This is a genomic window from Bacillus sp. ABR, from assembly GCF_056172715.1.
Genome location: NZ_JAOYSL010000005.1, coordinates 1 through 115,343, shown reverse-complemented (window position 1 = coordinate 115,343; position 115,343 = coordinate 1). Strand labels below are relative to the sequence as shown.

The following is a 115,343-nucleotide window of genomic DNA, read 5'->3' as shown; positions in this document are numbered from 1 at the left end:
AACACAGTCTCGTTACACAGCTGTCTTGAATCCGCTCTTTTTACATAAGGAGGCGCTGATTGGATGAGGCATCGTATTAGGTTTATTCGTGCTGAATATGAAAGAGACGTCCAGCTTGTCCATAAATGGATGCAAGAAGAGTATGTTCACCCATTTTGGCATTTGAATATTCCGTTTCCTGCTTTTGAAAAGCATTTTTATCAGGCAATACATGATCCGCATCAAACCCTTTATTTAGGCACGATTGATGGGACGCCAATGAGTTATTTTGAGGCTTACAACGTGAAAGGAGATATCATTGAATCCTACTATGAGCCTTCTCCGCATGATCAAGGCATTCACCTGTTAATAGGGGAGCCGGATTATGTGGGAAAAGGATTTGCTGCGCCGCTCCTTCAGGCAATGACAGCATTTCAATTTGAGCAGAACAAACGAACAGAAAAAATCGTCGCTGAGCCGGATATTCGCAATGAAAAAATGATTCATGTATTTGAAAAATGCGGCTTTGAACGTGTAAAACCAGTCACTTTACCGGATAAAACAGGTCTTTTGATGTTTTGTGATCGAGAACGATTCGAAAGGAAGTATAACCATGACGCGGTTCAACAAGCAAAATAATATAGTGGATGTAATTGGGATCGGCATTGGCCCGTTTAACCTTGGACTTGCCGCATTATCTGAAGAGGTAAATGAAATCGACGCTTTGTTTTTTGAAAGAAGTGAAGCCTTTCACTGGCACCCAGGTATGCTCATTGAAGGGACAACACTGCAAGTCCCATTTTTAGCGGACCTTGTCAGCATGGCAGATGTGAAAAGCAAATATAGCTTTCTCAACTATTTGCAGGAACAAAACCGTTTGTATTCATTTTACTTTTTAGAGGACTTCCATATCCCGCGCAAGGAATACAGTCATTACTGTCGCTGGGTCGCTGACCAGTTAGACTCTTGCCGATTTGGCATGAACGTCGAATCTGTCTCACTGGTTGAAAAGGCAGGGGAAAAGCGGTATGAAGTGCATGTCCGTCATGTGAAGGATCAAACTGTAGAGGTGTTTGAAAGCAAACATCTTGTCTTAGGAATTGGCACGCAGCCCGCAGTGCCAGCATCGCTCCAGCCAGCTTTAGGAGAGAAGGTTTTTCACTCAGCTGACTATTTAAAACGAAAGAAAGAAGGCTGTTTCAAAGGGAAATCTGTCACAGTTATCGGCTCTGGTCAAAGTGCAGCAGAAGTGTTTTATGACATTTTATCAGATGATGAAGCGAAGGATATTCACTGGTTCACACGGTCAAAAGGATTTTTCCCAATGGAATATTCAAACCTAGGGCTGGAGTATTTCTCCCCTGACTATATTGATTTCTTTTATGAGCTTCCGCAAACAAAAAAGGATGCGTTATTAAAACAGCAAGACTTGCTGTATAAAGGCATCAGTTCGGCAATGATTCGTGATATTTATCATTTGCTTTATGAACGTTCTGCCTGCGGAACGCAGCTGAACACAGTGCTTCAAGCCATGACGGAGGTCAACTTGATTGAGGAAACAGCGGGCGGATTATCACTTTCCTGCTCGCAGTGGGTCAAGGAAGAATCTTTTACGCATGAGACAGATATTGTTGTATTGGCGACTGGCTATCAATCCGTTCTGCCGCCATTTATCAACCCTATTTCTCACCACATTCAATGGGATGATCAAGGACGTTTCCAAGTGGAACGTGAATATCGTTTGAAAACAAATACGATGGGTGAAAATGATATTTTTGTACAAAATGCAGAGCTTCATACACATGGGGTCGGCGCTCCAGATTTGGGGCTGGGGGCTTATCGAAACAGTGTGATCATCAATGAACTTGCTCGTCAAACCGTGTATCCACTTTATCAAAAGCACGTCTTCCAGACATTTGGTACACACAAGAACGCACACACATTTGAAGAAATCAAAGGTTAAGGAGGATGAAGCGATGAGTGTACAAGATGAATTGAAAAAAGCGGTGAATCCTGCTGCTTGGAAAAAGGCAAACCAGAGAATGGTGGCAAAAATGCTGTCCGAATACATGTATGAGGACATGCTTCATCCTGTCGAGCTGGATCGTAAGGATGGCATTGCCCAGTATGAATTAATCATTCATGAACATAAGAAATATCGTTATCTGGCAAAACCTCGGTTGTTTGATAGTTTTGATACAATCGCTGAATCAATTGAGTGCTGCCAGGATGGAAAGTGGTCAAAGGATGTCAGTGCCATTGTGTTTTTACTAGACATTCAGCCGATCATTCCAATGTCCTCTGACACAACAGGCCATCTTATCAAAGAGCTTCACCATACTTTGTTAGCCGATGTCCATTTGCTGTCGAAAAAAGCGCTTCGTGCGGATGAGCTGACAGATACGGATTATGCATGGATTGAAGGAGAAATGACAGGCCATCCTTGGATTGTGTATAACAAAGGGCGTATAGGATTCAGCTACGATGATTACTTAGCCTATGCACCAGAACGTCAAGAATGTGTGCAGCTGTCTTGGATTGCTGTTCACAGGGAGCTTGCGACATTCCATGCAGTCGATCATGAAAACTATGAGCAGGTGATCGCCAAAGAATTAGATGAAGTCACGATTCGTCAATTTCAACGTGTGTTAAAGGATGAAGGACTGAATGCAGCTGACTATTATATGATGCCTGTCCATCAGTGGCAGTGGACGCATATGATTATTCAGCATTTTCCGGAAGATTTGGCCTTGCGCCGGATTGTGTATTTAGGAGAGGGGCTGGATCAATATATCCCGCAGCAGTCGATCAGAACCTTTACAAATATCTCAAATAAAGGCAAGCATCATATTAAACTGCCAATGAGTATTTTAAATACACTTGTGTACCGTGGACTCCCATCAGAACGTACGGTCATTGCCCCGCGCATTACAGCACATATTAAAGGGATTGCGGATCAAGACTCATTTTTATCTGATGTGTGCCGCGTCATTTTACCAGGTGAGAATGCAAGTATCAATGTCGATCATCCATACTACAGCAAACTGCCTGGTGCGCCGTATCAATATCTCGAGATGCTCGGTGTCATTTTTAGAGAAAGCATTTATACGTACTTAGAAGAAGGGGAAAGCCCTGTTACACTTGCGGCACTCACATATGAGGATCATGAAGGAGAGCCGTATATCAAGCAGCTGATTGAAAAATCAGGTCTCTCCGCAAAAGAATGGATGGCGAAGTTTTTCCATGTCGTGATGCCTCCGCTTTTGCACTTTATGTATCAATACGGCACAGTCTTTTCACCGCATGGTCAAAATACGATTCTTGTGTTAAAAAATCATCAGCCGCATCGTTTAGCGATCAAAGATTTCGTTGATGATGTGAATATAAGTGACCAGCCGCTGCCTGAATTAGCTTCACTAGAAGAAGATTTAAAAGAAGTGCTGCGCAGTGAGCCGCCAGAAGGTCTAGTACAATTTATCTTTACAGGATTATTTATTTGCAATCTGCGCTATGTATCCAACGTATTAGACAATCACGATCTGTTAGATGAAACGACTCTTTGGCGTTTGCTTGCTGATGAAATTCAGCAGTATCAAAATCAATTCCCACAGCTAAAAGACCGTTTTGAATTATTTGATCTATTCCAGCCGAAGCTGACAAAGCTTTGCTTAAATCGTAATCGAATGATTGATTATGGCTATGGAGATGGAGATGACCGCCCGCATGCATCAGAGCATGGGAAGGTCACAAATGCACTCGCTCATGTTCTTTCGTCAGTTGGAGAGAAGTAATAAAAAAGCTGTAGACATCAAGTGTACAGCTCAGCATGTAGACAAACCCTCGCATTCGGTGTCAGGTCTGCGTGCCGGTGCTCACGAATGTCACATTCGCTCCGCGCCGGTACTCGTCCTTCCTATACTGCAAAGGTTTTCTATCACGCTGAAAAGAAGACAAAGGGCTAAAATAAAGATCATTTTAGCCCTTTGTCAACAATCTGAAGCTGTAGACATCAAGTGTCTACAGCTTGTTTGTTTTTTAAGAAAATGCTTGAGAGGCAAGGAAATAGAAAAGGGCGGGATCATTTAGTTTTTCTTTTCCGCGAATCATCATAAAATGAGCTACGTTTGTTTTTGTAAATCCTGCTTCAACAAGTGTTTCATGCAGGCGTTCAGCTGTTTCTTGCTGCATATCTAAACGAATTGCCCCTGAATAAGACGAGATGAGTGATTGGATGAGCGAGAGAGCGGTTTGTTCATCGTTTGCTGTAAGCGGTCCAATCATGAGATTAGCAGGGGTTTCGATGCCAAATGCAAAGCCAGTTGTTTCATGATGTTCATTCTGTGCGATCAGCCGGAACGATGCTCGATCCATTCGCTTTCTTATAAAGCTAGATCGATTGGTGCCTGCACCTTTTTCGTCAAGTGCTTCAATAGACGGGAGATGAGTTTCATCAGCGGGAGACAGATGAATCTTATCTGACACCTGAAGCGCAGTAGGATTTGTTTTCTGTGCTTTGTATGTATGAATGTAGCCGGCCGTTTGAAATCCGATTTTTTCGTAAACGGGCTGTCCTTGTACAGTAGCAGTTAAAACGACAGGAACACTTTGATCGCTCCGGCGAAGCAGGGTGTCAATCATTTTCCGCGCAAGGCCTAAGCCTCGATGCGTCTCAGAAACAATAACGGCACCAATTGATGCTACTTTATCATATTGGAAAAGTCCCGCACATGAGATGATTTGTCCATCTGCTGTTGAAAAACCAGTAAAATATCCGTTTGTTAAAAGAGATGTAAGCTCATCCGCATTGTAATCAGGCCAGTCGACCTCTTTTGACAATGCGATAAGATCGGGTATGTCATCGAGTGTTAATGTTCGTTGTACAACGTTTTCCAATACACGCAACTCCTTCTTAGCTGATTTCATCTATATGTATCGTACCATAAGAAAGCATAAGAAAAAGGAAAAGGGAGATCCTTTTCATTCAGCGTGTATCAAAAAAGAACCCCCAATCACGGAGGTTCTAATCTTAATGAACATTAAAATATCGAGCTTCAGGGTGGGAGACGACGATCGCTGAAACAGATGCTTCAGGTTCCATCATGAATCCTTCTGTCAGATGGATGCCGAATTTTTCAGGCTGAAGCAGCTTGAACAACTTTTCTTGGTCCTCAAGATTTGGACACGCTGGATAACCAAAGGAATAGCGCTGCCCTTGATATTTCGCCTGGAATCGTTTTTCCATTGTAAAATCGACTGGGTCAGGGAAGCCCCATTTGTCACGAATCAATTGGTGGGTTCTTTCAGCTAATCCTTCTGCAAGCTCAAGTGCCAGAGCTTGGACAGCATGCATTTTTAAATAATCTCCTTCTTGCTTAAATTGCTGCGCGACTTCACGTATACGCGCGCCGGCTGTGACGGCGAATAAGGCAATATAATCTTTCTCGTTTTCATCATTTTTCCGTACATAATCAGAAATGGAGCGGTACGGGAGCTTCTCCTGCCTTGGAAATTGGAACGTTTCGATGATGCGGTCAGGCTTTTCGGGATCATAAATATGCAAATCATTTCCGTCTGAACCGGCAGGGAAGAATTGATACACAAATGCTGGCGCAAACCAGTTTTTCTCTCTGCCTTCGTTTAGAAGATCTGTGACAAGCTGTTTTAATTCCAATGCTTTTGGATGCTGTTCAGCTAATAAGGTTTTGACCTTTCCCTTTAAGCCGAGATGATGACCAATGAGCATTTGTTCATTCACATAAGGCATAATATGATGCAAATCGATGTCCCTCACATAATGGCGTGCGGTATCTTCTGGCGTAAATACCGGTGCCTGAGGAAGGGCTGCGCGTTTTTCTAGTAATTCAATGACAGCTTTCGGCTGCTTTCCTTCTTTCTCCTTGAAAGGTGCCACTGGCTCCTCTTCGGGCTTTGTTTGAAATTGCAGTGGATTCGCTTTTAACTCATTAGCTAATGACAGACCGTCCATGGCATCTTTTGCATAAAGAACAGGTCCATCATAATGAGGCGAAATTTTCATTTTCGTAAATTTGCGAGAAAGGGCAGCACCGCCGACCAAAATAGGAACAGAAATATTGGCCTTTTGTAAATCCTGAGCGGTTAATACCATTTGCTGTGCGGACTTTACAAGTAAGCCTGATAATCCGATCATATCTGGTTTTTCCTTTTGCACAGCTTCAATCAATGTTTGAGGTGTCACCTTGATGCCGAGGTCGACTACTTGAAAGCCGTTATTGCTCAAAATGATGTCCACAAGGTTTTTCCCGATATCATGGACATCTCCTTTTACGGTCGCAAGAAGAATCTTTCCTTTCCCGCTCGCATGCTGCTTTTCCATATATTGCTCAAGGAACGAAACAGATGCTTTCATGACCTCTGCCGATTGAAGCACCTCGGCGACAATCAGTTCGTTTTGATTAAAAAGACGACCAACCTCAGCCATTCCCTGCATTAACGGACCATTGATAATATGAAGCGGCGATTCATATTGCTCCAAAGCAAGGGATAGATCATCGATGAGACCTTCTTTCGTTCCTTCGACGACGTAGAGCGCCAGCCTTTCATCAAGTGATAAGGAGACCTTTGGTTTTTTCTCCGTTTTCTTTTTGCCGCGGTAAAATTGGGTGAATTCAGCCAGTGTTTGGTCATTTGTTTCATAAAGTAAGGTTTCAGCTAGTTTGATTTCTTCCTTTGGAATGGAAGCGAAGCGTTCAAGCTTTTCTGTATTCACAATGGCATAATCAAGCCCTGCTTGCACGCAATGATATAAATAGACGGCATTTAAGATTTCTCTGCCTACAGGCGGAAGTCCGAAAGATACGTTGCTGATGCCTAAAATGGTGAGGCACTCAGGCAGGGTTTCCTTGATCATTTTAATGCCTTTGATCGTTTCTTCAGCGGCGCCAATATATTGCTCGTCTCCAGTGCCTACGGGAAAGACAAGCGGATCAAAAATGATGTCACTTGCAGGAATTCCATATTCCTTCGTTAACAAATCATGCGAACGTATAGCAATTTCAAGCTTTCGTTCTGCTGTCACAGCCATTCCTATTTCATCAATTGTGCCAACAACAAGTGCACCGCCATATAGCTTCACAAGAGGAAGAATCTCTTCAAAACGTTCCACGCCATCCTCAAGATTAATAGAATTGATGATGGCTTTCCCTTGAGAATAGGTGAGTGCCTTTTCGATCACGTGTTTATCCGTTGAATCAATGACAAAAGGGGCTTTCACCTTTTTCATGGCTTCTTGTAAAAAGCCTTCCATGTCTGCTGCCTCATCACGGTCTGGATCGGCGAGACACACATCAACGACGTGAGCGCCATTTTTCACTTGAGCACGAGCAATTTCTGCTGCTTCTTCAAACTTTTGTTCCGCAATGAGCCGTTTGAATTTGCGAGAACCAATGACATTGGTCCGTTCGCCTACAAAAAGAGGACGCATTGAATCCTCATAAATAAGGGGCTCAATTCCTGATACGGTATGCTGCGGTGATTCGCGAGTGATATGACGCGGCTGAATCGTGCGTACTTCATCTGACAATGCTTGAATATGTGCAGGTGTCGTTCCGCAACAGCCGCCGACAATATTTAACCAGCCTTCCTTAGCAAAGGCGGCGATTTTTTTAGCAAGAGAAGCAGGGGATTCATGATATTGGCCTTCTTCATCTGGGAGACCAGCATTCGGATAGCAGCTCACCGCTGACTTTGCGATGGAGGAGAGCGTGCGGATGTGGTCTGTCATAAATTCTGGACCAGTCGCACAGTTCAGGCCCACACTGATGGGTTTCATATGCTCAAGAGAGATATAAAAGGCTTCGATATCCTGACCAGCAAGGGTGGTGCCCATTGGTTCAATCGTTCCTGATACCATGAGTGGTAATTGAATGCCCATCTGCTGAAAGGCTTCCTGAATCCCTTTGAATCCAGCTTTTACATTCAGCATGTCTTGGCTTGTTTCTAAAAGAAGGGCATCACACTTTCCGTCAATTAGAGCGCGGGCTTGTTCTTCATAGTTTCTGACGAGCTCACTGAAGGTTGTGCCGCCTGTTACAGATAATGTTTTCGTTGTTGGGCCCATTGCGCCTACAACAAAACGTGGCTTATCCGGTGTGGAGAAACGGTCTGCTTCAGCCTTTGCCAGCTGTGCAGCTCGAACATTGAGTTCATAGGCAAGGTGGCCAAGCCCATATTCATCAAGGACGAGCTTTGTCGCGCCGAACGTATTTGTTTCAATGAGATCGGCACTTGCTTCGAGGTATTCCCTATGGATCGCACGGATGATGTGAGGGGCTGTCACATTCAAATACTCGTTACAGCCCTCATACTCTTCTCCGCCAAAGTCCTCTGCTGTCAGGTTGGCGTTTTGAATCATTGTGCCCATTGCACCATCAAGGACGAGGATGCGTTTTTTGAGCTGTTCAGTGATAGTTGACATGGATGTTAGACTCCTTTTCTTTCTGATGGATGTAGGTGGTCAGTTCTGCTGTTAAATCTGATCGAAGGAAAGGAGTAATTAAATAAATGCCATTAAACAATTCGCAGGCTGTATCTAATAAAGAGCGGGCAATCGCTAAACCTTCTGCTCGCTGCTTTTCTTTATCCTCGCCAGCCTTAGCCATAATGTCACGAATAGAATCAGATAATTTGATGCCGGGAATTTCGTGATGAATAAACTCTGCATTTCGGCTGCTTGTTAACGGCATAATGCCGATGTAAATAGGTTTATCCAAGTGGCGGCTTTCCTCATGAATTTTCACAAGCTGTTCTTCAGAATAAACAGGCTGTGAAATAAAATAATCAGCGCCGTATTCGATTTTTTTCTCAAGACGTTTGACCGCTTTATCTATATGACGCACATTTGGGTTAAACGCGCCAGCCACTGAAAAATTGGTCTTTTTGCCAAGAGGCTTTCCTGAGAAAGAAAGGCCTTCATTAAATTGCTTGATGAGACGAATCAAATCAAAGGAGGTTAAATCATACACAGATGTTGCACCTGGGAAGTCTCCAATTTTAGATGGATCGCCTGTGATCGCTAAAATATCGGTTAATCCAAGAGTGTCGAGCCCCATTAAATGGGATTGTAGCCCAATCAAATTACGGTCGCGGCATGTGATATGAACAAGAGAACGCATATCAAGCTGCTGCTTTAATAATGCGCCGCAAGCGACATTGCTAATACGCGGAGTTGCAAGAGAATTATCGGCTAACGTTAACGCATCAATGCCAGCATTCTTTAATTCATTTGCAGCAACGAGAAATTTTTCGAAGTTCAGCTTCTTCGGTGGATCGAGCTCTACGATAATCGATCGTTTTTTCACAGCCAGCTCATCAAGACCTGGTTCAGTGCGCTGATCTTGGATGGAAATGATTTCTTCTTTTAACACCTTCACTTCTTTTTCAGTGATCGGTGCTAAATCTTTGACCGCTTCAGCCATTGCGCTAATATGCTGAGGTGTTGTTCCACAGCAGCCTCCGATAATGCGTGCGCCCTGATTTCTAAATTCAAGTGCACTTTTTCGGAAATAATCGTTATCAGTATCATAGACGAGTCTGCCTTCTTCAAGAGAGGGGAGACTACTGTTAGGATAGACAGATAAATGCGAATTTTCTAAAAGTGGAACGCCTTCGAGTGCCTGAATCATGTGATAAGGGCCCAGCCTGCAGTTGATGCCGACGACATCTGCACCAAGAGATGATAACTCAGATAAACCATCCTTCAGCGGGGTACCATCTTGCAAAACGCCTTGTTCATGCATAGATACGTTCATGACAATCGGGAGAGTCGTTTCTTTGCGAGCAATTTGGAGAACAGCCTTTGCTTCTTCTATGTCATAATACGTTTCAAGCAATAATCCGTCAGGCTCTTCATTTAATAGGATATACAGCTGCTCTCTAAAGCTTCGTTTGATTTCTTCTATAGAGTAGGCATTTTTGTTAAACGTTCGAATGCCGCCAATTGTTCCGAGTACATAGGCAGAGCCAGCGGCTGCTTTTGCAATTTGTACCGCTTTTGTATTGATTCGTTTCGTTTCTTCCTCTAAGCCGTAGCGGGATAGTTTAATATAATTCGCACCGTATGTGTTCGTTTGGATGATGTCAGCGCCTGCCTGCACATAAGCTTCGTGCACGCGTTTCACTTCATCCTCTTTCGATAAATTTAATTCTTCAAAACAGCGGTCAATGCCGTAAGAGTATAAAAGTGTTCCCATCGCTCCGTCAGCTATCAGTACGCGATTTTGTAAGTCTTGTAATAGGCCCATTGTATTCCTCCTTATTTCTATGTAACAAAAAAAGCCTTCTGATAAGAAGAAGACTTTTTGGCTGTATCGTAATTCTTCTCCTTATCTTCCAAGCAGTTGCTTGCTGGATTTAGCACCTTGGTCATAGAAAATAGATTTCTACTACACCGGTTGCTGAGGCTTCACAGGGCCAGTCCCTCTGCCTCTCTTGATAAGAAAGCAATATGAACATGTCAATGAATTGAACTTCCATCAACTGTAACGAAAAATGCAGAAATAATCAATGGAAAATTTGAAATTTATCGAAAATTTATAAATTGGACATCAATCGGCAAATCAGCCTTACGCATAAGAGAAATCACCTCTTGTAAATCATCTTTATTTTTCCCTGTCACACGCACTTGGTCATCCTGAAATTGTGATTTCACTTTGATGCCAGACTGCTTGATGAGTGCGTTGATCTTTTTAGCGTTGTCTTGATCAATCCCGCTGATCAGCTTCGCACGCTGGCGTACTGTACCGCCAAGAGCATGCTCGGTTTTTCCGTAATCGATGTTTTTAGTTGGCACATTTCGTTTGATCAGCTTTGTCACAAGTACATCTTTTAGCTGCTCAAGCTTGAAGTCATCATCAGAAATGAGAACAAGTTCTTCTTTTTCGAGAGAAATATCACTTTTACTTCCTTTAAAATCATAACGGTTTTTAATTTCTTTCAGCGCTGCTTGAACAGCGTTTTGCACCTCAGGCAGTTCGACTTTCGATACAATGTCAAATGAGCTTTCTTTTGCCATCACACATGACCTCCAAGTATTGATATTGCGTCTATTTTATCATGCCAATAGGCGAAGAAGAAACTTTATCGAAGAGATGAGGCAAAGAGTTCAGCCGGCTGCGGTATAAATCGTGACCAGTTTGTCCACTTTAGCTAACAGAACTAGAGATGTTCATGCGGGGAGAAGTATAGTAGAATAAAGTGAATCTAAAGATGAACGAACGCTCTTTTATGGGCAGATAGGAAGGAAGAGAACATGAGACCAGGTGAGCAACTGACCTTGCAAATAGAGAACGAAATGGAATACGGCTACTTTTTGACAGATGGTGAAGATTCGGTCCTCCTGCACCGCAGTGAAATGACAGAGGATCTTGATGACCGAGATGAAGTAGAGGTCTATTTATATGTAGATCATGAAGAAAGACTCGCTGCCACAATGAAAATCCCTACAATTAACGCACATACATACGGCTGGGTAGAAGTTGTAGACGTGGTAGAAGACATGGGCGCATTTGTCGATGTTGGACTGTCAAAGGATGCACTTGTAGCAACAGAACACCTCCCGCCATTTGAGGAAGCATGGCCGAAAAAAGGAGACAAACTCTACTGTATGCTGAAAGTCACAAGTTACGGCAGAATGTTCGCAAAACCAGCCACAGAAGACGTGATCAGTGAATTGTTTACTGAGGCACCAGAAACCTTAATGAACAAAGAAATCACTGGAACAATCTATCGTTTAATTGCGACAGGTTCTTTTATGCTGACAGATACAGGCGTGCGAGGGTTTATTCACCGCACGGAACGAAAGGAAGAGCCAAGACTAGGATCGACCGTTACAGGACGCGTTATTGCAGTGAAAGAGGATGGAACCGTGAACGTTTCTCTGCTTCCTAGAAAACAGGATGCATTATCTGTCGATGCAGAAGAAATTTTAACCTATATGAGAACAAGAAACGGCGCCATGCCTTACGGAGACAAAAGTGATCCAGAGGATATCCGCGAAAGATTTCAAATGAGCAAAGCAGCCTTTAAACGAGCACTAGGTCATCTGATGAAAAATGATCTCGTTTATCAAAAAGAAGGCTGGACATACGAGAAAAAGTGAGCATTTGCTCACTTCAGCGTGCAGACAAACCCTCGCATTCGGTGTCAGTCCTGCGTGCCGGTGCTCACGAATGTCAAATTCGCTCCGGTACTCGTCCTTCCTAGGGCTGCAAAGGTTTTCAGGTCACGCTGAAAAGAAGACAAAGTTCTAAAATAAAGTTCATTTTAGCCCTTTGTCAATGATCTAAAAGTGAGCATTTGCTCACTTTTTTATTTTTGTCTTAAATAATGGATTTTTTCTATGAAAAAAGTCATGAAAACCTTCACTATATCATTGAAACAACGCCCCTCAAATCCGATAAAAAAGGAGTAAGGATGATAAAAGGAGTGTGTTTTTGGATGAAAGTGAAGATTTCATTGCTTCTGATGGCAGCTATGCTTATGGTGCTCGCCGCATGCAGTAATCACCAGGAGGGGTCGCCAAAATCAACTGCGAAGCATATTGGCGTTATGCTCACAGATGATGGTCTTGGTGATCAATCATTTAACGATTCATCATTTAAAGGATTAGAAAAAGCACGTGATGAGCTTGGCATTGAATTTGATTATAGAGAAATTGCAGAAACTGATACATATGAAAAAGGGCTGACAGAACTCGTAAAAGATGGTAATGATCTCATTATCGGTGTAGGTTTTAGTATGCAAGAAGACCTAGAAAAAGTCGCAAAGAAATATCCGAAGAAGCAGTTTCTTCTGATCGATGCCGTATCTGAGCTGAAAAATGTGACCTCTGTGACGTTTAAAGAAGAGGAAGGCAGCTATTTAGCAGGTGCACTTGCTGCGATGACAACGAAAAGCGATGTCATTGGATTTGTTGGCGGTGTTGATGCAGACGTCATTCATCGTTTTGAACAAGGGTTTCAAAAAGGCGCCAAATCAGTCAATCCAAAAATCAAAATCTTATCTACCTATGCCGGTACATTTAGTGATGCAGGCAAGGGCGGTAAAATAGCCAAAGATATGATCAAAAAGAAAGCAGACGTTTTATATGCTGCAGCCGGTTATTCAGGTGTTGGTGTATTAAAAGAAGCGCAATCTCAAGGCAAATATGCCATTGGTGTTGACAGCGATCAGTACTATACTGCAGAAAAAGCTGTGATTTCATCTATGGTAAAAAAAGTCGATGAAGTGGTCTATCAATTCAGCGAACAGGTCGTCAAGAACAATCAAATTAAAAGCGGACATGTTGTCTATGACTTAAGCAATGATGGAATCGATATGGCAAAAATCCGGATCTTAAAAAATGCTGAGACACTGACCAAAAAATTAAATGGTCTGAAGCAGACGCTTCTAAAAGAAGAGGGGGGCGCATCATGAGCTTACGCGTCAAAATTTTACTCAACTCACTTATCTCACTTCTTTTAGCAGTTGGCGTCATTGCGTTTATCATTGTCAGCATGACAAAGATCCAATCATCAAATGAAGCAGATGTCCAAACCTTATTAAACGTACAAAAAACGAAGGCAAGCTTTGAAAGTGTCGAGCAAGCGATGACCAATTATTCGATGACACTTTCAGATGAACAGCTAGAGATCGTTCAAAACGATATTTCTACAGCAAAAAAACAGCTGCAAACGTTAAACAAGCATGCAGGAAATTTGAACAAAGAGGCATTAACAAGGTTAAATTCAAAATATGACACATGGACCAAAGAAGCCAACAATGCCATTGGTGAAAAAAACGCCTCGGATGCAAGACGTGTGGCAGCAAGAATTGATGGCGTTTTAAACGATGTGCATACGATGAATAAAAGAGCAGAAGAAGCGTATAAACAAAATCTAGAGGATGCAGCAAACAATGTACAATGGATTATTACAAGTGCACTCGTCTCAGCCCTCACACTGATTGTCATTGCCGTCTTTTTGAATATTGGACTAACGCGATCCATCGTGACACCTATCAAATCACTTTCCTACAGAGCAAAGCAGATCGCAGAAGGGAATCTTGCTGTGGAGCGGACAGATATTCAGCGTAAGGATGAAATCGGCGGCTTGAATGAATCCTTTAATCAAATGACAGATCAGTTGATTAGTTTGATTAAAGAAATCAGCCATGTCTCAAGCCGAGTAGAGACATTCTCGATCCACCTGAATGATGAAAATAAAAAGATGATGGAATCTGCCAATCAAGTATCTGTCTCAACAGACGAAATGGCCAATGGGGCACAAGCGATTTCAGAAGATCTCCAGCATGGCGTCAGCTTGATTGAAAAAATGGATCAGCATGGACGTAAAAATTCCGAACGCTCACAAACGGTCATCCGCAGTACAGAGGATGCCATCGAAGCCGTAGAAAGCGGAAAGCACACGTTAACAGAAACAAAATCAGCGATTGAAAAAAATACACATGCCACGAGACAAATCGAAGAATCAGCAGGAGAATTCACGCAATACGCCAGCGGAATCTCGGCCATGGCCAAAACGGTTTCTGACATTGCGGACCAAACAAACTTACTTTCCTTAAACGCAGCCATTGAAGCGGCAAGGGCAGGCGAAGCTGGAAAAGGCTTTGCCGTTGTAGCAGATGAAATTCGCAAGCTTGCCGATGAATCGTCTAATGCAACAAGACAAATTTTTGACATGGTCAGTCATATTGAAAGAGGGATTCAATCCATTAGTCAAACGGTTCAAGAAGGGGTCAAGCTTTCACTTCAGCAGCAGGATGCGATGGACAAAACCTCACACTCCTTTGAAGATATAGAAACAAAAGCGCAGCATATTAAACAAGAAATGGCGGTCTTAAATGACCAAATTATCCAATCAACAGAACTTGGCGGACAAGTACTGCACTCGATTGAAAATATTAGTGCAGTAGTAGAAGAAACAGCAGCTGGCAGCGAAGAAATTTCTGCCTCAGCCAATGAACAGCTGCAATCGTTCCATCAAATGAACAAACAAGTCGAAGAATTGATGAGTATGACGGCAAGGTTAAATGAAACCGTCCAGCGATTTAAACTTTCATAAGAAAAGCACCCTTCCCGTGTTGTGTCAGGGAAGGGTGCTTTTTATGATCATTTGCCTGTAAAAAAGATCGCAAGCGTGCTAGGTCCTGAATGGGACCCCACAGCGGCGCCGATGATATGAACATCAATTTCTTTAGGATGAAATTCGTCTTCAATCAGTTGTTTCATGTCTTCTGCAAGTGCAGGATCATCACCATGACTAATGCCAACCGTTTGATTAGGCCAATCCGTTCCGCGTTCTTTCATTAGTTCAATAATACGTTTCAGCAGCTTTTTACGTCCGCGGATTTTTTCTAGTGGGATGAGTTTTCCATCTTCGACATGTAAAATGGGTTTAATGCTTAACAAACCGCCAACAAATGCGGACGCTTTACTGATCCTTCCGCCTCTTGCTAAATACGTTAAATCGTCTACAGTAAAAATATGTTGTAAAGATTCACAAAAATGCTTTACAGACGTTTCAATTTCTTGTATTGTATTTCCGTCAATGGCAAGTGATTGAGCGTGTTTGACAGCAAGCCCATAGCCGAGTGAAGCGCATTTAGAATCAATGATTCGTAAATCAAAATCAGGATATTCTTCCTTCACTTCATTTGCCATCATCATAGCTGTCTGATATGTACCTGAAAGCTCTGATGAAAAAGCGACATAGATGGCAGATGTATGGGTTTGAGCGGCAGAGACAAAGGCTTCCTTGATTCGGTTTGGTGAAGCCTGTGACGTTTTTGGACTGGCTCCTTGTCTCATCGCATCAAATACTTGTTTTGGTTCAATGGTGATCAAATCCTCAAATTCCTGCTCGCCAAGCAACACGCGGAGCGGAATGAGTGTTATGTTATGTTCATCATAATAAGAAAGAGGCAGATCAGCAGCACTGTCTGCTATGATATGAACAGTCATATAAATCCCTTCTTTCTAAAAAATAAGCCATATTTTACATCTTTTTAGCCTAACTATATCATAGAAATCATCTTTTCGTGTTCAAATTCTAAATTTTAGGGAAAACCATAGAGAGAATGGTAAGTGGAGGAATGACAACATGTTCATTGGAGAAGCAAAAAAACTCATTGTCGTCGTAATTGGTGCATTACTCAATGCGATTGGACTGAATTTATTCTTAATCCCAGCTGACGTATATGCGAGCGGTTTTACAGGGGTGGCCCAGCTGCTATCCAGCTTAATCGATCAATATGCGCCATTTTATGTATCAACAGGGATTCTATTATTTATTTTAAACATTCCAGTCGGCATTTTAGGCTGGATGAAAGTTGGCCGTTCCTTTACTTTGTACAGCATCATCAGTGTTGCACTAACAACCATTTTCCTTGGCGTTTTACCAGAAACGAGTGTTTCCCATGATATTTTATTAAATGCTGTGTTTGGTGGTGTCATATCCGCCGTAGGGATTGGGATCACGCTCAAATACGGGGCATCGACAGGCGGACTCGACATCGTTGCTATGGTATTAGCAAAATGGAAAGACAAACCAGTTGGCACGTATTTCTTCATTTTAAATGGAATCATCATTTTTACAGCAGGATTATTACAAGGTTGGGAGAAAGCATTATATACGCTTGTCACATTATATGTGACCACAAGGGTCATTGATGCCATCCATACAAGACATGAGAAGCTGACCGCGATGATTGTGACGAAAAAAGCAGATGAAATCAAAGAAGCCATTTACGGAAAAATGGTCAGAGGTATTACGACTGTACCTGCAAAAGGCGCATTCACCAACGAGCAAAAGGAAATGATGGTGATCGTCATTACAAGGTATGAGCTGTATGAACTTGAACAAATTATTAAAGAAGTCGATCCAAAAGCCTTTACAAATATTGTGCAGACAACCAATATTCTTGGATTTTTCAGACGAGATTAAAAAGGTGGGTAGCAGATGAAAAAAGGGTTGGTACTTCTTCTCATTCTATTGTTTTTAGCCGCTTGTGGACAACAAAAAAAGGATGAACCAGACAAGGAGGTTTCCGGTCAAATGGGAGAAAAAACGGTTGTACTCACAGTAGACCCCGTCCAGAAAGGTTCTTCAGTTCAATTTAACATGTCACTGAAAAATGAATCAGATCGAGATATTGAATTTACCTTTAACACAAGCCAAAAATTCGAGCTCAGTGTGTATGACGAAAACGGGAACGAACAATATCGCTATTCGAAAGACCGTATGTTCACACAGGCCATCCAAACTTTTGTGCTGAAAAAAGGCGAGGCCTATGATTTTCAAGACACGTGGTCAAACGGTGTAAAGCCCGGAACATACGAAGCGGTTGTAACGTTTAAAGGAAAAGCAGAAGGGCTGAAACAAATCACGGAGAAGAAAACATTCCAAGTCAAATAAGCAAGGGAATTAGAAAAAGCTGTCCATCAAATGTGGACAGCTTTTTTATGTCAGAGATCATCAAGCAAGTCTTGGAAGGTATGCAGCTGGTTTCTTTCTGCATCTGTCGAATTGGCAAATGCAGAGGATACGGCATTTTTCGCTCGTTTGACTGCCTGTTGACGCTCTAACCCAGATGAAAATGAAGAAGTAAGAGCTTCTTCAGTAAATGATTTGGCTTGATCAAAAAGTTCGTTTCTCACAATGAACCTCCAGAAGCATCAGTCTTCATATTTCCTCTGTCTGACGCTTCTTCAAGTGTCGAACGGTAAGGAAAACGTGCATCATGAAGACTGACTGAATCTTTACCTTGTTGTATAAAGCGTTTCGATTTGCTTCTTTTACCCATTCGGAATCCGCCCCTTTACACAAGCTGACAGGACAACCTGTCTAACGGTAGTATGCCCGTTTCCATCTGCTATGTATGAATGGAAAAATTAAAGCGAGAAGTAATTCGTTAGAAACTTTGCAATCCCGTCTTGTTCATTCGTATCAGTGACTTCATTTGAAACACGTTTCACGGCATCAATTCCGTTGCCCATTGCCACACCGCATCCAGCAAATTCAAGCATTTCTAAATCGTTGTCTTCATCTCCGAATGCCACAATCCGCTCCTTAGGAACACCGTAATAATCACTGATCTTTTGCAATCCAACAGCTTTGTTCATGCCTGTTTTAATGATTTCAATCACGTGCCACGGGGCAGCCCAGCGTCTGTGATCAATCACTTCTGCATGAACATCTGATAAATAGCTTCGAATAGCTCCGACGTCCTCTTCTTTTGCATGAATTAACACGCTCGTCACATTCTCTCCAAGGTTGTCCCTTAGGTCCCCAACAGTGACTTTGTTTGCATTCATATTAAAGATATCAATGAGTTTTTCATCATGATAATGGAAATACAAATCGTCTAACACTTCAGCTAACACATTGTGCACTTTATACTCTTCACTAATGTCTACAAGCTGTTTGACCACTTGAAGATCAAGTGACGTATGAAATCTGCCCCATTTCTCATCAAGAGGATGATGGACAAACGCTCCGTTAAAATTCACAATTGGTGAATCAAGCTGTAATTGCTGATAATAAGGAGAGCTGGATCGAAATGGCCGGCCTGTTGATATACAGACGTGATGCCCGCTGTCTCTCACTTTTTGAATGACGTCAAGTGTGTGCGCAGAAATGGTTTTATCATCTTTTAATAATGTGCCATCCAGGTCAAGTGCGATTAGATAAGGTTTAGTCTCCATAAAATCTCCTTTGATCTGTAAGTGATAGGAGGCAATTCATGTTAGCGCCTCTTTCTATAGTGTATCTTTATCACATCTTTGTTGTCTACATGTTAAAATAAACAAAGACGGGAATGATAAAGGAGGATTCATAGGCTGTGATCACCATTGATGAGCAAATTACGCGCGATATTCCATTTTTACATATCGTAAAAGCTGAAAATAAAGACAAACCGCTGCCGCTTGTATTTTTTATTCACGGATTTACAAGTGCACGAGAGCATAATTTACACTTCGCCTTCCATCTGGCGGAAAAAGGCATGAGAGTCATTTTGCCTGACTGTGCTTATCATGGTGTAAGATCAGAAAACCTCAGCTTAGAGGAACTGGCATCAAAGTTCTGGGAAATTGTCCTGAACGAAATTCGTGAAATCGATATACTCAAAACATACTTTCAAGAAAAACAATTGATTGAAGCCGATTTGATAGGCGTTGCAGGTACTTCCATGGGCGGCATCACCACCTTTGGTGCACTTGCCAAACATGACTGGATCAAAGCCGCTGTCAGCCTGATGGGGAGTCCGAACTATACGACGTTTCTAAAAGCACAGATCATGGACATGCGTCACAAAGGGTTGATGAAAGACATTACAGACGAAGAGGTTCATCTGCAATTAGACGCCCTGCGCCCATATGATTTAACGCTGCAAACGGATCGATTAAACAAAAGACCGCTGTTATTCTGGCATGCAGAAAATGATCCTGTGGTCCCGTACAGGCACGCAAAATCCCTATACGATGAGTTAGCGTCCACACAATATAAGCAGGATCCGCACCTGATTCGCTTTATCACTGATGGACAAGCTGGCCATAAGGTCTCAAGACAAGCGATGTTTGAAACGATTGACTGGTTTGTGACTCATCTGAAAAGCACAAACGTTTAGTCATAACAAAAAGTACGTTATACTAATGGAAAAAGGAGTGGATATCATGGATGAAGCATTGAAAGAAAATATTTTAGGCGCCCTAGAACAGGTGATTGACCCTGAGCTGAATGTCGACATCGTCAACCTTGGACTTGTCTATGATGTCGATCTTGATGAGAATGGAAAAGCGGATATCACCATGACCTTAACATCAATGGGTTGTCCTCTTGCACCAATTATTGTGGATGAAGTCAAAAAAGCATTAAGTGATCTTCCAGAAGTAAAAGAAACAGAAGTTCACATCGTATGGAATCCGCCTTGGACACGAGACAAAATGTCAAGATACGCAAAAATCGCGCTCGGTATTCAATAAGCACAAAATGAAAAATGCCTGGTATGAGATAAACTCATGCCAGGTTTTTTTTATGAAAAATTAAGGTGGAGGAAGAGAATGGCTTGATATAATGGATGTAATTTTATAGAACGGAGTACCTATCATGAAACGAAAATGGCTATGGGTCGTTCTTTTGATCGTATATGCTGCTGCATTTTTTGCATCAATCACCATACGCGAAAGCCAAACACACAAAAAACAGGATCTTGAGGCTTTTACTGATGTTAGTCATCTCATGCCTGTCAAAATCAAAAAAGTTGTTCAAGGGAAAGAAATAGACACGTTAAAAGAAGTATTGAAAGAAGCAAAAGCAAAACACCTGCCGATTTCTATTGCCGGTAAACAGCATAGTATGGGCGGTCACACATATTATGAAAACGGCATCGTGCTCGATATGACGGAATTCCGCCAGATTTTAGCGTTTGATCCTAAAAAGAAAACGATTCGGGTTCAAAGCGGCGCTACATGGGATGATATACAAAAATATGTGAATCCATATGGTCTTGCTGTGAAGGTAATGCAATCGCAGAATATCTTTACAATTGGCGGATCTTTAAGTGCAAATGCACATGGACGTGACATTCGTTACGGGTCACTCATTGACACAGTTCGCTCATTCAGGCTGTTAAAAGCAGACGGTGAGATTGTCACAGTAAAGCCAGGCGATGATTTATTTACTGCCGTCATTGGGGGATACGGTTTGTTCGGTGTCATTTTAGATGTGGAGCTTTCTTTAACAAAAGATGAACTATATAAAATGGAGACAACCTCTCTGGGTTACGATGAGTATACGGATTATTTTCAAAAGCATGTCAAACACAATAAAGAAGTACGCATGCATCTTGCCAGAATCTCAACAGCGAAAACAAACTTTTTGAAAGAGATGTATGTGACGAATTATTCACTTACTTCACAACAAGGGATTGAATCATATCAAGAACTGAAAGAAGATCAACTCGTCATGCCTTTGAAATTTATGCTCGGCCTTTCAAGAAGATTTGATATGGGAAAAGATCTGCTCTGGAATTTGCAAAAAAAGTATTTCTTAAGTCAAAATGATCAGCTGATCACAAGAAACAATGTGATGCGTTCTGACTCTGCCTTTTTAGAATATGAAAATGAATCCGACACAGATGTGCTGCAGGAATATTTCGTCCCAGTTGACCGTTTTCGTGCGTACATCGATGACATGAGATCCTTTTTACAACAAGAAGATTTGAATCTAATGAATATCACAATACGTTATGTACAAAAAAATGAAAAAGCGGATCTCTCCTATGCGAAACAAGATATGTTTGCACTTGTGCTTTTAGTGAATTACGGGTTCGAAAAAGAAGAGAAGGCGGAAGCCGAGCGAATCATTCGAAAAATGACAGATATCACGCTGCAGCACGATGGAAGCTATTACTTACCGTATATGCCTTATCAAACGAAAGCGCAAATGAAGCGGGCGTATCCTAAAACCGATGTATTCTTCCAAAAGAAAAAACAAGCAGATCCAGATGGCACGTTCACCAACTACTTTTATGAGAGGTACAATACACAATGAATGCAAAAGCAATGAAATGGTTCGTCTACTCACAAAGTCTGCTGTTTTTCGCCAGCAGTTTGATTTTCCCTTTTTACATTCTTTTTATTAAAAATGTTGGGTCAAGCTATTCACAGTTTGGTCTTGCCTACGGCCTGTTTGGTTTAAGCGGAGCATTTATTCATTTACTCTTAGGGAAACTGCCCGAAACCACCGACAAGCGGCTCTTTTTAATCATTCATTCGTTCGGTATGGCGTTTCTTTTGCTGCTTTTTCCGCATATAACAGAAGTGGAGCAAGTGTATATGATTCAGCTGGCACTTGGTGCGCTTGGCGGCTTTCAAAAGCACGGAGAGAAACTGCTCGTCACGGACCTCACAACAGAGAACAAAAGAATGAAAGAAGTCGGTCACTATCATTTTTGGACAGCTCTTTTTTCATCCATCGCCATTATGCTTGGGGGCCTGTTTGCTGATTTCTTTACCGTTTACTTCATTTTTTATGCAAGCTCTATATTATATTTATGCAGTGCGCTCATGGTCATCTATATCAAAAACGAAAGATAAATCCGCATGTCTCATGAAGATATGCGGTTTTTTTGTTGAAAAAAAATGAAAACAAATATTAAATATACAATTGAATTAATTTTTATACATGTTATAATGTTAAATAATTTCACAAAGATCAAGAGGGTGTATTGACGTTGAAAATAGGTATTATAGGTGCTACAGGGTACGGTGGTGCGGAATTGGTTCGTATCTTCAAGCATCACCCGCATGTGGAGGAATGTATATTGTATTCATCAAGTGGTGATGGGCAATCATACAGTCAATCTTATCCACATCTAACAGCGATTACTGACCAAACATTAAAAACCATTGACCCGGCTGCTATTGTGCAAGAGACAGATGCTGTGTTTTTAGCGACTCCAGCAGGCGTATCAAGTGAACTGACGCCAAAGCTTATGAATCAAGGAGTGCCGATCATTGATTTATCAGGTGATTTGCGCATTCAAGATGGAGACACCTATGAAGCTTGGTATAAACGAAGGGCAGCGGATGAAGCATCTGTTCAACAAGCGGTGTACGGTTTATCCGAACTGAATCGTGACAAAATTCAACAAGCTGAAGTGATTGCCAATCCTGGCTGCTTTCCTACCGCAGTTCTTCTCGGTTTAGCACCGCTCATCAAACAGAATGTCATAGATGAATCTATGATTATAATAGATGCAAAAACAGGGGTGTCCGGTGCCGGACGATCTGCCTCACTTGGAACGCATTTTTCAGAACTAAACGATAACTTTAAAATTTATAAGGTGAATGAGCATCAGCATACGCCAGAAATAGAGCAAATATTAAGAGAATGGAATCCGCAGACGGCGAACGTCACATTTTCTACGCATCTTGTCCCGATGACAAGAGGGATTATGGCGACGATGTATACACAGTTAAAAACGGATGTCACAAAAGAAGAATTGATGAAGCGAATGAAAGGCTTTTACGAAGATTCCTATTTTGTCAGAGTGAGAGATCACGGCGTTTATCCACAAACGAAAGAAGTATATGGCAGTAACTTCTGTGATATTGGCTTTCATTTAGATGAGCGAACAGGGAGACTTACAATCGTGTCGGTCATAGACAATCTCATGAAAGGCGCGGCCGGCCAAGCGGTTCAAAACTTCAACATCATCAAAGGCTTACATGAAGAGGCGGGCCTCACAATGACACCTCTTTATCCATAAGAGAACAGGGGAGACAACAAACATGATCGAATTGAATGAAAAAAGCATTGTCAAAATAGACGGTGACGTATCATCACCAAAAGGCTTTGAAGCGAAGGGGATTCACATTGGCTTGCGCTATTCAAAAAAAGACCTTGGCCTCATCGTCAGCGAAGTACCAGCAGCAAGTGCAGCGGTCTACACACAAAGTCACTTTCAAGCTGCGCCTCTCAAAGTCACACAACAAAGCTTAAAAAAGACAGGACAATTAAAAGGTGTCATTGTCAATAGTGCCATCGCCAATGCATGTACTGGTGAGCAGGGATTAAAAGACGCGTACGACATGCAGGCAGCCTGTGCAGATATGTTAGGTGTAGTACCTGATTACATTGCTGTTTCTTCTACTGGTGTCATTGGGGAATGTCTGGAGATGGATAAAATCAAAAAGGGCATCGCCGAGTTAAAAGAAGCAAAAGCCGAAAAAGGCCATTTTGAAGAAGCGATCTTAACGACAGATACTGTCATTAAAAATACAACATACACCCTTACGATAGACGGAAAAGAGATCATCATTTCAGGCGCAGCAAAAGGCTCTGGCATGATTCACCCGAACATGGCGACAATGCTTGGCTTTGTCACAACAGATGCAAATGTCGAACAGGAAGCCTTACAGCAAGCGCTTCGTGACATTACGGATGTGACCTTTAATCAAATTACCGTCGATGGAGAAACGTCGACAAACGATATGGTGCTCGTGATGGCAAATGGCATGGCAGAAAACGATGTACTCAATGAAGAGCATCCAGAATGGCCTTTGTTTAAAGAAGGATTAAAACTAGCTTGTGAGGATTTAGCCAAAGAGATTGCGAGAGATGGAGAAGGTGCAACGAAATTAATCGAAGCGAAAGTCGCTGGTGCTAAAAATAATTTGGAAGCCGGCATCATTGCGAAAAAAATCGTTGGTTCAAGTCTTGTCAAAACCGCCGTATATGGTACGGATGCTAACTGGGGCCGAATCGTTGGAGCCATTGGTCATAGCGCAGCTTCCGTCACTCCGGAAGAGGTAGAAGTTTATTTAGGCGGACAATGTTTATTCAAACACAATGAACCGCAGCCATTCTCAGAAGAGGAAGCAAAAGCATATCTAGAGCAGGATGAGATTACGATTTTCATTCAAATGAGTGAGGGAAATGGTGAAGCAGCAGCTTGGGGCTGTGATCTCACCTATGATTATGTGAAAATTAACGCGAGCTATCGCACATAAAGAAGGAGATAGACATGGATAAAACGATCGTGTTCAAGTGTGGAGGCAGTGTCATTCGAGAACTTTCAGATACCTTTTATGAAAATGTCCGCTCACTTCAAGCTGCTGGATTTAAGCTGGCTATCGTGCATGGCGGAGGACCTGAAATCACCGACATGCTGCAAAAATTAGAAGTGAAAACAGAATTTGTTGACGGTCAGCGTAAAACAACGAAGCCTGTGTTAGAGGTAGCCGAAATGGTTCTCTCGGGAACAGTCAATAAATACTTTGTGTCAGAGCTCGCAAAGCATGATATATCATCTGTCGGCGTATCCGGTAAAGATGGGCAGATGCTTGTCGCCGATTTCCTTGATCAAGACGTTTATGGGTACGTTGGCGAAATCAAAGAAGTTCATCCAGAAATGGCGGAAGCACTCATGGAGAAACAATTCATTCCTGTAATTGCGCCGCTGTCTATGACGGAAGAATGCCAAACCTTAAATGTGAATGCTGATTTAGCAGCATCAGCTGTCGCCGGAGCCATGAAAGCTGATAAGCTCATGTTTGTCACAGATGTTGAAGGCATTTTAAAAAATGGTGAACTATTAGATGTCGTCACCGAACAAGAAGCCCTTTCACTCATTGATGAAGGCATTATTTCCGGGGGAATGATTCCAAAAGTACAATCCGCTTTGAGTGCTTTATCAGGTGATGTAGATGAAGTGATGATCGTAAATGGCAAAGGCAGTATCTTTACAGGAGAAACCTTTAAAGGCACAAGAATCGTAAAACAAAAGGAGGCGGTCCTGTGAGTCATCTTTTTCAAAATTATGGCCGGTGGAATGTTGAAATTAAAGAGGCAGCAGGTTCTTGGGCAGTCGATACAAATGGGAAAAAATATTTAGACTTTATCCAAGGCATTGCAGTAACAAATTTAGGCCACAATCATCCAAAGGTCAATCAAGCCATTAAGGAACAGCTTGATCACGTCTGGCATGTGTCGAATCTGTTTGAAAATGGTCTGCAAGAAAAAGCAGCAGAAAAGCTGGCAGCAAACAGTTCAGGCGATCTCGTTTTTTTCTGCAATAGCGGCGCAGAGGCAAATGAAGGTGCCATTAAATTAGCACGTAAAGCGACAGGGAAAACAAATATCATCACATTTTTGCACTCTTTCCATGGGCGCACGTATGCTGGTATGGCTGCCACAGGTCAAGATAAAATCAAAACTGGCTTTGGTCCTATGCTAGAAGGCTTTCACTATGTACCGTTTAATGATCCAGACGCTATGTCAGCCTGTGCGGTCGATGATGTGGCAGCGGTGATGCTGGAGGTTGTGCAAGGTGAAGGTGGAGTGAATCCAGCGACACCAGAATTTCTAGAAGCAGTTCAAGCATTTTGCACAAAGCATGAAGCACTGCTGATTGTAGATGAAATTCAAACGGGCATTGGTCGAACAGGAACAGCATTTGCGTACGAAGAGACGTGTCTTGATCCTGATATTATCTCTGCAGCAAAAGGGTTAGGAAACGGCTTTCCAGTTGGTGCAGTTATAGGGAAAAAAGCTCTAGGAGATGCATTCTCCCCAGGTTCACATGGTACAACATTTGGTGGAAATATGCTTGCCATGGCTGCTGTGAATGCGACACTCGATGTAATTTTCCAAGAAGAGTTTCTTTCAGAAGTGAAAGAAAAGGGTGATTACTTGTTAGAAAAGCTGCAAAATGTCAAACAGCTGAATATCGTAAAAGAGGTGCGGGGAAAAGGATTGATGGCAGGTATTGAATGTGGTCAGCCAGTCGGTGAATATATCACAGCTCTTAGAGAACTGGGGTTGCTGGTGCTTCCAGCTGGTCCCAATGTCATTCGTTTATTACCTCCGCTGAATGTGAAGAAAGCAGAGCTGGATCAAGCGATCGAAGCAATTGTTCAAGTATTAGCCAATAAAACAGTTTCGGTGTAAATTTTTTTACAAAGAAACGTATAAAAATACATTTATATCATTAATTATTCAATTTTGGGGTGACATAAGCATGAAAGGTTATTTAAATTTAGAAGATGGAGCCTCTTTTGAAGGAGATCTGACAGGAGAAGCTGGCATCACAGGTGAAGTGGTCTTTTTTACAGGTATGACAGGTTATCAAGAGGTGCTCACAGATCCTTCCTATAAAGGTCAGATCATTGTTTTCACATATCCGCTGATCGGAAATTACGGCATTAATCATGAAGACTTTGAGAGCAAAAAGCCTCAAGTAAAAGCGGTGGTTGTTTACGAGGCAGCAGAGCATTTTTCACATCATCTTGCAGCGGTCAGCTTAAAAGATTATTTACAAAAGTGGAATATTCCGCTTCTGACACATACAGATACGCGCGCAGTCGTGCAAAACATCCGGGCAAATGGAACGATGAACGCTGTGCTCAGTGTAGACGAAAACGAAACGCCGCCTGCAATGAAACAAGACAATGTCGTCGCACAGGTGACAGATAGCGAGATCTACACACAAGGCAGTGGTGAGGAACATGTGGCGCTCATTGATTTTGGCTTTAAAAAATCAATTGCAGATTCGCTTGCAGCGCGCGGCTGTAAAGTAACCGTCATTCCATATAAACAAATGGAAAAGGTGTTTGAGATCAAACCAGATGCGATCCTGCTGTCAAACGGACCTGGAGATCCGAAAACCATGACACCATATTTAAAAACGATTCATGACATCATGATGACATTCCCGACACTTGGAATCTGCTTAGGTCACCAATTAATCGCTCTAGCACTTGGCGGGGATACGTATAAGCTGCCATTTGGCCACAGGGGAGCGAATCATCCTGTACAGGATACAGAATCCAAACGTGTCTTTATGACAAGTCAGAACCACAGCTATGTGGTGAATGAAAAAAGCATGAATGACAAAGAAGTGGATGTGAAATTCCTTCATGTCAATGATGGATCTGTAGAAGGATTCATTCATAAAGAAAAGCTGATTATGTCAGTTCAATTTCATCCAGAAGCACACCCAGGGCCTGCTGAAAGTGAATGGGTATTCGATGATTTTATTGAGAAAGTGAAACAAGCAAGGAGAGAAGTCGCACATGCCTAAAGATCAAAGCATACAAACCATTCTAGTCATCGGGTCTGGTCCAATCATCATTGGTCAGGCAGCAGAATTTGATTACTCAGGAACACAAGGATGTATGGCCTTAAAAGAAGAAGGCTACAAAGTCATCTTAGTGAATAATAACCCAGCAACCATTATGACAGACGAGTCATTTGCTGATGAAATCTATTTTGAACCGCTTTCAGTTGATTCAGTGACAAGAATCATTGAAAAGGAAAAACCAGATGGTCTTTTAGCCAACCTTGGCGGACAGACGGCTTTAAACCTTGCTGTCGAGCTAGAAAAAGCCGGTGTGCTGAAAAAGCATGGGGTAACTCTGCTCGGAACGTCAGTTGAAACAATTGAAAACGGTGAAGATCGAGAGAAATTCCGTGCTCTCATGAAGCATTTGAACGAACCTGTGCCAGATAGTGAAATTGTGGATAATGCGGAAGATGCCCTTCAATTTGCAAAAGAAGTCGGCTTCCCAGTCATCCTAAGACCAGCATACACACTTGGCGGTAAAGGCGGCGGAATCGCTCTAACAGAAGAGGCATTTAAGCCGCTCATTGAAGGAGCTCTTTTAGCGAGTCCGATTCACCAGTGTTTAGTTGAAAAAAGCATAGCTGGCTTTAAAGAAGTCGAATATGAGGTCATGAGAGACCGTCAAAATACGTGTATCACGGTATGCAACATGGAAAATATTGATCCAGTTGGTGTGCATACAGGAGACTCAATTGTCGTTGCACCTTCCCAGACATTAACGGATCAGGATTATCAAATGCTCCGTTCAGCGAGCCTGAAAATCATTTCAGCGCTGGATGTAGTCGGCGGCTGTAACATCCAATTTGCCCTTGATCCACTCAGTAAAGAATACTTTGTCATTGAGGTGAATCCTCGGGTCAGCCGTTCATCCGCTCTTGCATCAAAAGCAACAGGCTACCCGATTGCGAAAATGGCAGCTAAGCTTGCGGTGGGGTATACGCTAGACGAATTGAAAAACCCGCTCACAGGCACAACCTATGCTAGTTTTGAGCCGGCACTCGATTATGTTGTCGTGAAATTCCCGCGCTGGCCGTTTGATAAATTTAAACAGGCAGACCGTCAATTAGGCACAAAAATGAAGGCTACTGGCGAAGTCATGGCGATTGATCGGAATTTAGAATCAGCCATCCAAAAAGCAGTTGCATCCCTTGAAATTAAAACAAAGGGCTTCCACCTGCCAGAACTGAAAGACCAAACGACAGAACAATTATTTGAACTCATCAAAACACCAGACGATCGCCGGTTTTTCGCTGTTATGGAGCTTCTTTCAAGACAAGAAACGGTTGAAACGATTCATCAAACGACGAAAATCGATCGATTCTTCTTACATGTGTTCCAGAATATGATTACGCTCGAGCAAGAATTGAACGATCATAAGGGGACGCTATCAAAAGATACCTTGAAAAAGGTAAAAGAAAAAGGCTTCCTTGATGAAACGATTGCTCTTCTTACGGGTCAAACGGAAGAGTCAATCAGGCAGCTCCGTCAAGAGTACGGGATTGCTGCTTCATTTAAAATTGTCGACACATGTGCGGCGGAATTTGATGCAAAAACTAATTACTTCTATTCCACCTACTTTGGAAAAAGTGATGGTGAGCATCAAGAAAAAACAAAGCAGCGTGCTCTTATCATTGGCTCAGGTCCGATTCGAATCGGGCAGGGGGTCGAATTTGATTATAGTGCCGTTCATGGCGTTCTTACCTTGCAAAAGCTTGGATTTGAAACCATCATGATGAACAACAATCCAGAAACAGTCAGTACTGATTATGAGATTGCAGATCGTTTATATTTTGAGCCGATTACATTAGAGCACATCCTAAACGTTGTGGAAGCAGAACAAATTGATTTTGTCATTGTCCAATTTGGCGGACAGACTGCGATCAACGTCGCAGAAGGCTTAGAAAAAGCCGGTGTCACGTTGTTAGGTACATCCTTTGCTACGCTGGATGCACTTGAAGACCGTGATTTATTCTATCAGCTTCTTGATGAACTGAACCTTCCTCACGCAAAAGGAGATACAGCTCATTCAAAAGAAGAAGCACTCGTACATGCGAAAAGCATCGGTTACCCTGTATTAATTCGCCCATCGTATGTCATTGGCGGAATGGGAATGATCGTTGTTCAGTCAGAAGCACATTTGGCATCACTGCTCGATCAGCCAGATCATTTGCCATACCCAATCTTAATTGATGAGTACGTCACTGGAAAAGAAGTTGAAGTGGATCTTATTTCTGACGGAAAAACAGCCTTCATTCCAACGATCGTAGAACATATTGAGAAAGCGGGCGTGCACTCAGGTGACAGCTTTGCCATTTTACCAAGCATCTCAATCAGTGAAGATATCAAACAGCAGGTGCATACTGCGTCTGAACAAATAGCGAAGAAATTAGCGTTCAAGGGCATTATGAATATCCAATTTGTCATCAAAGGTGATCAGGCGCTTGTATTAGAGGTGAATCCGCGGGCAAGCCGGACTGTTCCAGTCGTCAGTAAGGTAATGGGCATTGATATGATCCCAATGGCCACTCAATTATTAGCTGGTGCGGCGCTTGAAGAGCTAAACCCTGCAACGAAAAACAAAGGGGGGACAGCGGTCAAATTCCCAGTGTTCTCATCCCATGCCATTCAAGATATCGACCTCAAGCTGACACCTGAAATGAAAGCGACAGGAGAAGGAATGTGTGTAGGCAAGAACGCCGAAAGCGCCTTGAAAAAAGTGTTTGCACCGATCTGGAAGAAAAAAGGAAGCCTCTTTATACAAGGCAGTGAGCAATTGATCGATGAAGCGAAACATGCAGGCTTTGACGTCTGGACTGGCAGCTTTGAATCCTGGCTGCAGAATGAAGATAAATCCCTTCATATTCATTTAGGAGAAGATGAAGAGGCAAAAGAGCAGCGTGTAAAAGCACTCACACACGGCGTTCAAGTTCTAACTGAATATGAAACAGTTCAAGCATTCCTGCAAGGGAAAAATGGAGATGTATCACCAGTATCACTCCATGAATTATATAAAAAGGAAGTGACGGCATGAGTCAAATCGACGTGCAACCGGCATTATACGGAAAAGACTTTTTATCGTTAAAAGATTTCTCAATCCATGAGATTGCTTATTTAATTGAAAAAGCGGAAGAAATGAAACAAAACCCATATCAAGATTTATTCAAAGGGAAAACGTTAGCAATGATTTTTGAAAAATCTTCGACTAGAACCCGTGTCTCGTTTGAAGCGGGGATGACGCAGCTAGGAGGACATGCGCTCTTCCTCAGCTCAAATGATTTGCAAATTGGCAGAGGGGAAACCATCAGTGATACAGCGCAGGTGCTGTCTGGCTATGTCAACGGTATTATGATTCGAACCTTTGAGCATGAGAAGGTTGAAGAGCTTGCACAATACGCGTCTATTCCAGTCATTAATGGATTAACGGACTACTCACATCCATGTCAGGCACTTGCTGATTTATTAACGATTAAAGAAACAAAAGGCACGTTAAAAGGAATCAAAGTCGCCTATATCGGTGACGGAAATAACGTGGCGCACTCCTTGATGGTCGGCTGTGCGCAGCTAGGCTGTGACATTGCGGTTGCATCACCAAAAGGCTATGAACCACTTCAAGAAGTAACAGACACTGCCCGTGAGTTTGCGAAACAATCAGGTGCAGAAGTGACCGTGACGACAGATCCTGTCGCAGCTGTAAAAGATGCAGATGTTATTTATTCAGATGTGTTTACAAGCATGGGACAGGAAGCAGAAACAGAGAAACGTCTTGCTGAATTTAAAGAATATCAAATCAATGACGAACTGATGAGTCATGCGGCAAAGGACTATATTTTCCTTCATTGTCTCCCGGCACATCGCGGCGAAGAAGTGACGGCAGATATTATTGACGGGCCGCACTCAAAAGTATTTCAGCAGGCAGAAAACCGCCTGCATGTGCAAAAAGCGTTAATGAAAGAACTTATGTATCAACCATCCAAATAAATCAAAGTGTCCCTGACTCGTATGAGCAGGGACTTTTTGCATAAAGGATTGGAGAGTCAAGGGACGGGACATAATAACATCAATCGAGAAAGGAGGATGAAAATGGGTCAGCAGCATCAATTTAAATCAGGGAATAAGGCACCAAATAATGGTGTATATATCGAGATCGGTGAAACTGGCAGTATGGTGAAAGATCCTTTAAAGATTAAGCTTAAAGCAGGCGATGTCTTTCCTGATAACTCGAACCATAATCGTGTTTGGACTTACCAAAGAAAGCCGTAAGCAATTGACTAAGAGTCATAAGGAATAAGTCTTTAGAGGCATGTGTCATGCCTCTTTTTTCTTTATAATAAAAAACAATTAAGTTCCAATTTTCAAATAAATAGTATGAAAAAAAGAGAACTTAAGGTAAAATATGTAATATATTGTTGAAAGGATTTGTGTGATGGAAAAGATGAATCTCAGTGAAAGTGTTTGGAATAAACGCTTCACCTCATTATTCATATCAAGACTCATTAAAAACACAGGGGAAAGTTTTGCTTTTACATCCGTCCTTTGGCTATTGATTTTAAGAGGGGATGGAGCGCTCGGTACAGGACTTCTTCTAGCAGTAACTGTTCTCCCTTCATCTTTGTTAGCCCCAATATTAGGACCTCTTATGAAAAAGCATCATTTGTCTAAATGGATGTTCGCTTCAGATGTTGTTCGAGCAACAATTGTACTCATTATTCCACTTCTGCACTTTTCGCATCTATTGCCTCTATGGTTATTGATCTCATTAATGGTTATTCAATCGGCAACAGGTGCAGCATATAATCCGGCTTCGGTGGCCATCTTACCGCAGATTGTTCCAAAGCATCTCATTCAAAAGGCTAATGCGATCCTGCAATCTTCTTTTGAGATTGTTGCACTTGCAGCAGTCATGGTGGCTGGTCTTTTGGTTAAATTAATTGGACCTGCTGATACCCTGCTGATCACCACTGCTTTATTTGTTATTTCTGGCCTGTTTATTATCGGGGTTAAACTGAAGAAAACGGATGAAGAAAAAGCAGCAGGCATTAAACAAGCGAAGAATACATATTTGTATAACTTAAAAAGAGGGTTTCTCGTTGTCAAAAACCATCACATTTTATTTGCACTCACACTGTATTGTATCTTAATGAATGTCGCAGCAGCTCCGTGGCAGGCGCTCTCAGCGGTATACGTAGCAGAAGCGTTGCAAAGTGACTCCATGGTGTATTCCATTTTAAGAGGCGTTGCTGCAGTTGGCGCATTTATGATGGGCTTTGCTCTAGCGAAGGTCAAAATTAAGAGATTTGGTTTGTTCTTTATTGTCGCTGGCATGATTGAAGGGGCAGCGTTCTTTATTACAGGGATGAGTACATGGCTGCCGGTCGTTCTGCTTGCTTCCTTTATTTTCGGAGCTGCTGTCAGTGCGATCAATGTACCGGAAATGGTCATTATTCAAACGTCTGTTGACCAAGAGGATCAGCCGCAAGTATATGCTGTGATCAATGCGTCATCAAATGTCTTTCTCCCGCTTGCAGCTGTCGTATCAGGCGTTCTGGCAGAAAGATTTGGAGCGGGACCTGTCATTGCTGGCGGAGGAATCCTTGAAATTTTATCAGGTATCGCGATCTTCCTGTTTACAGGGCTTGCGAAAAGCCATTTGACAGCGGACAAACAAAAGTCCGAAACCGTCGAGGTGTGAACAATAAAAACCCCCTGTATGTTATAGACAGGGGGTTTTAGCATGCCGCTTTTCAATCACGTAGAAAAAAAGAAAAAGAGCTAAACATCATTTTAGCTCTTTTTCACAAATCGTTTTCTTGCATATTAAGAGTGTTTTGTTGAACTTTCCGTTTCTTTCATTGGACTTACTTCAGCAAAGATGAATAAAATAACCGTAAACACAACTGCAAGAATGGAAGTGAGCGTAAAATCATAAGCAGCTCCATTCATAGAGGCAACGATGTAACCAGCCATATGTGTCAGCAGAAAAGTCCAAATGAGGGTGATAATATAATGCATAATCCCACCGTCCTTTATGTAACAATCTATTGATTATCATACCATAGATGCAAGTGAAGGGAAAAGACTGTTTTCCGCCTTTATGTGACCATTTTTAGACCTTCTGCTATAAAAATAAAAAGAATTCTTCTGTCTTTAGGGGATTTCCTTATTCCTACAAGAGTTGTTGTTCATATCATAGAAAGCAGAATCACTGAAAGGAGGCTGGCCATATGGGTGTAAGCGAACGTTTTTTCCAGCTTGGTTCCCAGTGGAACATCATTCACCTTCCTCAAAAACCAAATGGCTTTGGCATTCTAATCCTCGGTGACCGAAATCACTTTGTGCAGGAAAATACATCATTCTGGCTTCAGCATTATGGAAGAAACCAGCTTTTAACTGCCTTAAAGGATGAAGGATATACATTGTTTAATAGTCAACTTCATGGGAATCACTGGGGATGCGAAGATGCTGTTTTTAGTGCCAAGCAGCTCGTGCATCACACATTAAAACAAGAAATATTAAACCGGGAAATTCATGTGCTCGCAGAGGGAATGGGCGCACTTGTTGCCATGAGCCTTGCTGAGGAGATGCCTGAAGTGTTAAGGTCCATTGCGATGATGAATCCATGTCTGAATCTGGATGCACAACGAGAAAGAGAAAAGGAACACAAATTCTTTTACAAGCAGCTGATCAAAGAGTTAGCAGAGAGCTATGGCTGTTCTGAAAAGGAAGCTGAAACGTATCCACTGCCTTCTTGCCCTGTTCATTCTGCTCATGTGCCGATTCATATATGGCAAAGACTAAACGGCGCACCTTATGCATATGAACTTCACGCAAAACCTTTTATTGATCAGCATATGAAAAATCCAGAACATTGTCAGATCGATCTCACACTGCATATGTTTGATCATCCGAGAAGAATCTTTCAATCCATTCACAAGTTTTATAAATCGCATGAAAGAGAATTGTGATGAATAGGATGATAACAGCCCTTCATAGAAAGGGCTCTTCTTTTTATTCGATATTAAAAAAGGGGACATGAACATGGAAACAGGACTGATCATAGGGGCAGATGAGTTTTTTGGCCTGACACTTTGTGAATATATGATGAAAGAGGGCATTCAAGTGGATATCACGCGTCCTCATGATCTTAAAGAAGAACAAAAAGGACTGTTAGAAGAGCGGATGATGTGGCTGGGCAGAAATGATCTCGTTCGTGTCATTGACCTTCAGGATAGCAAAGACACGTATGATCTCATTTTTATTCAATTAGAGGAACCGCATAACAGGCAGGAAGACATCAAAGCAAAGCATGGCATGTACCGGATTCTTTTTGATAAACCTGAAAACGAATCAGCAAAACAGAATGTGCCGGCAGTGATTCTTCCTAACATGTTCGGACCATGGACACTCAATGAAGATCAAACAAAGCGTGCAGATTCATTTTTTGTAGAAGATGTGGCGAAGAACTTGTTACAATGGGTATCAGACACAGGTCAAAGACAGGACATGACGTATGAATTGAAGGTAGAAAGCGAAACAGATGACAAAAAAGCAGAAGATATGATAGCTGAATGGAAAAGACAAAACTCAACATTTTTCGACAAAAAGCAAGAATGATCTTCCATCTTATCTTTTTTCAGTATAAAATAAACCTATATTTAACATACAGGTTCATCACTGCATGTTGCAAAAGGGAGTTGAACATGGCATGAAGTACCAGCGGCTTGTCATGATCTTTTCGTTCCTTCTTCTATTATCTGCCTGCTCGCAGGCGCCTTTAAAAGGAAAAATTGAGAAGGTGGGTTTACTCGTCCCCGATACGATCAATGATCAAGTTTGGGGAACGAAAGGTTATAAAGGCTTATTAAGTATCCAATCAACATTTGGTGTAGATGTTTATTATAAGGAAGGAATGGTCGACAAGGAGAAAATCGTTGATGCCATTGAAGAATTCCATAAAAAAGGAGTCAATTTGATTATTGGCCATGGCAATGAATACAGTGAAATTTTCAACTTGATCAGTGAAGATTATCCAAACATACAATTTATTACGGTCAATGGAAACAAGCCTCAGGCGGACAATGTCACAAACGTGACATTTAAAGGTGAAGCGATGGGCTTTTTCGGAGGCATGACAGCTGCACATATGTCTAAAACAAAAAAGATTGGTATTCTTGCTACATATGATTGGCAAAGTGAGGTAGACGGCTTTATCAAAGGGGCAAAATATCAAGATGAACATGTACAAGTGTTAGCAGAGTTTGTCGAAAACTGGGATGATGCTGACAAAGCGGTGGAGCTCTATCAAAAATTAAAAAAGCAGGGCGTAGATGTTGTGTATCCCGCAGGTGATGGTTATAATATCCCTGTCATTGAACAAATCAAAGCCGATAATTTATCAGCGATCGGGTACGTGACCGATCAATCCAACCTCGGAAGTCATACGGTTTTAACGAGCACTGTCCAGCATGTTGATAAAGCGTACAGCATCATTGCAAAGAAATTTAATGAAGGCAAGCTAAATGAACAAGGTGAGTACTCCTTTGATTTTAAAGAAGGAGTGATCGAGATGGGGAAATTTAGCACTACCATTGACGACGCTTTTGTGAAAGACATTGAAAGTGATATTGCGTCTTACAAAAAAACTGGCAAACTGCCAAATGAAAAGTGAGGAGACGACGATCATGCAGCACGAAAAATCGATGGAATTTTTACAAATTGCTATGAAGTATTTTCCGCAGGCAAAGGAAGAATTAGATAAAGCAGGGATTCAGCTTGAGCCTGAAGCGCTTCAGCCGCTGCTAACATTATTTACATCTGTCATGCAGGAAGCATATGAGCTAGGAAAAGCAGATGCAGAATCAGAAAAAGCCACAGAATAGTGGCTTTTTTTTATGATAATTTTTTCTTGAAGGCACTAATCATAGGACCAACATCTTTAAACACAGGCTTCAGCTCATCGATGGAGTTCATAATGTTCCCAATTTGATTCATGACATGCATGTAGTCAATTGAGTCATCACTTGAAGAGGTCTCCGCACGTTCCTCCTTTGCCTCTGACTTACTTTTCTCATTTTCAATCGGCTGTCCAAACATCATTGCTGAGAAAATATCTTTTTGCGCCATATCACATGTTCCTTTCTACTATTGGTATATATCATTAATCTATGAAAAAAGTGAGAGGAAAGGTTAGACGTTTGTATTGCCAAGAAGAAAAAAATAAGGTAAAATTAGTACCAGATACTAATATAAGATCACAATATCACATGCTCGTATGAGTAAAAGGAGTCTTATTCAATGAATGCTGGAATTATTGGCCTTGGCCGCTATATACCTGAAAAAGTATTAACAAATCATGATTTAGAAAAAATGGTTGAAACTTCTGACGAGTGGATTCGTACTAGAACAGGTATAGAAGAAAGAAGAATTGCATCTGATGATGTCAATACATCTCATATGGCGCTTGCTGCTGCAAAAAAAGCATTAGCTGACGCAGATGTGGCTGCAGAAGATATCGATATGATTCTTGTGGCGACAGTCACGCCAGATCAAGCATTTCCGACAGTCGCTTGTATGATTCAAGAGCAGCTCGGTGCACATAAAGCATGTGCAATGGATATTAGCGCTGCGTGTGCTGGCTTTATGTATGGGCTTGTTACTGGAAAACAATTTATCGAATCAGGAACTTACAAACACGTGCTTGTCGTCGGTGTTGAAAAGCTTTCTCGCATTACCGACTGGGATGACCGCAATACAGCTGTTTTGTTTGGAGATGGAGCTGGAGCTGCTGTGCTGGGAGAAGTCAGCGAAGGCAAAGGAATTCTATCATTTGAACTCGGAGCAGATGGAAGCGGCGGGAAGCACTTGTACTTAGATGAAAAAGATCATACAATCATGAATGGACGAGAAGTATTTAAATTTGCTGTAAGACAAATGGGCGAGTCAAGTGTAAACGTCATTGAAAAAGCTGGACTATCAAAAGAAGACGTTGACTTCTTGATCCCGCATCAAGCAAATATTCGCATTATGGAAGCAGCACGCGAACGATTAGAGCTGCCAGTTGAAAAAATGTCGAAGACTGTCCATAAATATGGAAACACATCAGCAGCTTCTATTCCAATTTCACTATGTGAAGAAATCGAAGCCGGAAAAATTCATGACGGCGATGTGATTGTAATGGTTGGTTTTGGCGGCGGATTAACTTGGGGCGCAATCGCTATGCGATGGGGCCGATAAAAGAGTGGGGTGCACAAATTAATGGATAAGAAACGAGTAGTTGTTACAGGATTAGGTGCTTTGACACCACTTGGCAACGATGTAGAGTCAACATGGAAAAATGCTTTAGCGGGTGTATCAGGGGTTGGACCGATTACACGTGTCGATTCAAGTGAATATACCGCAAAAGTAGCAGCAGAACTAAAAGATTTTAACATTGAAGATTACATGGAGAAAAAAGAAGCGCGAAAAATGGCACGCTTTACGCAATATGCAGTCGTTGCTGCTCAAAAGGCGCTCGAAGATTCACGTCTTGAAATCACAGATGAAATCGCACCGCGTGTTGGTGTATGGGTTGGGTCTGGTATTGGCGGACTTGAAACATTTGAAGAGCAGTTCGAAGTGTATTCAAATAAAGGGGCAAGACGCGTCAGTCCATTCTTCGTCCCAATGATGATTCCTGATATGGCGACAGGCCAAATCTCTATTGCACTTGGCGCAAAAGGAGTTAACTCTTGTACAGTGACAGCATGTGCAACAGGTACAAACTCAATTGGTGATGCATTTAAAGTCATTCAGCGCGGAGATGCAGATGCAATGATCACAGGCGGAACAGAAGCGCCGTTAACAAAAATGTCGTTTGCGGGTTTCTGTGCGAACAAAGCCCTTTCGACAAATCCTGATCCAAAGACAGCAAGCCGTCCGTTCGACAAAAACCGTGACGGATTTGTCATGGGTGAAGGTGCAGGGATTATTGTTCTTGAAGAACTTGAGCATGCGTTAAAACGTGGTGCGACCATTTATGCAGAAATCGTTGGTTATGGTTCTACTGGAGATGCCTACCATATTACGGCGCCAGCTCCAAACGGTGAAGGCGGCGTCCGTGCAATGCAAGAAGCGATTCGAGATGCAGGTTTGTCTGTGGAAGACATTGATTATATCAATGCCCACGGCACAAGCACACCTTACAATGATAAATTTGAAACAATGGCGATTAAAGAAGTGTTCGGAGAGCATGCGAACCAGCTTGCAATCAGTTCAACAAAATCAATGACAGGTCACTTACTTGGCGCAGCGGGCGGAGTAGAAGCTATTTTCTCTGTTCTTGCGATTAAAGACAGCGTCATTCCTCCAACCATTAACCTTGAAACACCGGATGAAGAATGTGATCTTGATTATGTAGCAAATGAAGCACGTTCAAAAGAAGTACAAGTTGCTTTAAGTAACTCACTTGGTTTTGGCGGGCATAATGCGACAATAATTTTCAAAAAATACGAAGCGTAATACTTCCTGAGAAAGCGGCGGTCGATAAACAGATCGCCGCTTTTTTGCATATGATGAAAATGGAGGTGTTCAGCGGTATGGGTCTGATCAATACACAATATCTCATTCATCAATCATCATCATTTCAGGAGCTTGCGGCGCGCTTTGTTCCTTATTTTAAAGGGGCAGAGGAAAAAGAATGGTCGTCTATCCTCGCTCACCTGCAGCATCACGGGATGGTTCGGTCTTGGAGCTCGTGTAAAAACATGATCGACAAGCTCAAGGAAAAAGGGTACTTCAAGCTTGTCATGAAAGAATACCAAACGCTTCAAAAAGAGTGGGAAGGTCCTGACATCCCTGTGTTTATTTTACCTGTCAACGAGAGCAGCAGAGAAATCAGAGAGCAATTTTATTATCAATCCGGCATGGCATTTGATGACAAGGTCTTTCTCTTTTTGTCTCCAAATACCCCGAAGGAGCGAATTGGTACATTGCTGACTCACGAGTATCACCATGTATGCAGGCTGCATTTTCTCTCAAAAGAAGAAAAAGACTTTACATTCCTCGATACAATCATGATGGAGGGGCTCGCTGAATATGCTGTGTATCATAGATATGGAGAAAGCTATACAGCGAAATGGACCACCTTCTATAGCGAATCCCAGCTTCACCGCATGTACAAGAAATGGGTATCCAGTCATCTTGATCAAAAAGTCCAGGACGACGAAAGGCTGATACAGAATCTTCTTTATGGAAAAGGGAACTACCCTAAAATGCTTGGTTACGCCACCGGGTTCTATATCGTGAAAAAATATTTTAATGAGCACCGAATCAGCGAGGAGTCTATGATTGCAGAGCCGTCAGAAACTTTTTTAAAGGCGATAGAATCAAAAAGTGAGTAATTCACATAAAAAGAGACATATTACAAATTTACTAAATACTTCTTGATTTCGTCATAGCGATGTAATAATATACAAATAATTCTTTTTATTTTAAAAAGACGGAATATTCAGGTTCAATTCTATTGATCTATGGAGAAAGGGGCGAATGAATGAGCACGCTGCTTGAAGTGCAAAACTTAAAAACATATTTTTTTCGAAAAAAGGAACCGATACCTGCTGTTGATGGCGTTGATTTCAGCATCAACAGAGGAGAAACTGTCGCGTTAGTCGGTGAGTCTGGATCTGGCAAAAGCATTACGTCCTTATCCATTATGGGTCTGATTCATGGAACTGGTGGGAAAATTATGGACGGTTCTATCAAACTTGATGGAAAGGACCTTGTTACATATAGTGAAAAGGAATTATGCAGCATCCGCGGTAATGAAGTATCTATGATCTTTCAGGAACCCATGACCTCACTTAATCCCGTCTTAACCATCGGAGAACAAATAACAGAAATCCTCATCTATCACAAAAAATTTTCAAAAAAAGAAGCGGTCAAAAAAGCGGTTGATCTGCTGAAGCTTGTTGGTTTTTCCCGTCCGGAGCAAATCATGAAAGATTATCCGCATCGATTATCAGGCGGCATGCGGCAAAGAGTAATGATTGCCATAGCGCTCAGCTGTGATCCGAAGCTTCTCATTGCAGATGAACCGACAACTGCCCTGGATGTGACCATTCAAGCACAGGTACTCACATTAATGAAAGATTTATGCTCTACCTTTGGTACTTCTATTCTTCTTATCACACATGATTTAGGTGTCGTGTCTGAAGTAGCAGATCGAGTGATTGTCATGTACTGCGGACAGGTTGTTGAAAATGGAACCGTGGAAGAGTTGTTTGAACAGCCGCTTCATCCTTACACAGAAGGGCTGCTTGAATCAATTCCTGTCATTGACGGAGACATCCAGCCGTTAACAGCCATCAAAGGAAATGTTCCTGCGCCAGATCAGCTTCCAGCCGGCTGCCGCTTTGCTCCTAGATGTCCGCAAGTGAAGGAACGCTGCCTGGGTGAACTGCCTAAGCTGAGAACATTTGAAGATGGCAGAAGCGTCAGATGTTTCTTATATGAGGAGGCAGATCAAACATGACCCTTGCTCAAAATCAAACACAAATAACGGAATTACCAGAGAAAGAAACGATTCTTGAACTGAAACAGATTCGAAAACATTTTCCGATTAAAGCGGGTGTCTTTCAGAAAAAAGTCGGTGCAGTAAAAGCTGTTGACGGCATAGACTTGAAGATTTATAAAGGTGAAACGTTAGGTATTGTCGGGGAGTCAGGATGCGGTAAATCCACATTAGGACGGACAATGATTCGTCTATATGAACCAACTGACGGTCAAATCTTTTTTAAAGGGCAAGACATCACGCGCGTATCAGAATCAAAGCTAAGACAATCTACACGAAAAAACATCCAAATGGTTTTTCAAGATCCCTTTGCATCACTCAACCCTAGAAAAACACTTCGAAGCATCATCAAAGAACCCTACAAAACACATCACTTATATTCCTTAAAAGAAAGAAATGAAAAAGTAGAACAGCTTTTATCAAAGGTAGGTCTTCATCCAAGCTTTGCGAACCGCTATCCCCATGAATTTTCAGGCGGGCAGAGGCAGCGAATCGGCATCGCTCGTGCGCTTGCCATGAATCCCGACATGATCATCGCAGATGAGCCTGTATCGGCACTTGATGTATCCATTCAGGCGCAGGTCATTAATCTAATGGAGGAGCTTCAGGAGGAATTTGACCTTACCTATCTATTTATCTCTCACGATTTAAGTGTGGTCAGGCATATTAGCGATAGAGTCGGCGTCATGTATCTCGGCAAAATGATGGAGCTTGCCGATAAACATAGTCTGTACGATGAACCGCTCCATCCATATACACAGGCTCTGCTTTCTTCCGTTCCTGTCACCCGTAAAAAAGGGCAGGTGAAAAGAGAACGCATTATGCTGCAAGGCGACCTGCCGAGTCCTGCAAATCCGCCAAAAGGCTGCGTCTTTCACACAAGATGCCCGCATGCGAAAGAAATCTGTAAAGAAAAAGTACCAGCATTTCAGGAGTTAAAAACGAACCACTTTGTTGCCTGCCACCTCTACAACGCTTGATCAAGCTTGTATGATCTCATCTTTGAGAGGGGGGATGAAACAGGATTCTGTCATGATTTTTAAAAAAGAATAGGGGGAATTGTCTATGAAAGTTAGAAATAGAAAGTCCATTTTGGTCAGTTTACTGCTGATTTTTACATTAATTCTAGCTGCTTGTTCTGGTGGAAATAAAACATCTGGAGACAGTGAAAAGAAATCCACTGGTAAACCGGTACAAGGCGGAGATCTTGTCATCGGTTCAATTGCAGAGCCAACATTATTTAACTCTCTGTATTCTACAGATGTGGCAAGCTCTGATATTGAAGAAAGAATCTACAGCTTCTTACTTCAAACAGACGGAAAGCTGAACCCTCAGCTATCGCTGGCAGAGGATATTAAAGAATCGGATGACGGCAAGCAGTTTGATGTCACCATTAAAAAAGGTGTGAAGTTTCATGATGGTGAAGAACTGACTGCTGATGATGTTGTGTTTACATACAGCATTCCAATCAATAAGGACTACAATGGGGAGCGCGGATCAGGCTTTGAAGTATTAGAGTCTGTTAAAAAGACAGGGGACTACTCGATCGAATTTAAGCTTAATAAAAAAGATCCCTATTTTTATAATGTCACATTAGGAAGCTATGGCATTTTACCTAAGCATATTTTAGGTGATGTGCCTATAAAGGATCTCGGTGAAAACGAATTTAACCGAAAAAAACCAATCGGTTCTGGTCCATTTAAATTTGCAGAGTGGAAAGAAGGAGACTACGTCAAACTAGAAGCCTTTGACGATTATTGGGATGGACGTCCATACCTTGATACCGTCACGATTAAAACGATTCCTGACCAAAATGCAGCCATTGCTCAGCTGTCAGCAGGCGATATTGATTTCTTTGCTGTACCAGGAGCGGAGCTGCAAACAGCTGAAAAAGTGAGCAACATTAAAATTGAATCTGACTTAGGCCTGAATTATTCATACATTGGCTGGAACCAGAAAAATGAACTTTTTAAAAGTAAAAAGGTCCGCCAAGCGCTGACACATGCCATTGATCGTCAAACGATTGTTGACCAAGTGTTAGATGGAGACGGCAAAGTAGCTAACATTCCAGAAAGTCCGCTGTCCTGGAACTATCCAAAGGATGAAAGTGTTCCAGTATTTGAATTTGATCAAGAAAAAGCGAAAAAGATGCTGAAAGAAGAGGGCTGGGAGGATACAGATGGAGATGGCTATCTTGATAAGGATGGCAAGAAATTCTCCTTTGTCATAAAGACCAACCAAGGAAATAAAGTTCGTGAAGATATCGCTGTCGTTGTCCAGCAGCAGCTCAAAGAAATTGGTGTGGAAGCGAAGCCGCAAATTGTGGAATTCAGTGCACTCATTGAGCAGACGACACCGCCTAAATGGGATTATGATGCGCTGCTGCTCGGCTGGAGCCTTGCGACATTCCCTGATCAATTTAGCATTTTCCACTCAAGCCAGTCAGAAAAAGGCTTAAATAACATCTGGTATAAAAATAAAGAGGTCGATAAGCTGTTAGTCGATGCTAAAAAATTAAGCGATCGAAAAGATTATTCAAAGGCATATGAAAAAATTTATAAACTGATCGCAGAGGATCAGCCATATACGTTCCTTTACTATGCTAACTCACATCGCGCTATGCCATCTAATCTTCAAGGCTATTCTTACCACCCGAAAGATGAGTATTACAAAATCGAAAAATGGTGGCTTGAACAGTAGGCTGATAGTGAAGAGGGGGAGGATTCTCCCCTTTCACCGTGAGAACAATTCCTTGCATTTGGTGTCCGGTCTTTGCGTGGTGCTAATCGCGCTCTGCATCAGCACGAGAATTCAAGGGGGGTTATATCACGCTGAAAAGAAGACAAAGGGCTAAAATAACTTCATTTTAGCCTTTTTTTCACAGAATGGCGATCCGATGAAAAAGGAGTTGTGCATATGGTTACATATATCATTAGAAGGACATTGCTCTCTATTCCTATTTTATTAGGGATTACCATTTTGTCCTTTGCCATTATGAAAGCAGCACCAGGCGATCCGATGTCACTCATGATGGACCCTACCATTAGTGCGGCAGACCGGGAAGCATTTATTGATAAGTACGGCTTGAATGATCCGGAATATGTGCAATATATGAAATGGCTTGGCAATATGCTTCAAGGTGACTTTGGCACATCCATTGTCAAAAAGGGAACGCCCGTGGCTGATTTGATTTTTGCCCGGCTGCCAAATACCCTCATCCTCATGATTTTTTCTACATTAGTTGCCCTGCTGATCGCCATCCCATTTGGTGTTCTTTCAGCAAAACGTCCGTATACAAAGCTTGACTATGGGATTACGGTTACATCTTTTATCGGACTGGCTATTCCAAACTTTTGGTTTGGTCTCATCCTCATTATGGTTTTATCCGTGAACCTAGGGTGGTTCCCGACTGGCGGAGTCTCTACCTTGAATGCTGATTTTAATGTGTTTGATCGGCTCCATCACATTATTTTACCTGCCTTTGTTTTAGCAACGGCTGATATGGCAGGGCTGACCCGGTACACAAGGTCGAGTATGCTTGATGTCATGAGGCAGGATTACATTCGCACCGCAAGAGCGAAAGGCTTTAGAGAAAACAAAGTTATTTTTAAACATGGTTTACGAAACGGTCTTATGCCTGTCATAACGATTTTCGGATTGATGATACCATCCTTTATTGGCGGCGCAGTCGTGGTGGAACAAATCTTCACCTGGCCTGGACTTGGAAAGCTGTTCATTGATTCTGCCTTTTCGAGAGATTATCCGGTCATTATGGCGATGACCGTTATTTCCGCAGTGCTCGTGGTGGTGGGAAATTTAATAGCGGATATTTTATATGCGATCGTTGATCCGCGTATTGAATATTAGAAGGGAGCTGAAGGACAATTGGCACAGCCTAATATGGGAACACCTCCTGTTGATATCAAATTAAAGGAGGGCCTTCCGCCAAAGCCAGAGACAATGCTGCGTTTATTTTGCGAGAAATTTTTCAAAAATAAATTGGCAGTTGCCGGCTCCGTGATCTTATTGGTCATTATTTTTTCTGCCATTTTTGCTCCAGTGATCGCTCCATATGCACCAGAGCATCAAGATTTATTGAAGCGGCTCCAGCCGCCAAGTGCTGAGCATTTTATGGGGACAGACAAGTTTGGCCGCGATATTTTCTCAAGGGTGCTATATGGCGCGCGCGTTTCTTTATTGGTCGGTTTCGTCTCGGTGGTTGGTGCAATCACTATTGGAACTGTCGTTGGCGCGGTCGCGGGGTATTTCAAAGGGTTTGTTGATTCCTTGTTAATGAGGTTTGTGGATGTCGTGTTGTCGATTCCAGACATTTTTCTATTGATCACGCTCGTCACCATTTTCAAACCGGGCATTGATAAATTGATTTTAATCTTTGCTTTGACAGGCTGGACAACAACCGCCAGGCTTATCCGCAGTGAATTCTTATCACTTCGAACAAGAGAATTCGTACTCGCGGCAAGAACCATCGGAACGAAAAATCATGTCATCATCTTTTCGCATATTTTACCGAACTGTATTGGTCCTATTATTGTGTCAGCTACATTAAAAGTAGGCTCTGTCATTTTAGCTGAATCAACGCTCAGCTACCTTGGCTTTGGTATTCAGCCACCAACGGCAAGCTGGGGCAACATGCTGCAAGATGCACAAAATTTCTCGATTATGGTGCAAGCGTGGTGGTACCCGCTTTTCCCAGGTTTACTCATTTTGCTGACTGTTTTATGCTTTAATTTTTTAGGAGATGGGCTGAGAGATGCGCTTGATCCTAAAAAGCTGAAGTAAGGTTTAAAGGGGCTCTGCGTGCACTCTCCGTTTCTTGAATGAAATAAAGAAACGAAGCCGTCATTCATCCAGCTTGAAGTTTTGATAAAGTTGGAATAATTTCTCTATCCCTTGCCCATACTGTGGACAACAGTTTTTATAAAGTGAGGGATTGGTTATGTTATTTCTTCATGACGTATGGGTGAATTGGTTTGAAGGGGAAGAAAATGGCTACAATGTGTGTCATTTTCATGAGTGGCGTAAGGAGGACAGCGTTGAGCTGTTAGATCAAGTGCCTTTACTTAAGGTGCAGAGTCCTTTGTTTGATTACATAGAGAATGATCTTTCAGAGCTGCCAAAGACGCTGCTAGAGTCTATATTTGAGAAATCATATATTCGAAAAAATCATGAGCGCCGTAAATTAGAGTATTGCTTTGTAGTCACAGACGGCATACGAATCATTGCCGTGGATACGATTGGGTATTCCATTCCTGTGAGAAAAAGCCGCTTGATCCCAAGGCAGGAGCAATTGGTCTATGAAATGGTGAAAGATGTGAAAGCAGAAGAATATGAATTCTCTAAGGACAGTCTTGAATCGACGAAGGAGTACCACATTCTATCACTGCCGCCGCAGCATATCAGCGGATTAACGAGAAAAGAAAGACAGCTGAAGCAGCTGATGTTTATGGCGCTCGATCAATTAAAGGGGCTCCAAAACAGGGCGGAGATTGCGTATTGGTATACGGAATGGAACCCGCGCATGTACAACCAAATCAAACGAATGTCATTCGAAGAGATTTGGAACATGCTTTACAATGAAACGATTGATGGGTGGTCAGAGAATCATTTAGCCTTCTGTGAAAAAATGATTAAAGGACAGCCATTTTTCGAAAAGCTTTGGGAAATGGAAAACGAATCAAAAGTAAATTAGAAAAAGCTTGCAGCGGGTAGTGCTGCAAGCTTTTTTTATTTGCGTTTTCTGCCAAGACCCATCGCATTCTCCATTTTTTTCAGCATTTTGTTTGCTGCGCGGTTTGCTTTTTCAGCACCTTCGTCTAGAATACGGTCAAGCTCGTCTGATTCAATCAGTTCATAGTAACGATCTTGAATTGGTTTTAAAGCATCAACGACAACGTTCGCAAGATCTCCTTTAAACTCACCATATCCTTTGCCTTCGTACTTTTGCTCCAGCTCTGCAATCGATATGTTGCCTAATACAGAATAAATTGTCAGCAAGTTGGCAATTCCAGGCTTGTTCTCTTTGTCATACTTGACGATGCCTTCTGAATCCGTCACAGCACTTTTGATTTTCTTTTCAAGCTGCTTTGGTTCATCTAATAAGGTAATGAAGGATTTTTGGTTCGGATCGGATTTGCTCATTTTTTTCGTTGGATCTGTTAAAGACATTATCCGAGCGCCTTCTTTTGGAATTTTCACTTCAGGCACAGTGAAGATGTCATTGTATTTTCGGTTAAAGCGTTCAGCAAGCGTTCTAGTCAATTCAAGATGCTGCTTTTGGTCTTCTCCAACAGGGACTAAATCAGTACCATATAATAAGATATCGCCAGCCATTAATGGGGGATACGTTAATAGGCCTGAAACAACGGCTTCCTTACCAGCGGATTTGTCCTTAAATTGGGTCATTCTTTCTAATTCTCCAATATAAGCAACACATTGCAGCATCCATCCTGCCTGGGCGTGAGCAGGTACCTCTGATTGGATAAACAATGTTGCCTTCTCTGGATCAAGTCCAACGGCTAAATAAAGAGCTGCTAAGCTTCTAATATTTTGGCGGAGAGCTAATCGGTCCTGACTCACTGTAATCGCATGCTGATCTACGACACAAAAATAGCCATTATAGTCATGCTGCAAATCGACAAATTGCTTCATTGCTCCAATATAGTTCCCTAATGTGACAGAACCGCTCGGCTGAATGCCTGAAAAAATTGTCTTCTTTGTCATACTAAAACCTCTTTTCTTCAATATAAAAAGGCCCACCCATCACTTTTCAACAGAAAAGGGACGAATGAACCGTGGTACCACCCTTGTTATTTCACATAGAAATCACTCAAGACGTTGATAACGGAGACTGCTCCGTCTAAGCCTACTTACTTTTTTAGAAGTGTTCGGTTAGCTGCTCCAAAGCCCATTCCATACATGCCATTATCTGCTCACACCGGCCGCAGACTCTCTGTAAATGGGGAATATATGTACTCTTCTTTTTCACCGCAACAATATGTCTATCTATTATAAAGGATGTCCATGAAAAAGTCACGAAGCCATTATGTGACCTTCTCATCATGCCTATTGACACTTAAAATTTTAGATAAAATAACAAATATCTGTCAGAATTTTTTAAAAAAGGATGATTAATTATATGTATAAAACATTATTCCTGCTGAATTTGTTAAATTATTTTAATCAATTTACGCTTTAATTTGTTGAAGTGATTGAGACTTTAGTTTATAAAAATCCCTCTTTATCCCCATTTACGTTTTTAAAAAATATATGAAATTGATATTGCAATAAATTATTCTATTCATTATAATGAATTTGTTCACACGTTTGTGCTAGGCTCTTTACATAGTGAAAATTCAGAAAAAACAAAAGAAATAGAAAGTAAGCTATTAAGGGACTTTTTTACGCTATTTCTTAAATCTGAATCTCATCTTCTATCGAGACCTTTGAACTAAAAACATATTATAAGGGGGAATACAGTTGAAAAAGCGTTGGTCTGTTGTTACTTTAATGCTTATTTTCACACTTGTATTAAGCGCTTGTGGTTTCAGCGGAAACAAATCAGGCGACAGCACGAGCAGTTCTGGAGAGGCTAAAACAACATTAAATGTGAATATCTCCACTGAGCCTTTTTCTCTACATCCGGGATTGGCAAATGATTCAACTTCAGGTAGTGTCATCCGTCAGACTTTTGAAGGATTAACAAGAATTAACGCTGAAGGAAAGCCAGAAAATGCAATGGCTTCTGATATCAAAACAAGTGCTGATGGTAAAACATACACATTCACACTTCGTGATGCAAAATGGTCTAATGGTGACCCTGTTACAGCTAAAGATTTCGAATATGCTTGGAAATGGGCATTAGATCCTAAAAATGAATCTCAATATGCTTACCAGCTTTACTATATTAAAGGTGCTGAAGCAGCGAACAAAGGGAAAGCGAAAGTTGCTGATGTTGGCATTAAAGCTAAAGACGACAAAACGCTTGTAGTTGAGCTAGAGAACCCAACACCGTTCTTTACTGAACTAACTGCATTCTATACGTATATGCCAATCAACAAAAAAGTGGCTGAAAAGAATAAAAACTGGTACACAAATGCTGGTGAAAACTACGTATCTAACGGACCATTCGTTCTTTCTAAATGGAAACATGGCGGTTCTATCACGCTTGAAAAGAACAATGAATACTGGGATAAAGATACTGTGAAATTGAAAAAAATCAACATGTCTATGATCAAAGATACAAACACTGAGCTTAGCATGTTCAAAAAAGGCGAGCTTGACTGGGCTGGTTCTCCAACTGGAAGCCTTCCAACTGAGTCTTTAAAAACATTGAAAAAAGAAGGCGGTCTGAAAATCCAAACGATCGCTGGTATCTATAACTACAAATTCAACACAAAAGTAAAACCTTTAAACAATGCAAATATCCGTAAGGCCCTGACATACTCAATCAACCGTCAAGCGATCGTTGACAAAATTACGCAAGGTGAGCAAGTGCCAGCAATGGCAATCGTTCCTCCAACAATGGAAGGATTCACTGATAACAAAACTGGCTACTTCAAAGATCACGATGTAGCAACTGCTAAAGAGCTTCTTGAAAAAGGTGTGAAAGAATTAGGTTATAAGTCTGTTTCTGATCTTCCAACATTGAAACTTTCTTACAACACTGATGAAGGCCACCAAAAGATTGCACAAGCAATTCAAGAAATGTGGAAAAAAGATTTAGGTGTGAAAGTTGAACTTGATAACTCTGAGTGGAACGTATACATCGACAAAATCCACAGTGGAGACTACCAAATCGGACGTATGGGCTGGTTAGGTGACTTCAACGATCCAGTGAACTTCCTTGAGCTTTACAAAGATAAAGACGGTGGAAACAACGACACTGGATGGGAAAGCAAAGAGTACAAACAATTGTTGAATGATTCTGCTAAAGAAACAGATAAAACAAAGCGTGAAGAAATGCTGAAAAAAGCAGAAGAAATCATCATCAACGATATGCCTGTAGCACCAATTTACTTCTACACTCAGCTTTGGGTACAAGATCCTAAACTAAAAGGTGTAGTTGTATCTGGACTAGGTGATGTTCAATACAAATGGGCACATTTCGAAAAGTAAGAGTCATAGTGTAAGAGATCTACGGCAAGGATCTTAAGGTATATGGAGGATGTCTCTCCATATACCTTTCTTGCTGATTAGAGAAATTGTTGTAAAATCATGGAGGTGCAATTCCGTTGCTTAAATATATCGGTAAGCGATTAATATATATTTTAATCACACTGTTTGTTATTGTAACTGCAACTTTCTTTCTCATGCAGGCAGCACCTGGTGGTCCATTCTCTGGAGAGAAGAAACTTCCTGCTGAAATTGAAGCAAACCTAAACGAGCACTACGGATTGGACAAGCCCTTATTTGTTCAATATGTAAGCTACTTAGGTTCAGTTGCAAAATTAGATTTTGGTCCCTCATTTAAATATAAAGGACAAACCGTAAATGACTTAATCAGTTCTGGATTCCCCGTTTCCTTTACCCTCGGAATTGAGGCAATTCTCCTCGCATTAGCATTTGGTGTATTGTTTGGGGTCCTTGCAGCGCTCTATCATAACAAGTGGCAAGACTATACGATTGCCATTTTAACGATCTTTGGAATCTCAGTTCCAAGTTTCATTTTAGCGGCGCTACTACAATATGTATTTGCATCTGAGGCAAGCATTATAGCGATCTTCCCAGTTGCAGGATGGGAGTCTTGGGCCAGCACCGTACTACCTTCTATTGCACTTTCCTTCATGCCAATGGCATTTATCGCTAGACTTGCACGGTCAAGTATGCTTGAAGTACTAAATAGTGACTATATTAGAACGGCTAGAGCGAAAGGATTAACAAAATCAGCTGTGACGATCAAACACGCCATCCGAAACGCATTGTTGCCTGTTATCACATACATGGGACCAATGGCTGCTTCAGTTTTAACAGGTAGTTTTGTCGTTGAGAAGATATTTGGTATTCCTGGATTAGGCTCTCACTTTGTCACAAGCATTACAAACCGTGATTACACCGTCATCATGGGTGTTACAGTCTTCTACAGTATTATTCTATTAGTCAGTATTCTAGTCGTTGACGTTCTCTACGGTATTATCGATCCTAGAATTAAACTGACGAAGGCGAAGAAAGGGGTCTAACACATGGAAGAGATGAGAAAAGATTTATTTGTGCCTGCGACAGCTGACGCAGCAGAATCTGAAAAAATTTCTAAACCTAGTCTATCTTTATGGAAGGATGCCATGCTTCGCTTCCGTGCCAATAAACTTGCAATGGTTGGACTCACAATCATTTTTATTATTGTGATGCTGGCCATCTTTGTTCCGATTTTTTCTAAATATGATTACTCCACGACTGATTTGCTGAATGCTGACCAGCCGCCTTCAAAAGAGCACTGGTTTGGTACAGATGATTTAGGACGTGACATGTTTGTCCGTACATGGGTCGGGGCAAGAATTTCGATCTTCATCGGTCTTGCTGCAGCGCTCCTTGACGTAATCATCGGTATTATCTGGGGAAGTATTGCTGCATTCAAAGGCGGCCGTACAGATGAAGTGATGATGCGTATTGCAGACGTTTTATGGGCAATTCCAACACTATTAATGGTCATCTTAATGATGGTTGTTCTTCCTAAAGGATTATTAACGATTATCCTCGCCATGACAGTCGTAGGCTGGATTAACATGGCGCGTATTGTTCGGGGACAGGTTTTACAATTAAAGAGTCAAGAATACGTTCTTGCAGCACAAACATTAGGTGCGAAAACATCTAGACTTTTATTTAAACACTTAATTCCAAACTCAATGGGACCAATTCTTGTGACAATGACATTAACGATTCCTTCTGCTATTTTCACAGAGGCGTTCCTAAGCTATCTAGGGCTTGGTGTACCGGCTCCGTTAGCGAGCTGGGGAACAATGGCGTCTGACGGAATTCCAGCCATGACGTACTACCCTTGGAGATTATGGTTCCCAGCCGCATTTATCTGTATTACAATGTTTGGTTTTAACGTGGTTGGAGACGGACTAAGAGACGCTTTAGATCCGAAGTTGCGTAAATAAGGAGTGATTAGGATGGAACGTGAACGTATTCTAGAGGTGAAAGACCTTGCAATCTCATTTAAAACATATGGTGGAGAAGTTCAAGCCATTCGTGGTGTGAACTTCCACTTAAATAAAGGCGAGACACTTGCTATTGTAGGTGAATCTGGCTCTGGTAAAAGTGTGACATCACAAGCGATCATGAGACTAATTCCGATGCCGCCGGGTTATTTCAAGCGCGGACAGATCCTGTTTGATGGCCAGGATATTGTCAAGAAAACCGAGAAACAAATGCAAACCATTCGAGGAAAAGACATCTCAATGATCTTCCAAGATCCGATGACGTCTTTGAATCCAACGATGAAAGTCGGGAAGCAAATTACAGAAGTGCTGTTCAAGCATGAACAAATCTCAAAAGAAGCGGCTGAAAAAAGAGCCATTGAACTATTGGAGCTTGTAGGAATTCCAATGCCTGAAAAAAGAATCAAACAATATCCGCACGAATTTAGTGGCGGGATGAGACAAAGGGTTGTCATCGCCATGGCGCTTGCAGCAGATCCAAAGCTGTTGATTGCTGATGAGCCGACGACTGCACTTGATGTAACAATTCAAGCACAAATTTTAGAATTAATGAAAGAAATTCAGAAAAAGGTTGACACTTCGATTATCTTTATTACGCATGATCTAGGTGTTGTGGCCAACGTCGCTGATCGTGTAGCTGTTATGTATGCAGGACAGATTGTGGAGACAGGGACTGTTGATGAAATTTTCTACAATCCAAAGCATCCGTATACATGGGGACTTTTAGCATCAATGCCGAGTCTTGACACTGATGGTGGAGAAGAAGGAAAGCTGACTGCCATTCCAGGAACACCACCAGATCTGACAAACCCGCCGAAAGGAGATGCATTTGCACTCCGCAGCGATTATGCAATGAAAATTGACTTCGAACAAGAACCGCCAATGTTCAAAGTATCAGATACGCATTATGTGAAATCATGGCTACTTCATCCGAATGCACCTAAAGTTGAACCGCCTGCTTCTGTAAAGGCGAGAATGCGTGAACTAGAAGGTAGCTACGAAAAACCTGTATTAGTAAAAGAGGGTGAATAGCATGGCAGAAAAACTGTTAGAAATCAAAAATTTGAAGCAGCATTTCCATACAGCAAGAGGAACTGTGAAAGCAGTTGATGGGGTTTCATTTGATATTTACAAAGGTGAAACGCTTGGTCTTGTAGGTGAGTCTGGTTGTGGTAAATCCACTACGGGTCGTTCAATCATTAGACTTTATGATGCGACAGATGGTGAAGTTCTTTATAAAGGGGAAAATGTACACGGGAAGAAATCAAGACAAAAAATGCTTGAATTCAACCGTCAAATGCAGATGATCTTCCAAGATCCATATGCTTCACTCAATCCTAGAATGACAGTGCTTGATATCATTGCAGAGGGCATCGACATTCATGGTCTTGCGAAAACAAAACAGGCGCGTAAAGAGCGTGTGTATCAATTACTTGAAACTGTTGGATTGAACAAAGAGCATGCGAACAGATACCCACATGAATTCTCAGGCGGTCAAAGACAGCGTATCGGAATTGCACGTGCATTAGCAGTAGAGCCTGATTTCATCATCGCCGATGAACCAATCTCTGCATTAGACGTGTCGATCCAAGCGCAGGTCGTCAACTTATTGAAAGAGCTTCAAGAGGAAAAAGGTTTAACGTACTTATTCATTGCCCATGACCTGTCCATGGTAAAATACATCAGCGATCGTATCGGCGTGATGTATTTCGGAAAATTGGTTGAGCTGGCACCAGCGAATGAATTATACGAAAACCCGCTTCACCCATACACAAAATCATTATTGTCTGCGATTCCGCTTCCAGATCCTGATTATGAGCGTAACCGTAAACGAATCAAGTATGATCCATCTGTTCACAAAGGAACAAACACCGAGTTCCGTGAAGTGAAGCCAGGTCACTTTGTGAGCTGCACAGAGGAAGAATTCAAAGAGCTTCAGGCGAAACAATCATAAGAAGAGAGAAGCACTGCTAATGCAGTGCTTTTTTTATTTTACAAAAAAACAAGATGATGGTAATTTTTAGTTAAGTACAAGCAGATACCGGAGGAAATCAAATGTCCAATTGGAAAACCTATCGTTATTCATTGCTTCATGTTCTCATTGTATTCATACTATTTTCAACGTCTTTTTTCAGGAAGCCAAACGGAGGCAAGTGGATGCTCTTGTTTATGGCGCTCATTGGGATTGTGTCTTTTTCAGTGGAATATATGCTTAACCGAAAGACAAGGGGGCAGAAGCAAGAAGCACGGCGTGTAAAATATCTTTATTTCATCATGTTGCAAATCACGATGACACTGATCTTGTTTGTCTGTATTCAACTCGTCATGAATCGTTCGTTATAAAACTTTTTTTACGTTAATTGAAAAAAAGTGAAACTACTGAAGACTTTGCTGCGTCTTACTAGTACAGGCGTTTAAATAGCAGGAAATCGGGAATATCTAAGGAAGTGGTTCTTAACTATAGCATAAGGAGCAGATCCATGAATTGGTATGAAAAGCTCAGTGAATACTTCCCGATAGAAGAAATGAAGTCAAAAGAGCATATGGAAGCTTTATTAAAGGAAAGAAGTGATATTTATCATAAGGAGGAAGGACCTCATCATGTGATGATGTACGCCGAATTTGATTCTTTCATCTTTATTGATTATTTATTTGTTTCCAAAGATGCAAGAGGTGAAGGCCTCGGATCAAAGCTGATCCATAAGCTGAAGGAAAAAAAGAAACCGATCTTGCTTGAAGTCGAGCCTGTAGATGAAGATGATGCAGATACTGCAAAACGCCTAAAGTTTTACCAAAGAGAGCACTTTAAGCATGCAAAATCAATCGGTTATAAACGCAGGTCACTTGCAACAAATGAAGTGAACCGCATGGAAATTCTTTATTGGTCGCCTCTTACAAATCATGAGGAAGAGATCATGGAAGCCATGAGGAAGACCTATGAACGAATTCATACGTATAAAGATGAAGAATGGTATGGACAATCGTATGAGGATGTTGATGATGTATTGAAGATCATTGAAAATAGAAAGCAAAAAAATATTTTCGATCATCTCGACTAAATGAGAATGTTCTGACATCAAGCAGCACCACAAAATGAATGAAATTGTCTAGTTTTTGTCACAAAAATTGCAAGAAAATCTGTTCACACTTACTTTTTTATAGTATAATCACTATAAAGATTACTTATTTAGAACAATTTTAATTTAAGAATACAGATCAATATTCATTCTACAAATTGAGGAGTGAAGATTTATGGTAACATTATACACATCACCAAGCTGTACATCATGTAGAAAAGCAAGAGCGTGGTTAGAAGAGCACAATATCCCGTATCAAGAGAGAAATATTTTTTCTGAGCCTCTTTCAATCGATGAAATCAAAGAAATTCTTCGAATGACAGAAGACGGTACAGACGAAATTATCTCAACACGTTCAAAAGTATTCCAAAAACTAAATGTCAATGTTGAGACAATGCCGCTTCAACAATTGTATAAACTAATCAATGAGCATCCAGGTCTTTTACGTCGTCCAATTATCTTGGATGAAAAAAGATTACAAGTTGGGTACAATGAAGATGAAATTAGACGTTTCTTACCAAGAACGGTTCGTACATTCCAACTAAGAGAAGCTCAGCGACTTGCTAACTAATAAAAACACGAAAAGCTGCCGATCATTTGGCAGCTTTTTTTATTTGTTTTCAGCCGTTTGCTCGTAAAAGAGGCTCGCTAATATGACCACTATGACGGTTAAAAACGGAAGCAACAATTCAAGCGTGGCATGCTGCGACATAAATTCAGTCAATTTTACATCACGCACAATCATTTCTCCGCCAGTAAAGGCCAACAGCGCACTTCCTCCGTATAAAAGAAACGGAAATTTGGTCAAAGCTGCATGAATCAGCTTGCTTCCCCAAATAATAATCGGTACAGAAATCATGAGGCCAAAAGCGGTCAGAAGCATGTTGCCTTTTGCCGCACCTGCAACTGCGATGACATTATCAAGTGACATAAAGAGGTCGGCAATCACAATGGTTTGCACCGCACGCCAAAGGGAGCCGCTGCTCTTAATCCGAATCGATTCCTTCTTTTGTTCAATTAACAGATTGTATCCTATATAAAGGAGAAAAAGACCGCCAATAAACTGCAAATAAGGGATAGTCAATAAATAAACGGCGGCACCAGTCATTGTAATTCTCATCAGCACGGCTAAAAGTGTGCCGATCCAAATGGCTTTATTGCGTTTATCATGTGATAAATTTCGACTGGCCATTGCAATGATGAGCGCATTATCTCCGCCTAAAATCAGGTCTATGCCAATAATCATCAGTAAGGATACGATCCACTCTGTTTCCATCCATTTCACCTCATGTCCCAAATAGAGCTCGTACAACCAATATATGAAGACAATTCAAATATATGTTTCTGCAAGTTTTCTCTGCAAAAAATGCGTTTTTATTTCTTTTATTCATGTTTTATCATAAAATAGACAGTACGAAGCAATACCTCAATTCTTTAAACGGTTAACATGTAGACGGAACGGGTAAAGTGTAGTAAAGTACTATTAATTGGGAGCTTGTATGTCCCTTCAACATCTTATATAGAAGGGAAGGTTGGCAAAATGGAAATCGAAAGAATAAATGAACATACAGTAAAATTTTATATTTCCTACGGTGATATTGAAGATCGCGGATTTGACCGTGAAGAGATTTGGTATAATCGTGAGCGCAGTGAAGAGCTGTTTTGGGAAGTAATGGACGAAGTGCACGAAGAAGAAGAATTTGCAGTAGAGGGACCGCTTTGGATTCAAGTACAGGCACTTGACAAAGGTCTTGAAATTGTCGTGACAAAAGCCCAACTTTCTAAAGATGGACAAAAGCTCGAATTGCCGATTCCAGAAGATAAAAAAGATCAAACAGATGAAGAAAGCTTAGACGCACTGCTTGATGATTTTCATAAAGAAGAGCAAGATCAAGAAGACCATAATGAGAAGGACAAAAAACTTCAACTTCAATTCGTGTTGAAAATGGATGATTTTGAAGATTTGATTGCACTTTCTCAATTAAATATGCAGGATTTTACCACAAGTTTATATTCGTTTGAAAACCGTTATTATCTATATGTTGACTTCCACGAGGATTTGTCAGATGAGCAAGTGGAGAATAAGCTCAGCATTTTGCTTGAATATGCTCATGAATCAGTTGTCAGCATCTACAGACTGAAAGAATACGGTCAGCTGATTATCGAAGGGAATGCCCTTGAAACGATTCAACAGCACTTCTCGTAACTAACAAAAAGTCGATTTCTATAGAGGAATCGGCTTTTTTATCTGAATGAATAGGTAAATAAAGAGATCGGCAAGGAGAAAATGAAATGAGAAATTTAGTCAAAGTTCTATTTTTTCTAATCATTACGATAGGTGCTTATTTAATCGTCCAATTGATTGCCGGTGATTTAGCGGTAAGTGTATTAAGTTCAGTCAGTGTTCTATTTACTTTATCGATTATTTTCATCGGATTTGTTATTTTCTTGGAGAACCGGAATCCGTCTCACACGATTACATGGCTTGTCCTGCTGGGCAGCTTTCCGTTATTCGGCTTTTTGTTCTACATTTTCTTTGGACGCAATATCAAAAAGCGCCGGCTGTTTGAAAAGAAAGCGGTATTGGATGAGCAGTTAATCCAGGAAGATGAACGTATTCATAGAGAAGCAATTGAAAAAATGACGCATATGGGTGATCATCAGCAGCTCTTATTTAAGCTGGCCCACAGACTTGGACATACTCCTATTACATATCGCACGTCCTCTAAAGTCTTAACCAATGGTGAAGAAACATTCTCTCATATTTTTGAAGAGATCAAAAAAGCAACACATCACATTCATTTAGAATATTACATTCTCCGCCACGATGACCTTGGCCAAGAATTAAAGGACATTCTAATTGAAAAAGCGAAAAATGGCGTGATTGTCCGCTTTTTATATGACGATGTAGGAAGCTTAAAGCTTTCTCGTCAATATATTGCTGACCTAGAAAAGGCTGGCGTTCAGATCGTTCCATTTTTACCAGTAAGGCTCCCCCTTTTAAATAATAAAATTAACTTCCGAAATCATAGAAAAATTGTTGTTATTGATGGAGAAGTGGGGTTTGTCGGCGGGCTTAATATCGGTGACGAATACATGGGCAGAAGTAGACAATATGGATTCTGGCGTGATACACATCTGATGATTAAGGGCGAAGCTGTTCGTGACCTCCAGCAGATTTTCATGCAGGATTGGTATTATATGACGAATGAAAGATGCTCAGGTGTGGACTATTTCAAAGATTTCAGTCACCTTGAGAGTACAACAGAAGGCGTACAAATGATTGCTGGCGGGCCTGACAAGCAGTGGGAGGTCATTAAAAATCTCTTTTTCTCTATGATCATCTCCGCTAAAAAGTCCATCTGGATCGCTTCACCGTATTTTGTCCCGGATGATGATATTTTGTCCGCATTGAAAATTGCCGCATTGAGCGGAGTAGATGTCCGGATTATTGCTCCAAAGAATCCAGATAAACGGATTGTGTTCCATGCGTCTCGTTCATACTTCCCAGAGCTTCTTGATGCAGGGGCGAAGGTGTACGAGTATGATCAAGGCTTTATGCATAGTAAATTTATTATTGTGGATAATGAACTGGCTTCAATTGGAACGGCAAACATGGATATGAGAAGCTTTCATTTGAACTTTGAAGTGAATGCCTTCCTCTATAAAACGAAAAGCACAGAGAAGCTTGTCAACGATTTCTTAGGTGATTTAGAGCAGTCACATGAAATTGTGTCAGAAGAGTTCGCAAAGAGACCTTTGAGGGTCAGACTGTTTGAATCAACTGCAAGATTATTATCACCACTTTTATAAAGATTGTATTTTCCCTCTTTTCTATAAGGGGGATTTTTTATTTTACGGAAATTATGATCAGTAAAATCATTTTTTGACACGGTGAAAATTCATTTTCCCTTTTCGCTTTCTTATAGACGAACAAGCTATAATACGGGCATCAAAGAGCGAGGGGCGAACTGAATGAATGCAGCAATGATGGATAACGGTAAGCTTATCCGAATTACACATCATCTATCGAAAAGCCGGCTGGAGCATGTAAGAACGACGTGCAAATTTTATTGTCCTGAATGTAGGGAGGAGGTGCAATTAAAGCTAGGGGAGCATCGTGTCTATCATTTTGCGCATAAACAGCTGACAGCATGTTCGTTAGCCTCAGGCGAAACGGCTTATCATCAGGCGGGAAAGGAAGCCATTATGAATTGGCTGAAGCGGCTTGGACATAAACCTGTGCTGGAAAAATATATGTCAAAGGTTCATCAGCGTCCTGATGTGACCGTCACTATAGGAAATGAAACCTATGCAATCGAATTTCAATGTGCTAATATTTCCCGGCAGGAGCTGCGCAGAAGAACAGCAGGTCTCCGTGAAGCAGGTCTCTTTCCAATATGGATGATAGGGGCAAATCGTTTGAAACGAAAATCTGCTCAGCTTTTTTCTTTCTCCTCCATTCATTGGGGAATTTTAAGGGAATCAGAGAAAAGGCGGTTGATTTTTTTCTGCCCGCTTCAAAATAAGTTCATCCATCTTGATCAATTTCTCGTGTTTCAACCAACGAAAATATGTGCGGCAATGACTGTCAGATCACCTTCCGCATACAGCAAAATTCCTGCACTCCTATCTGCGAGCTCAAGCAAGCGTCAAGTAAACCAACAATGGCTTAAATGTATACAGCAATTTAGGCAGCGTCCTCCTCGCATTTTATCAAATGAAAGCAAACGTTTGAGAGATATTTTTTATGAGCATCATCAAACGGCATTCCCTTTTTTGCCGACTGCATTATTTATCCCGGTGCAAGAAGCGTATATCTTTACAAGTCCCGTATATGTTTGGCAAGGTTGCCTCTATGATTGGATGATGAGGAAAAAGGGAAGCAGGCGAGTAACGATTCAACAGCTCATGAAAGAAATCAACCGGTGTGTGCAGATGAAAGAAGTGAAACTCCGATATAGTGATGTGTCAAGAGAAGAAATAAAAGGGGTGGTCACTGCATATGTAAAGGCGATTGTAAGACAAGGGTTTTTACATATGACGAAAGAGGGTAATTATGAAGTATCGTCGAATCAAATGCCAATACAAACACTTGATGAAGTGCTAAAACGAGATGCTTTCTTATTTCATTAGCATGTTTCATGACCACTTTGATCATGATAAGAAAAAGGTGGTGCTGCTATTGAATCGAAAGAAACGCTTTTTTCTCATTTTTTTAGTCTGTTTGGTATTTATTTCTGCATATGATTTGACAAATATAGTTCAAAACAAAGAAGATAAATACAACACCAATTTCTTTCACTTTCCGAAAGGTTGGTTCAACACAACTCATGCAAGGGGGATTCATATGACTTCACAAAACAAAAACAATCATCTACCAGACAGAAGCGAAGTAAAAGAAGAAAACAAATGGCGCCTTGAAGATATTTTTGAAAGCGTCGATGCATGGAACAAGGAATTCGAAGCGGTCAAAAAAGAAATTCCGAAGCTGGCACAATTTAAAGGCAAGCTGGCCCATTCTGCTGATGTCCTGTATGAAGCCCTAACCTTTCAGGATCAACTTTCTGAAAAGCTTGGCAAGCTTTATACATACGCGCACATGAAATACGATGAAGATACAACGAACTCATCCTTTCAGGCGTTAAATGATAAAGCCTCGAATCTATTTACACAGCTGTCTAGTACATCTGCTTATATTGTTCCAGAGATTTTATCAATTCAAGAAGATAAATTGCAGCAATTTATTCTGGAAAAAGAAGAATTAAAACTGTATTCTCATGCTCTCGAAGAAATTAATAAAGAGCGTCCACATATTTTAAGTGAGGAACAAGAAGCTTTATTAGCTGAGGCCTCTGAACCACTTTCATCTGCATCTACTACTTTTAGTATGTTTAACAACGCCGATATTTCGTTCCCTTCTGTAAAGGATGAGAATGGGGAGGAAAAGAAAATTACCCACGGCAACTTTATTACATTTTTAAATAGTGATGATCGTGAAGTGAGAAAGAATGCCTTTAAAGCTGTGTATAAAACGTATGATCAGTATAAGAACACACTTGCTTCTACACTAAGCGGTTCAATTAAAAAGGATAATTTTTATGCAAAAGTACGAAATTACAAATCGGCAAGAGAAGCAGCACTATCACGAAACAGCATCCCAGAAGAAGTGTATGACAATCTAATTGATACAGTTCATCAATATTTACCGTTGTTACACCGCTATATTGAATTACGCAAAAAGGTATTAAAGCTTGATGAAGTGCACAATTACGACTTGTATACACCACTTGTGAAAGATGCTGGCATGAAGCTCACCTACGATGAAGCAAAGGATTATATGCTGAAAGGGTTAGCGCCATTAGGAGAAGAATATGTGTCCGTGTTAAAAGAAGGACTCGAAAATCGCTGGGTAGACGTTTATGAGAATAAAGGGAAACGAAGCGGTGCTTATTCATCAGGAAGCTATGGTACAAATCCATATATCCTCATGAACTGGCAGAATAACATTGATAATTTGTTTACGCTGGCTCATGAATTTGGGCACTCTGTACACAGCTACTACACGAGGAAGCACCAGCCATATCCGTATGGAAACTATAGTATCTTTGTAGCTGAAGTGGCTTCCACTACAAATGAAGCGTTACTAGGCGAATACCTGCTTAATCATTTAGACGATAAAAAACAGCGCTTGTATGTATTAAACCACTTGTTAGAAGGATTTAGAGGAACAGTATTCAGACAAACGATGTTTGCTGAGTTTGAGCATCTTATTCATGTGAAAGCACAAGAAGGAGAGGCTTTAACGCCAGAATTTATGACGAACCTTTATTATGACCTGAACAAGAAGTATTTTGGTGACGGCATGGTGGTTGATAAGGAAATTGGATTAGAGTGGACGAGAATTCCTCATTTCTATTACAACTATTATGTGTATCAATACGCGACAGGCTATAGTGCGGCGCAGGCATTAAGCAAGCAAATCTTACAAGAAGGAAAACCAGCGGTAGAGCGCTATACAGATTTCCTTAAAGCAGGAAGCTCTGATTATCCAATCAATGTGCTGAAAAAAGCTGGTGTTGATATGGCTTCTAAAGAACCAATAGAAGCAGCATGCCAATTGTTTGAAGAAAAACTAAAAGAAATGGAAGAGCTCATCTCTAAAACAGGTGAGTAATGAAAAGACTTCTGTCAGACGTGTGAGTGCCAGCTCATCTTTTGACAGGAGTTTTTTTCTCATAAAAAAGACCTCTTCAGATAGAGAGGCCAATCCTTTTTAATGATCAACCTTTAAAACCTCTAAAGGTCTTACGATGATTCATTCGATAAAGCGTAAAAAGAATCGCAGCAAATAAGAGTGGAGACGTCAAATAAAGAGGAAGCATTTTCATTAAGCCTAATATATTTAAAAAGAAACATAAGCCAATGGCAACAAGTCCAATAGTTGTGCTGCGCATGCAGATCCCCCCATTTTTTTGTTACTTTTACTATATGAAAGTGACAACCCTCTTATGTTTTGTGACAAAAATATGAACATATAGTATATCTGTTGTCATAAGTCGACAAAATTTGATATACTACAGATGTGAAATTAATCACATACAAACATTACCCCTTTGTTTGACCGTGAAAAATTTCTCCCATCCCCTTTGTTGTCGTTAAGACATAGTGAAACCGCGCTTATCCCGGCGCGGTTTCTTCGTGTTTATAAATGGAACAAATGTTCCTTTTTGGAGTAAAGAAAAAACATGGGTCAGCACCCATGTTCATTTTCACAGCGATAGACATCAAGATCTGTATGGTTGTCATTCTCTTTATAGCGCCAAAACATTTCTTGCTGCACTTGTACACGTTCTACCTTTTGAGCGAAAGCCAGCTTCTTCATTTCTCGTTCAACTTCTTCAAGCGTCAGGTCATAAACAACGGCTATCTCTTTTGCGGATGCAAATTGAAAGTATGCAATAAACCATTCAATTGGAGGCCGTTCTGATGGTGTTGGTTTTTCACCAATCATTTCAAAAAGGATTTCCTCGTATATATCATAAGAGTAGGCACCTGAAATTTTTAATCCTTCATCTCCATTTACGGTATTAAAAAAGGCGAAGGTCGGAAGCTCAGATACGTCCATTTCAGCTGCAATTTTCATATCACATTGCAGTGCTTTCACCGCACTTTGAGAATGAATGTCGCGCTGGAATTCCTCGATGTCCAGACCAGCACTTTTTGCATTTTCTATCAGCACCTGCTCACTTGTGACATCTTGCTGATGGCAAAAAAGCGATTCTTGAATGAGACGCAAAAATTTCATTCCGCATTTTCTTCCTTGAAGCTCCGCTGCTTTTAATGCGAGTGAGGCGAGGTAGGGTGATGTCACAATTTGTTCAGACAGCATTTGTTCTTTTTTGGTCTGCGTTTTAGTGGCAAATTTCCCCCATGCTTCAGTCAGTAAATGTTTCTTTCTTTTCCGATTCAATGCATTAATACTAGAACTTGTTACTGTTCGTAAAGTGAAAAAACGGCCATATTTCATTTTCAATTTTTTAATGGATGGCTCTAATAACCAGCAGTCTGGGCTTAGCGGATCAATGAATACATAGATTTCAATCGGCTTTTGAGGATGTCCGTGACAGTGTGAGAAATATTGATCGTGCGAATTGCAGCTCAAGATCGTCCATCCTTTTCAGGTGTTTGGTTGACCATATGACGAGCCGTCAGAGAAAGCCGTTCAAATAAAAAGTCACGAATATCGCCGGTTAGTCCTACTTGATCCATTGCATCCTCCATGCATTCAAGCCATGCGTCCGCCCGCTCCTCAGTAATCGGAAAAGGGAGATGTCTCGCCCGCAGCATTGGGTGGCCATGCTCCTCTGTATAAAGCGGTGGTCCGCCTAAATATTGCGTTAAAAACTGTTTTTGTTTTCTTGCTGTTTCTTTTAAGTCATCCGGGAAAATAGGATGAAGCAAAGGATGACACTTTACATTTTCATAAAAAGTATCAACAAGTTGCGATAGAAGTTCCTCTCCAACCGCTTCGTAAGGTGCGTTAAACGATTGTACCATGTTGACTACTCCTTTTACTCGTAGTTAATAGGATGACTCACCCTATTGCGCATTTCATTTATTTCAAAAGTGATATTCAGTTTGTTCTATTTTATTGTTTCTATTCTTGTACTTATTTTAACAACCTCATCTCAATTCCACAAACAAACAGCTTTGGTCTGCTCGAAATAAAGAGTGGGGCGGGTTCCGTGATCAATTGACCATATCATAACACATTCAGTCAAAAAAGGGGGAAAAGCGACATACAAAAAACCGAAGAGGTTATTCTCTTCGGTTTAAGCGAAATATTGAGCTGTGATTTTCTTTACATAATTTTGTGTTTCTTTAAATGGAGGGATGCCCCCGTATTTATCTACATTTCCTGAACCTGCATTATAGGCAGCTAAGGCGAGTGAGATATTTCCGTTATATTTCTGAAGCATTTGTTTTATATACTTCGTTCCGCCTTCAATGTTTTGGGTAGCATCAAAGGCATTGTTGACGCCAAGTGACTTAGCCGTAGATGGCATGAGCTGCATGAGACCAAGCGCACCTGCATGGCTGACAGCATTCGTGCGATAGCCGGATTCCTGCTTAATGACTGCGTGAATAAGCTTTTCAGGAACGCCATGCTTTTGAGCCATTTGTGACACGATTTGATTAATCTCTTTTGATGATGAGCCACTGGAGACAGCCTTTTGAAGCGGCGGTGTGTAGCTGTTGTTTAAGACATTTCCAATGCCATTCGCTGTATTTAATTGATTGTCATTTGCATATAAAGATTGAGCTTGAAGCTGATCACTGCCGGCAATCGCAGATAAATATGGGTTTGTACGCGCATATTGCGTGTTCGGAGCCGTTGATGGATCCGTGCCCATAAAAGCAGAGATGGAAAGCGGGAGACGTGATAATTCTGATCCGCCTAAAAAATCTTGCAGCAGCGACTGAAATGAAGCTTGGGCATTCGATTCTTGACCCGCAGACATTTGCGTTTGTGCTGGATCTGTTTGTAACGTTTTAAGCGCTTGAAGCTGCATAAAGGATTGAAGTTGATTAACGTTCATCATGTTCCTCCTTCAAGGAATTCATCTATTCTGTGTTTTCATTTTTTCTTCATAAAAACGAACGACTTTGTTTTTCGTGTTTCGTACTGGGATATGAAATTTGCGGAGCAATGTGGAGAAAGCGGCTTGTCCGATTTCCAGGTCGCTCACTTCAAATTCAAGTTCATAGTCCTCTACTGTTAAATATCGGCTGTGATCCAAAACAATTAAGCCTTCTTGGATCATTTTTTCTGCTCTTGACGTTTCAAGTGAACCAAAGTACACAATTTGATCAGTTTGAATGTTCAGGTGGTCTAATCTGTCCGCAACTTCACCTTCTGGCAGCTCAAAATCGTTAAGTTGTGATGGGGGAGCGATCGTTTGGTGGGTTTCAAGCAAGCCTATCTCGTGCGGTTCCTTTAATGTGAGCACCCATTGACCGTTTTTTTCTCTCATTCTTAATGCAGCCAATTGAGATTTTATATCAAATTGAGGTGTATCAAAATAATAGTTGGTTTGTGTGTGGAAATCCGCATCCTTCAATTGAAAATGCTGTTTCAGCTGATCAAATTCTTCTTTCATTAATAATTGTTTTAGTTCTATTTCAATTTCCTGTGCCATTTTGACATCAACCTTTCATTTAGAGGAAATATGATTATTGTACATGAAGTGTGTTCACCATGTAAAAGACTGTTTTATTCTCTTTAATTTCTTTAGGCGTGAACCAAAATGAATGAAGAATCGTGGGAAAGAATCATTTAAAAGAGAAAAACAGGATTTTCTCCAAAAGTTCGGTTTATCAATATTGAACTTGATATGATAAAATAAAGCTGTACTTTGTTGTAAAGGAGATCATGATGCAAAACAGAATTGAAATCACAGAAGCAACTTTAAAAGAAGACAGGCTGATTTTGACAATCCAGTCAGAAGAGCAAATCCAAAAAGCAAAAGCATCAGGACAAATGCTTGTTGATTCTGATCACTTTGCGTTCGTTTACATACTTGAAACCGAGGAGTCCTTTTCGTATCTTATTTTAGGGGAACATACATGGGCTCCATTAAAAGAAGCAATGAATCGTGACATCCCTGTCTATTTGGCATCGGATGAATATTCGCTGGAACTCATTCAGCTTCAACAGGAATTACATTATTTAATCGACAATATTAAAGACAATGCCAATTACGGAGATATGGAAGAGAAAGTGAAAAGCACATTCCTCTGAAATAATTAGGTATATGGAATTGGGGGAAGTTTCATGGACAAAAAACAATGGGATCAATTCCTCGCACCGTATAAACAAGCAGTCGAAGAATTAAAAGTGAAACTAAAAGGCATTCGAAAGCTGTATGAATTCGAGGATGACCATTCACCAGTAGAATTTGTCACAGGCCGAGTGAAACCCGTTGCCAGCATATTAGAAAAGGCAAAGCGTAAAAACATCCCGATGCATGAGATTGAAACGATGCAGGATATTGCTGGGCTTCGCATTATGTGCCAGTTTGTAGAAGATATACAAGTCGTGAAAAAAATGCTCCAGTCACGTAAAGATTTTGTGGTTGTAGATAAACGCGACTATATTGCAGAACATAAAGAAAGCGGATACCGCTCTTACCACCTTGTTGTGTTATATCCGCTGCAAACGATCAACGGAGAGAAGCAGCTCCTTGTCGAAATCCAAATTCGTACGCTTGCGATGAACTTTTGGGCGACCATTGAGCATTCTCTGAATTATAAATATAGCGGGAATATCCCGGAGAAGGTCAAGCTGCGCCTTCAAAGAGCATCTGAGGCAGCATCTCGTCTCGATGAAGAGATGTCCGAAATTAGAGGGGAAATTCAAGAAGCACAAGTGGCATTTTCCCGGAAAAAGAAAAACGACAGCTGAGCCAGTTTGATCAAATATGATGCTGCCCTCTCATAGCAGCAAGGTGAAAAAGGAGAAGAATTCATGAAATTTGCAGTTTCTTCAAAAGGGAATTCTGTATCTGACACGCTCAAAAGTAAAATTCAGACCTACTTATTGGATTTTGGCATGGAACTAAATGAAGAGGAACCGGATCTTGTCATTACGGTTGGTGGAGACGGCACCCTTCTTTATGCCTTTCACCGCTACAGCAACCGTCTGAATGAAACAGCCTTTGTCGGTGTTCATACAGGTCATCTTGGCTTCTATGCTGACTGGGTGCCGAGTGAGATTGAAAAACTCGTCTTAGCCATTGCGAAAACGCCTTATCATATTGTGGAATATCCGATCTTAGAGGTCATTGTCAGATACAACGACGGCGGCAGAGAAGAGAAATATTTAGCAATGAATGAATGTACGATTAAAAGCATGGAAGGGACACTTGTGGCAGATGTTGAAATCAGAGGCCAGCTGTTTGAAACATTCAGAGGTGACGGCCTTTGTTTGTCTACTCCATCAGGCAGTACGGCCTATAATAAGGCACTTGGAGGCGCCATTATTCATCCTTCCATTAGAGCCATTCAGCTGGCAGAAATGGCTTCAATCAACAACAGAGTGTTTCGGACGGTCGGTTCACCGCTTATTTTGCCTGACCACCATACTTGTGTGATTAAGCCGAGGAATGATGTCGATTTTCAGGTGACGATTGATCATTTGACGCTGCTTCATAAAGACGTCAAATCCATTCAATGCCGGGTGGCAGATGAGAATGTCCGTTTTGCTAGATTTAGACCGTTTCCGTTTTGGAAAAGGGTGCAAGATTCCTTTATCGGAAAAGGAGAATAAGAAAGAGGTTGTTCTCGCTGGAATACTTTACGTTAAACAAAACCATGACAGCCAAAGAAGAAGGGCTGTTTTTAAAGGAATATTTAATTGATCTTGGTATTTCGAAAAGAATGCTGACGGATATTAAGTTTGATGGCGGTGACCTCCTCATTAATGGAGAGCATGTTACCGTGAGATATGAGCTGCATGAAGGGGACAGGCTCACCATTTTATTTCCCGAGGAAAAAGTGAGTGAAGGGCTGAAGCCTGCACCGATTCCGCTTGATATTATATTTGAGGACGAGCATGTCCTTGTGCTGAATAAAAGGCCGTATATTCCTTCGATCCCTTCTCGGGAGCACCCCGAGCACAGTATTGCGAATGGATTACTGCACCATTATGCCAAGCAGTCTGTTCGGCATACGGTTCATTTAGTGAACCGTCTTGATCGTGATACATCTGGCGTTATGCTTGTGGCGAAGCATCGTTTTGCCCATAGCCTTTTAGCTAAGGCACAAAAGAGTGGAGCGGTTAAGCGAACATACAGAGCGTTTACACATGGCATGATCACAGAAAAACATGGAACCATCGCTGCAAAAATTGCCCGAAAAGGGGATAGTATCATCGAGCGGATGGTTGATGATACTGGGCAGGAGGCAGTGACGCATTATACCGTGCGAGCAGTAATCGCTGAGTTAAATATGTCGGATGTGTCTCTCTCGCTTGAAACCGGGAGAACACATCAAATTCGTGTGCATATGCAATTTCTTGGGCATCCGCTCATCGGAGATACGCTGTATGGCGGAAGGGCCGAGCGGATAGACAGGCAGGCACTGCATAGTGAAACCCTTGTGTTTCCTCATCCGATGACAGGTGAGCAAATGACATTTTCAGCTCCGCTTCCTGATGATATGAAATCCTTGCTTTTTAATTAGAGAAACCCGGTCACCTGCATCGCAGGGCCGGGTTTTTTTATAATGTGAAATGCTGAAATCTTGAATCGTCATAAGGCATAGATGAGGGAACGGAGACCGTTTTAAGCTCAGGGTATGTGAGGGCAGACAGTTTGTTGCCAAATACACAGCCTGTATCAATATTGACGGTTCTGCCAACGAATCGAGGCTCTTTCACAGGTGTATGGCCGTACACAATCCACGGTTTTCCGTGATATTCCTTTGCCCAGTCCTTGCGAACAGGCCGTCCATCTGGCCATGTTTCTCCTGTGACGGCACCAAATAATAAGTAGGACCGCATCTGTTTATTCGGCTTTTTTCCAATATCCTTTTCCTTCATCGCTGCGTGTGCAATGATCAGCTCATCAGGAATGAGTACATCATAAAGCGGAGCCTTCTCAAATAACTGCTTAAATTCATGTGACAATTTGTTTTGTTCATGAGTTGGCAGTTTTTTTATTTCGTTCACTGTCGTTTCGATGCCATGAAGCAATTTGACGGGATTTCCTTTTAAATAACGATAAAGCTTAAAGCAATGGTTGCCAGGTACATATCGGATTGCGCCTTGTGAATAGGCATGAATGACAAATCGCATGACGTCTACTGACTGAGGCCCTCGATCTGTTAAATCACCAACAAGGGCCAGCGTTCTCTTATCAGGATGGACGGGTAATCCATGTTTGAGTTCGTATCCTAGTTTGTGTATGAGGGTAAGCAGCTCTTCGTAGCAGCCGTGGATATCGCCAATGATATCGAATTTCATAAGGTTTCCTCCTGATTTTTTTCATCCATTCGTCGGATATAAAGAAGTTTGAATTTTAGAAAATATAACGAATGGCTTTCATTTCATTTAGGCAATTGTTAGAATCAATCCTTTAACGTAAGACTTATAAAATTAAACATGAATGTTAGGAGGCTTTAGCCAATGGAGCATACATCTGTTTCATCACTCGTTGTCGTTATTATTGTCGCCTTTTTCACCCCTATTTTATTGCACCGATTTAAGCTGACCATTCCGGTCGTTGTAGCTGAAATCATTATGGGGCTCATCATTGGGAAAAGCGGTCTTCAACTGGTTGTCGAACATGATGCGTGGTTAGATACATTATCCATGCTCGGTTTTATTTTTCTGATGTTTTTAAGTGGACTTGAAATAGATTTTTCTTCTTTTGAGTCAAAGAAGAAAGCACGAGAACTTCCAAATGGTTTAAAAGAACCAAATACATTTAAAGCAGCCACCATTATTTTTCTTGGGGTATTTTGTATTTCTTTTATCCTGTCCTATGCGTTTGTACTCGCAGGGTTTATCCAAAATGCCTTTTTAATGACGCTCATTATCTCTACCATCTCATTAGGCGTAGTGGTGCCAACCTTAAAAGAGGAAAAGTTGATGCAGACGAATATCGGTCAAATCATTCTGCTTGTAGCTGTCATTGCTGATTTGGTCACGATGATTTTACTTGCAGTGTTTTCCTCCATTTATGGAGATGGAACAGGGAACATGTGGCTTCTGCTCTTATTATTTGCTGCAGGCATTCTTCTTTATTTATTTGGCCGCGTATTTAAGACAAAGTCAATTTTTCAGTCGATGTCAAAAGGAACCGTGCAAATTGGGACAAGGGCAATCTTTACTCTCATTATAGTCTTAGTTGCCTTATCTGAATCACTCGGGGCTGAAAATATTCTTGGGGCGTTTTTAGCTGGCGTACTTGTGTCCCTTCTTTCGCCAAATAAAGAGCTCGTTCAGCAGCTGGACTCATTTGGCTACGGATTTTTAATCCCGATCTTTTTTGTGATGGTCGGAGTGGATCTGAATATATGGGCACTGTTTAAGGATCCAACCATCATGATCATGATTCCGCTGCTGTTTATTGCGTTGCTTATTAGTAAACTCATCCCAATTCTTTATTTGAAAAAATGGTATGACATGAATAAGGTCATCGGCTCAGGCTTTTTATTAACTTCAACATTATCTCTCGTCATTGCAGCTGCGACGATTGGTGAGCGGCTCGGTGTCATTGATCATAAAATGTCTGGAGCGCTGATTTTAGTTGCTGTGCTAACGAGTATTTTAACACCTGTTTGGTTTAAAGCGCTGTTTAAAAAAGAACAAGCGGCGAGCCATAAGAAGCGTGTGACCTTTATTGGTGCAAATCAGCTGACCTTACCTGTCACACTTGATTTGCATCAGGATGAATATGACATTCGGATTTTGCATGTGTTTCAAGAAAATAAGGAAGCACTGCTGGCAGACTCTATCTTTGAAGTCGAATCAATTGAACAATACGACGATGAGACGCTGAGAAAGGCAGGCGTCGGCCAAGAAGATGTCCTTGTCGTCGCAACAGGCAGTGAGACGAAAAATAAGGAAATTGCTTTATTTGCAAAAGAAGAAGGAGCAAAACAAGTCATTGCAAGTGTCAACAAAGCAGAGGCAGAGCTGACATTGAAGGAAGCGGGCATTGATACGTTTTCTACTTTCCTTTCATCTAAAACGGTGCTAAGAGCTTTGATTGAAGCACCTGATGCGATTCGATTGCTAACAAATGAGGATTCTTCTTTGTATCAAATTCAAATGAACAATCATCGTTATCATAATGTCATGCTGAGAGAATTTCCTTTCACCGGTGATTTGGTATTTGTCCGCATTTTCAGAGGGGTAGACAGCTTAGTACCGCATGGAGATACGACACTTAGAAGCGGCGACCGTGTGCTTGTATCGGGCTCCCGGGAGTATGTGGCAGGACTAAGAGCCCAATTAGAATGACAATGAACCCTTGACCAATGAACAATTCCTGATTAAGATAGAGGTACAACATCATATATTTGATCCACTAGGGGAGTCCTTTAAAAGGGCTGAGATAAAAGTGTCGACTTTTAGACCCTCATTACCTGAACAGGTTCATACCTGCGTAGGGAAGTGGTGCGGTTTTTGACTATGCTTTTTACAAATTCCAAGCCACTTTCCACGCGGAAAGTGGCTTTTTTATATGGAAAAACAGGAGGAGAGGAACATGACGTTTTCAACAGAATGTAAAGAGGCTGCAGCAACATGGTGGAATGGAAGCTTTACGCATCCTTTTGTCAAAGGGATTGGGGATGGCACACTTTCACTCGATCGTTTCACCTATTACGTGATGCAGGATTCGTATTATTTAACTCATTTTGCAAAGGTGCAGGCATATGGAGCGGCGATTAGTGAGGACTTACATACGACGGGCAGAATGGCGTATCATGCCCAGGGCACGTATGAAGCAGAGCTGTCGCTGCATAGGAAATTTACAGAGCTTCTGCAAATTTCTGATGAAGCCATTGAGAACTTTAAGCCTTCCCCGACTGCTTATGCGTATACCTCTCATATGTATCGATCTGTAAAAAGCGGACGGTTTGAAGAGATTTTAGCCGCGTTATTACCGTGTTACTGGCTCTATTATGAGGTAGGTGAAAAGCTGAAACAAACAACACCTGACCATCCAATTTATCAAGAATGGATTTTGACATATGGAGGCGATTGGTTTAAGGAACTCGTTTTCGAACAGGTGAACCGCTTTGATGAACTAGCAGAAATAGCACCAGAACATGTACGCGCCAATATGAAAGAAAATTTTGTGATTTCAAGCTATTACGAATATCATTTTTGGGAGATGGCGTATCAAAAAGAATTGTGGCAAACAGCATGCTTAGATGGGGTTGGTGCAAATGGAACTCCACGCAGTGACAAATGATTCGCTTCCTGCGGGTGAACTGATCAAACAAATAAAAGCCATTGCGTCTGAAGTGGATTTTATTCATATTCGGGAACGTTCTAAAACAGCAGGTGAGCTTGTTGATCTCGTGAAGAATCTCCTTTTAGAAGGTGTGCCGAAAGAAAAGCTCGTGATCAATGACCGAGTAGACGTGGCGCTGCTAACCAATATTCACAGGGTGCATCTTCCGGGTCATAGCTTTTCGCCGAAGGAGCTGCGAAGAAAATTCCCTCACCTTCATGCAGGGGTGTCCGTCCATTCGATAGAAGAAGCGAAAGCAGCAGAGAAAAATGGAGCAGAGTATGTCATGTTTGGGCACGTATATGCCACCTCTTGTAAACCAGGACTTCAGGCAAGAGGTGTACAGCTTGTGAAAGAACTGACTACTGCACTAACAATTCCAGTGGTGGCCATCGGCGGGATGACCCCAGAACGAGTTTCAGAATTGAAACACGCTCATGTGAAAGGAATCGCTGTCATGTCTGGGATTTTTACTCATCATCAGCCGCGTATGATGGCACAAGCATTTTCTGAAAAGGTAAAGGAGAATCCTTATGAAAAAGCATTATGACGTTGCAATCATTGGTGGTGGAATCATAGGGATGTCAATCGCCTATCACCTTGCAAAAGCAGGAAAACAGGTGGTCTTATTTGAAGCGAATGAGATAGGGAAGCAAACGACAAGTGCGGCTGCCGGGATGCTCGGTGCACATGCTGAAGGAGAGGGGCATGAGGATATTTTCTTTCAGGCAGGCAGAGCAAGCCAGGCATTATACGAAAAATTAAAGGTCGATCTTTTGCATGAATCAGGTATTGATATTCGGACTTCAGCAGGCGGCATCATGAAGGTCGCCTTTACAGAAGAAGAGAAGCAGGCCCTTTGCCGGATGCAGCATTTGTCTACGTTTAAGTGGCTTGACGCAAGCAACGTAAAAAAATACATGCCTCAAGTCACAGATCACATGCTGGGAGCAGGTTTGATTGAAGAGGATGTGCATGTGGAGCCTTACGCTGTATGCAGGGCTTTGTGGCAGGCGGCGGTCCGCTACGGAGCAGATGTGAAAGAGTGTACACCTGTGATCGAAGTGAAGCGGGGCAAAGAAGTGTTAACTGTCAGAACACCGAAGGGCACATTCACATGTGATGACCTGACAGTCGCAAGTGGTGTATGGTCTGGCCGTTTTTTTGAAGAGTTCGGATTATCGCATTCTCTTTATCCAGTAAAAGGGGAATGTGTGTCTGTATGGAATAATGGTCCGTCGCTCGCACACACCATTTATCATGATCATTGTTATATCGTTCAGCGAGATAGTGGAAAGCTTGTTATCGGTGCAACGATGAAGCCAAACGAGTGGCAGGCTGTTCCAACGCTTGGTGGCATGGAAGCTGTGATTCAAAAGGCGTCTCAGCTGATGCCTTCTATTAAAGAGATGCCGATTGAAAAGTGCTGGGCAGGCCTTCGTCCGGCGACAAACGATCGGCACCCCTATATCGGAAGACATCCCGAAGACAAGCGTATTCTTTTTGCTGCAGGGCATTACAGGAATGGCATTTTACTTGCGCCGATTACTGGAGAAATCATTCGTGACCTCATATTAGACAAACCGGTCAAAGAGGAATGGCTTCACGCATTTCGTATTGGACGAAAGGAGGCACTATTCGTATGAAGATTCAATTGAATGGCAGAATCGTTGACTTCGATCAAGAGAATGGAACGATCTATGATCTGCTATCAGCCTATCAGCTTGAAAACCGTGTGGTGATCGTTGAAAAGAACCAAGAAATCATTGATAAAGAAGCGTTTCAACAAGTAGTGATTCAACCAAATGACACGATTGAAATCGTTCATTTTGTAGGAGGAGGATGATCCAATGCTGCACATTGGCGGAAAAACATTCACATCAAGACTATTACTCGGAACAGGGAAGTACCCATCATTTGAGGTTCAAAAAGAAGCGGTGAACGTATCGGAAGCCGAAATTTTAACCTTTGCTGTCAGAAGGATGAACATATTCGAAGCATCTCAGCCTAATTTTCTAGAGCAGCTTGATTTATCAAGATATACGCTGCTTCCGAATACAGCTGGTGCAAGTACAGCAGAAGAGGCAGTGCGTATTGCCCGTTTAGCAAGGGCTTCTGGGCTGTGTGACATGATCAAGGTAGAAGTCATTGGCTGTTCAAGGTCTCTTTTGCCAGATCCAGTTGAAACATTAAAAGCATCTGAAATGCTGCTCGAAGAAGGATTTATCGTGCTGCCATATACATCTGATGATGTGGTGCTCGCAAGAAAATTAGAAGAACTCGGTGTCCACGCCATCATGCCAGGTGCTTCTCCGATTGGTTCAGGCCAAGGCTTACTAAATCCTCTGAATCTCTCATTTATTATCGAGCAGGCGAAGGTGCCGGTCATTATTGATGCTGGCGTAGGTTCTCCGAAGGATGCAGCTTATGCGATGGAGCTTGGAGCTGACGCAGTATTACTAAATACCGCTGTCTCTGGTGCAAAGGATCCTGTGAAAATGGCAAAAGCAATGAAACTGGCGATTGAATCAGGAAGACTAGGCTATGAGGCAGGACGTATTCCCCTGAAAAACTATGGGACAGCGAGCAGTCCACAGGAAGGAATGCCGTCATTTTGAGCACTCGTTATTCACGCCAAGAGCTTTTTCAGCCAATTGGAACAGAGGGACAAAAGCGGCTAAATGACTCAAAGGCGGTCATTATTGGAGCGGGGGCACTTGGAACGGCTAGTGCAGAAATGCTCGTTCGTGCCGGCGTTGGATCTGTCACCATTTTGGACCGAGATTATATTGAATGGAGCAACCTTCAGCGCCAGCAGCTTTACACGGAGCAAGACGTGAAGGATCGGCTGCCAAAGGCTGTGGCGGCTGAAAAAAGACTCAAGCAAGTAAACAGTGACGTTTACGTCAAAGGCATCGTGATTGATGTGACTGCTCACAATATTGACGAACTGGTCAGCGGGGCTTCGATCATTGTCGATGCAGCGGATAATTTTGAGGTAAGAATGATTGCAAATGATGCTGCTGTCAAACATCAAATTCCGTTCCTTTATGGGGCCTGTGTAGCCAGTTATGGCATTCAATTTACTGTGATTCCTGGTGAGACGCCGTGTTTACACTGTCTGCTTGAACATTTACCTGCACAAGGTATGACTTGTGATACAGCAGGTATCATTAGTCCAGTTGTGCAGCAGGTGGCCGCATATCAAGTGGCAGATGCACTTAAATATTTAACAGGACATCAAGTGACGCCAATATTAAAATCCTTCGATTTATGGAAAAATGAACGATCTGACATTCGGTCGGCTACATCTTTAAAGAAGAAGCAATGTCCAAGCTGTGGACTGAAGACTTATCCATTTCTTTCATATGACAAGAGAGCGAAGGCAGATGTACTATGCGGCCGCAATACGGTACAAATCCGCAGTGCAGCAGAAACACCGCCACCTTTACATGAAGTAGCTCTTCGGTTAAAGAAAGCAGGGATGGATGTGCTTGAAAATCCATATTTGCTTTCATGTCAAAAGGATGAATTTAAGCTTGTCTTATTTAAAGATGGCAGAGCGCTTGTTCATGGAACCAATGATATTGCCAAAGCAAGAACGATTTATCATCAATGGATTGGCTAATGAGAGGTGTGAAGAAATGACGATCAAAAAAGCATTCACAATCGCGGGTTCTGATTCTGGCGGCGGAGCAGGCATTCAGGCCGATTTGAAAACTTTTCAGGAGCTCGGTGTGTATGGAATGTCTGCAATCACAGCGATAACTGCGCAAAACACACTAGGTGTTCATGGGATATATCCGCTTTCAATTGAGGCGTTAGAGCGTCAAATAGATGCAGTGGCAGAAGATTTACTGCCAGATGCCGTCAAAACAGGGATGCTGTGGAGTGCAGACATGATCAAGATCGTAGCTGAAAAAACGGTTCAATATAATATGAAGCTGATTGTAGATCCAGTCATGATCGCAAAAGGAGGAGCCTCTTTATTAAATGAAGATGCGGTCGCTGCGATGAAAACACACTTGCTGCCTGTGAGCTATGCTGTAACGCCGAATCTTCCTGAGGCAGAAGTACTATCAGGTTTACGTATTCAGACGAAAGAGGATCGCTATCTGGCAGCAGAGCGCCTTTATGAGCTCGGAACGAAACATGTTGTGATCAAAGGCGGCCATGGTCCATCTGATGGGATGATTACCGACCTGCTGTATGATGGAAAAGGCTTTATTGAAATCACAAATGAACATATTGATACACCACATACACATGGCACAGGCTGCACGTTTGCAGCAGCATTAACAGCTGAAATTGCGAAAGGTTATTCGATAAAGGAAGCCTTTGAAACAGCAGAAACCTTTGTCCATGAAGCGATCAAATTCCCTTTACGAATTGGATCTGGACACGGGCCTACGAACCATTTTGCTTATCAGCAAAACAGAATCAAACGTTAAGGGAATCGAACCGTCTTCCTTGTGAAGGCGGTTTTTTTGCGAAAATGAAACTTTCTTTCAGAGGAAATTGTCATTCTCTTATGATCTGTGATAATATTATGATCAGGTACTAATACTATGTCTTGAAAAAATAGGAGGCTTTATTACATATGAACTTTTCTTTAGAAGGCCGTAATATCGTGGTGATGGGTGTTGCCAATAAACGAAGCATCGCATGGGGAATTGCCCGCTCACTTCATGAAGCTGGAGCTCGTTTGATTTTTACTTATGTTGGAGATCGCCTTGCTGAATCGGTAAAAGAGCTTGCAAGCACACTTGAGCGTGATGATTCAATTATTCTTCCGTGTGATGTGACAAGTGATGAAGAAATCGAAAAATGTTTTGCTGCAATTAAAGAAAAAGTACAAGTCATTCATGGCGTTGCGCATGCCATTGCATTTGCAAACAAGGAAGAGCTTGTTGGCGAATACTTGAACACGAACCGTGAAGGTTTCCTTTTGGCGCACAACATTAGTGCATACTCATTAACTGCTGTAGCAAAAGCAGCACGTCCATTAATGACAGAGGGTGGAAGCATTGTGACGCTTACATACCTAGGCGGAGAGCGTGTTGTATCTAACTACAACGTAATGGGTGTAGCGAAAGCATCACTTGAAGCAAGCGTGAAATATTTAGCAGCTGATTTAGGCGCAGAAGGCATCCGTGTGAACAGTATTTCTGCTGGTCCAATTCGTACGTTATCTGCAAAAGGCATCAGCGGCTTTAATACCATTCTGAAGGATATTGAAGAGCGTGCACCGCTTCGTCGTACAACAACTCCTGAAGAAGTTGGCGATACAGCTCTATTCTTATTCAGTGATCTATCTCGCGGCATGACAGGTGAGAATCTGCATGTTGATTCTGGCTTCCATATCATTGCCCGATAAACGAATACATGACTTGCAGCATACCGATGAAGGGTATGCTGTTTTTTTATTTTTCTTCTGATTTGAGCCCTCCGTTCATATATATAAGGAATGAATCATTCGGGAGGGATTAGTATGTCAAATAAAGGTGATGAGAATCAAAAGCCGCTGATGTATATTGTTCAGCCGAGCTATCATGAATCAAAGCCGGCCATGCAAAATATTGTGAGAAAGCGAAAGAAATCAGAAAAACAGTCAGAAAGTGATCACAATGCAAAAGGCGAGATCGAAGAAAGCACGCAGCAGGAGCCTGCGATTCAAGGAATAGAGCAGAAAAAAGAAGCTGAGCCGCCTGCACTCCAGCAAGATCGAGAAATAAAACAAGAAGCCGAATTTACAGAAGAACGAGATATCGCACAAGAGGCTGAGCTTGCACAGGAACAAGAGAACATACAAGAAACCGAGCTTGCACAGGAACAAGAAAACATACAAGAACCAGAGCTCATACAAAAGCAAGAGCCTCAGCAAGAAGAAGGAAACCAGCCAGAGGGTGTCTTTCATGAAACAAAAGAAGAACCAAGAAGAAAACGAGTGAAAAAGCCTTTAAGTCAGATGAGTATTGATGAAAAAGTCGATTTTCTCACAAGACTGCCTCATAATATGCCAAGGGCTCTTTGTCTGATTGAAGCTGATGGTAAAACATATAGAGGAATCATCATGGATCGAAAAGATGATACTGTGATCATTCGTACAGCAGGCGGGGGAAATCCAGTCGAATTAGCGATTGCTGAGATTTCTTCCATCCACCCGCTTGGTTTTTAACAAAGAAAAAAAGTCCCATATAGGGACTTTTTTTGTTAGCAGTTACGGTTGATGAGTCTTGGGTTTAGGCATTCGATTGCGCAGAAGCAGTCAAGGTCTACTTCAACGCAATACTTCGATTTTTCTAATCGAAACACATCACATAAGGAATCTTTATCTGTAAAATCTAAAATATGACGGTCTTTGTCAAATGCGATAAGCAAGCTGAGTGTTGCACAGTGATCACAGATATGTTCGACTCTGAAAAATGCAGTGCTGAAGCAAGGGCCTGGATCTACTTCTCCGACATTTCCGAATGCGACGAATGGTTTTGATTTGGATGTAAAGAGAACAAATGGGACAGTGTCACCTAAAGAATGTGATGGAGAAAGGAGATTGCTGTAACAGCTGGTCGGGCAATCTTCTTCGACGGCATTTTGTAAGTCGTGAATGTTTTCAACAGCCTCTGCTACACAGTTCCATGAATGTTTGCGGCTCATATTCAACCCTCCTATACTAGGAAATTTGTTTGAGTGTTTGAGCACTGTTATCATCTACAAGCTATTTTTGCCGGTACGTGCATCTACTTTTAACCAATGCGGAAGCGGTCGCTACTTATACCGACTGCTCCGCATAATTGGCTGTCATTCGTAAGGAAGGGGATGCTTTGACTCATGACAAGTTAGATGATCGGCCTGTTGATTTAGCCGTGGTGATGATGCTTTTTATCTTTCGATGGCATGACTCTGTCGACAAGCTCTGGGTTTAAGCATTGGATTGCGCAGAAGCAGTTTAAATCAACCTCAATACAAAAGTCCGTTTTTTCTAGACCAAAGAAGTCAGGGTCACAAGGGTGACACACGCTTAGCGTATGTCCGTGTACATCAACAGGTCTTAATACAGATAACGTAGCACAGCAGTCGTGTAATTTTTCAACCCGGAAGAAAATAGATTCGAAGCATTGGCAATCGTCAACGAATCCTCCAATGTTTCCGAAAGTAGAGAACAACCCGCCCTTTTTATCAAAAAGTAAAAACGGAATCGTATCTTTTCCAGAAACTGTTGGGCTTAATAAATTACTGTAGCAGCTCGTAGGACATTTATCTTCTACAGCTTCCTGCTCTGCTAAAATCTTATCAACCGCATCGCATACACAGTTTTCATCATGTCGGCCATGGTGTTTTCCGCAGCTCATGGATTTCAGCTCCTTTAACAAGGTATTTGACTTTAGTCCTTATCAACATATGTATGCGCCCTCTAGTTGGTGTGGGTAAATGACCATTTATATTTGTTGTATTTTTATAAAAGGAAAAGCAGAGCTTTTCGCTCTGCTTTTGGACATTAGAGGATGCCGATTGCAACGATTGTCGCAACAAGAGTTTGTGTAAGTGTTTGGATTGCGATAGAGATGTCCGCATCGATTGTAGATACTGTAACGTTTCTTGAATTTTCGATGACAAGTTTTTGGCGGTTTGTTTGTTTGTGAGTAGCAGCTTGTAAGAGATCCTGCGTGACGCGGTCTGCCAAATCACCGTCTGCGATTGAGATGTTTGTAATGGTGATGATCGCTGTTTGAATCGCTACTTGGATAGATGCTGCAACCTGTGCATCGACAGAAGATACGTTAATGTCACAAGAGTCCCTAACGATAATGACCTCTTCAGATGTCTGCTTTGTGAAGCTTACTTGATCCAAATCTTGTAAGACATCTTCGTCATCATAATAATCGTCACAAAGTGCTTTTCTTTCATAGTTGCAATCGTCGTGGTGTTCGTGGTATCTGTGGTGTCCGTGGTGTGAACAGTTACGATCTAGAGCGACCCAAGAATATGGTTTAGAATCCATTTCTATTCCTCCTTCCGTTTACTTTATTAAATGCTGGAATGCGTTGTTTTGTCTCGGGCATTTACCCTAGCAGGCAACCCATTTTTATTTAATCGTTATTACGCTGAGCATTACGACGCTGCTGAATACGATTTCGAAGTGAATTTCGATTTGGACGTACTTTTGGTTCAGGCACTACTTCTTCTGGCTGTTTTGCTGCCTCAGCCTGCCTTTTTTTCTCCTGCTGCTGTTCTACGAAATCATTTGCTTTCTTTTGTAAGTCCTCGACTAATTTCAAAATCATTCTTCTTTGATCATCTGAAATTTTTGCTTTCTGATCATCAGTGATATTGTTTTTGTTTAACACATCACTGACAAGAAGACTTGTTAATGGATCAATATCCGTATTGATTTGAAATTCCTTTTTTTCGTTCTCTTCAGCCACGATGATTTCACCTCTTTCATACGTCATGTTAGAAAAAGAAAGGGTCAAAGAATGCCGGCTTCAACTAAGAGCACATTCAATGTTTGAGTGAGAATTTGGACGGAGTTCATAATGGATGCATCTGATAATGTAATCGTAATGTTATAGCAGTTGATGATTTGAATCACAGTTTTCTTTTGTACTTCCACTTGTTGCACAGCTAAAAGCTGATCTGTGATGTCAGCAGCCACTTCATCGTCTGGTACAAGAATTTGGATTAAAAGAGTAATGATTGTCGTTACGGTCGCTTGAAGGGAGAGTGCAGCTGTTACATCTGTTTTATGAATTGTGACATTTTCCGAATCTTTGATCTCAATGAAATCATCATAATTGCTGATTAATTCGTTTAACAGTTGTGTATATAATATTTCAGCACTTTCTTCAATAGACAATACTTTCACTCCTTTCTTATCTATACATTATTTAATGCAGCAACGACTCAAGGTGGAATCGGAAAGTGTGAAAAAGTACAACCCAATTTTATTTCCACTCGATTCATCATGACAGTCTTTTTTCTTGCATATATAAAGAAAGGACGGAAAAAGAAGAAAGAAGGAGGTGGAGGCTTCTGAGCGGTGCTTTGTCATTTGTCGTGTTTGCCCTCGCATCCTTTAGACTGACGAGACTGATTGTGTTTGATACCATTACTGCCCCTTTCCGCCGTCTATTTCATGAAGAACAGGAAGAGGTAAATGAACAAGGTGAAGTCGAAACATATATCATCATTAAAGGGGAAGGACTGCGGTCCTGGGTTGGAGAACTGTTAAGCTGTTATTGGTGTACTGGCATGTGGTGCACTGCTGCCTTACTTCTGATATACATACTTTTTCCTGTCATCAGCATGTGGCTTAATTTACTATTAGCGATTGCCGCAGCAGCAGGCATCATTGAAGCGGTCGTCTCGAAGCTTGTGAAATAAACAGGCATTCTGATCAGACACGCTTTCAATAAATGCATATACTATCATGGAACAGGAAAGGAAGGGTTGCGATGAAACCAACTGAAACGCCGTCACATATGCTTCAAGGTTATCCAGCGCAGTCAAATCAACAATCTGTATATACGAAAAAAATCAAGAAAACTGGCTGCGGCTGTGGAAACAAAAAGAAACCTCAATAATAGAAGAGAAAAACAAAAGCCGGATTTATCCGGTTTTTTTGTTGCCCTTTTTTTGAGTGGTGCATATGTAAGAGAGAAGGGGTGACCAGAATGGATGCATTCGAACAATTAATCGGTTCCTTGTTCACTAAACCCCATGATGGGAAAGAACAAGCGCACGAAAAGGCTGAAATGGATCTATCGGATAAAGCGCATGATCTTGAGGAGCACTTAAAAGCATTTGGCGTGAAGATGGAGGCTTTTGCAAAAGAAACAGAAGCATTCATGATGCGTCATACAGAGGCAGATTACGTCTTTAAACAGCAGAAATAAAAATTCCGCACTTTTTTATGTGATCGTCCAAACCATTTCTTGCATTTTTCATACTTTGTAAGGGAGAAGAGGAGGTGCTTAAATATGAGTTACGGTTACGGTGGCGGTTCTTGCGGCGGCTACGGTGGAGGCTACGGCGGCGGATATGGATCAACATTTGTTCTTGTTGTCGTGCTTTTCATCCTTCTAATCATCGTTGGTGCTTCTTTCTTTAACTACTAAAAAGTAAGAAGGTGAGGGAAGCAAGGGGGAAGCCTTTTGCTTTCCTTTCTCTTTGGTCAAACAAGGTTTTAGGATAGGCACATATCCCGCCTATTTTCATATAGTAAGGTGATTACTCCACAAAGAGGAGGCAAATGAATGGATAATAAATTCTTTAAAAGCGTAGAAAACAAAACCGGTGTGAATATGAATGATGTGTTTAAACTTGCAGGTTCTTTGCAAAATGCCAACTTTAAAGATGAGAATACCGTTCGAGGTGTCATTAAAAAAGTAGCGCAGCTTGCGAACAAACGTGTACCTAAAGAAATGGAAGACAAAATCGTTCAATCGATTACTAGTGGAAAAGAAAAGCTTGATTTCAATACAATCGCTAAAATGATGAATAACAAAAAATAAACAACAGGCTCTCCGTTTAAAGGGGGGCCTGTTGTTTTTTTGTAAATAATTCACGGTTTTTCTTTAGAAGAGGATACAAAAAGCGAGAACGATGAGCCGTTTTGCCTCGTCTAAATGAAGGAACAGACAGATAAAGAGATTGTTCAGCTCTTGTCATGGCCACGTATAATAAACGGCGCTCTTCTTCCAGCGCTTCTTCATCACCGTTTCTGAGTTCATCCAGTGAGAAATCATGAGGCAGTGCCCCGTCGACCACACAAGTGATGTATACTGTCTGGAATTCAAGACCCTTTGCGCGGTGGATCGTCATGAGCTGAACACCGGGTTCATCTGTTTTTTCCTTTTCGGCAGATTTCATATGTTCGGCATGTGCGAGAAAGGCTTCAATCGTTTCAAAGCGTCTGGCAGCTGTTTTCACATCACGTACATCATCTGTCCCTTTTTCAAGTACATTCGTATCGTTCACCCGTTTTTTTAAGTAATCACCGAGTCCCATCTTTTGTTCAATAAATGTCACCGCGTCCGATGGCTTTAATGTTCGTAACGTTCGGAACAAAGGAACGATTGATTGCAGCTTTTTCCGTTGAAACGGCTGTATATCTGTCAGCTTTCCGAGCGCATCTACCATTGAACAATCCTCTGTGATAGTCAGTGCCTTTAGTGTATTCAGCGTTTGCTGCTTTAAAAAGAAAACCGGCAGCAGCTGTTTCATGGCGGCCACATCATCTGCATCCTGACTTAAGGAAAGAAAGGCGAGGAGTACCCGAACAATTCGTCTGCTGTAGAAGGCTTTAACGCCAGCATCCGTTTCATACGGAATGGCCGACTGATGCAGTCGTTCATAAATCGCACGGCCGCCTGTATTCGTACGAAACAGCACGCAGAAGTCATTCGGCTTTGCGCCGTTTTTAATTTTCTCCTGAATATCTGCGACAATCATCGTCGCTTCCTCTTCTTCATCATATGGATAAAAGAGCGTCGGCGAAATTTTCTCCGCCCGAACGGCTTTTAACGTCTTCTCATAACGATGCTGATTTTTCTTAATAATCGCATCTGCACTTGCGACAATTGTATGATGAGAGCGGTAATTCGCATGTAAATGGACGATCTGAGCCGAAGGATAATCCTGTTTGAATTCAAGGATGAAAGCAGGATTGCTACCCCTAAATGCGTAAATGGCTTGATCATCGTCCCCTACACAAAATAACTGCTCTGATTCTCCGGCTAAAAGTTGAATCAAGCGATATTGCACTGGATTAATATCCTGAAATTCATCCACTAAAATATACTGGAATCGTTCTTGATACCGTTTTAACAGTTTAGGCTGTTCTGTCAGCATATGTAAGCAGGCAATCGCCATATCATCAAAGTCAAATTGCTGATGATCTCGTTTTTGCTGTTCATATGATTGATAGATCGTCCACATGTGTTTTTCCTTTTCATCCTTCAAATCAGGAAGTTCACCTGGTAAAAAGGCATTTTTCCAATAGCCGATGGATTGCAGCACTTGATCAGTAGGGTAGTCTTTCTCATCAAGTCCTTCATTCATTATGGCTTTTCGAATGTATTGCTCCTTTTGCCAGTCAAACTTGATCAGATGCTGGCCGTTCCATTTATTTGCGTCATCGTGAAGCAGCATTTTATAAAAAAGACTGTGGAAGGTGCCTGTCACCACTTGGCTGGCTTGTGAAGGATGAAGCTGGTATTGCTTGCGCAGTCTTTCTTTCATCTCACTGCTCGCTTTTGTAGTAAAAGTTACGAGTAAAATATGGTGAGCAGGAATATGATGATGGGACATGAGATAAGCCGCTCTAGCCGTCAGGACTCTTGTTTTCCCGCTGCCGGCACCAGCCAGCACAAGCATCGGACCATCTAAATGTGTGACAGCTTGAAGCTGCGGTGTGCTAAAGGTGATATGCGGGAAGAGGTCGATCGTATGAACTTGTTCATTTTCTTCTAAATGTAAGGCGTCGCTAAATTGAATCGACTTTGGTTCCTGCCAGTCATATGATTCGCTAGTTTGCGAGATGATCTGTTTGCCGGTTGGAAAACGGAAGCCGCCAAGTTCTTTATAGGAAGCCTTTTCCTCCTGTTCAGCCGTTTGATTATGATCTGCTTGTTCTTCAGCTTGTTCACAAATCTCTTGCTGAGACATGTGCTTATGAATAAAGGCAGGTTCATCATGTATATTTAATCTAAAAAAGACCGGTTGTCCGCAATATGGGCAGAATAATTGTCCTTTTTTTCCCTCGTCATGGAGGAATTGATAATGTTCTCTCGAATACGTATGTAATGAGATCGTTCGATCATGTCGTCGTGCGCATTTCAAAGCTAGTCCTCCAATAGTCAATCAATCTTAAAATGAAACACATCTAATCATATCAAATGAGGCGTGTTTCAAACAGTCATAATTAGGGAATAGTAGAGTAAGAGAGAAGCAAAGGAGGCGTTCTTGATGGGATATATAGCCCCGATTCAGCCGGATCTGTATTTTCAATATATCAATCGTCCAGCTCCTCAGGATAAAGAAGACTACGCGAAAGTAACAAAGGTTACTCGCACCTTTCATGACAAGATTTACAGAGAGCTGGAGAAAAAAGAGGACTTAGTGACAGAAGCGGAAACGAAAGTACAGCAAAAAAAGCGGGAACGCTTTGTACGAGATATGTTTATGGAGGAAGGAAAAGGCGTTCATATCAATACGTATATATAAATGATTGCGCTTTCTTCCATTGGCGAACGATAATGAAAAAGAAAAAGCCAGGGCATTTTGAATGCTCTGGCTTTTCTTTTGGTCAAACAGACAGTGTTTTTGTCATTTTGACATGGGTGATTCCAGCTTCTTCAAACGGTTCAGAAACCGCTTTGTAGCCTTTCTTTTCGTAGAAAGGAAGCGCATGGACTTGGGCATGCATCACCGCTTCTTTTGCTCCATTAGCAATTGCTTCTGTTTCTAGCGCCTCTAATAGCTTGAGGCCAAGGCCGAAGGAGCGCGCCTCTTTTAACACACAAATTCTTTCTAGCTTTGCCTTTGATCCCTCAATGATCCGCAGTCTAGCGGCCGCCTGAGGCTTTTTGTCATCATTGTAAATGACAAAATGGGTGGCTTTGTCCTCTAGTTCATCTATTTCGATCTCTACTGGAACTTCTTGTTCTTTGACGAATACTTCTTTTCGAACGTAATATGCATCTTCTCGTTGTGTTTGTTCTGTTGCGATGACTGTTTTCAAATGTCTTTAACCCTCTTCTCCTAAAATAAATGTTTCATAGACGGTCCAAGATCCGTTTTCTAATTGATATAAAAGGTGGAAGCGATCCACTGTTTCTTCATGGTCAATCTTTCTCAGCTTTAATGTGCCAAGTACGTCTGAATGCTCATCATCTGATAGTTTTTGAGCCACTGTGACATGCGGAACAAAGGCATATTCAGGTGTACCAGCCAGTGGCTCTGCGTACAATCTTTCATTGAGCGCCATGATGTCCTCGTTCGGTTCTACTTTCATATAAATGACGTTGTTTACAGGAGCGAATGAACTGAATTTTTTAATACGTAACGTAATAGGAGAAGCATTTTTTGCATAATCTCTTAACGTTGAGACGACCTCAGCCGCTTCTAGATCGGTTAATTCAAAAGGTGTTCTTAATGTTAAATGAGGCGGTATGAGTGCATAGTTCGGATCATAACGCTTCCGGTAAGAGTTCGCAATATCTTGCAATTTTTTTGATGGAAATATAACAACTCCGTATTTCATCATGTTCCCTCCTGAATAAGAAAGTATTTATTATTGTTTATTATAACAAAATTCAGTTGATTAACGAATATGGGAGCATTCTTTTTAACGAAGGCGCAATGAGCGGCTGCCAAAACGTCCATTTATGATCCCCTTCGAATGTCTCAAATAAATAATCCGCTCCAGATTGTTCAAGAAGGGCCTTTAAATCATCATTCGGCTGAACAAAATCAAGCACCTGGCCATCTGTTGTTTTCACAGCGGTTTCCTCCAGCCCAATTTGATGGATAATCGCATAATGAGAAAGGGCTGTCGACTGTTTGACGGCTTCTAGAACCGACTCGTCAACGTAAGGGGACTGCAAAATCAGCCCGCCAAATAAAGAAGGATAATCAATGGCTGTCATGAGGGAAATCGTCGCACCAAGTGAATCACCAATAAACGTACGTCCTGATCCAATTTGATAGGTTGGATAGTGTTCATCAATATAAGGAACCAGTTCATTGGCTAAAAAGCGTTTATACGCTTCAAACTTTGTGCCGTCTGGATGATACGTGTTCCGTCTTTCCGTAACATTTTCATAAGGGACACCAATGATAATCGAGCGTTCCATTTCTTTGTTCTGCATCAATTCTTCTGCCTGTCTGCCTATTTTGCCTAGGCGGAAATAATCATGACCATCCTGGGCAATGATGACATGATATGTATAAAGGGGGGAGTAATTGACTGGCAAATAGATCAAAATGGTCATGTCCGCCCCAAGTTCTTTTGACTGTAAGGTTTCTTCTTGAATGATTCCTGTTTTCTTCACCATAATCCATTCCTCCAGCTAACCAAATTCATCATAAAGTGAAACGTTTCCATTCATTGTAACACGAAAAACAGCGTTGTTCCTATATGCTAACATGCAATCAAACCGTATAACATCGATTCTGTTATAAAATACAGAAAATTTTAATTAATCATGACATTTCCCCTTGAAAAATGAGATTTAATGGGTTACAGTATTAAGAATTAGAACAGACAGACAACACATTCTTATCGTGAGAGGTGGAGGGACTGGCCCTTTGAAACCTCAGCAACCGGTATGCATCACTACATGTGATGTACCAAGGTGCTAAATCCAGCAAGCAGCTTTTTTGCTTGGAAGATAAGAGGAAGCGATTAAACCCCTTCTTCTTATGAAGAAGGGGTTTTCTGTTTTGAAATCAGATTTTTACTTAGGATGGTGTCAAATGACAGAACATGTGGAAACGAAATTAGCGCAGATTGGAAACCGTAGCGAAGAGGTGACTGGCACTGTCAGTCCTCCCGTTTACCTTTCGACAGCATACAGACATAGAGGTATAGGGGAATCTACAGGATTTGATTATATTCGAACGAAAAACCCAACAAGACAGCTCGTAGAGGATGCAATTGCTTCACTCGAAGAAGGGACGGCCGGTTTTGCCTTCAGTTCGGGAATGGCTGCGATTCAAACGATCATGGCTCTATTTGAAAGCGGAGATGAACTCATCGTCTCATCAGACCTATATGGCGGTACATACCGTTTGTTTGAAAACGAATGGAAAAAGTACGGCTTACGTTTTCTTTATGATGATTTTGCAGATGAAGACTGTTTACGCTCTAAAATCACGCCAAACACAAAAGCGGTCTTTATTGAAACACCGACAAATCCACTGATGCAGGAAGCAGATATTCAAAAAATAGCGAAGATTGCAAAAGAACATGGCGCTTTGGTGATTGTCGATAATACTTTTTACACACCAGTCTTGCAAAAGCCGATTACGCTTGGAGCGGACATTGTCATTCATAGCGCAACCAAATATTTAGGCGGACATAATGATGTTCTTGCAGGGCTTGTCGTGACAAAAGGAGAGCAGCTGTCTGAAGACATGTTCCAGCATCAAAACGCGATTGGAGCGGTTCTATCACCATTTGACTCATGGCTTTTAATGAGAGGAATGAAAACACTGGCTCTTAGAATGCGCCAGCACGAGGCAAATGCGAAGGAGCTGGCTGAGTTTTTAAAGAAACAGCCAGAAATTCAAGATGTGCTTTATCCAGGAAAGGGAGGCATGCTGTCATTTCGAGTAGCTAAAGAGGACTGGGTCAATCCATTTTTAAAGCAGCTAAAAACGATTTGTTTTGCTGAAAGCCTTGGCGGAGTCGAAAGCTTCATTACGTATCCTGCAACGCAAACGCACATGGATATCCCAGAAGAAATTCGCATTGCAAACGGTGTATGTAACAAGCTGCTCCGTTTCTCTGTTGGCATCGAGCATGTAGATGACCTGAAAGCAGACCTGAAACAGGCACTATCACAAGTAAAAGAGGAGGTACACGCCAAATGACCACACATGATTGGACACTCGAAACACAACTCGTTCATAATGCGTTTAAAACAGACCGTTCAACAGGTGCAGTCAGTGTACCGATTCAGCATGCATCCACCTTTCATCAAAGCAGCTTCGATGAATTTGGCCAATATGACTACTCGAGATCGGGAACTCCTACACGTCAAGCATTAGAGGATACGATTGCGGCGCTGGAAGGAGGAACGAGAGGGCTTGCCTTTGCATCAGGCATGGCTGCTATTTCAACCGCTTTTCTTCTATTATCAAAGGGAGATCACGTCCTTGTCACAAGAGATGTGTACGGCGGGACTTTCCGAATGATCACCCAAGTTCTGTCGAGATTTGGAATTGAGCATACCTTCGTGGATATGACGGATTTGAATGAAGTCAAAAGAGGCATTCAATCGAATACAAAGGTCATTTACATGGAAACACCGTCAAATCCAACACTAGGCATTACAGATATTGAAGGTGTCGTACAGATTGCGAAAGAGCATGACTGTTTGACATTCTTAGATAATACGTTTTTAACGCCTGCGCTTCAGCGTCCGCTGGACCTTGGTGTGGATGTTGTTCTGCACAGCGCAACGAAATTTTTAAGCGGCCACAGTGATGTGCTGTCAGGCTTAGCCGTGGTAAAAGATGAGAAGCTGGGAGAGGAACTCTATTCACTGCAAAACTCCTTCGGTGCGGTCCTTGGCGTGCAGGATTGCTGGCTCGTTTTAAGAGGGTTAAAAACCCTTCAGGTCAGATTAGAAAAAGCTAGTCAAACGGCCTTCGAGCTAGCTTCATTTCTTAAAGAACATCCTGCGGTCAAAAAAGTATACTACCCAGGCTTAGATGATCACCCGGGTGCAGATATTCAGCGAAAGCAGGCAAGCGGAGCAGGGGCTGTTCTCTCATTTGAACTAGAAAACCAAGCGGCAGTCAAAGAATTGGTGGATGCCGTCACATTACCTGTATTCGCCGTCAGCCTCGGCGCCGTCGAATCGATTTTGTCATATCCAGCCAAAATGTCACATGCAGCTATGCCAAAAGAAGAAAGAGAAAAAAGAGGGATTACAGATGGGCTGCTTCGTTTAAGTGTCGGAGTTGAAAACGGAGAAGACCTCAAACGTGACTTCAAACAAGCACTGGATCAACTAAAGCCTGTTCTTGTGAACCAATCATAAAGAAGGAGAGAAAAAAGCCGGCACAGCCGCCGGCTTTTTGATCTTTTTTAAACAAAACCATTGACGCTTTATTATTATGGTTATATAATAGAGACTGTCAGTAACAGAAAGCCCAGAACTGATACATAACCCGATTCCGTAGCTCAGCTGGGAGAGCGCTACCTTGACAGGGTAGAGGTCGCTGGTTCGAGCCCAGTCGGAATCATCGTTGAAACCCTTGCGTAGCAAGGGTTTTTTGTTTTTTGCAGATTGTTTCTTTTTAGGTTAAAACGATTAAAGTGTTCTGCGGTGTTAAATTCTAATTTGTTTGTGACATGATGATAAATATCTGAGGGTATTTTAGCACTAGCATGTCCTGCTCTTTTTTGAATAGATGTACCCCACCTGTTTGGGATGGGGTATCTGCATCAATACATTCAATATTTGTCTGGTGTAATTTAAATAAATAAAGTTCGTTTATCTTAATATTTAATAATGGTTCTTCCTAAATGTTGGCCATTTTTAATGGCTTCAATTTTTTCAGGTAACGTATCGAGCGTAATCTCATTGACTAGAGTCGTTTGGGAGATATTCCATTCGTTTGCTATCTCGTTCCAAATTACTTTGCGTTTATTGATTGGTACATTTACAGAATCAATCCCTAGAAGGTTGATCCCTCTTAGAATAAAAGGTAACACAGTTGTTGTTAATTTAATTCCGCCTGCATTCCCGCACATGCTCATGCTTCCACCATAAGAAATTTGAGGAATGATCACAGAAGCCACATCTCCTCCTACGGTATCTAAGACGAAGTCAAATTTTTGCTTGTTTAATGGTTTTTTTAGCTCTCCTAATTCGTTTGCAAAAATGACATCAGTTGCTCCTAAAGATTTTGCTATATCAACTTGATTATCTTTACGCACTAAAGCAAAAATATTGTTGTACCCAATTTTAGATAATAATTGTATAGCAATGCTACCAACTCCACCAGTTGACCCTGTAACGAGTATATTAGGTTGATTTTTCGTACTCATACCATTTTCCTGTAAAGCCATGATAGAAAGAGCTGCGGTAAAGCCTGCTGTTCCAAAAATCATTGCTTCTTTTAAAGTCAAGTTATTTGGCAAAGGAACAATCCAATCCGCAGGTACTCTAGCATATTCAGAAAAACCTCCAGTGTGGCTCATGCCCATAGCGAAACCTGTGACAATCACTTGTTGACCCTCTACGAAACGATGATCTGTTGTATGAACGATAGTCCCACTTAGATCAATTCCAGGAATCATTGGATAGTTACGAATAACACCTCCATTTTTTTGAACAGCCAGCATATCTTTATAATTGATTGAAGAATATGCTACTTTAATTAATACTTCTCCTTCAGATAAATCATTAACACTTACATTTTGAAGATCATAACTAACTTGATCATTTTTTTCTGTAACTAGAATCGCTTTAAATGAATCCATTGTGTATCTTCCTCTCTAAAAATATATTACAACAAAATATTTCTGTTCCAAAAGTATTTCAATTAAAAAACTACCATGATATTATAGGTGAAGTCAATGTGGGGGAGATAAAATGGAATTATCAGAGTGCATAAATTTTTTACTAAGTGTTAGTCAAAATAAAGTGTTCAAGTACTTTAGTAAACTTTTAGAGGAAAGTGATTTGACACCCGCTCAATATGGTGTGTTGAACTGTCTATGGAGAGAGGGTCAGTTATCTCCTAAACAAATTGGAGAACTTGTATATTTAGAAGCCTCAACCGTTTCTGGAATATTAGATAAAATGCAAAAAGCTGACTTAATTGAACGCACAATAGATCCAAACAATCGAAGAAATATATTAGTAGAGGCTACTCAAAAATCTTTAGTCATTAGAGATCAAGTTGAAGCAGCAACAATTGAGCTGAACAAGACAGCGCTTCAAAACTTGTCAAATGATGATAAGGTTGTACTAAAGAAAGCATTAAGTACCATTATAAATAATTTTCAATGATGTACTTTTATAAACAAGTTTCATATTAAATCGATAACTATCACAAGGCTCCTTTACAGGAGCTTTTTTCAGTTTCTTTTCGGTGCTTTGTAAATCCTTGGATGTGATAATAAATATAATATTAAGTTTTTTATGGAAATTAGGTAAGGAATGGACAAAATTCTTTCTTCAGTGGAGAAGATTCAATGTTGATGGCAGCTATTCAGAATGGTTGGCTTGATGTAAATGTTGTAATGAAGAATTATTAATGTCGTTCAAACGCGCCGGATGCGCTGGCATTTTGACTTATTTTGCTTTAGATATGGCTCCGCGACTGAGAGATGGAGAATCTCAAAACATATAGGCAAAATGAAAACAGACCATGCAGGGTCTGTTTTTTTATGAGGAATTATTTGAGGACCTTCAGAAAAAGTATTGATGGAAGAAATCCTTTTTCATACCGATCACACATCTTTTAATAGTATCAGCATATTCAGTTTAAGAGGTTACTTACAAAATATTTAGAACTATCTTGTAAGAATCCTCCTAAATGTAATACGGACTTTACATATTTTCTATTTGTCTATACCTTTCATATCTCTGTTTGATAAGCTCTTCTGAGGATAATGGTATCAATTTTTTTAGAGATGATTCGATGACAGATTCAATCATTTTTGCCTGTGATTTGATATCATTTTGTGCTCCACCTTTCATTTCAGGGATGATTTCATCAATAATTCCTAAATGCTTTAAATCTTTTGCTGAAATTTTCATATGTTCCGCAGCTTCTGGAGCATACTTAGCGTCCTTCCATAGGATAGATGCTGCTCCTTCTGGCGAAATTACTGAGTACCATGAATACTCTAACATATGGATATGGTTACCGACACTAATGCCAAGAGCTCCACCACTTGATGCCTCTCCAATTACAATACAAACAATTGGCACTTTAAGTGTAGCCATTTCCAATAGATTTCGAGCTATCGCTTCAGAAATTCCACGTTCTTCAGACCCTTTCCCTGGATAGGCGCCTATTGTATCAATAAATGTAATAATAGGGCGATTAAATTTATCAGCTTGTTTCATAAGTCTTAGCGCTTTTCTATATCCTTCTGGATGGGCCATTCCAAAATTTCTTTCTATATTTTCCTTTGTACTTCTACCTCTTTGATGACCTATAACCGTAACGGGCATTCCTTTAAATTTTGCAATACCACCTATCATTGCTTTATCATCACCATATAATCGATCACCATGAAGTTCGAAAAAGTTTGTAAACAATAAAGGTATATAATCCAATGTCGTGGGCCGGTTACGTAGCCTTGCAATTTGAACTCGTTGAAAAGCTGTAAGATTAGAATAAACTTCATCTTGCATTTTATTTAAACGTTTTTCTAATAAATGAATTTCTGACGATAAATCTACATTATTTTCTTTCATCATTTTCTTTAATTCATCAAATTTCTCTTTTAGTTCAATAATAGGACGTTCAAAATCCAAACTCATTTTATCCTCCAAAGGTTATGATTTACCTCACTCTAATCAAAAGACTTAGAAATAGAATCATTAAATAATTCAAAACCATCCACAACTATTTTTTGTTCTGATTCTGATAAATTATTAAGGATACGTTGATAAAATGTAAGGGATTGTTCTCTTAAGCGATTAACAGTAATGTGCCCTTTTTCTGTGAGGTGCAGAAAAAGTTCTCTTCTATTTTTTTCATTTACTTCACGATAAACAAGCCCCATTTTTACTAACTTATCTACCAACCTACTTACAGTTGAAGTCTCTAATCTAAGTTTATTGGATAGTTGCCAAACAGTTAGTTTTTCCATCTCTAGTTCCTCTAACGCCATCATTTGAGAAGTTGGTAGAGGTTTTTCAAATGGTCCATTCGGCAAATTTTGAGATTCGAAAACCCCAGTTAATATAATCATTTTCTTAATATCTGTTCTTAGTTTTAAGGCATCTTCTCTTTTCAAAAGGTCAACCTCCTACAATTCATGCATCATACATCAATTGTATTATACATCAATATGATTTTTTCACAAGCTTAACATAAGCCAATATGACAACATGGACGAGATATTTCTTCTTGTTAAATGTGTCTAATTTGTGAATTTAACAAATTCCACAAACTAAAATATATGGAAGTTCAGTCTATAGTAGGTAACATAATACTCATTGTTATGGCGGGTATCTAGTCTCGTAAAAGTGACAAGACTAATCATTTTGAATGAATAGAAGGAGGTTTCATGATTATTGCCATAACTGATGTTACATACGGTAGTAAGTAAGAGAGCCAAAAGGTGCTCTGCGTTACTACTATACACATGCCTTAGAAATCGAAAATTCTAAGGAAGAGCTTTCATCTAAATGGACTTTACAGATAAGCTCTCTAAAAAAAATTACACGGAGGTAATAGGAAATGAGAATTAACCACAATATCGCAGCACTTAACACATTAAACCGTTTATCAGCAAACAATGGTGCAAGCCAAAAGAACATGGAGAAACTTTCTTCTGGTCTTAAAATCAACCGTGCAGGAGATGACGCAGCAGGTCTTGCAATCTCTGAAAAAATGCGTGGACAAATCCGAGGATTAGAAATGGCGTCTAAAAACGCACAAGACGGTATCTCTCTTATCCAAACAGCTGAAGGTGCATTGACTGAAACTCACTCCATCCTTCAACGTGTTCGTGAACTAGTCGTTCAAGCTGGAAATACTGGTACACAGCAAGGTGAAGACTTAGCTGCAATTAAAGATGAGATCACAGCGCTTGTTGAAGAGGTCGATGGTATTTCTAATCGTACTGAGTTTAACGGAAAAAAATTATTAAATGGTACGTTTAATGGAGTAGGTACACCTGGCACACCAGCAACTCCGCCGACAGATCCAGATGATCCAAGTACAGGTACACCTGCAGTCCCAGCAACTCCTGGTGATGCTTTAGTATTCCAAATTGGTGCAAATGCTACACAACAAATTAAAGTCAACATTCAAGATATGAGCGCTGCTGCTTTAGGCGTTACAGACGCAGATGGTGCAGTTGAGACAGGTAAGTCTGTTAAAGATATCGATGTATCTAAATTTGAAACAATTGCAGCTGATGACGATGGTGGATTTGATGATCAGTTAGCAATCGTTGATGGAGCTATTAAACAAGTTTCTGCACAACGTGCTAAACTTGGTGCAGTTCAAAATCGTCTAGAGCACACAATCAACAACCTTGGTGCATCTTCTGAAAACTTAACGGCTGCTGAGTCTCGTATCCGTGACGTTGACATGGCAAAAGAAATGAGTGAGTTCACTAAGAACAACATTCTTTCTCAAGCGTCTCAAGCAATGCTTGCACAAGCGAATCAACAGCCACAAAACGTACTTCAATTATTACGTTAATAAACCAAAAGCCCCTATATAAAGGGGCTTTTTTGTTTGTCTTTATTCGCTTAGATGTCTTATTTTATAGATCGTTCTAAAAATCGTTCTAAAAGACGCTTCAACGCCAATGAATACGACAAATAATAATACTATCCAACTAACCAAATATTCGAGAGTGGCTTTTGTATTTCTCAGTGTTAGTCATTATCCTGTTTTTAACAAACAGGGAGCTACATAAAGCAGCTCCCTGACAAGTAATCAATCTTTCTTTTTTTTGTAGTCTTTTATTAAGCTTGAAACAGTTAAACCCATTACACCAAAAGCTACTACATAAAATAAAATATTTGTTACAGGTGTATCAATTTTTCCTAAAATCAACACAATAGCGATAATAGCGGCGGGTAAAGTAATTAACAAACCTTTGGATGCCTTATTTTCCTGTGTCACTAGCCGAGCACCTCCTTGAGGAATTACACGAACAAAGGTCGTTCGCAACAAACTAAAACAATTGATTTCTTTACTAAAAGTAAGATGAACATATATAGATGCTTTTTTATAAGTTTTACATTGGTAAAATAGTGAGAAGTATCTCAGTCATTCTTTCCAATATAGAGGAGGGGGAATCGCAGTTAACTTATACAAATGTATAAACAGCACTTCATAGAACTTGCCTTACTAGGGTGAATTTAAACGTATATAATACTTCTCTTAAAGTTGTTGGTTTTAAAAAGTGAAAAACATGGTAAAATTAGATAAAAGTATAAGAAAGAGTGATTCTATGGAATATGTAATTATGTTAATCTTTTTATTAGCACTTTTCTTTATATTTACTGTTTTCCTAAAAACCCGTTACAGTTTTGGTGAAAAATACTTAGTCTTAAAATTTGGTTTATCTAAAACAGAAATACCAATTGATCAAATCGTTAGTATTAAAGAGTCGGACAAGTATGGAGTTGAAGATAATATTGATTATAGAATTGGTGCTCCATATGGTCAACCAGATAGAATCGTTATTGAAACTATGAATAAGCGTTTTCTAGTTTTTTTAAATGAAGGTCATCATTTTCTTCAAAATTATAAAAAAGCTAGTGCTATATAAGATAAGTACCTTCTACGATATAAGGTGCTTTTTTATTCGAGTTCCTCTTCTTTAAATATACTAATATGAATACTTCAATACTTCAGCCAAGCTGACTTACGAAGAGTTGTTGAAGGTTTTATCGTAGGCTAAGTGATAGACTGAAACATAATATATCTCTTGAAAGGATGATTGTGGTGGTGAAAACAGATAAAGTCTCCTCCTGAATACAGTAAATCACATTCAGGAGGAGATAAAAAATGTTTAAAAAAATAGATGAAAATTATCCGAGAAAAGAGCACTTTCATCATTATATGAAGGTAACCCGATGCTCATATAGCCTAGTTATCGATTTAGATATCACGAAATTGCATTCAATATTAAAAGAAAAAAAGCTAAAAGTATATCCTGTGCAAATTTATTTGTTAGCAAGGGCTGTGCAAAAAATACCGGAGTTTCGGATGGATCTAGTGAATGATGAACTTGGTCACTGGGATCTTCTCCATCCTAGTTATACGATTCTAAATAAAGAAACAAAGACATTTTCAAGTATTTGGACGCCTTATGACGAAAATTTTGCTCGGTTTTATAAAAGCTGTGTAGCTGATATTGAAGCTTATAGCGAAAGTAACAAACTATTTCCGAAACCTCATATGCCAGAAAATATGTTCAATATTTCAAGCCTGCCTTGGATTGATTTTACTTCTTTTAACCTTAATGTATCTACAGATGAAACTTATTTACTGCCGATATTTACGTTAGGCAAATTTAAGGTGGAAGAAGAAAAAATCATCTTGCCAGTCGCCATTCAAGTACATCATGCTGTTTGTGACGGCTATCATGCCGGTCAATATGTGGAATATTTGAGATGGCTGATAGAACATTGTGAAGAGTGGTTAAGCGATTCATTGTATACTTAATTTTCAAAGGTATAGTCATTTGATAGAAAAAGGCAGACTTAGTAGAGTCTGCTTTTTCTGTTGTGAGCAGAAATGTGTAAAGTCACGTTATGAACTGTTCTTTTTGCGGTTTCTTTTCGGTGCTTTGTCATCTCTTACATGTGATAATAAATGTAATATAAGGGAAATTAGTGGAAGGGGAATAAGGGATGGAGAAAGTGATTTCTTCACATGTTGGTGTGAAAATTAATGAATGGTATGAAATGATTCGGCAATTCAGTGTACCCGATGCAGAGATTTTGAAAGCTGAGGTAGAACAAGAAATTGAACGGATGGAAGAAGACCAGGATTTACTGATTTACTATCAACTAATGTGTTTTCGCCATCAGCTTATGCTTGATTATATTAAGCCTTCAGAAAAACGATCACCTTCTGTTTCTGATTTGGTTGATAAAATCGAAAATTCAAATCATCAACTTTCTGGTATGTTGCAATACTATAATGCTTTTTTTAGAGGAATGTATGAGTTTAGTAAGAAAGAATACATACAGGCTATTCAATATTATAAGATCGCTGAAAGGCAGCTCGCACTGGTTGTCGATGATATTGAGCAAGCGGAGTTTCACTTCAAGGTAGCTGAAGCCTACTATATTATGAAACAAACTCATGTTTCTATCCATCACATCATAAAGGCCTTAGACATCTATAAGCAGCATGAACAATATAAAGTTCGCCAAATACAAAGCTTGATTGTTATTGCAGGAAATTATGATGATTTCAAGCGATATGACAAGTCATTAGAGCATCTAAATACAGCTTTTTCTATAGCAGAAGAGCTCGCCGATAATATGTTAATTGCTAAAATTCTATTGAACATAGCGAATACATATGATCGACAACAAAAGTACACTGAAGCAATCATACGCTACAGAGAAGTTTTAGACATTATTACACCACGAAGTATTGATATAAAACCAATCACCCTATTTAGTTTAAGTTGGTCGTTGTATAAGTCTAGTCACCATGAAGAAGCCGCTTCACTCGTAGAAGATGGTCTTAAGTGCTCCTTAGAGAGGAATGATTCGTTGTGTTTGATGTTATTTAAAGCTTTAAAAGCGATTTATATAAATGCTAATGAGAAAGCAATTCAGGAAGTGCTAGATTATTTTGAGGAAAAGCAACTATATGTCTATGTCGAGGCATTTGCTCAAAGTATCGGATTATCTTCTGAAAAAAAGGGGGACTTTGAAAAAGCTGCCGAATATTATAGAAAGGCTCTTAAAGCTCAAAATGATATTCAAAAAGGAGAGTGTCTGTATGATTATTAAAAAATTACTAGTCATTGTATCCATTGTATTGTTAAGTGTTTCAACAGCAGAAACTTTGAAAATTATTGGAACAAAATCAATTCGGAATACAACAATGGAGGAACAACAAAAATCAAATCGAAATACGACTATAATTGATCGAAATACAACCTCTGAAAACGTATAGACAAGATTAAAACAGACTTTAATAGTCTGTTTTTTTATGAAGTAGAATGAGCAATTGAACAGTTTGTCAATGTTATACTAACCTCAATAGATATAGGGAGGTATCCACTTTGAAATCATTCTGGGAGAAAAAAGAAGAGAGTCCTTTCACGTTAGAAAAGGTAGATGAGGAAAAAATTCGTGAAGCAGAGGGGACACTTGGTGTCACTTTACCTGCTACATACAAAAAGCTCATTTTAGATTGGAACGGTGGTTTTACAGTGCGTAATGCTTTTCCAACCGAAAAACCGAACTCATGGGCAGATGATCATGTTCAATTTGACCATCTAAGAGGAATCGCCAAAGGTAATGGAATTATGACTAGCCCTCAGTTAAGTGATGAATTGGAGTTGCCGGAGGGGCTTGTGATCATCAGCGGAGAGGAAGATACATGGATCGCAATGGATTATCGAGAAACGAAGGAACACCCGCCTATTCACTATTTTGATTTAGAGATGGAAGTAGATTTTAAGCTGGCAGATAGTTTCGATGAATTTATTGAGCAATTATATACAGCTGAAGATGCGATGATCGAGGTTGTAGAGATTGATGAGGAATCTTCGGATTTGTATGTCAGTAAAGAAGAGCTTGAACAAATATTTGAGAGACAAGACCTTCGTCAGCAGAACCTCTTTAAAATGGCACATTATCCAATGGAAGACATTGAAGAGATTGAATGGTTTTTCGATCGCATGAAACAAAGCATCAAACACATAAAAGATCAGAATGTTTTGTATGAAGCGGCCACGACTGTTCACTCCATCCTTTTGTTAAATCCAGATATGCCTAGGAATGACCGTATCAATAAAGAGCTGCAAGAGATTGCTGAGTTACTAGAAAATAGTGGTGAGTCTAATACCGCTTTTTTGGGAGAAGACATTCATCCAGTGAAAAAACGATAGTGAAAGAATAAAAGCCCCTCAAAATGGCTTTTAAAACGTGGTTTAAGACCTCTTTTTATTTAAAGTTTTCATGATGAATAATGCTACATATGAAGCAATGAATGAGCCTAAAGTGTAAATAACTGACCACCCTAAGAAAGAGACATTAAAAAGTGTAAATGTCAGGATGAGCAAAATGATAAAGCTCACAACTGGCATAAAATAAACCTTTTGTACAAACAATGTGACAATAAAAGAAGCGATGATTATACTTACTGGAAGCAAGCCGAATGCGAATTCTAAATGAGTCATACCAATTCTCCCTTTAAATAACTTAGCTACATTTGATTTGTTCTAATTGCCTCTCATACACTCAAAATTCAAAGTACATCGGGTTTTTGAGTTTAATAAATTTATTAGACAAAAGAATCAATAACCATATCTTAACACAAGTGGATACATTTATTACATTATATGTAATTAATTGGGAATTCAGATGATTTTAAATCCTTCTTTTCGTAGTCTTATTGAAAGTCATATTTAAATAAAGTATAGTAACTTTATATGACAAAGAGGAGGATGGTTAAAGATGATGCATGCAGGAAGATTACGCCAGCAAACTTTGAACAATCAGTAATTTCATATGTTCAAAGGCTCTGTTTTCATCAAACGGAGTAAACGGGGTAGTCTGCACATTTTTAATGATCTTCAGCGGGAAAGTATGCAATTTCACTAGAAGACAGGCAGATAATTGTTCTGTCTTTTTTGTATGTTTTTATAATACAAAGAAGGGCATAAGTCTAGCTTTGTTTACTCTGACCACATAAAGTAGCCTTTTGTGGATTTTTGTGATGATTTTCTTGATGCCTATTGATCATGACTAAATGAGCAATTGGAGGAATGGATATGAAAAGACTAGAATTAAAGCAGTTAGCCAATCATCACGGATTAGAAATTTCAGAGAATACCATCAAAATAAATGAATCAGGTGTTGATTTCCGTGTCGCACATGTTGAAGATTCAAATGGTGTTAAATGGATATTAAGAGTGCCTCGCAGACCTGAATCAATGAAACATACCTTACAAGAAAAAAAGACATTAGATCATATTAGTAAGAAGGTTCAATTTCAGATCCCTCAGTGGTCAATCTTTACAGAAAGTCTGATTGCTTATAAACAATTAGAGGGAGTACCGGCGGCTAGTATTGATGTGGAGAAACAATCGTATGTGTGGAGTTTTGACTCAACGAATGTACCGCAAGTTTATTATGAATCCTTAGGAAGAGTTTTAGCGAATGTACATTCTTTAGATCAACAGCCTTTTAAAACGATCGGTGTGGAGATGCTCAGTGCTCATGAATTAAGAGGATCAATGAAACAGCGAATGGAACGTGTCAAATCGCAATACACCATTAACAGCGGTTTATGGGAGCGCTGGCAAGAATGGCTAGCTAAAGATTCTTTATGGCCGCCTTTCGTGGGAGTGAAGCATGGTGATTTGCATCCTGGCCACATTCTGATTGATGAAAATCATTGTGTGACGGGGGTGATTGATTGGTCTGAAGTGGGGGTTGGTGATGTATCTGCAGACTTTTTGTCGCATCAACTTCTCTTTGGGACAGAAGGGTTAACAAAACTTATCCATGCGTATGAAAAAGCAGGCGGGAGAACTTGGCAGGGAATGGATGAACATATAATAGAACTTCTGACTACAAGTGCGATCACTGTGGCCGAGTACGCACAGAGATCAGGATTGAAAGATATGCATGAAGCTGCAGCGTACATGTTGGCAAACGAGAGCTAATCAATCAGAACGAATCCAAAAAAAGCCTCTGAAAAGGGCTTTTTTTTAATCTAATTCATGAAAAAAATGTTTGAGTTGATCGATCAAATGATCCATAGTCAAAGAAAATAAAAGGCATAAGCACCTTTATCTGTCTTGAGGTATGAGTTACAATCTATCCAAAATCCATTAAAATAAAGAAAAACTGATAAAGGAGCAACCACATGAATTTTAATTTAAATGAAGCTTTGGATATGTTGAGTCGAACTCCTCACACGTTAGAAAGTCTTTTGTCGGGTTTATCGAAGGATTGGCTTCACAGCCGTGAAGGGGAGGGGACGTGGAATCCAGTTGAAGTCATTGAACATTTGATTGAAGCAGAGAAATTCAACTGGATTCCTCGATTAAATGTGATTCTTGTTGATGGAGAGAATACACCATTTCCTGCGTTTGACCGCTACTCTCATTTGAACCAATCTGAAAGACAGATAGAACAAGCATTATCTGAGTTTCATCATGTGCGGATGGAGAATGTGGCATACATTCAGCGTATGACACATTCAGGCCTTGATTTAGAAAAAAAGGGCGTTCACCCGCAGTTTGGAGTCGTGAAAGTGAGCGAATTACTTTCTGCGTGGGTTGTCCATGACTTCACACATATGTCCCAGATTGTTCGGGTCATGGCGGAACGATATCGAACCGATGTGGGCCCATGGAGCGCTTATTTAGGGATTTTAAATAGGAAATAAATGTTTAATGATGCTTGGCGGCCCACTCAGATTGAAGCATGGCATATTGATATTCATCGACCCAATGTCCCTTTGACATATAATTTTGCAGCAAATGTCCTTCGCGTCTCATTTCTAAACGTTCCAGCACTCGAATGGATTTTTCGTTGCGCACATCTGTAAAGGCAATGATTTTATGTTTGTTTAGTGTTATAAAGATATATTCGAAAATTGCACTCAGAGCTTCATGAATATAGCCCATTCCTTGGTATTCAGGCGCAAGTGTAAAACCTATTTCAACAATTCTCGGCTCACTGTCAAGTGTATGAATGGCGCAATCTCCTATCAGCTGATTGGATTCAGATAAGGCAATAGCGTATTGAAACCACGTCCCCGGTTGATTAGGTTTTTGTGTCATTTGATGTTGAACAAATGATTCAGCATCTTCGTACGTGTAGTTTTCCCAGGATTGATATTTTGCAATAGAGGGATTTGCTCGGTATTGATAAAATGCTTCAATATCCTGCCTGTCAAATTGGCGAATAACAACCCGGTTTGTTCTTGTAAATATGCTGTTTGCATTCTTCATGTGTTAACCTCACTTTTTAGTTTGTTCTTGATTTGAAAAAGTCTATCAGCCATTCAGATAGCTGCTGTTGTGCTTTGCTGACAAATCGATCTGCATAATAAATTAATTCCAAGTGCCGGACAGGTGCTGGCTCAGCAATAGGAATCGAAACAATATTGGACCACGTCGAATGTTGTTTTAGTAATCCTCTTGGCTGAATGGTTGCACCGATCCCGGCTTCAACCAGCTGCAATAGCGAAAATGCGGATCCAACCTCCATGGCAGTGTCTAGTTCAACACCTTGTTCTTTACATACGTTATCTACTAAATCCCTTCCTAGATATCCCTTCGGATACATGACCAACGCATGCTGAGTCAGCTCTTCCAATGTCACTTCACTCTTTTGGGCTAAATCACTTTTTGAATGAACAAATAATTCGTACGGCTCACTTCCAAGTGGAATTTGAACGAGACGCTTATCTGCAGGCCCTCGCAGCCCGATGCCGAGATCCACTTTATGCGAAAGGACTTCTTCACGCACGAAGATATTTGAATATGCCTTCAAATTGGTTTCGGGGTAAAGTGTTTTAAATTCTACAAAAAGTGGCACCAGCTGAAAATCAAGATCGGAGGGGAGTACTGCGAGACGAACGGTTCCTCGTTTTTCTGATAATAGTTCTTTCATCGCATTTTTTGCATCTCTTTCAGCTTGAAGCATTTTCATGCCATATTGATAAAGCAGCGAACCAGCTTCGGTAGCCACGACTTTTTTGCCGATTCGATCAAAGAGCGGCATTCCAACTTCTGCTTCAAGCAGTCGAATTTGCTGGCTAAGTGTCGGCTGTGATATGCCTAGCTCCTCAGCAGCCTTTGTAAAATGCAAATGATGATATACAGCCATAAAATAGGTAATATGCCGGGTATCCATTTGTCCTCCTTTCATAAATGATAGCCTTTTCCTATTATCATAATACGATTTATTGTATTGATCAATGGATGCAGCAGTTTTATACTCAAAGTAACCTTAACGAGATGAAAGAAGGGTATTGATGAAAAAAATATATTATTTAGCCGCTTTATTTTTAGCAGCATTAAACTTACGTCCAATCATTACGTCCGTGGCTTCCATGATGAGCATGATTCAATCAGAGCTTGGTGTAAACGCACTGACAGCAAGTCTTTTGACCACTTTGCCTGTCCTTTGTATGGGGGTATTTGCTCCTGTTGCGACGATACTCAGCCGGCGTTTTGGTTTAGAAAGAACGCTGTTTTTCTCAATTCTTCTTATCACGATTGCCACCGCACTACGTGGTACAAGCCAATCGGTTGCTATCCTGCTCATGACTGCGTTCGCAGGAGGGGTAGGGATTAGCTTTGCGGGTCCTTTATTGTCTAGTTTTATTAAAAAATATTTCCCGAGAAATCCTGGTATTGTTAGTGTGTATTCAATTTCGATGACAATAGGTGCAGCGCTCGCTTCCGGCTTCACCATTCCGATTTATCTACGCAGTCAGCATCACCTTACGTTAGCTTTGTCCTGCTGGGCGATTCTAGGGGTGATTACCCTTATTCTATGGGTCGGTTTAGTTCGCAAAAATGAGCGGAGTGATCATGTAACTTTGCCGTTAAAATTGCCGTTGAGAAACAAAAAGGCTATTCAATTCACTTTGTTCTTTGGCTTTATGTCTAGTATGTTTTATTCTTTGACGGCATGGATTTCACCGATTGCTCTTAGCTTTGGAAACAGTCCGCAATATGCTGCCATGCTGCTGACCATATTTACACTCATTCAGATTCCAGTGGCACTGCTTGTTCCAGCGGTCGTTACTCGATTAGGAAAACCGAAATTATTTCTCATCTTATGCAGTCTGTCTGAACTCATTGGCCTTATCTTTCTTCTTCTGCCAATGCCGATCTTGCCAGCCGTCATTTTCCTAGGTATGGGTGCAGGTGGATTATTTCCTTTAGCGCTTATGCTCCCGATTATGGAGACGAATACTCCAGAGGAAGCCGGAACCTGGTCAGCGATGTCGCAGATGGGCGGGTACATTGTAGGTGGATTCGGTCCATTTTTCATTGGCTTGGTTTTCGATCTAAGCGGACATTTTTATGCTTCTATTGTGGCAATGGTTGTCATCGTCATGCTGATGATTGGCGTTCAGTTATCCATGAACCTTGGTAAAAAACGCGAAGTGGGATCCAATTAAAGATCAATTGATCGGCGCTTTTATATCATTGCACAATGGAAATCGCCATAGCCTTCCTAAATAAATAGGCTATGGCGGTTATTTTTTTAGAAGCTGCACATGAACGAATTATCTTGCAAGATATTTTTCAACTTTACGGGTGGCCATTTCTGCAGCTTCCATGATCATTTCACCTAATGTTGGGTGAGGATGAATCGTCATTGCTAAATCTTCTGCTGTAGCGCCAATTTCAATAGAGAGAGCTAGTTCTGATATAAGAGTAGATGCTTCAGCCCCTACGATTTGTGCCCCTAGAATAAGACCAGATTCAGCATGGGCTACAATCTTCACAAAACCTTCTGGTTCTTTTAATGCAAGCGCTCGGCCATTAATGGAGAACATTGCTTTCCCAATGACAGTCGGAATGGATTTTTGTTTGCAATCCGTTTCACTTAGTCCAACACTCGCCAATTCTGGGCTGGAAAAAACAACAAGTGGGATCGCTTTATAATCTATAATTGAAAGTTTACCAGCGATTGCCTCTGCTGCAACCTTCGCTTCATAGGAAGCTTTATGAGCCAAAGCAGGCCCCTCTGTGATATCACCAATCGCATATATGTGCGGGATGGATGTTCTGCATTGTTCATCAATTTCAATTCGTCCGTGAGAAGGAATAGACAACCCGATAGAATCAAGACCTAATGTTCCATCTGTATTCGGTTTTCTTCCTACAGTAATCAGTGCATATTCCGCTTTCACCGTGTAGCTTTTTTTCTGTTTCTCATAATGAAGATCAATTCCGCTCATACGCTGCTCGGCATCTGTGACGTTTGCTCCTGTAATCAGCGTGATTTTATCTTCTTTCAATTGACGAACGACAGGCGAGACAAGCTCACTTTCAAAGCCAGGCAATACTTGATTGCCGCCTTCCAAGATGGTGACTTTTGTTCCAAACCTAGCAAACATCTGTCCTAATTCAACCCCAATATAACCACCCCCAACTACGACAAGGCTTTTAGGGATCTCGGGAAGGGATAGTGCTTCAGTGGAAGACAAAATACGACCGCCGAAAGGGAGTGGTTTAATTTCAATTGGACGGGAGCCGGTTGCTAGTATAAGGTGTTTGAAGTTGATTTGCTTTTTACCTTTTTCGGCATGTTGAATGACCGCTGTATGCTGATCGATCAAACTTGCATCGCCTTCCAGTATGGTAACTCCCGCTGACTTTAATAAAAATTGTACGCCTCCCGCTTGTTTGTCCACAACCGCTTTTTTGAACGCTTGAGCTTCCTTGAAAGAGCCGCCTTCTTGAAAACCACCCCATTGTGTGCGGAGCTTGAACCGCTCTGCTTCTGCTATTAGCGCCTTAGAAGGGATACAGCCTACATGGGTGCATACTCCACCTAACTGATCACGCTCTACAATCGCTGTCTTCATGCCGAGATGAGCTGAACGTAATGCCGCCACATAGCCTCCCGGACCTGATCCAATTACTAATGTATCTACTGTGTCTAAATGAATCATTTCTTGCACCTCCAACTTTAAAATATGATGATCATAATATATTATAATCATCATATTTTATTGAAGTCAATCCCATCTGAGTGTGGAAAGATGGATTTCAGTCAATTGACACAAGATAATATGATGAATATAATATTTTGATAAGAAGGAGGTTAGGTAGAGGGATGCCTTATCCGAAAGGTCATAAGTCAAAAGTGAGAGAGCAGATCATTGCAAGTGCTGCACGAGCATTTCGAACAAATGGCGTTCGTAATATCAGTTTGCCATTCATTATGAAAGGAGCAGGCCTAACTCATGGAGGGTTTTATGCTCACTTTAAGAACAAGGATCAGTTGGTGATAGAGGCTTTTCATTTTGCTATTACTGATACGATCAAGCTGCTGCAAAGTGTTGCAGACAAGAAAGCAGATCAGCCTCGAATTCAGACGATCATTGAATTCTATTTAAGTTCGGTTCACCGTGATCAGACGGAGGTCGGCTGTATACTGCCTGCGCTGTCAGGAGAAATTGCTCAATTATCGCAAGAGGTACGGAATGCTTATACCGATGAATTGAAACGATTTATGGAGTTTATAGCTGATGCTGGAAACATAGATCTCTCTACGAGTTACGCACTAGTAAGCAGCATGATTGGTACAATTGCTCTTGCACGTGCTGTCAATGATTCGCAGTTCAGTGATCAATTGTTACTGGCAGGCATAATACAGGCAAAACGCGTTTTAGAGGCGAATTAACATTCAAATAAAAAACACAGGGGATGTTGCGATGGTAATTAGAGAAGCAAGCATAGAAGATTATCCAGAATTAAGACAAATCTATTTAGAATCCCGGCGCCAAAGCTTTCACTGGCTCAATCCAGAAGAACTCAATCTGCAAGATTTTGATCAAGATACGCAGGAAGAGCAAATTTTCTTAGCTGAGGAGAACAATAAAATCCTCGGATTCATTTCTCTATATGTACCCGATCGATTTATTCACCTCTTGTTTGTACATCCAGAAGCTGCGGGCCAAGGGGCTGGAGATCTGCTGCTCAAACAAGCGATAAAAGTTTTGGGAACACCGGTCACCCTCAAATGTGTCTCCGAAAATCACAAAGCTTTATCTTTTTATCAAAAAAGAGGCTGGAAGGCTGTTGTAGAAGAAGGAGAACCTGGGGCAGAATACTGGGTGCTTATTTATGAATAGAAGTCATTTTATCTTATCATTCACACGGCCCTTTATAGGGCTTTTTTGCGGTTTCTTTTCGGTGTCGAATGGTTCATAAAATGATAATATATGTCATTATAGGGAAAATAGAGGAAGGGGTAAGGGCTGATGGAGAAAGTGCTTTCTTCTCACGTCGGTTTGAAAATCAATGAATGGTATTATCATATTCAAAGATTTCACGTACCGGACGCCGAAGCATATAAAGAGGAAATCAAATCAATGCTTGTTCATATGGAAGAAAATCAAGATTTATTATTGTATTTCTCACTCATGGAGTTCAGACATAAATTAATGCTTGATTACTTGAATCCTTTAGAAAATGGGAAAGAGCGGGCCAACTTCAAGGAACTCGCAATGAAGATCAAAAGGGACCAAGAAAAATTAACAGGATTGCTCGAGTATTACTTCAATTTTTTCTACGGCATGTATGAATTCGAAAACTATGAATACCTAAATGCGATTACCTTCTATAAACGGGCAGAAAAAAAGCTGTCTCTTGTCAGTGACGATATTGAACGGGCCGAGTTCAATTACAAGATGGCTGAAATCTATTACCACATGAAACAAACCCACATGTCCATGCACCATATCGCACAGGCGATAGAATGTTATCGAGAAAAAGATACATACACAGTAAGAGAAATACAATGTTCTTTTGTGATTGGATTAAACTACATAGATATGGGCTGCCCCGAAAAAGCAATACCCCATTTTCAACACGCACTAGAAAAAGCCGCCGACAACTCAACAAAACGATTAAAAGGATCAGCACTCTATAATTTAGGGTTGAGTTATTTTCATAACAAAGAAATAGCCCAAGCAATAATTCACTTTAATGACTCAATACGAGCATTTAGAGAGCAGGGATACGAACATTTAAATAGAATCTTAGACCCGCTTATTATGTTGTCAAAAGCCTACTTCAAAAAGAAAGAACAGGATTTAGGTATATATGCTTTAAATAACGGCATAGAACTATCTGAAAAACTGAAAGACCATGTACTGTTATTGATATTCAAATTTTTAAGATCACTATACGTTGACAACAATTTTGAGCAGTTGGAAAAAATAATGGAATTGCTAGAAATAAAGTCAATGTATCCTGATCTAGAAGATTTAGCAAAAGATGCTGCAAAATATTATAATGAAATGGGAGATAAAGACAATGCGATGCTCTTTTATGAGAAAATTCTTTATTTCCAAACTCAAGTGAAGCGGGGGGACTGTCAGTATGAAATTTAAAACGTTATCAGTTGTATTCGTGATGATTAGCGTTATTAGTATTGTTGGTTATCTTACATCTGAAGTGACAGCAAGTCATGATGAAGCTAGGAGAGGCCATACTGCAAGTATCGGTTATACTGCTTAAATAAAAAGCCCCTTAAGGGCTTTTTATTTGTGTGAGTAAATTTTAGAGTAATGATTTTAAATATAGATGACTACTGTGAAAAATTTATAAGTTTTACTGAATTTAAATTAACACTATATTTGCTGAGCATATTTAAGTAGAAGAAATCACTGGGAGTATACCAAATAATATAATAATTTGGTGTGAATGAGTTGTCGATTGTTAAAGAAAGTAGGAGATAAGATGTCAATGTTACATAAGATTGAAAACCATCAAGTTTATAAAGAAATTGAAGATATTAAAACCCAAATTTTAATTTTAAATAATAAACAAGAGTTAATAGAATCTTTGGATGATGAATCTAGAAATATATTGAATAGGTGTTATTTAGTTATACAATATTTATCTACAACTATTAATTCAACAGATAGCTATTTACTAATAGAAGAGGATTTAAACGAATTAAAGATAATTATAGATAAAGTAAAAGAATATATAAACGAAGAAAAATTCTTTGAAGATATAACAACTGATTATCAAAATTTAAATATGTTTATGGATAGAATACTTAAAAATTCCGTATTTATACCCTTATTAACAAAGGATGGTATTGAAGATATAAGAGAAGCAGCATCGAGTTTTAGAAGATCTATAGGGATGCAGAAAAGTAACCTTGAAAAAGAAATAAATAAATTAAATGAAGAAAGTAACAATCTAAATGATAAGATAACTGATATGCGAGATGACTTAACTGATTATGAAGAAGAAATAGATAATTGGACGGTACAATTTGAAGATATATTTTCTAAATGTGAAGAAGAAGTCTCTGACTTGGAAAATAAAATTCAAAATAAGATGCTCGAATTAGAGGAATATCAAAATAACCTGAACAAAAAGTTCTTAGAGAAACAAAGCGAGAGAAGCGAATCTTTTGACAATTTAAAAACTAACTTAAAAGATTCTTTTAGTGATTTTTTGCAGAGTAATAAGGAAAATTTTGATAATGAATTAAGTCATGTTAAAAATTTCACAAAGAATTTTGAAGAAAGTTTTTATAAAGAAAAGAATGATTTAATAGAATCTTTTAAAATGGAGCAAGAAAATTTCATTAGTGACATTAAAACTAAACAAATTGAATATGACAAAATTTTAGAAGAGCATAAAGTTGCTGTAGAGCAATTACTAGGGAAAATCTCAACAACCTCTATAGCTGGACATCATAAAAAAGTTGCAGATTCAGCTATGAAATCTGCTAGGATATGGCAAATATTCACTATGATTTCGTTTGCAATTACTGCAGGATTTTCGGTTTATTCCTTGTTGTTTCAAGAAATAACAACTTTATCATGGCCTGATCTAGTAGCTAAATTTTTTGCTATAGCATCACTTGGTTCTTTAACTGCTTATACAGCAAGACAAGCAAAAATAAATCAAGAACTAGCATATAATAATAGAAATTTGGAAGTTGAGCTTAAGACGCTAGATCCTTATATCGCAATATTTAATAGTCACGATCAAGAGTTATTCAAAAAAGAGCTTTTTCCAAAAATTTTTGGAAGAAATAATGAAAACAAAGCATTGAGTGGTGAAGAATATGATAATTTTGCAGTGCAATTCATCGAAAAATTAATGAATGCTATAGAAAAAAGAGAAAAGTAATTAATTTAGACCTTATTAAGAGACATTATTTCTCTAGACCTACTGTGGCAATGGTTGAACAAATTTGTGAATGAAGGGTCATGATAGGAGGAACATTGTGTGATATTCATCATAGGTATTGTCATTGCTTATATGATTGCTATTTTAGGTTTTACTGTTTTAGCAGATGTAGGGAATGGGTTGGGGACGGCTCTCAGCATCATCGGGGGAATGGTCATTTTATTCATAGCTGGTAGATTACAAAGACAAAAAGAAAAGAATGATCCAAACATATTATTAGATAAAATGATGATGCTTTTTCAAGAAGACGGCTTTCAGGCTTCAACATACATCTTTTCACAAAATGTGGATAAAGGTTTTGCGATTGATGATGTGCGAAAGGTCATGCGCTTTATTACACATCAACCTGGCGGCTCATCTCGAAAATTCAGGTTTGATGTTACTGAGCTTTCCATGAAAGAGTTGAAACAAGTTGACATGTTAGAAGATGGTGTGCCGATTGAACATTCTGTTGAGAGTGATAATAATGAAGAGATCTCGACACTTGAATTGAGATTAACTATGAATGATCAGGAATCATCAACGATCACGCTCACCTTTCTAAAATTTGATGTGCCTGTTCTTAAGAGCACCGCAGAATATTTGATTGAACGAGAAAATCTGGAGGAGATTTATCATGAAATTGATTCAATGATGAAATCTGAGGATTAATGAAATGACTGTTCATAAAGAAGAAATCACAGTTTGAGGTGGTTTCTTTTTTTATGTCAATCAAGTCAAAGCTGGTCCAGTCATTGCGGTTGAATGTTTTTCTCAAAAATGAATAAAGATAGACTAGATAAGAAACGCACATTGATATTGAAATGACTCATGTGATGAGGAGGAAATATATATGCAAAAGCTTTGCAGGGAAGTCTGGATCGAGGTCAATCTTGACGCGATTAAAAGAAATATCGAAGCCATTCAAGCGCATATTCCAAAGAAAAGTAAGATCATGGCTGTCGTGAAGGCGAATGCATATGGGCACGGTTCTGTGGAGGTTGCGCGGCAGGCATTAGAAAGCGGTGCGACAGAGCTTGCAGTTGCCAGCTTGGAAGAAGGCATTGTATTGCGGAGAGCAAAAATTGAAGCACCGATTCTCGTCCTTGGATTTACCCCGCTCGACTGTGTGAAAAGAGCTGCAACCTGGAGAATTGACCTCTCCGGCCTTCATGAAGACTGGATTGTTCAAGCAAATGAGATTTTAGCGGAAGAAGAAAGTCTGCCCCGGCTTGGGATTCATGTCAATGTCGATACTGGGATGGGACGATTAGGTGTACGGACAAAGGAAGAGCTGTTAGAGGTGGTGAGGGCGCTTGAAGAGAGTGAAAACCTGAGATGGGATGGAATATTTACGCATTTTTCCACTGCGGATGAGCCTGACCCTGATTTCACACTGCTTCAGCACAGCATTTTTATTGATTTTCTTCGTTTCTTAAAAAAACAAGGCATTACATTGCCTACGGTACATATGAACAATACAGCAGCTGCCATCGCATTTCCTGAATTTAGTGCAGATATGATTCGGCTCGGCATCGGGCTATATGGACTGTACCCCTCGCAATACATTGAGAGTTTAGACGCTGTTAAGCTAGAGCCCGCTCTCAGTTTAAAAGCAAGGATTGCGTTCGTGAAAGAAATGGTGACAAAGCCAAGGACCGTCAGCTATGGGGCAACCTATGTAGCAAAACCTGATGAAGTTATAGCAACCATACCAATCGGATATGCAGATGGGTACTCACGAGCCTTATCAAATCGAGGATTTATGCTTTTCCGCGGAAAACGAATGCCGATTGCTGGCCGAGTCACAATGGATATGACGATGATCAGTTTAGGAGAAATGAAAGCAAAACAAGGCGAGGAAGTCGTTATTTACGGTCGTCAAAAGGGCGGAGAAATTTCTGTCGATGAAATTGCTGAAATGCTCAATACGATCAACTACGAAGTTGTCGCCACTTTAAGCCGCCGCGTTCCTAGGTTTTATCGTCGGGGCGGGAAGATTATTAAAATATCGACGCCGGTGATGTATGTGTGAGGATTTCATCATAAAAATTGATTAATAATAACCTTTAATGATAAAAAAAGTAAAAATAAGGACGGTAAAAGGAGGGAATGTCATGAACTGGAGGAAGAAAAAATGAAAAAAAGATTTTTACTATTTATCTTGGTACTTCTTTTAATAAGTACCATTAATCCATTCAAAGCGAATGCAGCTGAAAATTCAACTGGATGGACGAAACGAGCTGATTTACCAGAAGAACGTATTAATGCTAGTGTGGGAGTTGTTGATGGAAAGATTTATGTGTTTGGTGGAGCAAGTGAAAAAAATAAATTAAACAACCAAACTTTTATGTATGACCCTAAGAAAGATGTGTGGGAAGAGAAAGCAAGTATGCCAAGATATAGAACAGGTGGAACATATGCTACTGTAGGTAAAAAAATCTATTTAATAGGCGGGATTAACGAAGATACTAAAGTATCCTATAATACGATTGATATTTATGATGCAGAACTTGATCAGTGGGCTGAAGAACCGATTCAAATTCCAAGAGATCCTGTTTTTTCAACTTATAGCAAGGGAACTTTGTACGCAGTTGCAGTGAAAGAGAATATATATATTGTCTCTTCAAAAAACTCTTATAAAAATAATGTCTATCAATTCAATACTGCCACTGGTGAATGGAAGAGTTTGGACTCATCGGCTTTACCACCTCGAAATGGGAGAGCCATTTCTGCAATTGACGGCAAAATATATGTTGCAGGTGGAGAAAATTCTATTGGGCATAGTAGAGAAAGATCTTTGTTCCAGTATGATATTTCAACAGATAAATGGAGTAAATTAAAAGATAGTGACTTAACTTCATATGTATTTGAACCAGCCTACGAAACATATAATGAGAAATTCTTCGTTATTGGTGGACAGCGGACTGGTGATCGTTCAAGTGAAATGCTGAATAAAGTTCAAATTTTCAATCCGAAAGATGGTCAATTTAAAAATTCAGCGTATGATTTACCAGAAGGTAGAGTATCAGCTGTCGCAGCAATTGTTGATGACCAATTGTATGTCATTGGCGGACGTAACTACTCATATTATATGGGAAATTTTTCTGCAAAAAGTGATTACAAATCAGTGATTTCTATTCCATTAAGTGACTTGCAAATAACTGATGATGAAGCAAAGCCAGATGAAGATGCAACAGAAGAACCGAAAGATCAAGACGGAACAAAACCTGGTGATGGATCCACGGAAGAACCAAAAGATCAAGACGGAACAAAACCTGGTGATGGATCCACGGAAGAACCGAAAGATCAAGACGGAACAAAACCTGGTGATGGATCCACGGAAGAACCGAAAGATCAAGACGGAACAAAACCTGGTGATGGATCCACGGAAGAACCAAAAGATCAGGATGGAACAAAACCTGGAGAAGAAACTGCGAAAGGTATACTTTCTATAACCATGATCAATGGACTGCAAAAGGAATATCTGCTCTCAATGAAAGAAATCAACGATTTTCTTAACTGGTACAAAGAAAGAAGCTTTGGAATTGGTATGAACTTCTATGAAATCAATGATGAACACAATAAAGGTCCTTTCACAAGTAAGAAGGATTACGTTGTGTACCAAAATATCTTAATGTTTGATATCAAGCAATACTGATATTCAAAAACGATAGAGCTGCTGATAATAGATCAGCAGCTCTTATATTTGTAAAATTGTTAAAATTAGGATCAATGTCATGAAAAAATATGATATCTATTAAAAAATCTGCTAAACATCCTATAACCACTTCCGATAATAGAAGTGTCAGGGTTGATAAGCCT

Annotated in this window: 122 protein-coding genes, 1 tRNA gene, 3 riboswitches and 1 other annotated feature (1 of these 127 running past the window's edge); of the genes, 88 read left to right on the top strand and 35 right to left on the bottom strand. The window is 40.6% G+C overall.

All coding sequences use genetic code 11. The features are described from left to right. The 4 genes in view from OIT90_RS16015 to OIT90_RS16000 are tightly spaced (at most 13 nt apart) and all read left to right on the top strand, a layout consistent with a single transcriptional unit that may run on beyond the window. Positions 1–67: the end of an IucA/IucC family protein gene (locus OIT90_RS16015; RefSeq protein ID WP_474892730.1), read on the top strand. It extends 1,715 nt beyond the left edge of the window; only the last 67 of its 1,782 coding nucleotides appear in the window; the start codon falls outside the window, past its left edge; the stop codon is at positions 65–67. Continuing rightward, positions 64–618, top strand: a complete 555-nt coding sequence (locus tag OIT90_RS16010) for a GNAT family N-acetyltransferase (RefSeq protein WP_024426511.1) — start codon at positions 64–66, stop codon at positions 616–618. The genes OIT90_RS16015 and OIT90_RS16010 overlap by 4 nt, the downstream gene beginning before the upstream one ends. After that, positions 593–1,942 (top strand): lysine N(6)-hydroxylase/L-ornithine N(5)-oxygenase family protein, encoded by a 1,350-nt coding sequence (locus OIT90_RS16005; RefSeq protein ID WP_338594532.1) that lies wholly within the window; start codon positions 593–595, stop codon positions 1,940–1,942. The genes OIT90_RS16010 and OIT90_RS16005 overlap by 26 nt, the downstream gene beginning before the upstream one ends. Before the next feature lie 13 nt (positions 1,943–1,955). Continuing rightward, the gene (locus OIT90_RS16000; RefSeq protein ID WP_260775766.1) at positions 1,956–3,770 is read left to right on the top strand and encodes an IucA/IucC family protein; all 1,815 of its coding nucleotides are present in this window, start codon (positions 1,956–1,958) and stop codon (positions 3,768–3,770) included. Positions 3,771–4,014: 244 nt separating this feature from the next. Here the strand turns inward: OIT90_RS16000 and OIT90_RS15995 are convergent, their stop codons facing one another. From OIT90_RS15995 to OIT90_RS15980, 4 genes are all read right to left on the bottom strand, one after another. Next, on the bottom strand, positions 4,015–4,872 hold the full coding sequence (locus tag OIT90_RS15995; RefSeq protein ID WP_474892729.1) for a GNAT family N-acetyltransferase: 858 nt from the start codon (positions 4,870–4,872) through the stop codon (positions 4,015–4,017). A 133-nt stretch (positions 4,873–5,005) separates the two neighbouring features. Continuing rightward, positions 5,006–8,434 carry a methionine synthase gene (metH, locus tag OIT90_RS15990; RefSeq protein ID WP_474892728.1) on the bottom strand — a complete coding sequence of 1,143 codons (3,429 nt, stop codon included), beginning with the start codon at positions 8,432–8,434 and terminating at the stop codon, positions 5,006–5,008. Then, complete coding sequence (locus tag OIT90_RS15985) at positions 8,418–10,259, bottom strand: bifunctional homocysteine S-methyltransferase/methylenetetrahydrofolate reductase (protein ID WP_058838834.1); 1,842 nt, start codon at positions 10,257–10,259, stop codon at positions 8,418–8,420. The genes metH and OIT90_RS15985 overlap by 17 nt, the downstream gene beginning before the upstream one ends. Before the next feature lie 78 nt (positions 10,260–10,337). Beyond that, positions 10,338–10,456: riboswitch (SAM riboswitch) on the bottom strand. A gap of 81 nt (positions 10,457–10,537) precedes the next feature. Continuing rightward, positions 10,538–11,029 (bottom strand): YajQ family cyclic di-GMP-binding protein, encoded by a 492-nt coding sequence (locus tag OIT90_RS15980; RefSeq protein ID WP_012009527.1) that lies wholly within the window; start codon positions 11,027–11,029, stop codon positions 10,538–10,540. A 237-nt stretch (positions 11,030–11,266) separates the two neighbouring features. Between OIT90_RS15980 and OIT90_RS15975 the strand changes: the two genes are divergently transcribed. The 3 genes from OIT90_RS15975 to OIT90_RS15965 all read left to right on the top strand — a co-directional run bounded on the left by OIT90_RS15975 (position 11,267) and on the right by OIT90_RS15965 (position 15,077). Further along, positions 11,267–12,115, top strand: coding sequence for a CvfB family protein (locus tag OIT90_RS15975; protein WP_041089776.1), 849 nt, complete (start codon positions 11,267–11,269; stop codon positions 12,113–12,115). 338 nt (positions 12,116–12,453) lie between these two features. Next, entirely contained in the window at positions 12,454–13,431 is a 978-nt protein-coding gene (locus OIT90_RS15970; RefSeq protein WP_474892727.1) for a BMP family lipoprotein, read from the top strand. Then, complete coding sequence (locus tag OIT90_RS15965; RefSeq protein ID WP_341083497.1) at positions 13,428–15,077, top strand: methyl-accepting chemotaxis protein; 1,650 nt, start codon at positions 13,428–13,430, stop codon at positions 15,075–15,077. The genes OIT90_RS15970 and OIT90_RS15965 overlap by 4 nt, the downstream gene beginning before the upstream one ends. Positions 15,078–15,124: 47 nt before the next feature. Here the strand turns inward: OIT90_RS15965 and OIT90_RS15960 are convergent, their stop codons facing one another. Beyond that, positions 15,125–15,976 (bottom strand): DegV family protein, encoded by an 852-nt coding sequence (locus OIT90_RS15960; protein ID WP_144491072.1) that lies wholly within the window; start codon positions 15,974–15,976, stop codon positions 15,125–15,127. Positions 15,977–16,115: 139 nt separating this feature from the next. Here OIT90_RS15960 and OIT90_RS15955 point away from each other — a divergent pair, with 139 nt between their 5' ends. Next, complete coding sequence (locus OIT90_RS15955; RefSeq protein WP_039177740.1) at positions 16,116–16,958, top strand: YitT family protein; 843 nt, start codon at positions 16,116–16,118, stop codon at positions 16,956–16,958. Between the two features lie 15 nt (positions 16,959–16,973). Further along, positions 16,974–17,429 (top strand): BsuPI-related putative proteinase inhibitor, encoded by a 456-nt coding sequence (locus OIT90_RS15950; RefSeq protein WP_039177744.1) that lies wholly within the window; start codon positions 16,974–16,976, stop codon positions 17,427–17,429. Between the two features lie 50 nt (positions 17,430–17,479). Here OIT90_RS15950 and OIT90_RS15945 read toward each other — a convergent pair whose 3' ends face one another. From OIT90_RS15945 to OIT90_RS15935, 3 genes are all read right to left on the bottom strand, one after another. Next, complete coding sequence (locus OIT90_RS15945; protein ID WP_024425070.1) at positions 17,480–17,671, bottom strand: DUF3813 domain-containing protein; 192 nt, start codon at positions 17,669–17,671, stop codon at positions 17,480–17,482. Then, positions 17,668–17,817, bottom strand: a complete 150-nt coding sequence (locus OIT90_RS15940; protein WP_024425069.1) for a hypothetical protein — start codon at positions 17,815–17,817, stop codon at positions 17,668–17,670. Before OIT90_RS15940 ends, OIT90_RS15945 begins: the two co-directional genes overlap by 4 nt. An 88-nt stretch (positions 17,818–17,905) precedes the next feature. Continuing rightward, positions 17,906–18,718 (bottom strand): Cof-type HAD-IIB family hydrolase, encoded by an 813-nt coding sequence (locus OIT90_RS15935; RefSeq protein WP_024425068.1) that lies wholly within the window; start codon positions 18,716–18,718, stop codon positions 17,906–17,908. 137 nt (positions 18,719–18,855) lie between these two features. On the opposite strand from OIT90_RS15935, the gene OIT90_RS15930 reads away from it, so the two are divergent. The 13 genes from OIT90_RS15930 to OIT90_RS15870 all read left to right on the top strand — a co-directional run bounded on the left by OIT90_RS15930 (position 18,856) and on the right by OIT90_RS15870 (position 33,331). Beyond that, complete coding sequence (locus OIT90_RS15930; RefSeq protein WP_047201775.1) at positions 18,856–19,641, top strand: alpha/beta fold hydrolase; 786 nt, start codon at positions 18,856–18,858, stop codon at positions 19,639–19,641. A gap of 46 nt (positions 19,642–19,687) precedes the next feature. Next, entirely contained in the window at positions 19,688–19,996 is a 309-nt protein-coding gene (locus OIT90_RS15925) for a metal-sulfur cluster assembly factor (protein WP_024425066.1), read from the top strand. 124 nt (positions 19,997–20,120) lie between these two features. Beyond that, on the top strand, positions 20,121–21,566 hold the full coding sequence (locus OIT90_RS15920) for an FAD-binding oxidoreductase (protein ID WP_126682024.1): 1,446 nt from the start codon (positions 20,121–20,123) through the stop codon (positions 21,564–21,566). After that, a complete protein-coding gene (locus OIT90_RS15915; RefSeq protein ID WP_126682023.1) occupies positions 21,563–22,111 on the top strand; it encodes an MFS transporter in 549 nt (182 codons plus the stop codon). Before OIT90_RS15920 ends, OIT90_RS15915 begins: the two co-directional genes overlap by 4 nt. Positions 22,112–22,248: 137 nt before the next feature. Beyond that, positions 22,249–23,286 (top strand): N-acetyl-gamma-glutamyl-phosphate reductase, encoded by a 1,038-nt coding sequence (gene argC / locus OIT90_RS15910; RefSeq protein WP_058838837.1) that lies wholly within the window; start codon positions 22,249–22,251, stop codon positions 23,284–23,286. A 22-nt stretch (positions 23,287–23,308) separates the two neighbouring features. Next, positions 23,309–24,529: a bifunctional ornithine acetyltransferase/N-acetylglutamate synthase gene (gene argJ, locus OIT90_RS15905; protein WP_126682022.1), complete on the top strand. Its 1,221-nt coding sequence runs from the start codon at positions 23,309–23,311 to the stop codon at positions 24,527–24,529. A gap of 14 nt (positions 24,530–24,543) precedes the next feature. Beyond that, positions 24,544–25,320 (top strand): acetylglutamate kinase, encoded by a 777-nt coding sequence (gene argB, locus OIT90_RS15900; RefSeq protein ID WP_041089795.1) that lies wholly within the window; start codon positions 24,544–24,546, stop codon positions 25,318–25,320. Further along, positions 25,317–26,468, top strand: a complete 1,152-nt coding sequence (locus OIT90_RS15895; RefSeq protein ID WP_144491073.1) for an acetylornithine transaminase — start codon at positions 25,317–25,319, stop codon at positions 26,466–26,468. The genes argB and OIT90_RS15895 overlap by 4 nt, the downstream gene beginning before the upstream one ends. A gap of 70 nt (positions 26,469–26,538) precedes the next feature. Beyond that, positions 26,539–27,600: a carbamoyl phosphate synthase small subunit gene (locus OIT90_RS15890; protein WP_039177774.1), complete on the top strand. Its 1,062-nt coding sequence runs from the start codon at positions 26,539–26,541 to the stop codon at positions 27,598–27,600. Continuing rightward, a complete protein-coding gene (locus tag OIT90_RS15885) occupies positions 27,593–30,673 on the top strand; it encodes a carbamoyl phosphate synthase large subunit (RefSeq protein WP_474892726.1) in 3,081 nt (1,026 codons plus the stop codon). The genes OIT90_RS15890 and OIT90_RS15885 overlap by 8 nt, the downstream gene beginning before the upstream one ends. After that, positions 30,670–31,620: an ornithine carbamoyltransferase gene (gene argF, locus OIT90_RS15880; protein WP_144490910.1), complete on the top strand. Its 951-nt coding sequence runs from the start codon at positions 30,670–30,672 to the stop codon at positions 31,618–31,620. Before OIT90_RS15885 ends, argF begins: the two co-directional genes overlap by 4 nt. Positions 31,621–31,722: 102 nt before the next feature. Next, on the top strand, positions 31,723–31,902 hold the full coding sequence (locus OIT90_RS15875) for a YjzC family protein (RefSeq protein ID WP_008348517.1): 180 nt from the start codon (positions 31,723–31,725) through the stop codon (positions 31,900–31,902). Between the two features lie 163 nt (positions 31,903–32,065). Then, a complete protein-coding gene (locus tag OIT90_RS15870; RefSeq protein ID WP_024426491.1) occupies positions 32,066–33,331 on the top strand; it encodes an MFS transporter in 1,266 nt (421 codons plus the stop codon). 125 nt (positions 33,332–33,456) lie between these two features. On the opposite strand, the gene OIT90_RS15865 is transcribed toward OIT90_RS15870, so the two are convergent. Further along, positions 33,457–33,651: a YjzD family protein gene (locus OIT90_RS15865; RefSeq protein WP_003211779.1), complete on the bottom strand. Its 195-nt coding sequence runs from the start codon at positions 33,649–33,651 to the stop codon at positions 33,457–33,459. 212 nt (positions 33,652–33,863) lie between these two features. Here OIT90_RS15865 and OIT90_RS15860 point away from each other — a divergent pair, with 212 nt between their 5' ends. From OIT90_RS15860 to OIT90_RS15845, 4 genes are all read left to right on the top strand, one after another. Beyond that, complete coding sequence (locus tag OIT90_RS15860) at positions 33,864–34,604, top strand: hypothetical protein (RefSeq protein WP_047201782.1); 741 nt, start codon at positions 33,864–33,866, stop codon at positions 34,602–34,604. Between the two features lie 73 nt (positions 34,605–34,677). Next, complete coding sequence (locus OIT90_RS15855; RefSeq protein WP_247544373.1) at positions 34,678–35,253, top strand: nad binding enzyme; 576 nt, start codon at positions 34,678–34,680, stop codon at positions 35,251–35,253. A gap of 91 nt (positions 35,254–35,344) precedes the next feature. After that, a complete protein-coding gene (locus OIT90_RS15850) occupies positions 35,345–36,307 on the top strand; it encodes a BMP family ABC transporter substrate-binding protein (protein WP_058838840.1) in 963 nt (320 codons plus the stop codon). A 13-nt stretch (positions 36,308–36,320) separates the two neighbouring features. Then, a complete protein-coding gene (locus OIT90_RS15845; protein ID WP_024425054.1) occupies positions 36,321–36,518 on the top strand; it encodes a ComZ family protein in 198 nt (65 codons plus the stop codon). Positions 36,519–36,528: 10 nt separating this feature from the next. Here the strand turns inward: OIT90_RS15845 and OIT90_RS15840 are convergent, their stop codons facing one another. Next, positions 36,529–36,762 (bottom strand): hypothetical protein, encoded by a 234-nt coding sequence (locus OIT90_RS15840; RefSeq protein WP_474892725.1) that lies wholly within the window; start codon positions 36,760–36,762, stop codon positions 36,529–36,531. A 171-nt stretch (positions 36,763–36,933) separates the two neighbouring features. On the opposite strand from OIT90_RS15840, the gene OIT90_RS15835 reads away from it, so the two are divergent. The 9 genes from OIT90_RS15835 (at position 36,934) to OIT90_RS15795 (ending at position 46,895) form a co-directional block, all read left to right on the top strand. Next, entirely contained in the window at positions 36,934–37,872 is a 939-nt protein-coding gene (locus OIT90_RS15835; protein WP_024425052.1) for a beta-ketoacyl-ACP synthase III, read from the top strand. Positions 37,873–37,893: 21 nt separating this feature from the next. Next, entirely contained in the window at positions 37,894–39,135 is a 1,242-nt protein-coding gene (gene fabF / locus OIT90_RS15830; RefSeq protein WP_039177794.1) for a beta-ketoacyl-ACP synthase II, read from the top strand. Positions 39,136–39,212: 77 nt separating this feature from the next. Next, on the top strand, positions 39,213–40,016 hold the full coding sequence (locus tag OIT90_RS15825; protein ID WP_268473864.1) for a DUF2268 domain-containing putative Zn-dependent protease: 804 nt from the start codon (positions 39,213–39,215) through the stop codon (positions 40,014–40,016). A 149-nt stretch (positions 40,017–40,165) separates the two neighbouring features. Further along, the gene (locus OIT90_RS15820; protein ID WP_039177799.1) at positions 40,166–41,146 is read left to right on the top strand and encodes an ABC transporter ATP-binding protein; all 981 of its coding nucleotides are present in this window, start codon (positions 40,166–40,168) and stop codon (positions 41,144–41,146) included. Then, positions 41,143–42,165, top strand: coding sequence for an ABC transporter ATP-binding protein (locus OIT90_RS15815; RefSeq protein ID WP_041089820.1), 1,023 nt, complete (start codon positions 41,143–41,145; stop codon positions 42,163–42,165). The genes OIT90_RS15820 and OIT90_RS15815 overlap by 4 nt, the downstream gene beginning before the upstream one ends. Before the next feature lie 85 nt (positions 42,166–42,250). After that, on the top strand, positions 42,251–43,885 hold the full coding sequence (locus tag OIT90_RS15810) for a peptide-binding protein (protein ID WP_039177804.1): 1,635 nt from the start codon (positions 42,251–42,253) through the stop codon (positions 43,883–43,885). A 216-nt stretch (positions 43,886–44,101) separates the two neighbouring features. Beyond that, the gene (locus tag OIT90_RS15805; RefSeq protein WP_034621771.1) at positions 44,102–45,052 is read left to right on the top strand and encodes an ABC transporter permease; all 951 of its coding nucleotides are present in this window, start codon (positions 44,102–44,104) and stop codon (positions 45,050–45,052) included. 33 nt (positions 45,053–45,085) lie between these two features. Further along, positions 45,086–45,985: an oligopeptide ABC transporter permease gene (gene opp4C / locus OIT90_RS15800; protein ID WP_080772319.1), complete on the top strand. Its 900-nt coding sequence runs from the start codon at positions 45,086–45,088 to the stop codon at positions 45,983–45,985. A gap of 157 nt (positions 45,986–46,142) precedes the next feature. Further along, on the top strand, positions 46,143–46,895 hold the full coding sequence (locus OIT90_RS15795) for a DUF3603 family protein (protein WP_474892724.1): 753 nt from the start codon (positions 46,143–46,145) through the stop codon (positions 46,893–46,895). A 35-nt stretch (positions 46,896–46,930) separates the two neighbouring features. Here OIT90_RS15795 and trpS read toward each other — a convergent pair whose 3' ends face one another. Further along, a complete protein-coding gene (gene trpS, locus OIT90_RS15790; protein WP_024425046.1) occupies positions 46,931–47,926 on the bottom strand; it encodes a tryptophan--tRNA ligase in 996 nt (331 codons plus the stop codon). 53 nt (positions 47,927–47,979) lie between these two features. After that, positions 47,980–48,200: a binding site (T-box leader), on the bottom strand. Positions 48,201–48,682: 482 nt separating this feature from the next. Here trpS and OIT90_RS15785 point away from each other — a divergent pair. From OIT90_RS15785 to spxA, 8 genes are all read left to right on the top strand, one after another. Continuing rightward, positions 48,683–50,320, top strand: coding sequence for a peptide ABC transporter substrate-binding protein (locus OIT90_RS15785; RefSeq protein WP_059374935.1), 1,638 nt, complete (start codon positions 48,683–48,685; stop codon positions 50,318–50,320). A gap of 116 nt (positions 50,321–50,436) precedes the next feature. After that, on the top strand, positions 50,437–51,381 hold the full coding sequence (locus tag OIT90_RS15780) for an ABC transporter permease (protein WP_047201795.1): 945 nt from the start codon (positions 50,437–50,439) through the stop codon (positions 51,379–51,381). A gap of 3 nt (positions 51,382–51,384) precedes the next feature. Next, on the top strand, positions 51,385–52,302 hold the full coding sequence (locus OIT90_RS15775) for an ABC transporter permease (RefSeq protein WP_048238483.1): 918 nt from the start codon (positions 51,385–51,387) through the stop codon (positions 52,300–52,302). Positions 52,303–52,314: 12 nt separating this feature from the next. Further along, positions 52,315–53,394, top strand: coding sequence for an ABC transporter ATP-binding protein (locus OIT90_RS15770; protein WP_064498299.1), 1,080 nt, complete (start codon positions 52,315–52,317; stop codon positions 53,392–53,394). 1 nt (position 53,395) lies between these two features. Continuing rightward, a complete protein-coding gene (locus OIT90_RS15765) occupies positions 53,396–54,316 on the top strand; it encodes an ABC transporter ATP-binding protein (RefSeq protein WP_024425041.1) in 921 nt (306 codons plus the stop codon). A 101-nt stretch (positions 54,317–54,417) separates the two neighbouring features. After that, positions 54,418–54,705: a hypothetical protein gene (locus OIT90_RS15760; RefSeq protein WP_144490911.1), complete on the top strand. Its 288-nt coding sequence runs from the start codon at positions 54,418–54,420 to the stop codon at positions 54,703–54,705. Positions 54,706–54,842: 137 nt separating this feature from the next. After that, positions 54,843–55,421, top strand: coding sequence for a GNAT family N-acetyltransferase (locus tag OIT90_RS15755; RefSeq protein WP_144490912.1), 579 nt, complete (start codon positions 54,843–54,845; stop codon positions 55,419–55,421). Between the two features lie 193 nt (positions 55,422–55,614). Next, the gene (gene spxA, locus OIT90_RS15750; RefSeq protein WP_003211421.1) at positions 55,615–56,010 is read left to right on the top strand and encodes a transcriptional regulator SpxA; all 396 of its coding nucleotides are present in this window, start codon (positions 55,615–55,617) and stop codon (positions 56,008–56,010) included. Positions 56,011–56,049: 39 nt separating this feature from the next. Here the strand turns inward: spxA and OIT90_RS15745 are convergent, their stop codons facing one another. Beyond that, complete coding sequence (locus OIT90_RS15745; protein ID WP_058838847.1) at positions 56,050–56,715, bottom strand: TerC family protein; 666 nt, start codon at positions 56,713–56,715, stop codon at positions 56,050–56,052. A 264-nt stretch (positions 56,716–56,979) separates the two neighbouring features. Here OIT90_RS15745 and mecA point away from each other — a divergent pair, with 264 nt between their 5' ends. From mecA to pepF, 4 genes are all read left to right on the top strand, one after another. Continuing rightward, positions 56,980–57,645 carry an adaptor protein MecA gene (mecA, locus tag OIT90_RS15740; protein ID WP_024425038.1) on the top strand — a complete coding sequence of 222 codons (666 nt, stop codon included), beginning with the start codon at positions 56,980–56,982 and terminating at the stop codon, positions 57,643–57,645. Positions 57,646–57,731: 86 nt separating this feature from the next. Beyond that, entirely contained in the window at positions 57,732–59,252 is a 1,521-nt protein-coding gene (gene cls, locus OIT90_RS15735; RefSeq protein WP_144490913.1) for a cardiolipin synthase, read from the top strand. 162 nt (positions 59,253–59,414) lie between these two features. Continuing rightward, complete coding sequence (locus OIT90_RS15730; protein WP_474892723.1) at positions 59,415–60,575, top strand: competence protein CoiA; 1,161 nt, start codon at positions 59,415–59,417, stop codon at positions 60,573–60,575. 214 nt (positions 60,576–60,789) lie between these two features. Beyond that, positions 60,790–62,616 (top strand): oligoendopeptidase F, encoded by a 1,827-nt coding sequence (gene pepF, locus OIT90_RS15725; RefSeq protein ID WP_282960901.1) that lies wholly within the window; start codon positions 60,790–60,792, stop codon positions 62,614–62,616. Between the two features lie 106 nt (positions 62,617–62,722). Here the strand turns inward: pepF and OIT90_RS15720 are convergent, their stop codons facing one another. The 5 genes from OIT90_RS15720 to OIT90_RS15700 form a co-directional block, all read right to left on the bottom strand. Then, complete coding sequence (locus tag OIT90_RS15720; protein ID WP_039177829.1) at positions 62,723–62,896, bottom strand: hypothetical protein; 174 nt, start codon at positions 62,894–62,896, stop codon at positions 62,723–62,725. Between the two features lie 296 nt (positions 62,897–63,192). Beyond that, on the bottom strand, positions 63,193–64,104 hold the full coding sequence (locus OIT90_RS15715) for a ClpXP adapter SpxH family protein (protein ID WP_039177830.1): 912 nt from the start codon (positions 64,102–64,104) through the stop codon (positions 63,193–63,195). Beyond that, positions 64,101–64,499: a globin domain-containing protein gene (locus tag OIT90_RS15710; RefSeq protein WP_008355333.1), complete on the bottom strand. Its 399-nt coding sequence runs from the start codon at positions 64,497–64,499 to the stop codon at positions 64,101–64,103. Before OIT90_RS15710 ends, OIT90_RS15715 begins: the two co-directional genes overlap by 4 nt. Positions 64,500–64,774: 275 nt before the next feature. Then, a complete protein-coding gene (locus OIT90_RS15705; protein WP_268465348.1) occupies positions 64,775–65,542 on the bottom strand; it encodes a lytic transglycosylase domain-containing protein in 768 nt (255 codons plus the stop codon). Positions 65,543–65,563: 21 nt separating this feature from the next. Then, a complete protein-coding gene (locus tag OIT90_RS15700; RefSeq protein WP_144490916.1) occupies positions 65,564–66,142 on the bottom strand; it encodes a CYTH domain-containing protein in 579 nt (192 codons plus the stop codon). A 236-nt stretch (positions 66,143–66,378) separates the two neighbouring features. Between OIT90_RS15700 and OIT90_RS15695 the strand changes: the two genes are divergently transcribed. The 4 genes from OIT90_RS15695 to OIT90_RS15680 all read left to right on the top strand — a co-directional run bounded on the left by OIT90_RS15695 (position 66,379) and on the right by OIT90_RS15680 (position 69,185). Then, on the top strand, positions 66,379–66,744 hold the full coding sequence (locus tag OIT90_RS15695; RefSeq protein WP_024425029.1) for a UPF0738 family protein: 366 nt from the start codon (positions 66,379–66,381) through the stop codon (positions 66,742–66,744). A gap of 33 nt (positions 66,745–66,777) precedes the next feature. Further along, positions 66,778–67,407 carry a GTP diphosphokinase gene (gene yjbM / locus OIT90_RS15690; protein WP_039177834.1) on the top strand — a complete coding sequence of 210 codons (630 nt, stop codon included), beginning with the start codon at positions 66,778–66,780 and terminating at the stop codon, positions 67,405–67,407. 63 nt (positions 67,408–67,470) lie between these two features. Beyond that, positions 67,471–68,271, top strand: coding sequence for an NAD kinase (locus OIT90_RS15685; protein WP_039177835.1), 801 nt, complete (start codon positions 67,471–67,473; stop codon positions 68,269–68,271). A 17-nt stretch (positions 68,272–68,288) separates the two neighbouring features. Next, positions 68,289–69,185 carry an RluA family pseudouridine synthase gene (locus OIT90_RS15680; protein WP_186315147.1) on the top strand — a complete coding sequence of 299 codons (897 nt, stop codon included), beginning with the start codon at positions 68,289–68,291 and terminating at the stop codon, positions 69,183–69,185. Positions 69,186–69,222: 37 nt separating this feature from the next. Here the strand turns inward: OIT90_RS15680 and prpE are convergent, their stop codons facing one another. Next, the gene (gene prpE, locus OIT90_RS15675) at positions 69,223–69,966 is read right to left on the bottom strand and encodes a bis(5'-nucleosyl)-tetraphosphatase PrpE (RefSeq protein WP_039177836.1); all 744 of its coding nucleotides are present in this window, start codon (positions 69,964–69,966) and stop codon (positions 69,223–69,225) included. A 162-nt stretch (positions 69,967–70,128) separates the two neighbouring features. Here prpE and OIT90_RS15670 point away from each other — a divergent pair, with 162 nt between their 5' ends. The 10 genes from OIT90_RS15670 (at position 70,129) to OIT90_RS15625 (ending at position 79,148) form a co-directional block, all read left to right on the top strand. Further along, positions 70,129–71,970: a monovalent cation:proton antiporter family protein gene (locus OIT90_RS15670; RefSeq protein WP_058838853.1), complete on the top strand. Its 1,842-nt coding sequence runs from the start codon at positions 70,129–70,131 to the stop codon at positions 71,968–71,970. 59 nt (positions 71,971–72,029) lie between these two features. Next, positions 72,030–72,139, top strand: a riboswitch (TPP riboswitch). Positions 72,140–72,217: 78 nt separating this feature from the next. Continuing rightward, positions 72,218–72,928: a thiaminase II gene (gene tenA, locus OIT90_RS15665; RefSeq protein ID WP_144464913.1), complete on the top strand. Its 711-nt coding sequence runs from the start codon at positions 72,218–72,220 to the stop codon at positions 72,926–72,928. Further along, positions 72,903–73,520: a thiazole tautomerase TenI gene (tenI, locus tag OIT90_RS15660; protein WP_144490918.1), complete on the top strand. Its 618-nt coding sequence runs from the start codon at positions 72,903–72,905 to the stop codon at positions 73,518–73,520. Before tenA ends, tenI begins: the two co-directional genes overlap by 26 nt. Next, on the top strand, positions 73,504–74,616 hold the full coding sequence (gene thiO, locus OIT90_RS15655; protein WP_144490919.1) for a glycine oxidase ThiO: 1,113 nt from the start codon (positions 73,504–73,506) through the stop codon (positions 74,614–74,616). Before tenI ends, thiO begins: the two co-directional genes overlap by 17 nt. Then, positions 74,613–74,816, top strand: a complete 204-nt coding sequence (thiS, locus tag OIT90_RS15650) for a sulfur carrier protein ThiS (protein ID WP_039177840.1) — start codon at positions 74,613–74,615, stop codon at positions 74,814–74,816. Before thiO ends, thiS begins: the two co-directional genes overlap by 4 nt. A gap of 4 nt (positions 74,817–74,820) precedes the next feature. Beyond that, positions 74,821–75,588, top strand: a complete 768-nt coding sequence (locus tag OIT90_RS15645; protein ID WP_039177841.1) for a thiazole synthase — start codon at positions 74,821–74,823, stop codon at positions 75,586–75,588. Beyond that, positions 75,585–76,598: a thiazole biosynthesis adenylyltransferase ThiF gene (locus OIT90_RS15640; RefSeq protein ID WP_268465344.1), complete on the top strand. Its 1,014-nt coding sequence runs from the start codon at positions 75,585–75,587 to the stop codon at positions 76,596–76,598. Before OIT90_RS15645 ends, OIT90_RS15640 begins: the two co-directional genes overlap by 4 nt. A gap of 16 nt (positions 76,599–76,614) precedes the next feature. Next, positions 76,615–77,421 carry a bifunctional hydroxymethylpyrimidine kinase/phosphomethylpyrimidine kinase gene (thiD, locus tag OIT90_RS15635; RefSeq protein WP_107163872.1) on the top strand — a complete coding sequence of 269 codons (807 nt, stop codon included), beginning with the start codon at positions 76,615–76,617 and terminating at the stop codon, positions 77,419–77,421. A gap of 149 nt (positions 77,422–77,570) precedes the next feature. After that, on the top strand, positions 77,571–78,347 hold the full coding sequence (gene fabI, locus OIT90_RS15630) for an enoyl-ACP reductase FabI (RefSeq protein ID WP_024425017.1): 777 nt from the start codon (positions 77,571–77,573) through the stop codon (positions 78,345–78,347). A 114-nt stretch (positions 78,348–78,461) separates the two neighbouring features. Further along, complete coding sequence (locus OIT90_RS15625) at positions 78,462–79,148, top strand: CotO family spore coat protein (protein WP_216431202.1); 687 nt, start codon at positions 78,462–78,464, stop codon at positions 79,146–79,148. Between the two features lie 35 nt (positions 79,149–79,183). On the opposite strand, the gene OIT90_RS15620 is transcribed toward OIT90_RS15625, so the two are convergent. The 5 genes from OIT90_RS15620 to OIT90_RS15600 form a co-directional block, all read right to left on the bottom strand. Next, on the bottom strand, positions 79,184–79,627 hold the full coding sequence (locus OIT90_RS15620; protein WP_144464904.1) for a CotY/CotZ family spore coat protein: 444 nt from the start codon (positions 79,625–79,627) through the stop codon (positions 79,184–79,186). A 203-nt stretch (positions 79,628–79,830) separates the two neighbouring features. Next, positions 79,831–80,322, bottom strand: coding sequence for a CotY/CotZ family spore coat protein (locus OIT90_RS15615; protein ID WP_003211658.1), 492 nt, complete (start codon positions 80,320–80,322; stop codon positions 79,831–79,833). 146 nt (positions 80,323–80,468) lie between these two features. Then, positions 80,469–80,972, bottom strand: a complete 504-nt coding sequence (locus OIT90_RS15610; protein WP_039177849.1) for a spore coat protein — start codon at positions 80,970–80,972, stop codon at positions 80,469–80,471. Positions 80,973–81,060: 88 nt separating this feature from the next. Further along, a complete protein-coding gene (locus tag OIT90_RS15605; protein WP_024425013.1) occupies positions 81,061–81,396 on the bottom strand; it encodes a hypothetical protein in 336 nt (111 codons plus the stop codon). A 44-nt stretch (positions 81,397–81,440) separates the two neighbouring features. Beyond that, positions 81,441–81,836: a spore coat protein gene (locus tag OIT90_RS15600; protein ID WP_228279989.1), complete on the bottom strand. Its 396-nt coding sequence runs from the start codon at positions 81,834–81,836 to the stop codon at positions 81,441–81,443. Between the two features lie 167 nt (positions 81,837–82,003). Here OIT90_RS15600 and OIT90_RS15595 point away from each other — a divergent pair, with 167 nt between their 5' ends. From OIT90_RS15595 to spoVIF, 5 genes are all read left to right on the top strand, one after another. After that, on the top strand, positions 82,004–82,354 hold the full coding sequence (locus tag OIT90_RS15595; RefSeq protein ID WP_039177852.1) for a DUF1360 domain-containing protein: 351 nt from the start codon (positions 82,004–82,006) through the stop codon (positions 82,352–82,354). A gap of 71 nt (positions 82,355–82,425) precedes the next feature. Next, the gene (locus tag OIT90_RS15590) at positions 82,426–82,554 is read left to right on the top strand and encodes a hypothetical protein (protein WP_254967544.1); all 129 of its coding nucleotides are present in this window, start codon (positions 82,426–82,428) and stop codon (positions 82,552–82,554) included. A gap of 90 nt (positions 82,555–82,644) precedes the next feature. Further along, a complete protein-coding gene (locus tag OIT90_RS15585; RefSeq protein ID WP_025093421.1) occupies positions 82,645–82,866 on the top strand; it encodes a hypothetical protein in 222 nt (73 codons plus the stop codon). A gap of 84 nt (positions 82,867–82,950) precedes the next feature. After that, positions 82,951–83,088 (top strand): YjcZ family sporulation protein, encoded by a 138-nt coding sequence (locus OIT90_RS15580; RefSeq protein ID WP_024426457.1) that lies wholly within the window; start codon positions 82,951–82,953, stop codon positions 83,086–83,088. 138 nt (positions 83,089–83,226) lie between these two features. Further along, positions 83,227–83,484 (top strand): sporulation-specific transcription regulator SpoVIF, encoded by a 258-nt coding sequence (spoVIF, locus tag OIT90_RS15575; protein ID WP_008348417.1) that lies wholly within the window; start codon positions 83,227–83,229, stop codon positions 83,482–83,484. Positions 83,485–83,500: 16 nt separating this feature from the next. Here the strand turns inward: spoVIF and OIT90_RS15570 are convergent, their stop codons facing one another. Continuing rightward, on the bottom strand, positions 83,501–85,813 hold the full coding sequence (locus OIT90_RS15570; RefSeq protein WP_126682001.1) for a UvrD-helicase domain-containing protein: 2,313 nt from the start codon (positions 85,811–85,813) through the stop codon (positions 83,501–83,503). A gap of 126 nt (positions 85,814–85,939) precedes the next feature. On the opposite strand from OIT90_RS15570, the gene OIT90_RS15565 reads away from it, so the two are divergent. After that, positions 85,940–86,197 carry a hypothetical protein gene (locus tag OIT90_RS15565; protein WP_003210759.1) on the top strand — a complete coding sequence of 86 codons (258 nt, stop codon included), beginning with the start codon at positions 85,940–85,942 and terminating at the stop codon, positions 86,195–86,197. Between the two features lie 82 nt (positions 86,198–86,279). Here the strand turns inward: OIT90_RS15565 and OIT90_RS15560 are convergent, their stop codons facing one another. From OIT90_RS15560 to OIT90_RS15550, 3 genes are read right to left on the bottom strand one after another with little or no spacing between them, the layout of a single operon-like run. Next, positions 86,280–86,714, bottom strand: a complete 435-nt coding sequence (locus tag OIT90_RS15560; RefSeq protein WP_039177857.1) for a GNAT family N-acetyltransferase — start codon at positions 86,712–86,714, stop codon at positions 86,280–86,282. 6 nt (positions 86,715–86,720) lie between these two features. Next, the gene (locus OIT90_RS15555; RefSeq protein WP_039177859.1) at positions 86,721–87,236 is read right to left on the bottom strand and encodes a YjcG family protein; all 516 of its coding nucleotides are present in this window, start codon (positions 87,234–87,236) and stop codon (positions 86,721–86,723) included. A 52-nt stretch (positions 87,237–87,288) separates the two neighbouring features. Then, positions 87,289–88,029, bottom strand: a complete 741-nt coding sequence (locus OIT90_RS15550; RefSeq protein ID WP_039177861.1) for an alpha/beta hydrolase — start codon at positions 88,027–88,029, stop codon at positions 87,289–87,291. 221 nt (positions 88,030–88,250) lie between these two features. Then, positions 88,251–88,372: riboswitch (SAM riboswitch) on the top strand. 78 nt (positions 88,373–88,450) lie between these two features. Between OIT90_RS15550 and OIT90_RS15545 the strand changes: the two genes are divergently transcribed. From OIT90_RS15545 to OIT90_RS15535, 3 genes are all read left to right on the top strand, one after another. Then, the gene (locus OIT90_RS15545) at positions 88,451–89,569 is read left to right on the top strand and encodes a methionine biosynthesis PLP-dependent protein (RefSeq protein ID WP_039177862.1); all 1,119 of its coding nucleotides are present in this window, start codon (positions 88,451–88,453) and stop codon (positions 89,567–89,569) included. Then, positions 89,566–90,744, top strand: coding sequence for a cystathionine beta-lyase (gene metC, locus OIT90_RS15540; protein WP_039177864.1), 1,179 nt, complete (start codon positions 89,566–89,568; stop codon positions 90,742–90,744). The genes OIT90_RS15545 and metC overlap by 4 nt, the downstream gene beginning before the upstream one ends. Before the next feature lie 132 nt (positions 90,745–90,876). Then, positions 90,877–90,949, top strand: a tRNA-Val gene (locus OIT90_RS15535). Positions 90,950–91,205: 256 nt separating this feature from the next. Here the strand turns inward: OIT90_RS15535 and OIT90_RS15530 are convergent. Further along, positions 91,206–92,192 (bottom strand): YhdH/YhfP family quinone oxidoreductase, encoded by a 987-nt coding sequence (locus OIT90_RS15530; RefSeq protein ID WP_126681994.1) that lies wholly within the window; start codon positions 92,190–92,192, stop codon positions 91,206–91,208. Positions 92,193–92,304: 112 nt separating this feature from the next. Between OIT90_RS15530 and OIT90_RS15525 the strand changes: the two genes are divergently transcribed. Further along, a complete protein-coding gene (locus OIT90_RS15525) occupies positions 92,305–92,724 on the top strand; it encodes a MarR family winged helix-turn-helix transcriptional regulator (protein WP_039177869.1) in 420 nt (139 codons plus the stop codon). Positions 92,725–93,267: 543 nt separating this feature from the next. Here the strand turns inward: OIT90_RS15525 and OIT90_RS15520 are convergent. Then, the gene (locus tag OIT90_RS15520) at positions 93,268–94,209 is read right to left on the bottom strand and encodes an acetyl-CoA carboxylase carboxyltransferase subunit alpha (RefSeq protein ID WP_247544274.1); all 942 of its coding nucleotides are present in this window, start codon (positions 94,207–94,209) and stop codon (positions 93,268–93,270) included. A gap of 32 nt (positions 94,210–94,241) precedes the next feature. Next, on the bottom strand, positions 94,242–94,688 hold the full coding sequence (locus OIT90_RS15515) for a MarR family winged helix-turn-helix transcriptional regulator (protein WP_059377829.1): 447 nt from the start codon (positions 94,686–94,688) through the stop codon (positions 94,242–94,244). A 446-nt stretch (positions 94,689–95,134) separates the two neighbouring features. On the opposite strand from OIT90_RS15515, the gene hag reads away from it, so the two are divergent. Beyond that, positions 95,135–96,106 carry a flagellin Hag gene (gene hag, locus OIT90_RS15510; RefSeq protein WP_058838866.1) on the top strand — a complete coding sequence of 324 codons (972 nt, stop codon included), beginning with the start codon at positions 95,135–95,137 and terminating at the stop codon, positions 96,104–96,106. A 240-nt stretch (positions 96,107–96,346) separates the two neighbouring features. On the opposite strand, the gene OIT90_RS15505 is transcribed toward hag, so the two are convergent. Continuing rightward, entirely contained in the window at positions 96,347–96,535 is a 189-nt protein-coding gene (locus OIT90_RS15505) for a hypothetical protein (protein WP_059377832.1), read from the bottom strand. A 331-nt stretch (positions 96,536–96,866) separates the two neighbouring features. On the opposite strand from OIT90_RS15505, the gene OIT90_RS15500 reads away from it, so the two are divergent. From OIT90_RS15500 to OIT90_RS15480, 5 genes are all read left to right on the top strand, one after another. Next, positions 96,867–97,187, top strand: a complete 321-nt coding sequence (locus OIT90_RS15500) for a SunI/YnzG family protein (protein ID WP_064498319.1) — start codon at positions 96,867–96,869, stop codon at positions 97,185–97,187. Between the two features lie 239 nt (positions 97,188–97,426). Then, positions 97,427–98,086, top strand: coding sequence for a type A chloramphenicol O-acetyltransferase (catA, locus tag OIT90_RS15495; RefSeq protein WP_064498320.1), 660 nt, complete (start codon positions 97,427–97,429; stop codon positions 98,084–98,086). A 188-nt stretch (positions 98,087–98,274) separates the two neighbouring features. Further along, entirely contained in the window at positions 98,275–99,393 is a 1,119-nt protein-coding gene (locus OIT90_RS15490) for a response regulator aspartate phosphatase (protein ID WP_064498321.1), read from the top strand. Continuing rightward, entirely contained in the window at positions 99,383–99,559 is a 177-nt protein-coding gene (locus tag OIT90_RS15485) for a hypothetical protein (RefSeq protein ID WP_034621741.1), read from the top strand. The genes OIT90_RS15490 and OIT90_RS15485 overlap by 11 nt, the downstream gene beginning before the upstream one ends. Before the next feature lie 109 nt (positions 99,560–99,668). Beyond that, positions 99,669–100,499 carry an SMI1/KNR4 family protein gene (locus tag OIT90_RS15480; protein WP_064498322.1) on the top strand — a complete coding sequence of 277 codons (831 nt, stop codon included), beginning with the start codon at positions 99,669–99,671 and terminating at the stop codon, positions 100,497–100,499. Positions 100,500–100,541: 42 nt separating this feature from the next. Here the strand turns inward: OIT90_RS15480 and OIT90_RS15475 are convergent, their stop codons facing one another. Next, complete coding sequence (locus OIT90_RS15475) at positions 100,542–100,790, bottom strand: DUF2651 family protein (RefSeq protein WP_041085110.1); 249 nt, start codon at positions 100,788–100,790, stop codon at positions 100,542–100,544. Positions 100,791–101,384: 594 nt separating this feature from the next. Here OIT90_RS15475 and OIT90_RS15470 point away from each other — a divergent pair. Next, positions 101,385–102,281, top strand: a complete 897-nt coding sequence (locus OIT90_RS15470) for a macrolide 2'-phosphotransferase (protein WP_081258441.1) — start codon at positions 101,385–101,387, stop codon at positions 102,279–102,281. A 203-nt stretch (positions 102,282–102,484) separates the two neighbouring features. After that, entirely contained in the window at positions 102,485–103,009 is a 525-nt protein-coding gene (locus tag OIT90_RS15465; protein WP_474892722.1) for a DinB family protein, read from the top strand. 4 nt (positions 103,010–103,013) lie between these two features. On the opposite strand, the gene OIT90_RS15460 is transcribed toward OIT90_RS15465, so the two are convergent. Beyond that, positions 103,014–103,577, bottom strand: a complete 564-nt coding sequence (locus tag OIT90_RS15460) for a GNAT family N-acetyltransferase (protein WP_474892721.1) — start codon at positions 103,575–103,577, stop codon at positions 103,014–103,016. A gap of 16 nt (positions 103,578–103,593) precedes the next feature. Then, entirely contained in the window at positions 103,594–104,484 is an 891-nt protein-coding gene (locus OIT90_RS15455) for a LysR family transcriptional regulator (protein WP_249117736.1), read from the bottom strand. 121 nt (positions 104,485–104,605) lie between these two features. Between OIT90_RS15455 and OIT90_RS15450 the strand changes: the two genes are divergently transcribed. Beyond that, a complete protein-coding gene (locus OIT90_RS15450) occupies positions 104,606–105,763 on the top strand; it encodes an MFS transporter (RefSeq protein WP_039177899.1) in 1,158 nt (385 codons plus the stop codon). A gap of 108 nt (positions 105,764–105,871) precedes the next feature. Here the strand turns inward: OIT90_RS15450 and lpdA are convergent, their stop codons facing one another. Next, the gene (lpdA, locus tag OIT90_RS15445; RefSeq protein ID WP_474892720.1) at positions 105,872–107,266 is read right to left on the bottom strand and encodes a dihydrolipoyl dehydrogenase; all 1,395 of its coding nucleotides are present in this window, start codon (positions 107,264–107,266) and stop codon (positions 105,872–105,874) included. Positions 107,267–107,430: 164 nt separating this feature from the next. Between lpdA and OIT90_RS15440 the strand changes: the two genes are divergently transcribed. From OIT90_RS15440 to OIT90_RS15405, 8 genes are all read left to right on the top strand, one after another. After that, entirely contained in the window at positions 107,431–108,000 is a 570-nt protein-coding gene (locus tag OIT90_RS15440) for a TetR/AcrR family transcriptional regulator (protein ID WP_059377844.1), read from the top strand. A 31-nt stretch (positions 108,001–108,031) separates the two neighbouring features. Next, positions 108,032–108,451: a GNAT family N-acetyltransferase gene (locus OIT90_RS15435; protein ID WP_047202755.1), complete on the top strand. Its 420-nt coding sequence runs from the start codon at positions 108,032–108,034 to the stop codon at positions 108,449–108,451. Positions 108,452–108,580: 129 nt separating this feature from the next. Further along, the gene (locus OIT90_RS15430; RefSeq protein WP_474892719.1) at positions 108,581–109,714 is read left to right on the top strand and encodes a response regulator aspartate phosphatase; all 1,134 of its coding nucleotides are present in this window, start codon (positions 108,581–108,583) and stop codon (positions 109,712–109,714) included. Then, the gene (locus tag OIT90_RS15425; protein ID WP_268474515.1) at positions 109,704–109,841 is read left to right on the top strand and encodes an aspartate phosphatase; all 138 of its coding nucleotides are present in this window, start codon (positions 109,704–109,706) and stop codon (positions 109,839–109,841) included. Before OIT90_RS15430 ends, OIT90_RS15425 begins: the two co-directional genes overlap by 11 nt. Before the next feature lie 228 nt (positions 109,842–110,069). Further along, a complete protein-coding gene (locus OIT90_RS15420) occupies positions 110,070–111,479 on the top strand; it encodes a hypothetical protein (RefSeq protein ID WP_474892718.1) in 1,410 nt (469 codons plus the stop codon). A gap of 99 nt (positions 111,480–111,578) precedes the next feature. Beyond that, positions 111,579–112,190, top strand: coding sequence for a hypothetical protein (locus tag OIT90_RS15415; protein WP_474892717.1), 612 nt, complete (start codon positions 111,579–111,581; stop codon positions 112,188–112,190). A gap of 181 nt (positions 112,191–112,371) precedes the next feature. Further along, positions 112,372–113,553 carry an alanine racemase gene (gene alr / locus OIT90_RS15410; RefSeq protein WP_474892716.1) on the top strand — a complete coding sequence of 394 codons (1,182 nt, stop codon included), beginning with the start codon at positions 112,372–112,374 and terminating at the stop codon, positions 113,551–113,553. Positions 113,554–113,655: 102 nt separating this feature from the next. Further along, on the top strand, positions 113,656–115,179 hold the full coding sequence (locus tag OIT90_RS15405) for a Kelch repeat-containing protein (protein ID WP_474892715.1): 1,524 nt from the start codon (positions 113,656–113,658) through the stop codon (positions 115,177–115,179). The last annotated feature ends 164 nt before the right edge of the window (positions 115,180–115,343 follow it).

Bases quoted from the DNA above. Each gene is read 5' to 3' on its own strand.
- OIT90_RS15885 (WP_474892726.1), top strand. From the start codon at position 27,593: ATGCCTAAAGATCAAAGCATACAAACCATTCTAGTCATCGGGTCTGGT.
- OIT90_RS15935 (WP_024425068.1), bottom strand. From the start codon at position 18,718: ATGGAGACTAAACCTTATCTAATCGCACTTGACCTGGATGGCACATTA.
- OIT90_RS15860 (WP_047201782.1), top strand. From the start codon at position 33,864: ATGGGTGTAAGCGAACGTTTTTTCCAGCTTGGTTCCCAGTGGAACATC.
- thiS (WP_039177840.1), top strand. From the start codon at position 74,613: ATGAAGATTCAATTGAATGGCAGAATCGTTGACTTCGATCAAGAGAAT.
- OIT90_RS15490 (WP_064498321.1), top strand. From the start codon at position 98,275: ATGGAGAAAGTGATTTCTTCACATGTTGGTGTGAAAATTAATGAATGG.
- mecA (WP_024425038.1), top strand. From the start codon at position 56,980: ATGGAAATCGAAAGAATAAATGAACATACAGTAAAATTTTATATTTCC.
- thiO (WP_144490919.1), top strand. From the start codon at position 73,504: ATGAAAAAGCATTATGACGTTGCAATCATTGGTGGTGGAATCATAGGG.
- OIT90_RS15695 (WP_024425029.1), top strand. From the start codon at position 66,379: ATGCAAAACAGAATTGAAATCACAGAAGCAACTTTAAAAGAAGACAGG.
- OIT90_RS15720 (WP_039177829.1), bottom strand. From the start codon at position 62,896: ATGCGCAGCACAACTATTGGACTTGTTGCCATTGGCTTATGTTTCTTT.
- OIT90_RS15845 (WP_024425054.1), top strand. From the start codon at position 36,321: ATGCAGCACGAAAAATCGATGGAATTTTTACAAATTGCTATGAAGTAT.
- OIT90_RS15685 (WP_039177835.1), top strand. From the start codon at position 67,471: ATGAAATTTGCAGTTTCTTCAAAAGGGAATTCTGTATCTGACACGCTC.
- spoVIF (WP_008348417.1), top strand. From the start codon at position 83,227: ATGGATAATAAATTCTTTAAAAGCGTAGAAAACAAAACCGGTGTGAAT.
- thiD (WP_107163872.1), top strand. From the start codon at position 76,615: ATGACGATCAAAAAAGCATTCACAATCGCGGGTTCTGATTCTGGCGGC.
- OIT90_RS15620 (WP_144464904.1), bottom strand. From the start codon at position 79,627: ATGAGCCGCAAACATTCATGGAACTGTGTAGCAGAGGCTGTTGAAAAC.
- cls (WP_144490913.1), top strand. From the start codon at position 57,732: ATGAGAAATTTAGTCAAAGTTCTATTTTTTCTAATCATTACGATAGGT.
- OIT90_RS15645 (WP_039177841.1), top strand. From the start codon at position 74,821: ATGCTGCACATTGGCGGAAAAACATTCACATCAAGACTATTACTCGGA.
- OIT90_RS15815 (WP_041089820.1), top strand. From the start codon at position 41,143: ATGACCCTTGCTCAAAATCAAACACAAATAACGGAATTACCAGAGAAA.
- OIT90_RS15440 (WP_059377844.1), top strand. From the start codon at position 107,431: ATGCCTTATCCGAAAGGTCATAAGTCAAAAGTGAGAGAGCAGATCATT.
- OIT90_RS15590 (WP_254967544.1), top strand. From the start codon at position 82,426: ATGAAACCAACTGAAACGCCGTCACATATGCTTCAAGGTTATCCAGCG.
- OIT90_RS15955 (WP_039177740.1), top strand. From the start codon at position 16,116: ATGTTCATTGGAGAAGCAAAAAAACTCATTGTCGTCGTAATTGGTGCA.
- OIT90_RS15615 (WP_003211658.1), bottom strand. From the start codon at position 80,322: ATGAGCTGCGGAAAACACCATGGCCGACATGATGAAAACTGTGTATGC.
- argB (WP_041089795.1), top strand. From the start codon at position 24,544: ATGGATAAAACGATCGTGTTCAAGTGTGGAGGCAGTGTCATTCGAGAA.
- catA (WP_064498320.1), top strand. From the start codon at position 97,427: ATGTTTAAAAAAATAGATGAAAATTATCCGAGAAAAGAGCACTTTCAT.
- OIT90_RS15470 (WP_081258441.1), top strand. From the start codon at position 101,385: ATGAAAAGACTAGAATTAAAGCAGTTAGCCAATCATCACGGATTAGAA.
- OIT90_RS15975 (WP_041089776.1), top strand. From the start codon at position 11,267: ATGAGACCAGGTGAGCAACTGACCTTGCAAATAGAGAACGAAATGGAA.
- OIT90_RS15850 (WP_058838840.1), top strand. From the start codon at position 35,345: ATGAAGTACCAGCGGCTTGTCATGATCTTTTCGTTCCTTCTTCTATTA.
- OIT90_RS15460 (WP_474892721.1), bottom strand. From the start codon at position 103,577: ATGAAGAATGCAAACAGCATATTTACAAGAACAAACCGGGTTGTTATT.
- OIT90_RS15710 (WP_008355333.1), bottom strand. From the start codon at position 64,499: ATGGTACAATCGTTTAACGCACCTTACGAAGCGGTTGGAGAGGAACTT.
- fabF (WP_039177794.1), top strand. From the start codon at position 37,894: ATGGATAAGAAACGAGTAGTTGTTACAGGATTAGGTGCTTTGACACCA.
- trpS (WP_024425046.1), bottom strand. From the start codon at position 47,926: ATGACAAAGAAGACAATTTTTTCAGGCATTCAGCCGAGCGGTTCTGTC.
- OIT90_RS15705 (WP_268465348.1), bottom strand. From the start codon at position 65,542: ATGAACGTTAATCAACTTCAATCCTTTATGCAGCTTCAAGCGCTTAAA.
- OIT90_RS15840 (WP_474892725.1), bottom strand. From the start codon at position 36,762: ATGGCGCAAAAAGATATTTTCTCAGCAATGATGTTTGGACAGCCGATT.
- OIT90_RS15870 (WP_024426491.1), top strand. From the start codon at position 32,066: ATGGAAAAGATGAATCTCAGTGAAAGTGTTTGGAATAAACGCTTCACC.
- OIT90_RS15805 (WP_034621771.1), top strand. From the start codon at position 44,102: ATGGTTACATATATCATTAGAAGGACATTGCTCTCTATTCCTATTTTA.
- alr (WP_474892716.1), top strand. From the start codon at position 112,372: ATGCAAAAGCTTTGCAGGGAAGTCTGGATCGAGGTCAATCTTGACGCG.
- OIT90_RS15795 (WP_474892724.1), top strand. From the start codon at position 46,143: ATGTTATTTCTTCATGACGTATGGGTGAATTGGTTTGAAGGGGAAGAA.
- OIT90_RS15920 (WP_126682024.1), top strand. From the start codon at position 20,121: ATGAAACGAAAATGGCTATGGGTCGTTCTTTTGATCGTATATGCTGCT.
- OIT90_RS15525 (WP_039177869.1), top strand. From the start codon at position 92,305: ATGGAATTATCAGAGTGCATAAATTTTTTACTAAGTGTTAGTCAAAAT.
- OIT90_RS15765 (WP_024425041.1), top strand. From the start codon at position 53,396: ATGGCAGAAAAACTGTTAGAAATCAAAAATTTGAAGCAGCATTTCCAT.
- metC (WP_039177864.1), top strand. From the start codon at position 89,566: ATGACCACACATGATTGGACACTCGAAACACAACTCGTTCATAATGCG.
- OIT90_RS15835 (WP_024425052.1), top strand. From the start codon at position 36,934: ATGAATGCTGGAATTATTGGCCTTGGCCGCTATATACCTGAAAAAGTA.
- OIT90_RS15890 (WP_039177774.1), top strand. From the start codon at position 26,539: ATGAAAGGTTATTTAAATTTAGAAGATGGAGCCTCTTTTGAAGGAGAT.
- OIT90_RS15580 (WP_024426457.1), top strand. From the start codon at position 82,951: ATGAGTTACGGTTACGGTGGCGGTTCTTGCGGCGGCTACGGTGGAGGC.
- OIT90_RS15565 (WP_003210759.1), top strand. From the start codon at position 85,940: ATGGGATATATAGCCCCGATTCAGCCGGATCTGTATTTTCAATATATC.
- yjbM (WP_039177834.1), top strand. From the start codon at position 66,778: ATGGACAAAAAACAATGGGATCAATTCCTCGCACCGTATAAACAAGCA.
- opp4C (WP_080772319.1), top strand. From the start codon at position 45,086: ATGGGAACACCTCCTGTTGATATCAAATTAAAGGAGGGCCTTCCGCCA.
- tenI (WP_144490918.1), top strand. From the start codon at position 72,903: ATGGAACTCCACGCAGTGACAAATGATTCGCTTCCTGCGGGTGAACTG.
- OIT90_RS15915 (WP_126682023.1), top strand. From the start codon at position 21,563: ATGAATGCAAAAGCAATGAAATGGTTCGTCTACTCACAAAGTCTGCTG.
- OIT90_RS15435 (WP_047202755.1), top strand. From the start codon at position 108,032: ATGGTAATTAGAGAAGCAAGCATAGAAGATTATCCAGAATTAAGACAA.
- OIT90_RS15625 (WP_216431202.1), top strand. From the start codon at position 78,462: ATGTCAAATAAAGGTGATGAGAATCAAAAGCCGCTGATGTATATTGTT.
- spxA (WP_003211421.1), top strand. From the start codon at position 55,615: ATGGTAACATTATACACATCACCAAGCTGTACATCATGTAGAAAAGCA.
- metH (WP_474892728.1), bottom strand. From the start codon at position 8,434: ATGTCAACTATCACTGAACAGCTCAAAAAACGCATCCTCGTCCTTGAT.
- OIT90_RS15940 (WP_024425069.1), bottom strand. From the start codon at position 17,817: ATGGGTAAAAGAAGCAAATCGAAACGCTTTATACAACAAGGTAAAGAT.
- OIT90_RS15775 (WP_048238483.1), top strand. From the start codon at position 51,385: ATGGAAGAGATGAGAAAAGATTTATTTGTGCCTGCGACAGCTGACGCA.
- argJ (WP_126682022.1), top strand. From the start codon at position 23,309: ATGATCGAATTGAATGAAAAAAGCATTGTCAAAATAGACGGTGACGTA.
- prpE (WP_039177836.1), bottom strand. From the start codon at position 69,966: ATGAAATTCGATATCATTGGCGATATCCACGGCTGCTACGAAGAGCTG.
- OIT90_RS15520 (WP_247544274.1), bottom strand. From the start codon at position 94,209: ATGAGTTTGGATTTTGAACGTCCTATTATTGAACTAAAAGAGAAATTT.
- OIT90_RS15610 (WP_039177849.1), bottom strand. From the start codon at position 80,972: ATGGATTCTAAACCATATTCTTGGGTCGCTCTAGATCGTAACTGTTCA.
- OIT90_RS15730 (WP_474892723.1), top strand. From the start codon at position 59,415: ATGAATGCAGCAATGATGGATAACGGTAAGCTTATCCGAATTACACAT.
- OIT90_RS15965 (WP_341083497.1), top strand. From the start codon at position 13,428: ATGAGCTTACGCGTCAAAATTTTACTCAACTCACTTATCTCACTTCTT.
- OIT90_RS15950 (WP_039177744.1), top strand. From the start codon at position 16,974: ATGAAAAAAGGGTTGGTACTTCTTCTCATTCTATTGTTTTTAGCCGCT.
- OIT90_RS15970 (WP_474892727.1), top strand. From the start codon at position 12,454: ATGAAAGTGAAGATTTCATTGCTTCTGATGGCAGCTATGCTTATGGTG.
- OIT90_RS15555 (WP_039177859.1), bottom strand. From the start codon at position 87,236: ATGAAATACGGAGTTGTTATATTTCCATCAAAAAAATTGCAAGATATT.
- OIT90_RS15960 (WP_144491072.1), bottom strand. From the start codon at position 15,976: ATGACTGTTCATATCATAGCAGACAGTGCTGCTGATCTGCCTCTTTCT.
- lpdA (WP_474892720.1), bottom strand. From the start codon at position 107,266: ATGATTCATTTAGACACAGTAGATACATTAGTAATTGGATCAGGTCCG.
- OIT90_RS15450 (WP_039177899.1), top strand. From the start codon at position 104,606: ATGAAAAAAATATATTATTTAGCCGCTTTATTTTTAGCAGCATTAAAC.
- OIT90_RS15985 (WP_058838834.1), bottom strand. From the start codon at position 10,259: ATGGGCCTATTACAAGACTTACAAAATCGCGTACTGATAGCTGACGGA.
- OIT90_RS15760 (WP_144490911.1), top strand. From the start codon at position 54,418: ATGTCCAATTGGAAAACCTATCGTTATTCATTGCTTCATGTTCTCATT.
- OIT90_RS15405 (WP_474892715.1), top strand. From the start codon at position 113,656: ATGAAAAAAAGATTTTTACTATTTATCTTGGTACTTCTTTTAATAAGT.
- OIT90_RS15855 (WP_247544373.1), top strand. From the start codon at position 34,678: ATGGAAACAGGACTGATCATAGGGGCAGATGAGTTTTTTGGCCTGACA.
- OIT90_RS15755 (WP_144490912.1), top strand. From the start codon at position 54,843: ATGAATTGGTATGAAAAGCTCAGTGAATACTTCCCGATAGAAGAAATG.
- OIT90_RS15485 (WP_034621741.1), top strand. From the start codon at position 99,383: ATGATTATTAAAAAATTACTAGTCATTGTATCCATTGTATTGTTAAGT.
- OIT90_RS15825 (WP_268473864.1), top strand. From the start codon at position 39,213: ATGGGTCTGATCAATACACAATATCTCATTCATCAATCATCATCATTT.
- OIT90_RS15585 (WP_025093421.1), top strand. From the start codon at position 82,645: ATGGATGCATTCGAACAATTAATCGGTTCCTTGTTCACTAAACCCCAT.
- OIT90_RS15700 (WP_144490916.1), bottom strand. From the start codon at position 66,142: ATGGCACAGGAAATTGAAATAGAACTAAAACAATTATTAATGAAAGAA.
- OIT90_RS15745 (WP_058838847.1), bottom strand. From the start codon at position 56,715: ATGGAAACAGAGTGGATCGTATCCTTACTGATGATTATTGGCATAGAC.
- tenA (WP_144464913.1), top strand. From the start codon at position 72,218: ATGACGTTTTCAACAGAATGTAAAGAGGCTGCAGCAACATGGTGGAAT.
- OIT90_RS15980 (WP_012009527.1), bottom strand. From the start codon at position 11,029: ATGGCAAAAGAAAGCTCATTTGACATTGTATCGAAAGTCGAACTGCCT.
- OIT90_RS15465 (WP_474892722.1), top strand. From the start codon at position 102,485: ATGAATTTTAATTTAAATGAAGCTTTGGATATGTTGAGTCGAACTCCT.
- OIT90_RS15545 (WP_039177862.1), top strand. From the start codon at position 88,451: ATGACAGAACATGTGGAAACGAAATTAGCGCAGATTGGAAACCGTAGC.
- OIT90_RS15430 (WP_474892719.1), top strand. From the start codon at position 108,581: ATGGAGAAAGTGCTTTCTTCTCACGTCGGTTTGAAAATCAATGAATGG.
- fabI (WP_024425017.1), top strand. From the start codon at position 77,571: ATGAACTTTTCTTTAGAAGGCCGTAATATCGTGGTGATGGGTGTTGCC.
- OIT90_RS15420 (WP_474892718.1), top strand. From the start codon at position 110,070: ATGTTACATAAGATTGAAAACCATCAAGTTTATAAAGAAATTGAAGAT.
- OIT90_RS15500 (WP_064498319.1), top strand. From the start codon at position 96,867: ATGGAATATGTAATTATGTTAATCTTTTTATTAGCACTTTTCTTTATA.
- OIT90_RS15475 (WP_041085110.1), bottom strand. From the start codon at position 100,790: ATGACTCATTTAGAATTCGCATTCGGCTTGCTTCCAGTAAGTATAATC.
- OIT90_RS15820 (WP_039177799.1), top strand. From the start codon at position 40,166: ATGAGCACGCTGCTTGAAGTGCAAAACTTAAAAACATATTTTTTTCGA.
- argF (WP_144490910.1), top strand. From the start codon at position 30,670: ATGAGTCAAATCGACGTGCAACCGGCATTATACGGAAAAGACTTTTTA.
- OIT90_RS15810 (WP_039177804.1), top strand. From the start codon at position 42,251: ATGAAAGTTAGAAATAGAAAGTCCATTTTGGTCAGTTTACTGCTGATT.
- OIT90_RS15865 (WP_003211779.1), bottom strand. From the start codon at position 33,651: ATGCATTATATTATCACCCTCATTTGGACTTTTCTGCTGACACATATG.
- OIT90_RS15670 (WP_058838853.1), top strand. From the start codon at position 70,129: ATGGAGCATACATCTGTTTCATCACTCGTTGTCGTTATTATTGTCGCC.
- OIT90_RS15550 (WP_039177861.1), bottom strand. From the start codon at position 88,029: ATGGTGAAGAAAACAGGAATCATTCAAGAAGAAACCTTACAGTCAAAA.
- OIT90_RS15875 (WP_008348517.1), top strand. From the start codon at position 31,723: ATGGGTCAGCAGCATCAATTTAAATCAGGGAATAAGGCACCAAATAAT.
- OIT90_RS16000 (WP_260775766.1), top strand. From the start codon at position 1,956: ATGAGTGTACAAGATGAATTGAAAAAAGCGGTGAATCCTGCTGCTTGG.
- OIT90_RS15770 (WP_064498299.1), top strand. From the start codon at position 52,315: ATGGAACGTGAACGTATTCTAGAGGTGAAAGACCTTGCAATCTCATTT.
- OIT90_RS16005 (WP_338594532.1), top strand. From the start codon at position 593: ATGACGCGGTTCAACAAGCAAAATAATATAGTGGATGTAATTGGGATC.
- OIT90_RS15425 (WP_268474515.1), top strand. From the start codon at position 109,704: ATGAAATTTAAAACGTTATCAGTTGTATTCGTGATGATTAGCGTTATT.
- OIT90_RS15455 (WP_249117736.1), bottom strand. From the start codon at position 104,484: ATGGATACCCGGCATATTACCTATTTTATGGCTGTATATCATCATTTG.
- hag (WP_058838866.1), top strand. From the start codon at position 95,135: ATGAGAATTAACCACAATATCGCAGCACTTAACACATTAAACCGTTTA.
- OIT90_RS15925 (WP_024425066.1), top strand. From the start codon at position 19,688: ATGGATGAAGCATTGAAAGAAAATATTTTAGGCGCCCTAGAACAGGTG.
- pepF (WP_282960901.1), top strand. From the start codon at position 60,790: ATGACTTCACAAAACAAAAACAATCATCTACCAGACAGAAGCGAAGTA.
- OIT90_RS16010 (WP_024426511.1), top strand. From the start codon at position 64: ATGAGGCATCGTATTAGGTTTATTCGTGCTGAATATGAAAGAGACGTC.
- OIT90_RS15530 (WP_126681994.1), bottom strand. From the start codon at position 92,192: ATGGATTCATTTAAAGCGATTCTAGTTACAGAAAAAAATGATCAAGTT.